The sequence below is a fragment of the Streptomyces sp. NPDC048442 genome (assembly GCF_040651475.1).
GTDB lineage: Bacteria > Actinomycetota > Actinomycetes > Streptomycetales > Streptomycetaceae > Streptomyces.
On sequence record NZ_JBEZKB010000022.1, the window covers coordinates 1 to 84,699 of the forward strand.

Genomic DNA, 84,699 nt, shown 5'->3' on the forward strand with positions numbered 1-84,699 from the left:
CGCCCGGTTACATTCCGAACCCGGAAGCTAAGCCTTTCCGCGCCGATGGTACTGCAGGGGGGACCCTGTGGGAGAGTAGGACGCCGCCGAACAATCTTTCAAAAGGACCCTTGGTCCCAGCGTTCATGCTGGGGCCAAGGGTCCTTTTTTGTTTTTCTGCCCGAAGCGCGTCGGATGGCCGACTGCGCGAGAATGACTGCGTTGCCCGAAGACTAGGAGTCACCCATGTCCACCAACTCTCCTGACGATCGTCCGGAGCGCGAGCCGCGTCACCGTGACAGCGGTGACCGGGGCGGATACCGCGGTGGTCGTGACGACGACCGCGGCCCCCGCCGTGACAACGACCGTGGTGGCTTCCGTCGCGACGACCGTCCCACCAGTGGCGACCGTGGCGGTTTCCGCCGTGACGACCGCCCGACCGGTGGTGCCCGCCCGACCGGTGGCGACCGCCGTGACGACCGTGGTGGCCGTCCGGCCGCCGGCGGTGGGGGCGGTTTCCGTCGTGACGACAACCGCGGTGGCGGCGGTGACCGTGGCGGTTTCCGTCGCGACGACCGCCCCACCGGTGGCGACCGTGGGGACTCCCGTGGGCGTGACGACCGTGGTGGTCGTCCCAGTGGCGGTGGCTTCGAGCGTCGTGACGACAACCGCGGCGGAGGTTTCCGCCGGGATGACCGGCCCACCGGTGGCGACCGTGGCGGTTTCCGTCGCGACGACCGCCCCACCGGTGGCGACCGCCGTGACGACCGTGGTGGCTTCCGTAGGGACGACCGTCCCAGCAGCGGGCCGCGCCGCGACGACCGGCCGAGCGGTGACCGTGGCGGATTCCGCCGCGACGACAACCGTGGTGGTGGCTTCCGCCGGGACGACCGGCCGGCCGGCGGCGGGTCCGAGCGTCGTGACGACCGCGGTGGCGACCGTGGTGGGTTCCGTGGGCGGGATGACCGTGGTGGTCGTCCGGCCGGTGGTGGCTTCGAGCGTCGCGATGACAACCGTGGTGGCGGTGGCGATCGCGGTGGGTTCCGTCGCGACGACCGGCCGAGCGGCGACCGCGGGGGCGACCGTGGTGGGTTCCGTGGGCGTGACGATCGTGACGGCCGTCCCAGCGGTGGTGGCTTCGAGCGTCGTGACGACCGTCCGAGCGGGGACCGTGGCGGGTTCCGTGGGCGGGACGACCGTGGTGGTCGTCCGGCCGGTGGTGGTTTCGAGCGTCGTGACGACAACCGCGGTGGTGGGTTCCGTCGGGACGACCGGCCGGCCGGCGGCGATCGGGGCGGGTTCCGCCGTGACGACCGTCCGAGCGGTGACCGTGGCGGTTTCGAGCGCCGTGACGACCGGGGCGGCGACCGCGGTGGTGACCGTGGCGGCTTCCGACGTGATGACCGTGGCGGCCGTCCCAGTGGCGGTGGCTTCGAGCGGCGTGACGACAACCGCGGCGGAGGTTTCCGTAGGGACGACCGTCCCAGCAGTGGGCCGCGTCGGGACGACCGTCCGAGCGGTGACCGTGGAGGGTTCCGCCGCGACGACCGTCCCAGCAGTGGGCCGCGTCGCGACGACCGGCCGAGCGGCGACCGCGGGGGCGACCGCGGTGGCTTCCGTGGGCGTGACGACCGGGGCGGCGACCGTGGTGGATACCGTGGCTCGCGCGATGAGCGGGGCGGCGACCGCGACGGTTTCCGTGGGCGGGACGACCGTGACCGGGAGCCGATCAAGCGGCTGCCGATCCCGGACGACGTCACCGGCCGCGAGATCGACCCGGACGTGCGCCAGGAGCTGATGAGCCTGCCGAAGACGCTGGCCGAGGACGTTGCCAAGAACCTGGTGATGGTGGCCAAGCTGATCGACGACGAGCCCGAGGAGGCGTACGAGTACTCGCGCATCGCGCTGCGGCTGGCCTCGCGAGTGGCCGCCGTGCGTGAGGCCGCCGGCTTCGCCGCGTACGCGACCCAGCGGTACACCGAGGCGCTCGCCGAGTTCCGCGCGACGCGTCGGATGACCGGCACCGTCGAGCTGTGGCCCGTCATGGCGGACTGCGAGCGCGGTCTCGGCCGTCCCGAGCGGGCGATGGCCATGGCCGGCGAGCCCGAGGTCAAGAAGCTGGACAAGGCCGGTCAGGTCGAGATGCGGCTGGTCGCGGCCGGTGCGCGGCGTGACATGGGGCAGATCGACGCCGCCATCGTGACGCTGCAGGGTCCCGAGCTCGGGTCCAGCTCCGTACAGCCCTGGACGGCTCGGCTGCGGTACGCGTACGCCGACGCCCTGCTGACGGCGGAGCGCAAGGACGAGGCGCGCGAGTGGTTCGCCAAGGCGGCCGAGGCGGACAAGGACGGCAGCACCGACGCCTCCGACCGGCTCGCCGAGCTGGACGGTGTCGAGTTCGTCGACGCGCTCGTCGATGACGAGGGCGACGAGAGCGAAACGGTTTCTTCCGTGGAAGAGGCCCCGTTCGAGGAGGCTGCGGTCGAAGAGGTGGCGGAAGCCGTCGAGACCGAGGTCCCGGCCGGGGACGAGGCCGACGCCGAGACCAAGGCTCCGGCCGAGGCCGACGCCGAGGCTCCGGTGGACGCCGAGCGCGCGACCGAGCGTGAGGCCGACAAGGGCTGAGTGCGATGAAGAGGGCGGCACCCCGGGTTTCCGGGGTGCCGCCCTCTTTTGCGTTCAGGTGCCGTGCGGGGCAGGTCAGTTGACGTCGAGGCTGCGCAGGACCAGGCCGGTGGCCGGTTTCGGGCCGAAGGACGTCGACTTGCGGGGCATCGTGACGCCCTGGCGGGCCAGATCGCGGACGACTTCCTCGCGCACGGGGTGCATGAGGACGCCCGTGGCGTTGTGGCGTTCGGCCTGCTCGACGGCTGCTTCCGTGTCGTGGATGTACGCGATGTCCTCCGGGGCGTCCGGGACGTGCCAGACGTGGGCGAGCAGGGTCTCGTGCAGGACGGCCGCGTCAAGGGTGCGCCAGGCCTCCGGCCGGTCCCCGCGGACCGTACGGGAGAGGAGGCCCGGGTCGGGGCGGTCCAGGAGGTGGTACGCGCCGTCGCCGGCCAGGAGGAATGCGTTGCCGCGGGACGCTGCCTCGGCGAGCGACGCGAGGGCCTCGGGGAGGGGCGTGTCCAGACGTCGTATACGGAAGGAATCGCCCACCGCCGCGAGGGCTTCGGAGACGGGCAGCCGGTGCAGCAGCCGGTGGATCGCGCGGACCTGGAGGGGGTATCGGGCAGTGTCGACGAGGAGGACCAGGCCGTAGTCCCAGGGGCTGGGGGCGCCCGTGTGCTCCTCTTTGAGGCGCAGATACGTCGCCCAGCGGTGGTGGCCGTCGGCGATGAGGGCCTGGTGGTGGGAGAGGTCCGTGGTGACCGCGGCGACCTCGGCCGGGTCGGTGATCGACCACAGGCGGTGGTGGAAGCCGTCCTCGGTGGTGGTGGAGAGGAGAGGCGGACGGGCGGCCGTGCGGTCGATGGTGTCCGTGGTGCCGGAGGGGCCGGGACCGCTGCGGTAGGTGAGGAGCAGGGGCTCCAGATTGGCGGCGGTGGCGCGCATCAGGGCGGCACGGTCCTCGACGACGTGCGGCATGACGTCCTCGTGGGGGAGGACGACGCCTTCCTCACGGGAGGACAGGGCCAGCGCGCCGATGATGCCGCGCTGGAGGAGACCGTCGCGGGACTGCTCGTACAGATAGAGGGCCGGTTCGGCGTCGGGGGCGAGGATGCCCCTGGCGAGCCAGTCGCGGAGGGTTTCCGCGGCCTGCCGGTGGCGGGCCGGTGCGGTGTCCGCCTGCGGGAGGATCAGACGGACGATGTTGTGCGGGTCCGCGGACTCCAGGTGCAGCAGGCCGTCCGGCCGGACCACGACGTCGTACGGCGGAGAAGTCACGGCGGCCAGGCTGCCGACCTCTTCCGGGACATAGCGAAGTCCTCGCAGGGGGACCATTCGCAGGCCGTGGTCCTCGGGCGGCCCTGGTGTGCTCATTGGTGCATCGTAAGTGGGGTGGTGGGATGGGTGATGATCGGGGGAGAAGCAGCGAACCGAGGAGCGGACCAGAATGAGCCACCAGCAGAGCAGGACCCGTCCGGGCAGCAGCGGGACAGTGCTGAGCGAGGCCTACGACACGGCGCTGTTGGACCTCGACGGGGTGGTCTACACGGGCGGCAGGGCCATCGAGCACGCGGCCGATGCGCTGGGAGTGGCGCGGGACGGCGGGATGCATCTCGCGTACGTGACCAACAATGCTCTGCGGACGCCGGATGCGGTGGCCGCTCATCTGACGGAACTCGGAATCCCCGCGGAGGCGTCCGACGTCATCACGTCCGCGCAGGCGGTGGCCCGTCTGATTGCCGATCAGGTCCCCGCCGGGGCAAGGGTGTTGGTGATCGGCGGAGAGGGACTGAAGGTCGCGCTGCGGGAGCGGGGGCTGGTGCCGGTGGACTCCGCCGACGACTCGCCCGCGGCGGTGGTGCAGGGGTACGGCGGCCCTGACCTGGCGTGGAGCCGGTTCGCGGAGGCTTCGTATGCGATCCGCCGGGGTGTTCCGTGGTTCGCGTCGAACACGGACCTGACGATTCCGAGTGAGCGGGGGATCGCGCCGGGGAACGGCGCCGCGGTCGAGGTCGTACGGATCGCCACTGGCGCGGAGCCGCAGGTGGCCGGAAAGCCGTTGCCGCCGATGCACCGGGAGACGATCCTGCGGACCGGCGCGAAGCGGGCGCTGGTCGTCGGGGACCGGCTGGACACCGACATCGAGGGGGCGAACACGGGGGGTGTCGACTCGCTGCTGGTGCTGACCGGTGTGGCGGACGCGGCGCAGGTTCTGTCGGCGGAGGCGAAGCACCGGCCCACGTATGTGGACGCGGATCTGCGGGGGTTGCTGCGGGGGCAGCCGGAAGTGGTGGAAGGGGAAGGGGAGTTCACCTGCGGGGGGTGGAGCGCTTCGGTGCGCGGGGGCGCGCTTGCGGTGGAGGGCGAGGGCGAACCGATGGACGCGCTGCGGGCGTTGTGTGCGGTGGCGTGGACAGAGGCGGGGGACGGGGCGTGTGGGCTGGAGATGGGGGAGGCGTTGAAGGCGGCGGGACTGGAGTAGGCGGGGAGGGGGCTTGGCAAGGGGGCGCGGTCGGGGCCGGCAGTGGTTGCGTGCAGGGGGAGTTGGCGGACGGGGTGGCGACGGCGTGCGCGGATACGGGGGTGGCAGCGCGCGGTGGTGAGGCGGCGGTCACGGCTGTGCGGCGGGCAGTCCGGTGGGGGCGGCCCCGCTGCCCAAGGAGACTAGGAGGCTAAGGGGCAGGCAGTTAGGGCGCGGGGAACTGCGCGATCAGCCACGACGCACCCGCACGACGACCACCGCCCAGCCACACCGCACCCGCACAATGCCCCGCTGCCCAAGGAGGCTAGGGAGGCTAGCGGGGTGGGGCGGCCAGGGGTGGTCGCAGGGGGTGGTCGTGGGGGTGGTGGCCGCTGGGCGGGCAGGAGGGGAGGGTAGGCTAGCCTTACTTGGGTGTTGGTTGATAGGCCTCCTGAACAGAGCGTGGAGCCCGGCTCCGCTCCGTCCGTTTCCCGTACCGTCCGGAAGCGCAATGCCGTGCGCTCCGTCGGGCTGCTCCTTTCCCTCGGTGCTCTGGTGCTGGTGGTGCTGGCGAGCATTGCCGTCGGCGCCAAGGTGATCCCGGTCGGTGAGGTGTGGCACGGCCTCGTGCACTACTCCGGTACCGGTGACGACGTGATCGTCAGGGACGTGCGGATTCCGCGCACGATCCTCGGCGTGCTCGCCGGCGCCGCGCTCGGCACGGCCGGTGCGGTCATGCAGGGGCTGACCCGTAATCCGCTGGCCGAGCCGGGGATTCTCGGGGTGAACGCGGGAGCGTCGGCGGCCGTGGTGTCCGCGATCAGCTTTCTCGGTGTGACGTCGCTGACCGGGTACGTGTGGTTCGCGTTCCTCGGGGCGGGAGCGGTCTCCGCGCTGGTGTACGTCCTCGGGGGCAGCCGCGGGGCGACGCCCGTGCGGCTCGCGCTCGCCGGGACCGCCTCCACCGCCGCGCTCTTCGGGTACGTCAACGCCGTACAGCTGCTGGACTCGGCAGCCCTGGAGCGGCTGCGGTTCTGGACCGTGGGGTCCCTCGCGTCGGCGGACATGGCCGTCGTGGGGAAGGTGTGGCCGTTCATGGTGGCCGGGCTCGTGCTGGCGCTGCTGATCGCACGGCCGTTGAACGCGATGGAGATGGGCGAGGACAGCGCGCGCTCGCTGGGCGTGCACCTGACCCGTACCCGCGTACTGGCCATGGTCGCGGTGACGCTGCTGTGCGGCGCCGCGACCGCCGCGTGCGGGCCGATCGTCTTCATTGGGCTGATGGTGCCGCACCTCGTACGGGCCATCACCGGCCCCGACATGCGGTGGATCCTGCCGTACGCGGCCGTGCTCGCGCCCGTACTGCTGCTGGGCTCCGACGTGGTGGGGCGGATCGTGGCGCGCCCCTCCGAGCTCCAGGTCGGGATCGTGACCGCGCTGATCGGCGGACCCGTCTTCATCCACCTCGTACGCCGTCGGAGGATGGGGCAGCTGTGAGCACAGTGGAACAACAGACCAAGGCCACGGGCGCGAGGACCGCGAAGCCTGCGGCGATACGTTTCGGCGGCGGGCTGTCGATGCGGTTCCACGCACGCGCGGTCGTGGCGACACTCGCGATCGCCGCGGTGGCGCTCGCGAGTGCGGTCCTGCTGGTCCTCGTGGGCAGCGGAGACTTCCCGATGACGCCGGGCGACGTCGTGCAGACGCTGCTCGGGAACGGTGCGGCGGCCCAGGAGTTCATTGTCATCGACCTGCGGCTGCCGCGGGTGCTGACCGCACTGCTGGTCGGGGCGGCGCTCGGACTGTCAGGAGCGATCTTCCAGTCGATCTCCAGGAACCCGCTGGGCAGCCCCGACGTACTCGGCTTCGGCCAGGGTGCGACGGTCGGGGCGCTCGTGGTCATCGTGCTGTTCCAGGGGGACAGCTGGGCCGTCGCGGGAGGTGCGCTGGCCGGCTGTCTGCTGACAGGCGTACTGGTGTACCTGCTCGCGTGGAAGCGGGGCGTGCACGGCTACCGGCTGGTGCTCGTCGGCATCGGCGCGGCCGCCATGCTGACCGCCGTCATGCAGTACCTGCTGACCAAGGCCAACCTGATGGACGCCACCCGGGCGGTGCTGTGGATCACCGGCACGCTCGACGGGCGCGGCTGGGAGCAGGTCGTGCCGCTGGCCGTCGCCTGCCTCGTACTGGTCCCGCCGGTGCTCGGGCACGGGCGGGCGCTGCGCATGATGGAGATGGGCGGCGACTCGGCGTACGCGCTGGGCGTGCCCGTGGAGCGGACGAGGATCGTGCTGATCCTCTGCGCCGTGCTGCTCATGGGCGTGGCCACCTCGGCGGCCGGCCCCATCACCTTCGTGGCGCTGAGCGCACCACAGCTCGCACGGCGGCTGACCGGGGCGCCGGGGCCGAACCTGGTGCCGTCTGCGCTGATGGGCGCGGGGCTGCTGGTGGTCGCGGACTGGGTGGCCCAGTCGGCGTTCGGCGAGCGGCAGCTGCCGGTGGGCGTGGTGACCGGCGTGGTCGGCGGCTGCTATCTGCTGTGGCTGCTGGTGACGGAGCGCAAGGCGGGACGGATATGACGCGGGCCGGTACGGCTGTGACGCGGGCCGGTGCGGACATGACGCGGGCCGGTGCGGACATGACGCCGCACGGCGCCGACACGAGCACGAACTACCAGAGGAGTACGACGTCCATGCAGCGCCTCGTCGCGGAATCGGTGACCCTCGGCTACGACGAGCGGATCATCGCCGAGGACCTCTCGGTCGAGATCCCGGACCACTCCTTCACCGTCATCGTCGGCCCCAACGCCTGCGGCAAGTCGACGCTGCTGCGCGCCCTGTCGCGGATGCTGAAGCCGTCGCAGGGGCGGGTGCTGCTCGACGGGCAGACCATCGCCTCCCTGCCCGCGAAGAAGGTCGCCAGGACGCTCGGGCTGCTGCCCCAGTCGTCGGTGGCGCCCGACGGCATCACCGTCGCCGACCTCGTGGCCCGCGGCCGCTACCCGCACCAGGGGCTGCTGCGGCAGTGGTCGCCCGAGGACGAGCGGATCGTCGAGGAGTCGATGGCCGCCACGGGCGTCGCCGAACTCGCCGAGCGGTACGTGGACGAGCTGTCCGGCGGTCAGCGCCAGCGGGTGTGGATCGCGATGGCACTCGCCCAGCAGACGCCGCTGCTGCTCCTCGACGAGCCGACCACCTTCCTCGACATCCAGCACCAGATCGATGTGCTCGACCTGTGCGCGGAGCTGCACGAGACACAGGGGCGCACGCTTGTCGCCGTACTGCACGACCTGAATCACGCGGCGCGGTACGCCACGCACCTGATCGCGATGCGGGACGGGAAGGTCGTCGCCGAGGGCGCGCCGTCGGACATCGTCACGGCAGACCTGGTGGAGCGGGTCTTCGGGTTGAAGTGCCAGGTCATCGAGGACCCGGAGACGGGGACTCCGCTGGTGGTGCCGGCGGCGCGGAAGACCCGTGCCGCGGCGGCTCCCGCGGTGGACGCGGTGGCTAGAGCAGCTTCCTGAGGTGCAGGAGGTCGCGGAAACCGGCCTCCAGTCGGACCCGGCCGGTGGCCCAGGACTTCGCGAAGTTCAGGTCGCCGTCGACCATCGCGACCAGATCGTCGCCGGTCATCGCGAGACGGATCTGCGCGCGCTCGCGGGGCGGGCCCGGCAGGGTGTCCTCGACGCTGATCCGGCCGTCCGAGAAACGGCCCGTAAAGGTCTGGTCGAGGTCGGTCAGGTGGCAGCTGAGCGAGCGGTCGAACGAGGCGACGCTGCGCACGCCCGCGTGGTCGGACCCGCTGAGGTTGTCCGAGAGCTTGTCGAGTGCGGCGCGGCACTCCTCCATGGTCGCCATCACGCCGACCGTACCTCAGGCCGTGCGGCAGGGCTTCGGGGTAGCGTCGTGACCATGGACGCAGAGGACACAGGTGCTGCTGTCGCCGCGGACGGCGAAGCAGGTGCGGCCGCCGGGGCAGGTGCGGCAGCCGACCCGGGCGAGGCCGAAGGCATGGTGGCGTACGACCCGGCCGCCCCGGCGCCGCTCGGGGTCGTACGCAGCGCGACGGGGAGCCCCGAGGTGGACGCCCGGCTGGAGCGTCTTTCGGACGTCGACCACCTCACGGCGGACGGACACATCGAGGTGTACGAGGATGTACACCGGGGGCTGCGCGAGACGCTGACCGCACTCGACGTACGCCCGGGACCTCCGGCGCCCCCCGCTTCCCCGTACGACATCAGGAGCTGAACGAGAGTGGCAGGAGTGGCACGCCGCCGCCTGGACGCCGAGCTGGTCCGGCGGAAGCTCGCCCGCTCGCGGGAGCACGCGAGCCAGCTGATCGCCGCCGGGCGGGTCAAGGTCGGCGGTGCGGTGGCGAGCAAGGCCGCGACGCAGGTCGAGACGGCCGCGGCCGTGGTGGTGCTCCAGGACGATGACGATCCCGACTACGTCTCGCGCGGCGGGCACAAGCTGGCCGGGGCGCTGGCCGCCTTCGCCCCGCTGGGGCTGAAGGTCGAGGGACGGCGGGCGCTGGACGCGGGCGCCTCCACCGGCGGGTTCACGGACGTACTGCTGCGGGCGGGCGTCGGGCACGTGGTCGCGGTGGACGTCGGGTACGGGCAGCTGGCGTGGTCGCTGCAGTCGGACGACCGGGTCACCGTCAAGGACCGTACGAACGTGCGCGAGATGACTCTGGAGATGATCGACGGGGCGCCGGTCGACGTGGTGGTGGGCGATCTGTCGTTCATTCCGCTGGGTCTGGTGCTGCCCGCGCTCGCGCGCTGCGCGGCGCCGGACGCCGACCTGGTGCTGATGGTGAAGCCGCAGTTCGAGGTCGGCAAGGAGCGGCTCGGCAGCGGGGGAGTGGTGCGCAGCCCCGAGCTGCGGGCCGACGCCGTGCGGAACGTGGCCCGGCAGGCGTGGGGACTCGGGCTCGGAGTGCAGGGTGTGACGGCCAGTCCGCTGCCCGGCCCTTCCGGGAACGTCGAGTACTTTTTGTGGCTGAGGGCCGGTGCTCCTGAGCTCGACCCGGCGGATGTTGACCGTGCAGTGGCGGAGGGGCCTCGGTGACCAGAACAGGGACGACCGGAACAGGGACGACGGGACCGTCAGGTGCGACAGAGGCGGCACGGGTGCTCGAACCGGCCGCGGAACGCACCGTGTTCCTGCTCGCGCACACCGGGCGGCCCGCGGCGATCCGCAGCGCCGAACTCGTCGTCGAGGGGCTGCTCAAGAGCGGCCTGGGCGTACGGCTGCTGGAGTCGGAGGCGGTCGATCTGCCGCTGCCGTCGTCCGTGGAGACCGTCGTCGAGGCGACCCCCGACGTGCTCGACGGCTGTGAGCTGCTGATCGTGCTGGGCGGCGACGGTACGTTGCTGCGCGGTGCGGAGATCGCCCGCGCGTCCGGGGTGCCGATGCTCGGCGTCAACCTCGGCCGGGTCGGCTTCCTCGCCGAGGCCGAGCGCGACGACCTGGACAAGGTCGTGGACCGGGTCGTCACACGGGCGTACGAGGTCGAGGAGCGGATGACGCTCGACGTCCTCGTGCACAACAACGGCGACGTCGTCCACCGGGACTGGGCGCTCAACGAGGCCGCCGTCCAGAAGGTCTCGCCCGAGCGGATGCTCGAAGTCGTCCTGGAGATCGACGGGCGCCCGGTCACCGGGTTCGGCTGCGACGGCATCGTGTGCGCGACGCCGACCGGCTCCACCGCATACGCCTTCTCGGCCGGTGGGCCCGTGGTCTGGCCCGAGGTGGAGGCGCTGCTGATGGTGCCGATCAGTGCGCACGCCCTGTTCGCGAAGCCGCTCGTGACGTCGCCGAATTCGGTGCTCGCCGTCGAGGTCCAGCCGCACACCCCCAACGGGGTGCTGTGGTGCGACGGGCGGCGGACCGTCGAACTGCCTTCGGGAGCACGGGTGGAGGTCCGGCGCGGGGCCGTACCCGTACGGCTGGCGCGGCTGCACCACGCGTCGTTCACCGACCGGCTGGTCGCCAAGTTCGCACTGCCGGTGGCGGGTTGGCGCGGCGCACCGCACTGACACACCCGCCGGCTGTCACGCCGTCGCGCCGACCACGGTGATCGCGCGACGGCGCAGCGCCGAGCGGACCGGCAGCCCGGTGGCCAGTATGGCCAGCAGCAGCGTGCCGCCGACGACGGACGCCAGGACCGGCCACGGCAGGTACGGGAAGGGCGAGCCGAAGGCCTGGGCGAGCATCGGGGCCATCGTGGCCAGGGATATCAGCCCGCCCATTACCAGCGCCGTCCCCGCCACGATCACCGCCTCCCAGCGGGCCATCGCCCGGATCTGGCCCGGCAGGGTGCCGACGACCCGCAGCAGGGCGATCTCCCGGCGACGCTCGAAGGAGACCATCGCGAGGGTGTTCGCCGCGGCGATGGCGGCGAAGCCCGCGTACAGCCCCGTGCCGACGTAGTCGAGCCAGACTTCGCCCGCGGAGCCCGCACTGCCCCCGTGGTGCTCGGCCGTCGTCCGCATGCCGATCTTGGTGAGGCCGAAGCCGGTCATCAGCACGAGCGGGACCACGGCGGCGGCGAACCGGCGCGGCTGCGCGCGCACATGGAGCATCGCCAGCCGTGCGCCGGCGCCGAACCGCCGGACGGGCGCGGACACCAGCCACGCCGCAGGACCCACGACCCGCGGCCCGAGCAGCCCCGCCCCGGCACAGAACAGCAGCAGGACCACGAACGACGCCTGCCCGGCCTTGTCGGACGCCACCTTCGTCAGAAGTACGGAAAGCACGGCGCCGCCCGCCACCGCGACCAGCCCCAGCAGGGTCCGTAGCCACCCGAGGCCCCTGCGGCCCGCCGTCGCCTCGCCCAGCGCCCGCGCGGGGCGGAGCAGCGAGAACCGGACGGAGGACAGGAGGGCGGCCGCCGCCGAGGTCACCACGGCCACCCCCAGACAGACCGGCAGCGTGACCCAGCCGAAGCGCAGCACCGTCCCGGCGGGTATCAGTCCGTACGCCTGCATCCCGGCGAACCAGGGGCGGGCGAGCAGCGCCCCCAGCACGCACCCGACCAGCGCCGCGGGGACGGCCGCCGCGACCGCCTGCACGACGACCGCGCGGCGCACCTGGCGCGGGCGGGCGCCGACCGTACGGACCAGGGCGAGCTCCCGGTGCTGCTGGGCCACGGCCGTGCCCATCGTCGATGCCACCACGAAAATCGACATGTAGATGGAACCGATCAACAGGACGACCGCCATGTCACCCACCTCGGCGGAAACTCCCTCGGCGCCCGTCACCGACATCATCGTCGTCGACGCGCTCACCACCGTCGCCGCGAAGAGCGCCGCCACCGTCGTGCCCACGAAGGCCGGGCGGTGGCCGCGAAGTGCGGATCGTGCGAGTCCTGTTCCCATGGGTCAAGACTGGCCGGGTGGGGCAGGTGCGCACCATGAAGCAGGCTTCAGATTTCAGGCTGGGGTTTTCCGCAGGGTCGGGGCGGTCCGAGGGGAGGGCGGTGGGCGGGGGTCGTCGCACACCGGGCTCAGGACCTCGTAAGGTCGTGTCCGTGTTGGAGGAGATGCGGATACGGTCGCTCGGAGTCATCGACGATGCTGTCGTCGAGCTGTCACCCGGTTTCACGGCGGTGACCGGCGAGACCGGAGCGGGCAAGACCATGGTCGTCACCAGTCTCGGGCTGCTGCTCGGAGGCCGGGCCGACCCTGCCCTGGTACGGCTCGGGGCCAAGGCGGCAGTGGTGGAGGGGCGGCTCACCATGCGCCCCGGCGACCCCGCCGCCGTACGGGCCGAGGAGGCCGGGGCGGAGCTCGACGACGGAACGCTGCTCGTCAGCAGGACGGTTTCCGCCGAGGGGCGTTCGCGCGCCCACCTCGGCGGCCGGTCGGTCCCGGTGGGGCTGCTCGCCGAACTGGCCGACGACCTCGTGGCCGTGCACGGGCAGACCGACCAGCAGGGGCTGCTGCGGCCGTCCCGGCAGCGCAAGGCCCTCGACCGGTACGCGGGTGAAGCGGTCGCCGTGCCGCACGCCAAGTACGCGATCGCCTACCGCCGCCTCAAAGCTGTCTCGGCGGAACTGGACGAGATCACCACACGGGCCCGTGAGCGCGCCCAGGAGGCCGATCTGCTGCGCTTCGGCCTGGAGGAGATCGCCGCCGTCGAACCCCTGGAGGGGGAGGACGCCGAGCTCTCCGCCGAGGCCGAACGGCTCGGACACGCCGAGTCGCTGGCCTCCGCCGCGGCCCTCGCGCACGCCGCGCTGGCGGGCAACCCCGAGGACCCCGAGGCCGTCGACGCGAACACCCTGGTCGCCGGCGCCCATCGGGCGGTCGAGGCCGTCCGCGCCCACGACCCGGCACTGGCCGCCCTCGCCGAGCGCATCGGCGAGATCGGCATCCTGCTCGGCGACGTGGCCGGCGAGCTCGCCGGATACGCCGACAACCTGGACGCCGACCCGCTGCGGCTCTCCGTGGTGGAGGAGCGCCGGGCCGCCCTCACCCAGCTCACCCGCAAGTACGGTTCGGACATCGACGCCGTGCTCGCCTGGGCGCAGGAGGGCGCGGCCCGTCTCACCGAACTCGACGGCGACGACGACCGGCTCGGCGAGCTGACGGCCGAGCGCGACGTCCTGCGCGGCGAACTGTCCACCCTGGCGCAGGCGTTGACCGACGCCCGTACGGAGGCCGCGGCGCGGTTCGCCGACGCGGTGACCGCCGAACTGGCCTCCCTCGCCATGCCGCACGCCCGCGTGACGATCGACATCCGCCAGACCGACGACCCCGAGCGGGGCATCGAGGTCGGCGGCCGCCTCGTCACGTACGGCTCCTCGGGCGCCGACGAGGTCGAGCTGCTGCTCGCCCCGCACCCAGGCGCGCACCCGCGGCCGATCGGCAAGGGCGCATCCGGCGGTGAGCTGTCGCGCGTGATGCTCGCCGTCGAGGTCGTCTTCGCCGGATCCGACCCCGTTCCCACGTACCTTTTTGACGAGGTCGACGCGGGCGTCGGCGGCAAGGCGGCCGTCGAGGTCGGCAGGCGTCTGGCGAAGCTCGCGAAGTCCGCGCAGGTGGTCGTCGTGACGCACCTGCCGCAGGTGGCGGCCTTTGCGGACCGGCAGCTGCTGGTGGAGAAGACGGTCGACGGTTCGGTGACCAGGAGCGGTGTCACCGTCCTGGAGGGCGAGGACCGGGTGCGCGAGCTGTCCCGGATGCTGGCCGGCCAGGAGGACTCGGAGACGGCGCGGGCGCATGCGGAGGAGCTGCTCGCTACGGCGCGGGCGGACGGGTAGCGCTGCGCCTGCGTAGGGTGGGGCGCATGAGTGCAGGCCGCAGTGGGTTCGCTGGTCGGGTGTCCGGGATTCTGGGGGCAGTTGGGGCCACCCTGTGCGTACGGCAGGGGATGCGACGGTGGCCGCCGGGGGAGGCCGCTCTCTGGGAGCGGAAGAACTTCGAGGGCGGGATCGTCGACCTGTACGCGGGGCCGGCCACCGCCCTCGGCAGCGCTGTCGCGGTCGTCGCCTCCCCGGCACTGCCCGGACGGACGCGGGCGGCCACGGCGCTCGCCGTGCTCGCCGCCGGCGGCTGCGGAGCGTACGACGACATGGTGGGGCGCAACGACCCCCGGCGCGGTTTCCGCGCACACCTGGGCGCCCTGCGGCAGGGCGAGGTCACCAGCGGTGCGGTCAAGCTGCTGGGCATCGGTGCGGCAGGTCTCGTGGCGGGCGCGCTCCTCAAAGAGAACACGGTCGACAAGGTGCTGGCGGGCGTGGTCGTCGCGGGCACCGCGCACTTCGTGAACCTGGTGGACGTACGGCCCGGAAGGGCGGTCGGGACGGTCCTCGCCCTCGGGGCGCCCGGCCTGCTGAAGGGCGGCGCGGCGGGAGTGCTCGCAGCCGCGCCGGTGGGAGCCGCCGCGGCCGTCCTGGAGGACGACCTCAAGAGGCGCACGATGCTCGGCGACACCGGGGCCCACGCGCTGGGCGCAGGACTCGGCGCGGCGATCGCCGCGGGCAACGGCCGGACCGGACTTGCCCTGCACGCCGCCGCGCTGACCTTCGCGGCCGCGTACGGTGACCGGGTCAGCCGTGCGGCGGGCGCCTCCTGAACGGGCGATCACTCGTGCGGGTGGTAACAGGCATGAAGTGACCGGGCCGGGGCACTTGTGGTGCCTCGGTAGCCCTGGGGACTGGCATCCTTGGCGCCGTAATGCGCACAAGTGCAGCAGAAGTTGCACCAGGAGTTGCACCCGAAGTTGCACCAGGAGTGCAGCGGAGACATCCACCCAGGAGCACCCACCACCGTGAGCAGCACCCCGCCCCCGTCGTACGGACAGTCGCCGCTCCGCGCCGTCCAGGTGCTCGGCGGCGGCAGCGCGGGCAGCAGCGCCCACGTCAGGTCGCTGGCCGCGGGGCTCGTCGAGCGGGGCGTGCGGGTCACCGTGTGCGCCCCCAGCGAACTGGAGCGCACCTACGACTTCGCCGAGGTGGGCGCCGACGTGGTGACCGTCCCCCGGCGCAGCGACCCCGTCTCCATCGCCGCCCTGCGGGCCGCCTGCACCGGGGCGGACATCGTCCACGCGCACGGGCTGCACGCCGCCGTGCGCACCGCGTTCGCCGTGAGCGGGATTCCGGCCGGAGGGCGGTCCGCGGGACGGCTCGGCGTCCGGCCGGGGGAGCGGTCCGCAGGGCGTGTCCCGCTCGTCGTCACCTGGCACACCCGGGCGCACGCCGAGGGAGCGCGCAGCCACGTCGTACGGCTGATGGAACGCCGGGCAGCCCGGTCCGCCTCCGTCGTCCTCGGCACGTCGTCCGACCTCGTCGACCGGGCGCGCAGCCGGGGCGCCCGCGACGCCCGCCTCGCACCCGTCACGGTGCCCGCGCCCCGCCCGCCCGACGACTTCCACGAAAGCAAGGCCAAGGCCGAACTGGGCGCCGTGGGGCGCCCGTTGCTCATGGCGGTCGGCAGCCTTGTCCCGCACCGGGGCTACGACGTCCTCCTGGACGCCTCCCGCGCCTGGCGCGACCTGGACCCCGCCCCGCTGCTCACCATCGCCGGGGAGGGCAGCGAGCGGGCCGCGCTCCAGCGCCGCATCGAGGCGGAGGACCTGCCGGTGCAGCTCCTGGGGCGGCGCGACGACATCTCCGAGCTGCTCGCCGCCGCCGACGTCGCCGTACTGCCCAGCCGGTGGGAGGCGCGCTCGGTGCTCGCCCAGGAGGCGCTGCGCTCCGGGGTGCCGCTCGTCGCCACCGGCGTCGGGGGAATCCCCGAGCTGGTCGGTGACGCCGCCGAGTTCGTACCGTACGGAGACGCCGAGACCCTCGCGCGCACGGTCCTCGGGCTGCTCGACGACCCGGAGCGCCGCGCGGAGCTCGCCGAGGCGGGGCTGCGGCAGGCGGCCACCTGGCCGACGGCGGACGAGACGGTCGCCCAGGTGCTCAGCGTGTACGACGAACTGACGGGGCAGGGCTAGGGACCGTCAGACGCCTGCGGGTGCGTCGTGGCTGGTCGCGCAGTTCCCCGCGCCCCTACGGGGCTCCTCTATGAGGCGTGCCGCCGCGCCCGTAGCGCCAGGCTCAGTGCCAGTACCGTCTGCGGGTCGTCCAGGTCGGTGCCGAGCAGCTCCGAGATCCGGGCGAGCCGGTTGTAGAGCGTCTGCCGGTTGAGGTGCAGCTCGCGCGCCGTCTCCGCCTTGCGGCCCGCGTGCGCCAGGAACGTCTCCAGGGTGGGCAGCAGCGGCGGCCGGGACGTGCGGTCGTGGTCGCGCAGCGGGCCGATCGCCCGGTCCACGAACGCCGCCAGGTCCGGATGGTCCCGCAGCCGCCACAGCAGCAGGTCGATGTCGAGGCGCCGCGCGTCGTACCAGGGCCGGTCGTGCAGCCCCTGCGCCGCCGTCGCCGTCTCCGCCGCGTGCCGCAGGCTCGCCGAGGCCGCCGCCCAGCCGCCCGCGATCCCGACCACCACGACCGGCGGGTGCGCGCCCGCCCGGCCGAGCCCGGCCCGCTCCACACCGGCCCGCAGCGCCGCCGCGACCCGGTCGGCCACCGCCGTGCGCTCCGACTCCGTACGCAGTCCCAGCAGCAGCGGAACCCGCCCCTCCACCGGTCGTACGCCCAGCAGCACCGGCACTCCCACCGACGCCAGCTCCTCCAGCACGGCCCGCGCCAGGACCGCCCAGTTCCCGGACGGCGACAGCTCGGCGGCGAGCCGCATGACCACCGGCAGCAACGGGCCCTCGCCCGGCTTGAAGCCCAGTACCCGGGCCTGCGCGGGCGCGTCCTCCGCCGAGATGCGGCCCTGCGCGAGGTCTGTCAGGAAGTCGCCGCGCCCGCGGGCCGCCAGCTCCTCCTCCTGACGCGCCTGCATCAGTACGACGGCCAGTATGTCCGCCGCCCGCTCCGCCGCCATCCGGTGCACCGGCAGCAGCGGATGGGCCACCCCGAGCAGCACCAGCCTGGCCCGCACCGAGCCCACCCCGTGGCCGCCGCCGGGGACGTCCACCAGCACCCCGTTCGCGGGCGGCCCCGACTCGCGTGCCTCGCGCTGGCCGCGCAGCCCCTCCCACACCTGGAGCGGGTCGGCGCCGGGGTCCTTCTCCGAAGGCCCGGCCGCGTACAGCAGCTGCCCGTCGGCGGTCTCCAGGAAGACGGGGTTGGTGGTGAAGTCCGCCAGGATGCCCAGCACCTGCGGCACCCCGCCCCCGCCGAGCAGCGCCTCCGTACAGCGCCGGTGGACCTCCTCGGCGCGCCTCAGCAGTGTGTAGTGCCCGTTGACGATCTCGGTGTGGACCTCTTCGGTGACGGACACGAACGGCACCTCGCGGTGCAGCTGCACCAGCGGCAGCCCGGCCGCCCGCGCGGTCTCCACCAGGGTCGAGGGCAACCGGCTGAAACGCGGCCCCAGCTCGACGACGAGCGCGGCGATGCCCCGGTCGGCCAGCCTCCGTACGAAAGCGCGCTGCTCCGCGGGCCGGGTGCCGAGACCCAGCCCCGTCGTCAGCAGCAGCTCGCCGCCCTTGAGCAGGGACGCGATGTTGGGGACCTCGCCGGCGTGCACCCAGCGCACGGTCCTGCCCAGCCGGTCGGCGCCCGCCATCACCTCCGGGAGCCCGCTGCGGAGTCCCGGCAGTTCAAGCGCCCTTTGCACGGTGATTCCGCCCTGCGTGTCCATGCATCCGGACGGTACCGCAAGCGCCCCGGAGCCGAAGGTCTCCGGGGCGCTCGCGGGCGCGGGGCCCGTCAGCCGCCGTACGCCCCCGAAGCCGTCAGCCGCAGGGCGGTGTCGATCAGCGGTACGTGGCTGAAGGCCTGCGGGAAGTTGCCGACCTGGCGCTGTTGGTGGGAGTCCCACTCCTCGGCGAGCAGCCCCAGGTCGTTCCGCAGCGACAGGAGCTTCTCGAAGAGCCGGCGTGCCTCGTCGACCCGGCCGATCATCGCCAGGTCGTCCGCCAGCCAGAACGAGCAGGCAAGGAACGCGCCCTCGTCGCCCTCCAGGCCGTCCACGCCCGCGTCGTCCCCGGAGGTCGGGTAACGCAGCACGAAGCCGTCCGGGGTGGACAGTTCGCGCTGGATGGCCTCGATGGTGCCGATGACGCGCTTGTCGTCGGGCGGCAGGAAACCCATCTGCGGGATGAGCAGCAGCGAGGCGTCCAGCTCCTGGGAGCCGTACGACTGCGTGAAGGTGTTGCGCTCCGGGTCGTAGCCCTTCTCGCAGACGTCCGCGTGGATCGTCTCGCGCAGTTCGCGCCAGCGCTCCAGCGGGCCGTCCGCGTCGCCCGCCTCGATCAGCTTGATCGTGCGGTCGACGGCGACCCAGGTCATCACCTTGGAGTGCACGAAGTGGCGGCGCGGTCCGCGCACCTCCCAGATGCCCTCGTCGGGCTGGTCCCAGTGGTCCTCCACCCAGCGGATCAGCTTGAGCTGCAGGAGCGAGGCGTAGTCGTTGCGGGCCAGGCCCGTCATGTGGGCGAGGTGCAGAGCCTCGGTGACCTCCCCGTAGACGTCGAGCTGGAGCTGGTGGGCGGCGCCGTTGCCCGCCCTGACCGGGCGGGAGTTCTCGTAGCCGGGAAGCCAGTCCAGCTCCGTCTCGCCCAACTCCCGCTCGCCGGCGATCCCGTACATGATCTGCAGGTTCTCCGGGTCGCCCGCGACCGCCCGCAGCAGCCACTCGCGCCAGGCGCGCGCCTCCTCGCGGTAGCCGGTGCGCAGCAGCGAGGACAGTGTGATCGCGGCGTCGCGCAGCCAGGTGTAGCGGTAGTCCCAGTTGCGGGAGCCGCCGATGTCCTCCGGGAGGGAGGTCGTGGGGGCGGCGACGATGCCGCCGGTGGGAGCGTACGTCAGTGCCTTGAGCGTGATCAGCGAGCGGACCACGGCCTCGCGGTAGGGCCCGTGGTACGTGCAGTGCTCGACCCACTCGCGCCAGAAGTCGACCGAGAGCTGCAGTGCGCCCTCGGGGTCGGGCAGCGGCGGCGCCTCCTTGTGCGAGGGCTGCCACTGGATGGTGAACGCGAGCCGCTCACCGGGTCCGACCGTGAAGTCGGAGTGCGTGGTGAGGTCCTGGCCGTGCGTCTCGACGTCCGTGTCCAGCCAGACCGAGTCGGGGCCGGCCACCGCGACCGTACGGTTGTCCACCCGGTGCACCCAGGGCGTCACCCGGCCGTAGCTGAACCGCATGCGCAGCGCCGAGTGCATCGGCACCCGGCCGCTGACCCCCTCCACGATTCTGGTCAGCTGTGGCGCACCGTCGCGCGGTGGCATGAAATCGGTCACCCGGACCGTGCCCCGCGGGGTGTCCCACTCCTGTTCCAGGATGAGGGAGTCCCCGCGGTAGCGGCGGCGCGAAGCCGGTGGCGCTTCACTGCCTTCCGGGTAGGAGGGTCCGATCCGCCAGAAGCCGTGCTCCTCGGTACCGAGAAGTCCGGCGAAAACGGCATGGGAGTCGAAGCGGGGGAGGCACAGCCAGTCGACTGAGCCGTCCCTGCAGACCAGCGCCGCTGTCTGCATGTCTCCGATGAGTGCGTAGTCCTCGATGCGCCCGGCCACGTGCAATCTCCAGTCGAACGGCCACATCCGCCCCCTCGCGGGGACATCTGCAGTCAGGGGATCTTCGACGACGAGCTTCGGGGTCCGGGAGCGGCGGTGATGGATGCCTTCCCCGGCCGGCTCGCAGCGATGTGTCCGAGCAGGATACGACGCGACAAGCTCATCTGCGTGTGGTCGCTGCAACGTGAGTGGGCCGAACGGGTGAGGTGCAGGTGATGCCGCTGTGGTCGTACGGTGAAGGCGCATCGAACAGGTGGCCGGGGCATTGCCCGCAGGGGTCCTGGGTGTCCGGCCGCGTCTTCACAGGTACGTACGCGGGGAAGGTCGAATTCCGTACGGAGCCCGGCCGCCGTCCCGGCCTGTGGCGGACGCCGGAAGCAACCTCCCGGAGTCGCTGATACCCTGGTAGCCCGTGGGCGGTGGGAGCAAAACCCCCCGAACCGCAGCGACGACGCCCCCAGAAATCACCGGTGGAACCACCGGTGGTCCCTCGCCGGGAGGCCAAAGCCGCACCCTCACCTCGCGACCACGGGAGCCCCATCTTGGCCATGCAGCCCAAATCCTCGACGACCAAGCACATCTTCGTCACCGGGGGTGTCGCCTCTTCCCTCGGCAAGGGTCTGACTGCCTCCAGCCTGGGTGCGCTCCTGAAGGCCCGTGGCCTGCGCGTCACCATGCAGAAGCTCGACCCGTACCTCAACGTCGACCCCGGCACGATGAACCCCTTCCAGCACGGCGAGGTGTTCGTCACCAACGACGGCGCCGAGACCGACCTGGACATCGGCCACTACGAGCGCTTCCTCGACGTCGACCTCGACGGCTCGGCCAACGTCACCACAGGCCAGGTCTACAACACCGTCATCGCCAAGGAGCGCCGCGGCGAGTACCTCGGTGACACCGTGCAGGTCATCCCGCACATCACCAACGAGATCAAGCACCGCATCCGCCGCATGGCCACCGACGACGTCGACGTCGTCATCACCGAGGTCGGCGGCACGGTCGGCGACATCGAGTCGCTGCCCTTCCTGGAGACCGTCCGCCAGGTCCGCCACGAGGTCGGCCGCGACAACGTCTTCGTCGTGCACATCTCGCTGCTCCCCTACATCGGCCCCTCGGGCGAGCTGAAGACCAAGCCGACCCAGCACTCGGTCGCCGCCCTGCGCAACATCGGCATCCAGCCGGACGCGATCGTGCTGCGCGCCGACCGCGACGTCCCGGACGCCATCAAGCGCAAGATCTCGCTGATGTGCGACGTCGACGAGGACGCCGTGGTGGCCTGTGTCGACGCCAAGTCGATCTACGACATCCCCAAGGTGCTGCACACCGAGGGCCTGGACGCGTACGTCGTCCGCAAGCTGGACCTGCCCTTCCGCGACGTGGACTGGACCGTCTGGGAGGACCTCCTGGAGCGCGTCCACAACCCGGAGCACGAGGTCACCGTCGCGCTCGTCGGCAAGTACATCGACCTGCCCGACGCGTACCTCTCGATCACCGAGGCCATGCGCGCCGGCGGCTTCGCCAACAAGGCCCGCGTCAAGGTCAAGTGGGTCACGTCCGACGACTGCAAGACCCAGGCCGGCGCCCAGAAGCAGCTCGGCGACTGCGACGCCGTCGTGATCCCCGGCGGCTTCGGCGAGCGCGGCGTCAACGGCAAGGTCGGCGCCATCCAGTACGCCCGCGAGAACAAGGTGCCGCTGCTCGGCATCTGCCTCGGCCTGCAGTGCATCGTCGTCGAGGCGGCCCGCAACCTGGCCGGCATCGAGGACGCCAACTCCACCGAGTTCGACGCCGCCACCGCGCACCCGGTGATCTCCACCATGGAGGAGCAGCTGGCGTACGTCGAGGGCGCGGGCGACCTGGGCGGCACCATGCGCCTGGGCCTCTACCCGGCGAAGCTCGCCGAGGGCTCCATCGTGCGCGAGGTCTACGGCGACGAGCAGTACGTCGACGAGCGCCACCGCCACCGCTACGAGGTCAACAACGCCTACCGCGCCGAGCTGGAGAAGAAGGCCGGCATCGTCTTCTCCGGCACCTCCCCGGACAACAAGCTCGTCGAGTACGTCGAGTACCCGCGCGAGGTGCACCCCTACATGGTCGCCACCCAGGCGCACCCGGAGCTGCGCTCGCGCCCGACCCGCCCGCACCCGCTCTTCGCGGGCCTGGTGAAGGCGGCCGTGGAGCGCCAGCAGGAAGCGCGCCAGCAGGGCAAGTAGTACGTACGCGTTAACGTTGCCGGGGTGAGGGCCTTCACGGTCCCCACCCCGGTTTCTTTGTGTTCAGGAGGAAGTACGTGGCGATCAAGGACACCCCCCAGGAGTGGCAGGTCACCGAGTCGGTGACCCCGTTCGAGGGGGCGAAGACCAGTGTCCGCACCGACCGCGTGGTCATGCCGGACGGCTCCGTCGCGGGCCGCGACTACCAGGTGCACCCCGGCTCGGTGGCCGTCCTCGCGCTGGACGACGCCGGTCGCGTCGCGGTGCTCAGCCAGTACCGCCACCCGGTGCGCCACAAGCTCTGGGAGATCCCGGCCGGGCTCCTCGACGTACCCGGCGAGAACCCGCTGCACGCCGCCCAGCGCGAGCTCTACGAGGAGGCGCACATCAAGGCGGGGGACTGGCGGGTGCTCACCGACGTCTACACCTCGCCGGGCGGTTCCGACGAAGCGGTACGGATCTTCCTCGCCCGGGACCTGTCGGAGGCGGAGGGCGAGCGGTACGCGGTGTCCGAGGAGGAGGCCGACATGGAGCACGCGCGGGTGCCGCTGGAGGAGCTGGTGCACGGGGCGCTCGCCGGGCAGCTGCACAACAACTGCCTCGTCATCGGGGTGCTCGCACTGAACGCGGCCCTCTCCGGCTCGGGGGGCGGGCTCGACGCGCTGCGCCCGGCGGAGGCGCCGTGGCCGGCCCGGCCGTTCTGACGGCCCCGGACGGGTCGGATGCGTCGCGGGGCGAGCTGTACGTGTCGCACGTCGGGCCGTATGCGTCACGTCGGTCATAAAATCTGCTGATCCGATCGGGGGACCTGTCCGCCGCGCTCCCCCGGATCAGTAGCAGAGCGTGAACTAGGCTCGAATCCCCGACCGCGGTCGCGGCGGGGATTGTGCGCAGGCGGACGGGAGCGTGGCCCGTGACGGACCAGGCGGTGGACATCAGCAGCGCGGCGACGGTCACTGCGACCGCCACCGCGGCGGGCTCGGCCCACGACTGGGGAAGCAGCGAATTCCTCGGCCGGAAACGGGAGTTGAAGGAACTGCGCGCCGACATCGAGCGCACGGGCCTGGACACCCTCACCGGCCGCAAGGTGCCCCGGGCCCGGGTGCTGCTGGTCGCAGGCCGCCCCGGCTCCGGGCGCACCGCCCTCGCCGAGGAGCTGGCCCGCTCCCTCGCGGACGACTACCCGGCGGGTGCGCTGCGGGCCCGGCTCACCGCGCCGGGCGGCGAGCGCATCCCCACCGAGGAAACCGCGCGCGGACTGCTGGACGACCTCGGGATCGCCGCTCCGGCGGGCGCCGACGGGGACACCCTGGCCGAGATGGTGCGCGAGGCGCTCGCCGTACGCCGGGTGCTGCTGGTCCTGGACGACGCGGCCGACGCCGAGCAGGTCGACCCGCTGCTTCCCGACAACCCGGACTGCCTGGTCGTGGCCACCGCCCAGGGGCCGTTGACCGGCATCCCGGACGTGCGGCCGTGCACGCTCGGCGGGCTCGACACGGCTTCCGCCGTCGCCCTCCTCGCGCACTACGCAGGCAAGGTCCGCATCACCGTCGACCCGACCGCCGCCGACGCGCTCGCCGAGGAGTGCGGCGGGCAGCCCGCCGCACTGGTGCTGGTCGGCGGCTGGCTCTCGGGCCGCCCGAAGTCCTCGGTCGCGGACGTCACCAAACATCTCCACGAACTGCCCGAGGACCCCGAACAGCCGCAGGGCGCAGGCCCGTTGGCACGTGCGCTGCGACTTGTGTACGAGTCGCTGCCGCAGCCCGCGGCGCGGATACTGCGACTCCTCGCCCTCGCCCCCGCCGGTCTCGCGGACGCGCACACGGCGTCCGCACTCGCCGGCTGCTCGGTGTCGGCGGCGCAGACCACGCTCGACGACTTCGCGGTCCAGGGGCTGCTGCACCCGGTGGACGGATCCGTACCGCAGTACCTGGTGCCGGGCTGCCTGGCGCCGCTGCTGCTGGCTCTGACGGAGGCTCAGGACCGGTCGGCGGAGCGGCAGTTGGCGCGGGCGCGGATGCTGGAGCGGACCGTGCGGCAGCTCCAGTCGTGCCGGGCGGTCACCGATCCCGAGGGCTCCCTGGCCCGCAAGAAGCTCGCCGGACTGCCGCGCGCCCTGCGCTTCGCCTCCCCGGCCGCCGCCGCCGTGTGGCTGCGCGAGCGGCAGCCCGCCCTGCTCGCCGCGGCCCGCGCGGCGGTCGGCGACGGCGAACTCGACACCCTCGCACGAAGGCTGGTCGCCGCTCTCGTACGGGCACTGGCCGCGCACCGGGGCACCGACGACGCCGCCCCCGAGCTCTACGGGCTGCACCGCCTGGTGCTCGACGTGGCCGAGCGGCGGAACCTGCACCGCGAGAAGGCCGCCGCCCTGCTCAATCTGGCGGACCTGGATGCCAGGACCGGGCGCATGGCGGAGGCTTTGACCCGATATCGGGCGGCTCTGGACGCGGGGCGTACGGCCGGTGACCCCTACGCCACGGCTCGCGCGATGGAATCCGTAGGCGGGACCTATCAGGAAATGGGGGATTTCTCACGTGCCTCCGACTGGTACGGGCGGGCGCTCGCCCTGCGCCTGGCGCGAGGTGAGGACGAGGACGGGGCGCGGCTGTACGGGCGGCTCGGCGCGGTGCACACCTATGCGGGCCGGTACGGCGAGGCGCTGCGCGACTGGCGGGCCGCGGCCTCCGGGCTGCGCCGGCTCGGTGATCTCCCGGGCCACGCAAGGGCGTTGAGCGAGATGGCCCGCGTCCAGGAATACGCGGGACGCCCCGAGGAATCGCTGCGGACCTGCCAGGAAGCGGTCGAATGGGCACGTCAGGCGGGTGAGGTGCGGCTTCAGGCGGCGCTCCAGCTGCGACTTGCCGACACTCTCGACCGGCTCGGTGACCCGACTGCGGCCCGGTTGCACAGGGGCGCGGCGGAGAGGCTAATGGAAGAAGAGGTTCCAGCCTACGAAATCCGTAGCGCATCCACGCGAGGTTGATGCTTTGTAAGGCTAGACAGCTGGAAATCCTTCATTAGACTGGCTCTGCCGCGTCAAGCTGCGGTGTTCCCCAGGTGTGCCTTCCATGCGTGGTCACATGCCTGGTCATGCGCCTGGTCATGCAAGGCACTGCCCGTTTCATCCCCCCAAAGTCAGGACCGTGATCGACGTGAAGGTCGGCATCCCCCGCGAGGTCAAGAACAACGAGTTCCGGGTGGCCATCACCCCCGCCGGTGTGCACGAGCTCGTGCGCCACGGCCACCAGGTCGTCATCGAGAAGGACGCCGGTCTCGGCTCCTCGATCACGGACGGCGAGTACGTCTCGGCCGGTGCCCGCATCCTGGACACCGCCGACGAGGTCTGGGCCACCGCCGACCTGCTGCTGAAGGTCAAGGAGCCGATCGCCGAGGAGTACCACCGCCTCCGCAAGGACCAGACGCTCTTCACCTACCTGCACCTCGCGGCCTCCCGCGAGTGCACGGACGCGCTCCTGGAGTCCGGCACCACCGCCATCGCGTACGAGACGGTGGAGACCGCGAACCGCGCGCTGCCGCTGCTCGCCCCGATGTCCGAGGTCGCGGGCCGGATCGCCCCGCAGGTCGGCGCGTACCACCTGATGCGCCAGGTCGGCGGCCGCGGCGTGCTCCCGGGCGGCGTCCCGGGCACGGCGGCCGGCAAGGCCGTCGTCATCGGCGGCGGCGTCTCCGGCTGGAACGCCACCCAGATCGCGGTGGGCATGGGCTTCCACGTGACGCTGCTCGACCGCGACATCAACAAGCTGCGCGAGGCGGACAAGGTCTTCGGCACCAAGGTGCAGACGATCGTCTCCAACGCCTTCGAGCTGGAGAAGGCCGTCGTCGAGGCCGACCTCGTCATCGGCGCCGTGCTGATCCCGGGCGCCAAGGCCCCGAAGCTGGTCACCAACGAGCTCGTCGCCAAGATGAAGCCCGGAAGTGTACTTGTCGACATTGCAATTGATCAGGGTGGTTGCTTCGAGGACTCGCGCCCGACCACGCACGCCGAGCCGACGTTCAACGTCCACGACTCGGTCTTCTACTGCGTGGCCAACATGCCGGGTGCCGTCCCGAACACCTCGACGTACGCGCTGACCAACGCCACGCTGCCGTACATCGTGGAGCTGGCGAACCGCGGCTGGGTCGAGGCGCTGCGCCGCGACGCCGCCCTCGCCAAGGGCCTCAACACCCATGACGGCCAGGTCGTTTACCGCGAGGTGGCAGAGGCGCACGAGCTCCCGCACCTTGAGCTGAGCACCCTTCTGGGCTGACGCGTCAACAGGCGTCGTCAACATCGCGCGCCCGGCCGGACCTTGCCTGTGCGAGGTCCGGCCGGACGTGTATCCGGTCACTTTGCCCCGCTCGCTCAACTCGTCGCGAACGTAACCCTTTAACCGTTTCGCGCCCCCGTGAAACCCGGCTCTCGTGCTTCGTGTACGCCCCTGCGCACCCTTGACAGAGAGGTGTTCGGTTGCCGACACATCGACCCGGGTCCGGTGGATTGTGTTGCTGCGGAGCGGTGACACGCCATAGAGTCGGCGACCGTCGGCATGGTGCCACGCTGACCTATCGATATGTTTCCTGGTCACGTCCCAAGGAGGTAAGACGACTTGTGAATGAGTCGACATTTACTCCCGGGGGTGGTCGATCGGGAACGCCTGCGCAGGGCCAGAGCCCTTCAGGGCTCGAAGCTGTCGGCTCGGTCGCGGTCCGCACCTTCGCCACCCATCAGCACATGACGACATCCCACCAGAGCATGGACGGCCTAAACGTGAACGCCATGGCCGGCGACCAGAGTGGCGATAAGTCCACCACCGGCTTCGCCGACTTCGACGAGGTCCCCCAGGGGCACTTCTACGATCCCGACGCCGAGTACGAGCCCGACCCCGAATACGCGGCCACCCTCGCCCCCGACGCTGCCCGTCAGCGCCGCGAGCGGATCGGCCCGACCGGACGGCCGCTGCCGTACTTCCCGATCCCCGGACCGCTGACCGATCACGGCCCGGCCAAGATCATCGCGATGTGCAACCAGAAGGGCGGGGTCGGCAAGACGACCTCGACCATCAACCTGGGTGCCGCGCTCGCCGAGTACGGACGCCGTGTCCTGCTCGTCGACTTCGACCCGCAGGGAGCCCTGTCGGTCGGTCTCGGTGTGAACCCGATGGAGCTCGACCTCACGGTCTACAACCTGCTCATGGAGCGGGGCATGGCGGCCGACGAGGTGCTGCTGAAGACAGCCGTTCCGAACATGGACCTGCTGCCCAGCAACATCGACCTGTCCGCTGCCGAGGTGCAGCTGGTCAGCGAGGTGGCGCGCGAGTCGACGCTTCAGCGGGCGCTCAAGCCGCTGATGAACGACTACGACTACATCGTGATCGACTGTCAGCCCTCGCTCGGTCTGCTCACCGTGAACGCCCTGACGGCCGCTCACAAGGTGATCGTGCCGCTGGAGTGCGAGTTCTTCGCGCTGCGCGGTGTGGCCCTGCTGACCGAGACCATCGAGAAGGTCCAGGAGCGGCTCAACCCGGACCTGGAGCTCGACGGCATCCTCGCCACCATGTACGACTCCCGTACGGTGCACAGCCGCGAGGTCCTCGCGCGCGTGGTGGAGGCGTTCGACGATCACGTCTACCACACGGTGATCGGCCGGACGGTGCGCTTCCCGGAGACCACAGTCGCCGGTGAGCCCATCACCACGTACGCATCGAACTCCGTCGGCGCCGCCGCCTACCGTCAGCTCGCCAGGGAGGTGCTCGCCCGGTGTCACGCCGAGTGAGTCTGCCGGGGGCCGACGAGCTGTTCCGTACGACCGGGGGAATGGGGCTGCAGTCGCCCGGCCGGAGGTCCGGTGCCAACGGCGAGGCGGCCCGGGTACCGGCACCGGCGGGGGAGCCGGCCCCTGCGGCCGTCGACCCCGCGGGCAACGGCGAGGGCGCCGAGCACGGCGCCGCCGCCGATGCGGCCGGCCAGCAGCGGACCCGGGGCGGCGAAGCCGCTCCCGCGGCTCCCAGGGCTGGTGCCAACCGGCCCCAGGAGGCCCCTGGGGCGCCGCGTAACGCCGCACCGGCCGGAACCGGGGCCCAGCCCCGCCGACGGGGCGGAAGGGGCGCCAACCGGCGGCCCAGCGGCCGGGAGCGCCACGACGAGAAGATCACGGTCTACGTCTCCGCCGAGGAGCTCATGGACCTGGAGCACGCCCGGCTGGTCCTGCGCGGCGAGCACGGTCTCGCCGTGGACCGCGGGCGGATCGTCCGCGAGGCGGTCGCCGTGGTCCTCGCCGACCTGGAGTCACGGGGCGACGCGAGCATCCTCGTACGGCGCCTGCGCGGGCGCTGAGCGGTGCGGCGGTAGCCTCGCGGCTGCCCCTCACCGTGTTCCGCCCGCACCACAGGACCCTCTTTGATGCCGCCCGCCCTTCCTGACGAATCCGACGCCGGACCCGACCGCCCCTTGCGCCGCCGCCCCCTGGGGCGCGGGCCGGGGGCGGACGGCGTTCCCGCGGGGCCGGTCGGTGTCGAGCCTGCTGCTGTGGAGCCTGCTGCTGTCGCGCCGGTGGCTGTGGAGCCGGTCGCTGTCGAGCCTGTGGCTGTCGAGCCTGTGGCTGTGGAGCCGGCCGGTGTCGCGCCGGTCGCGGCTGAGCCTGCCGCGGACTCTGCCGGGGCGGGGGCCGGGGCTTCCGGTGGGCGGTTCACCGTGCGGCTGGCGAACTTCGAGGGGCCCTTCGACCTCCTCCTCCAGCTGATCGCCAAACACCGGCTGGACGTCACCGAGGTCGCGCTCTCCCGGGTCACCGACGACTTCATGGCGCACATCCGTGCCATGGGCGCCGACTGGGACCTCGACCAGACGACGGAGTTCCTGGTCGTCGCCGCCACCCTGCTCGACCTCAAGGCCGCCCGGCTGCTGCCCGCCGCCGAGGTCGAGGACGAGGCCGATCTGGCGCTCCTCGAAGCACGCGACCTGCTGTTCGCGCGGCTGCTGCAGTACCGGGCGTACAAGAAGGTCGCGCACATCTTTGAGGAGCGCTGGGAGGCCGAGGGGCGGCGCTACCCGCGCACCGTGGGGCTGGAGGAGCAGCTGGCCGAGCTGCTGCCCGAGGTCGTCATCAGCATCGGCGCGGAAGGCTTCGCCGGGCTTGCAGTGAAGGCCATGCAGCCGAAGCCCAGGCCCGAGGTGTACATCGACCACATCCACGCGCCCCTGGTGTCCGTGCAGGAGCAGGCCCAGATCGTGGTGGGGCTGCTGCGGGAGCGCGGGGCGGCGAGTTTCCGGGAGCTGGTCGGCGACGTACCGGACACCCTGACCGTCGTCGCCCGCTTCCTCGCGCTCCTGGAGCTCTACCGGGAGAAGGCCGTCGAGCTGGACCAGGAGCAGGCGCTGGGGGAGCTGACGGTGACCTGGGTGGGCGGGGAGGCCGGTGAGCGCCTGGTGACGTCTCTGGTGACCGGGGAATTCGATCTCGTGGTGGAGGAGAAGGAGTGAGTCAGCAGGAGCTGAGGGGTGCGCTGGAGGCCGTGCTGATGGTCGTCGACGAGCCCGCGACGGCCGACCACCTCGCCAAGGTCCTCGACGCGAAGGAGCGGGACGTCACGGACGCGCTGCGCGAGCTGGCCGACGAGTACACCGTCCAGGGGCGCGGATTCGAGCTGCGGCTGGTGGCGGGCGGCTGGCGGTTCTACTCGCGTGCCCGGTACGCGGAGGCGGTCGAGGCGTTCGTACTGGACGGGCAGCAGGCCCGGCTCACCCAGGCGGCCCTGGAGACCCTGGCGGTCGTCGCGTACCGCCAGCCCGTCTCCCGTTCGAGGGTCTCCGCCGTACGAGGAGTGAACTGTGACGGGGTCATGCGGACCCTCCTCCAGCGGGGTCTGGTCGGGGAGGCGGGCACGGAACCCGAAACAGGTGCGATCCTGTACAGGACGACGAACTACTTTCTGGAGCGGATGGGCCTGCGGGGCCTGGACGAGCTCCCGGAACTCGCGCCCTTCCTCCCCGAGGCAGAAGCGATCGAGGCTGAGACGCTGGAGGGTGTGCCGTCGTTCGATCCGGACGCACCGTACGCCCCGGGCACTCATGCAGCAGACGACGACAAGACGGATTTTTGATGCGAAGCAACGACAGGAACAGCGGCAGCAGCGGCAACGACCGGAACCAGCGGGGTGCGGGTAACGGACGCGGGCCTGCTGGTGGCGGCCGCGGCGGCGCGGGCGGCAGCGGACGGGGCGCGGGCTCCGGTTCGGGCTCGGCGGGCGGCGGTCGCGGCGGAGCCGGCGGCGGCCGTGGTGGCTCGGGCGGCGGACGCGAGGGCTTCGGTGGCGGCCGGGGTACCTCCGGCGGCAGCCGTGAGGGCGGCTTCGGCGGTGGCCGTGGTACGTCCGGTGGTGGCCGTGACGGTGGCCAGGGTGGCTTCGGCGGTGGCCGTGGTACGTCCGGTGGTGGCCGTGACGGTGGCCAGGGTGGCTTCGGCGGAGGTCGTGGTACGTCCGGTGGTGGCCGTGACGGTGGCCAGGGCGGCTACAGCGGTGGCCGTGGTACGTCCGGTGGTGGCCGTGACGGTGGCCAGGGCGGCTACAGCGGTGGCCGTGGTACGTCCGGTGGTGGCCGTGATGGTGGCCAGGGTGGCTACGGCGGTGGCCGTGGAACGTCCGGTGGCGGTCGAGGTCCGGCAGGCGCCGGACGCGGTTCGTCCGGCGGCGGGCGCGAGGGCGGCTTCGGCGGCGCGCGTGACTCCCGTGACGACGAGCGCGACCAGCGGCCGAAGAGCCCCCGTCCCGAGGAGCGGCGCTACGACGTAGGCCCCTCCGCCACCCACCAGGGCCCCCGCAGTGGCCGCGGTGATTCCGCGCGCGGCGGTGCCAAGGGCGGCCCGAAGTCCCCGAAGACCCCGCAGAAGCCGGGTCGTCGCGGCAACTACAACGCCGGTGCCTCCCGCCCGCGCGAGCTCGACGCCAAGATCGAGCAGCGCAACCGGGACCGCTACGCGGGCAAGCCCGACGTGAAGATCGAGAAGACCTTCCCTGGTGCCGAGGAGGAGGGCGAGCGCCTGCAGAAGATCCTCGCCCGCGCCGGCATGGGCTCGCGGCGTGCGTGCGAGGAGCTCATCGAGCAGTCCCGCGTCGAGGTCAACGGCCAGATCGTGGTCGAGCAGGGCATGCGCGTCGACCCGCACAAGGACGAGATCAAGGTCGACGGCCTGACGGTCGCCGCCCAGTCGCACCTGTTCTTCGCGCTGAACAAGCCGGCCGGTGTCGTCGCCACCATGGGCGACCCGGACGGCCGCCAGAACCTCAACGACTACGTGAACAACCGTGAGACGCGGCTGTTCCACGTGGGCCGTCTCGACACCGAGACCGAGGGCATCATCCTGCTCACCAACCACGGCGAGCTCGCCCACCGTCTGACCCACCCCAAGTACGGCGTGAAGAAGACCTACCTCGCCGCCATCCAGGGACCGCTGCCGCGCGACATCGGCAAGCGTCTCAAGGACGGCATCGAGCTGGAGGACGGGTACGCGCGCGCCGACCACTTCCGGGTCGTCGAGAACACCGGCAAGAACTACCTGGTCGAGGTGACCCTCCACGAGGGCCGCAAGCACATCGTCCGCCGGATGCTGGCCGAGGCCGGCTTCCCGGTCGACCGTCTGGTCCGCACGTCCTTCGGGCCGATCGCGCTGGGCGACCAGAAGTCCGGCTGGCTGCGCCGCCTCACGAACACCGAGGTCGGCATGCTGATGAAGGAGGTCGGTCTGTAGACCGACCTGGCTTCGCCGCCTCTGCGCCTCTTTGAGGTGTGCCCGGGGCCGGTACTCGCTCACGCGGGTACCGGCCCCGGGCTTTTTGCTGCCCTGCGGGGAGCCTTGCGGGGTGGGCGCTCGGCATTTATAGTCAACCTGACCATTTAGAGGATTGGTCGGTCGGCGGGCAGGGAGGCGAGAACGTGACAGAAAGAGACATCCCACAGGGCTATGACCCGAAAGAATTCGAACCTTTCGCGGTCACGGTCGATCTTGCGGTCTTTACCGTGCGGGAGGCCCTGCTGCACGTGCTGTTGGTCCGGCGCGGGCAGGCTCCCTTCGCGGGGGCGTGGGCGCTGCCAGGAGGCTTCGTACTCCCGCGGGAGTCCGCCGAGCGGGCCGCGCTGCGCGAACTCGCCGAGGAGGCGGGGCTGTCGGAGTCGCTGGCGTCCGGGCTGCACCTGGAGCAGCTGCGTACGTACAGCGATCCGGACCGGGATCCGCGGATGCGGGTGGTGTCGGTGGCGTTCGCCGCGCTCGTACCGGATCTGCCGGAGCCGCGCGGGGGCGGGGACGCGGCGGAGGCCCAATGGTTGCCGGTGAGCCGGGAGTTGGAGCATTCACTGGCCTTCGACCACGGGCGGATCCTGGCCGATGCGCGGCAGCGGATCGGCGACAAGCTGGAGTACACGGCGCTCGCGATGGAGTTCTGTCCGCCGGAGTTCACGCTGGGGGAGCTTCAGGGGGTGTACGAGACCGTGTGGGGGGTCGCCCTGGACCGCCCGAACTTCCGGCGGAAGGTGCTGGCCACGGCGGGGTTCGTGGAGCCGGTGGGCGGGGCGCCGAGGCGTACCGGGGGTCGGGGGAAGCCGGCGGCGCTGTATCGGGCGGGGGCGGCGAGGGTGTTGCATCCGCCGTTGCTGCGGCCGTCCGTCGCTTCCACTGCTGAAGTCCACTGCTGAAGCGCCTGCCGACTCGATTGCTGATTCGTCCATGGAGGGAACCCACTCATGACTTCTGCCGCTGCTGCCAAGCGGGCCGCCACCGGATCCCTGTTGGGGCTTGCCCTCGGGGACGCGCTCGGCTTTCCGACCGAGTTCAACGACGTGCCGTCGATCCTCGCCAAGTGCGGGCCCTGGCGGGAGATGGAGCTGCCGAGCAAGGCGTTCGTCTCGGACGACACTCAGATGACGCTGGCGCTGGGGCGAGGGCTGCGGACCGCGGTGGGGAGGGGGCCGTTGGGGCCGCGGCGGATGGAGCGGCCGGTGCGGGAGGAGTTCGTGGACTGGTACCACTCGCCGGAGAACAACCGAGCGCCCGGACGTACGTGCATGGTCGCGTGCCGGCTGCTCGACAGCGATCTGCCGTGGCAGAAGGCGTCGCAGATCGGGTCGAAGGGGTGCGGGGCGAACATGCGGGTGGCGCCGGTGGGCCTGGTGCCGGGGCTGAGCGAGGGGGAACGGGCGGGGGCGGCGCAGTTGCAGGCGGCGCTGACGCATGGGCACCCGACGGGGCTGGCGGCGAGCGACCTGACGGCGCGGGCGGTGTACCTGCTCGCGCAGGGGGCCGAACCGACCGGCCTGGTCGGGCAGTTGAGGTCGTACGCGCTGGAGAGCCGGAGTGTCTATCAGGAGCGGTGGCTGGGTGGCCTGTGGACGTACTCGCAGGACCCGACGCCGAAGCACTTCGCCGAGCGGGGCTGGGACGAGTGCCTGGGTGTGCTGGAGCGGCTGGAGAGGGCTTTGCGGGACCCGTCGCTGTCGACGGAGACGGATCCGTGTCTGGTGACGGGCGACGGGTGGATCGCGGAGGAGGCGATGGCTACGGCGCTGCTGTGCTTCCTGATGTTCCCGGACGAACCGGTGATGGCCCTGAGGCGGGCAGCTTGCACCAAGGGAGACTCGGACTCGATCGCCTGCCTGGCGGGGGCATTCGCGGGGGCTTATGCGGGGGTGGGGGCTTGGCCCGGGGAGTGGGTTGAGCGGGTGGAGTATCGGGGGGAGTTGGTGGGGTTGGGGGAGGGGTGGGACGGAACAGATCGGACCGGGCTGTAGGGCGGGGTGGTCAGGCGGGTCGGGATATTGGGCTTGTTCACGCAGTGGAGTTGGGCGGCCATGGTGCGGGCGAGGGCCGCGGCGACTCGGCTGCGTAGTTCGGGGGTGAAGCCGTCGAGGTTCTTGGCGTTGAGGCGCACCGAGAGCGGGACCTGCTGCTGTTGATCGGCGTGGGAGCCGCTGATCTTGCAAGGGAAGGCGTAGCGGGAGTCGTCCTCGTGCAGCCACCAGCCGGAGAGGACGTCTCCGCCCGCTTTGCGCCAGCCTGTTCGCGATGCCGTGGAAAGTGGCCAACCGAGCCATCCCACTCGTACCGTGAGAGAGTTCCGGGACCCTACTGGGCCGAAGACGCATGGTGTTGCGCCGGGGTCGTAGTAGTCGTCGCCCGGTCGCCATTCGCGCCCCGTTGCTGATAGCTCAGCGACCAGTTTTTTCAACGGGACGCCTGTGTTCGCGTACGCGATCTCCCTACTGCCCATCGACCTGGCGACGGTTTTCACATTGGTTGAATCGATAAGGGAATCGCAGATTTCCTCTCCGGTCGACGGGCCGCTCTGAGCAGGGGCTGAGCACCCTACGGCGACAAGCGCAATCGAGAGAAGGGCGCATGTGGGTGCGCTGTGCTTCTTCATGGCTCCTTCAGGCGACTTGGCGGGCTGGCTGGACCTTTGCCCTGCCGAGAGCGTGCGACTCTTCAAGGTTTCGGTAGAGGCTGGCCTTCTCATCAGTCGACAGGCCCACGGCATCCCCATATCTCGATACCGGCCGCAGCGCCTCCCTCTCACAGATCCTCTCGATCTCCTGCATCGACTTGAGGGCCTCGCCGTCGTTCTTGATCTCGTTGTCCTTGAGGTACTGCAACGTGTGATTCCCGTATGCGGTGCCGACAGCGCCTGCCCCGGCGTCCAGCGCCAAGGGCACAACAGTTGCCACCGCCACACCGGCGGCAGGCCCGAGAATGAGCGTGCCCCCGATGCCGACGACTGTGGCGGCCGCGCCCCCGACGGCGTATTTGCGCCACTCGCCCTTCTTCTCCGCGTTCAGATTCTCCTGTTCCTCCGCGTCCTTGAAGTCGAGTTCGACCTGTGAGATCCGCGATTGGTCCAGAATTCCGTGCACCTTGGCGGCGTTGTGCGCAAAGGCCACACCGGAGCCTTGATCGTCCTCGAACGAAGCCAGCGCGCTGGACGTGTACACCTGCTGGGCCGCCGAAAGGATCTTGTAACCCTCTTCGTTGCCCGCGACCACGTTCATGAAGTTCCGTGCCTCGAACTCGCCGAAGTCCGTGCGCGGGCTTCTGCCCATGCGGAAGAGCTCACCCCTGTTCAAGTCGTCGCCCCCACCGCCGAAGTTCAGCGTCGAGTAGTTCAAGTCGTCGATGTACGCCGCCCCCATCCGGCCCAAGCTGTCCATGATCGCGCCCTGCGCCTTCACTTCTGACGTAGGGCTGTACAGGTCGATGACCTTCTTCATGATCGAGGCCGTGTCCTTGTCGCGGTGCAATCCTGGCCTCGTGTCGTCCCACGGATGGCCCGTCGTTGCCGCCTCCAGGGCATGGCCCAATGCGTCAGGGCCGCCCTCGTGGGATTCCTCGGCAGATCGGTCCAGCGTGTCCGGAGCCCACTTGAAGTCGGCGCTTGTCAGGTCGTCCAAGTGGCGTCCTCCTGCGAAGAATTGTTTGGCGGCTTCCGGGCTGTGGCCCAAACCCTCCAGGACGCTGGTCAGCGGGTCGTAGCCCGCGCCGGAGATTCCTGAGGGGTTGAAGCCGAAGTCGAAGTCCGTGTTCGTGCGTGGCTTGTTCGACGTGAAGAAGTCGGGGTCTTCTTTGTGGAGCTTGAGGATGTCCTCGGCCAGGGGATTGATGAAACGGGGGTCGTAGTCGCCGTAGCGGAGCAGTCCGCCCAGGACCTGGTAGCCGTAGGGGTCGTTGAAGCCGAGGGCGTCCGCGTTGAGGTGCTGGGTGCCGAGTCTGCGGAATTCGGTGGCCCAGCTCGCGGGGAGATGTGACCGGTTGTCGGGGTCGGTGGCCGAGGCCAGGGCTGTGCCCATGCCGCGTTGGAGTTCTTTGGCCAGGGCGAGACGTTCGGGCTGGTCGCCGACCGTGCAGTCGAGGGACATACGGGCGTAGAAGTCCAGGGCCTGCTTCGGGCCGCCCAGGCCCCGGTAGAACGCGGCGGAGAAGTCCGAGTCCTTGGCGTTGAACTTGAGGATGTTGTTCAGTTCGGCGAACTGGGGGGCGGTCATCATCGGGCCGACCCTTGCCAGTTCGACTGCGCGCTCCTGCTGGGCGTCGTCCAGCGAGCGGTACGTCCGGTGGCCGAAGTTCGAGGCGTCGTTGCCGTGCGACTTGCGCAGGGCACGGGCCACCGAGGCGTCGATCTCGGCGGCGTGCGCGACCAGGACCGTCAGCTGGTGGTTCAGGGCGAGTTCGGCGGGCTTGCGGAGGTTGAGGGAGGGGGCGGGCATGCCGGGCAGGCCGGCCAGTTGCAGGCCGAGTTTGGGGCCCTCCACCTCGCGGATGTGGCGTACGGCCTTCTGGATCCTGGTGAGTTCCAGGTGGGCGTCCTCCAGGACCCTGGTGATGCTGGTCGCTTCCGCCTGGGCGTCGTTGAATTCCTTCGTGGTCTTGCGGATGAAGTCCCGGGTGACGCCTGCGTTGATGCCGTTCCAGCGGGCGGCCTCCGACTTGGTGAGGAGACCGGAACGGGCGTTCGCGGCGAGCCTCTTGAGGTGGGCGGCCGTCTGCTTCCACTCGGCGACCGCGCGGCCGAGCCCGGCGAGGTCTACCTCTGCCACGTCCGCGTGGGTGAGGGTGCTCGGGGTGCTCATGGGTGTTGTTCCGCCCTACTTGAAGTACTCGGAGAGGCGGGACACCGGGACTTCGGGCGCCGTAATGCCGCGGATCCTGGTCTTGATCTTCGCGTCGTCCGCGGCATGCGACGCCTTGGTGTGGTCGAGGTGGTTGGAGATGTGGGCACAGGCCTGGAGAAGGGCGCGGAGCTGGGAGGTCCAGAGGGAGACGGTGGTCTCCAGGGCGCTGCCCATCGCGAAGTGGTGGGACTTGAGGGAGGCTGCCGCCTGCGTCGACGTGCAGGCGCCGGACCTGTTCGGGCCGGTGCCCGCGATGTCGGCCCGCTTGAGCAGGGTCTCGTGGAGGACGTACGCCTCGTGGCCGACCGCGCCCAGGTCGTCCTGGTGGGCGATCAAGTCGGCCTGCCCGGCGGTGACTCCGCCGGCGGCAGACGGCTTGGCCTTCAGTTGTTCCCACTCGTTCCAGGCCACGGGCCGGTTCCTCCCCAGGGGCGTCCTACGTCGACTCCTCGTACGCGAGAGCCGACTCGCGGCGCGTACGGACCAGGAAGTCTTCCACCCGGGCACGGTCGGGGAGGGGCGGCAGTGGGCTGCCCGGTTCGGCTTCGGAGGCGGATTCGACCAGGCGGTTCAGCCGGTTTTCGATCTCCGGCCAGGGGACTTCGCCACGTTTGACGGCGAGGAGGGACTCGCGGGCGTCGCCCACGTCCGGCGTCAATTCACCCGTACGGAGAAGGGAGAGACAGCTGGTGAGGAGGCGCAGCAGGTGCATGGCGTGCTTCCAGCGCGGGGCGCCGTACTGGCGTACGTCAGCGTCGATCTTGCGGCGCTGGCTCTGCGCGTAGCCGACGAACGTGGTGTGCACCTGGCGGGAGAGGAACGCGGAGCGCAGCGAGAGGAGTTCCTCGCCGCGGGAGTCCGTGTGGAGGGGGAGCGGGGAGTGCAGGCACTCCAGGACGTTGGGGTTGGCGCGCAGAGCCAGCTCGCAGAAGCGTTCCAGTTCCCACGAGAAGTGTTCTTCGGCGGGGCCGTCGACGTGCGTCGGCGGCTTGTCGAAGAGCCAGAAGAGCGGGGTGGGGGCGACGAAGACCCCCCGAACGTCCGTGTCGCTCTCCTCCGTCGCCAGGCCGAACGCGCGCGAGCCCATGACGCAGGAGTAGATGGTGTGGTCGCGCACCAAAGCGGCGGGGGAGGTGGGGGAAGTGGGCGAGGTGGGGGAAGCAGGCGGCAGAGGTGCGGTCATACCGGGATTCTGGCCGGTCAGGCCAGCCGGATCGACCCACTTTCCACCGTGATCGCGCGCGGCGGGAGCGGCTGCGGTGCCGGGCCGGCCGCCACCGAGGCGTCCGCGACCCGGTACTTGCTGCCGTGGCAGAGGCAGTTGATGGTGCCGCCGGACACGTTGGCCACCGAGCAGCCCTGGTGGGTGCAGATCGCCGAGAACGCCTTGAAGCTGCCCGCGACGGGCTGCGTGACGACGACCTTCTCGTCCTTGAAGACCTTGCCGCCGCCCACCGGAATGTCGGACGTCGCCGCCAGCGGCGCGGGCTTGGCCGCCGACTGATTGCCGGAGGAGGACGGGGCGCCCGGTTCGGTGGCGGGCTTCGGGGCTTCGCCGCCGTCCTCGTCGCCGTACTTGCTGCAGCCGGTGGCCAGTACGGCCGCCGTCCCTGCCGCCGAGGCGAGGACCGTTCGGCGGGTGGTGGGCTTGTGCATGGGACTGGCTCCCTTACGAGGACGAGGACGAGGACGAGAACGAAAAGGGGCGGAGGCGGCTGCGCCTCTATGAGGTGACGGCCGGGTGGTGACGGCCGGGTGGTGACGGCCGGGTGGTGAGGGCTAGGTGGAGACGCCGAACGTACGGAAGAACCACAGCGCCGACGTCAGCCAGACCACCGTCAGCACGGTGAAGACCAGGCCGCCGACCACCGGCAGCAGCCATCCTGGCAGCCGCTGCGCCCGCAGCAGCAGCATCTTGGCGCTGAACACGCCGAAGAAGAAGCAGCCCGCCAGAGAGTGCCACATCACACGGCCGCCGAAGGACTGGAAACCGAGGCCGTACAGACAGTGAACGGCCACCGGCACGGCGAGCAGGAACGCGATCCGGCCCGACCAGCGGTGCGTGAGCGACATCCAGGGGGCGGTACGTACCCCCGGCAGCCGCCCGTACATCGCCAGCGCCGAGAGCACCTGCGCGAGCGCGAAGACGAAGGCGGCCGTCGCCAGCCAGGACTTCACCGCGCCCGTGCTGCTGAACCCGGCCAGGTTGAACGCCGTACCCGCCGGGTCATGGATCTTTCCGTACGCCCCGAGGGCGACGGCGACGGCTGCCGCCACCAGCACCGGTACGAGCCAGCGGGCCGGGCCAGGGCGGCCGTGACCGTGCCCGTTGGCGGGGGAGGGGAACGAGGTGGTCGGAGCGTTGGGGTCGACGTTGCTCATGTCGATCTCACTTCCCTGGGCGGTGCTCGGGGACGGTGTCCGTGTCACCCGGCGGCGCTACGGGAGGACCGGGCGGGCGGTGAGCCAGGCGTTGTCGATGGCCACGGCTCCGGTGGCCGGGTCGATCTCGGGGGCGGGGGACGGCTTGCCGTCGCGGGTGTAGACGCCGACCTGACGGCCGTCCTGGAGGACGATCCAGCCGCCGTCGATCTTGGCGCCGCGCACCTCGTTCGTCGCACGGTAGAGACCGGACGGCTTGACCGCCTTCGCCGCGCTGAAGTCGTGCTTCCGGTCGGCCACTTCAACCTCTCCCGCGACCTTGCCGCCGCGGGTGGACGCTTCGAGCTTGGCGCCGTTCTTGCCGGTCAGGCGCATGCTGCCGTCGTCCTCGACGTTGCCCTTCAGCCAGGACTCCTCGGTGCGGCCGTCGCAGTAGTACGCCACCGCCCTGCCGTCCCGTACGGAGATGGACACGGCCGCGGTGTCGTCGGCGGTGCGGCCCGCGTACACGGTCTCGGGACCGGTGGCCGTGGGGGACGGCGGCACCGAGGAGGGCGCGGGGGAGGCGGCGGGCGGAGCGGACGAGGGTGGTGGTGGCGGAGCCGTCGGGCTCGGCGGCGCGGATGCCGCGCCGCCGGTTGCGTAACCCGAACTCTTCGTGCCCGTCGTCGCGTTGAGCGACAGCATGAAGACGGCGAGGACCAGCCCCGCGAGGAGCGTGTAGAGGGGACCGGAGCGCTTCATTGAGGGCCTCCCCACGGCACCGGGTAGGCGGTGCCGGATCCACCATGCAAGCGGACCCGGGGCCCGTCCGTCCATAGCCAGGACGGACTCGGTGGGCGCCCGGGAGACGGGACAGATCCGCCTGAGTGGCAGCATGACAGCATTTGGGCGAGATTGAGCGAGTCTGATGAGTCTGTGACCGGGCTCGACCTTCTCGAATGCTCGACCTTCTCGAAAGGCAGGACCATGGCGGGTAACGATCTCGGCAGTCTCCTCGGCGGCCTCCTGGGCGGCGGAAACTCCGGTTCCGGAGGGGCCGGCGGCGCCGGCAACATCCTCGGCTCCCTGCTCGGCGCACTCGGCGGTGGCGGCAAGGACGGCGCCAACGGCAGCAATCCGCTCGGCGGCCTCATGGAGATGCTCCAGAAGTCGGGCCTGGGCGACCAGGCCCAGTCCTGGATCGGCACCGGCGACAACCAGGCGGTCAGCGGCGAGCAGGTCGCCAAGGCCCTCCCCGACGACGCCCTGGCGCAGGCCGCCCAGCAGGCCGGCGTGACCCAGCAGGAGGCCGCCGACACCCTCGCGCAGGCGCTCCCGCAGGCGGTCGACAAGCTCACCCCGGAGGGCCGGCTTCCGCAGGCCGCCTCGCTGGAGGACCTCATCAATCAGCAGCGCCTCTGAAGCACGCCGCACACGTGCACGGCTCCGGCCGCCCGCCCTCGTACGTACGACGGTGTGGGCGGCCGGAGCCGTTGTCGGTGGGGCCCACTACGCTGAACAGATCTTTTGCACACACAGCACTGATCCACTGCACCACTGCACCGAGGAGTACGACGTGGCGGTACGAGCGGTCCGCGGAGCCGTCCAGCTGGAGCGGGACGAGGCCGGACACATGGGCGAGCAGGTCGGTGCGCTGCTCACCGCGGTCCTGGAGCGCAACGGCCTGACCGGCGACGACCTCATCAGCATCTGGTTCACGGCCACGCCCGACCTGCACAGCGACTTCCCGGCCGCCGCCGCGCGCGGCCTCGGCATCGTCGACGTACCGCTGATCTGCGCCCAGGAGCTCGACATCGACGGTGCCATGCCGCGCGTCGTGCGGATCCTGGCGCACGCCGAGACCGGCCTCGCCAAGCCGGACATCCAGCACGTCTACCTCGGCGCCACCGCCGCCCTGCGCAAGGACATCGCCCAGTGAGGACCGCACTCGTCATCGGCACCGGCCTGATCGGTACGTCCGCCGCGCTCGCCCTCGCCGCGCGCGGCGTCACCGTCCACCTTGCCGACCACGACCCCGACCGGGCGAGCACCGCCGCCGCGCTCGGCGCCGGGACGGACGAGGCGCCCGAGGGGCCCGTGGACCTCGCGATCGTCGCCGTACCGCCCGCGCACGTGGCCGCCACGCTCGCCGACGCCATGCGGCGCGGCGTCGCCCGCGGGTACATCGACGTGGCCAGCGTGAAGGGCGGCCCGCGCCGCGAGCTGGAGGAGCTCGGCCTCGACCTCACCCCGTACATCGGTACGCACCCGATGGCGGGCAAGGAGAAGTCCGGGCCGCTCGCCGGGACGGCCGACCTCTTCGAGGGGCGCCCGTGGGTGCTCACCCCCACCCGCGACAGCGACACCGAGGTCTTCAACCTGGCGCTGGAGCTGATCGCGCTGTGCCGGGCGGTCCCCGTCGTCATGGACGCCGACGCCCACGACCGCGCGGTCGCGCTCGTCTCGCACACCCCGCAGCTCGTCTCCTCGATGGTCGCCGCGCGGCTTGAGGACGCCGACGAGACGGCCGTACGACTCTGTGGCCAGGGCATTCGTGATGTGACGCGGATCGCGGCCTCCGACCCGCGGATGTGGGTGGAGATCCTCTCCGCGAACCCGGGGCCGGTGGCCGACGTCCTCGCCGGGGTGGCCGCCGACCTCGGCGAGACCGTGGAGTCGCTGCGCGCCCTGCAGTCCGCCGACGAGGCGAAGCGGCGCGGCGGCGCCGACGGCATCGCGGACGTACTGCGCCGGGGGAACGCGGGGCGCGAGCGGGTGCCAGGCAAGCACGGATCGGCCCCGGCCGCGTACGAAGTGGTCGCGGTCCTCATCAGCGACGAGCCGGGACAGCTGGCCCGGATCTTCGCCGACGCGGGCGTCGCCGGGGTCAACATCGAGGACGTACGCATCGAACACGCCACGGGGCAGCAGGCCGGCCTCGTCCAGCTGATGGTGGAGCCGGCGGCGGCGGACCCGCTGGCGCGGGCACTGGTGGAGCGGGGCTGGTCGCTGCGGCGGTAGACGGGCTGGTCCGCGGCGGTGACGGCCTCGCCCGCCACGGCGAGCGGGGTCACAGGGGGCGCCGCGGCACCGGCCGTAAGGGGTACGCCATGGAGCCGGTACCGTAGATGGTTGGCAGCAATGCAGCCTGCCTCCTCCCGCCCCGTGTACCAGGAAGGTGTCCGACACCGTGGAAACCGCCGCCCGGACCGCCCCGGCCGCAGTGATTGTCGCCATCGACGGCCCCTCCGGCACGGGCAAGTCCAGCACCTCCAAGGCCGTCGCCGCCAAGCTCGGCCTCAGCTACCTGGACACCGGCGCCCAGTACCGGGCGATCACCTGGTGGATGCTGACCAACGGGGTCGACGTCGACGACGCGGCAGCCGTGGCCACCGCATCGGCCAAGCCCACCCTCGTGTCCGGCACCGACCCGTCCGCCCCGACCATCACGGTCGACGGCGTCGACGCGGCAGGCCCGATCCGCACCCAGGAGGTCACCTCCCGGGTCAGCGCGGTCAGCGCCGTCCCCGAGGTGCGCACCCGGATCACCGAGCTGCAGCGCGACATCGCCCGCTCCACCGAGGGCGGCATCGTCGTCGAGGGGCGCGACATCGGCACCACCGTGCTGCCCGACGCCGACCTGAAGATCTTCCTCACCGCCTCGGCCGAGGCCCGCGCGGCCCGCCGCAGCGGCGAGACCAAGGGCGCCGACGTCGCCGCCACCAAGGAAGCCCTGATCAAGCGGGACGCGGCCGACTCCGGCCGGAAGACCTCCCCGCTCGCCAAGGCCGCCGACGCGGTCGAGGTCGACACCACCGAACTGACCCTCGACCAGGTCATCGAGTGCGTCGTCACCCTGGTCGAGGAGAAGCGGGCCGGGAAGTGACGGAGCGCAGCGAGCGCGGTGCCTGTGTCGGGCGGGGCATCGGCATCGGGCTGATGTACGGCCTGTTCAAGCCCCGGGTGCTGGGTGCCTGGCGGGTCCCGGCCACCGGCCCCGTCGTGCTCGCCGTGAACCACGCGCACAATATTGACGGGCCGATGCTGATGGGGACCGCGCCGAGGCCGGTGCATTTCCTCATCAAGAAGGAGGCCTTCGTCGGGCCGCTCGACCCGTTCCTGCGGGGCATCGGGCAGCTGAAGGTCGACCGCGACAGCGTCGACCGGAACGCGATCACCGACGCACTGGAGGTGCTGAGCGGCGGGGGTGTGCTGGGGATCTTCCCCGAGGGCTCCCGCGGCGAGGGCGACTTCGCCTCGCTGCGCGCCGGGCTTGCCTATTTCGCCGTACGGTCGGGGGCGCCCATCGTCCCCGTCGCCGTACTCGGCAGCACGGAGCGCAAGGGCCGGCTGATACCGGCACTGCCGCCGCTGCGCAGCCGGGTCGACGTCGTTTTCGGCGACGCCTTCCAGGCCGGTGACGGCAGCGGGCGACGTACGAGGAAGGCGCTGGACGAGGCCACGGTACGGATCCAGGAGCGGCTCACCGCCCACCTGGCCGGTGCCAGGCGCCTCACCGGGCGCTGACCGGGTCCACCGCGGGCACGGGCGTTAGCGCCCTGCCCGCCGGTGGGCGAGACTTGAGTAGTGGGTCGCGGGGAAACGCGGCCCATCGATGATGAACGAGGAACGGACTTCATGAACGACCAGATCAACTCCGGCGACGAGCACGGACCCGAGCAGGGCGCCGACCACGGCGTGCTCGGTGACGCCGAGTACGCGGAGTTCATGGAGCTCGCCTCGCAGGAGGGCTTCGACCTCGAAGAGATCCAGGACGCCCTCGGCGAAGCCGCTGCAGGACCGCTGCCCGTGCTCGCCGTCGTCGGCCGCCCCAACGTGGGCAAGTCGACCCTGGTGAACCGCATCATCGGCCGCCGCGAGGCCGTCGTGCAGGACAAGCCCGGCGTCACCCGCGACCGCGTCTCGTACGAGGCCGAATGGGCCGGCCGCCGCTTCAAGGTGATGGACACCGGCGGCTGGGAGCAGGACGTGCTGGGGCTCGACGCCTCGGTCGCCGCCCAGGCCGAGTACGCGATCCAGACCGCCGACGCGGTCGTCTTCGTCGTGGACTCCACCGTCGGCGCCACCGACACCGACGAGGCCGTCGTCAGGCTGCTCCGCAAGGCCGGCAAGCCGGTCGTGCTCTGCGCCAACAAGGTCGACGGACTGTCCGGCGAGGCCGACGCCACCACCCTGTGGTCACTGGGCCTCGGCGAGCCGCACCCGGTCTCCTCCCTGCACGGCCGCGGTACGGGCGACATGCTCGACGCCGTCCTGGAGGCCCTGCCGGACGCTCCCGAGCAGACCTTCACCAACGGCATGCCGCTCGGCGGCCCTCGCCGGATCGCCCTCATCGGCCGTCCGAACGTCGGCAAGTCCTCGCTGCTGAACAAGGTGGCCAAGGAGGACCGCGTCGTCGTCAACGAGCTGGCCGGCACCACCCGCGACCCGGTCGACGAGCTGATCGAGCTCGGCGGCATCACCTGGAAGTTCATCGACACCGCGGGCATCCGCCGTCGTGTGCACCTCCAGGAGGGTGCGGACTACTACGCCTCGCTCCGTACGGCAGCCGCCGTGGAGAAGGCCGAGGTCGCCGTCATCCTGATCGACTCCAGCGAGTCCATCTCCGTGCAGGACCAGCGCATCGTCACGATGGCCGTCGAGGCCGGCCGTGCGATCGTGCTGGCCTTCAACAAGTGGGACACCCTCGACGAGGAGCGCCGCTACTACCTGGAGCGCGAGATCGAGACCGAGCTGGCCCAGGTCGCCTGGGCCCCGCGCGTCAACGTCTCCGCCGTCACCGGCCGCCACATGGAGCGGCTGGTCCCGGCGATCGAGACGGCGCTGGAGGGCTGGGAGACCCGCATCCCGACCGGCCGCCTCAACGCCTTCCTCGGCGAGATCGTCGCCTCCCACCCGCACCCGGTCCGCGGCGGCAAGCAGCCCCGCATCCTGTTCGGGACGCAGGCCGGTGCCAAGCCGCCGCGGTTCGTGCTGTTCGCCTCGGGCTTCCTGGAGGCCGGCTACCGGCGCTTCGTGGAGCGCCGGCTGCGCGAGGAGTTCGGCTTCGAGGGAACGCCGATCCACATCTCGGTGCGGGTGCGCGAGAAGCGCGGCCGGAACAAGTAAGCGGCCGGAACAAGTAAGCAGACACCTCTATGAGGTGACGGTGACGCTCCATGGGCGACGGCGTCACCTCATAGAGGCGTCAGAAGCCCCTGCGGGGGCCGGGCGGCAGTGCGGCGGGAAGATTCCCGGTGTACTGCCGCCCTTGGTTGTGCTGGGTGTGCAGGTTCTGCCAGGTGCTGAGGTGCTGCGGGTAGGACGTGTGCTGCGGCGTGTGCGGATGCCCCTGGTAGCCGCCGCCGTGCCCGTGGCTCATCCCCGGGCCTGTTCTGAAGGCCGTGAAGCCGAGGTCCTCCTCGCCGCTCCGGTCACCGGGCAGGGCCCGGAAGGACCTGCGGTACTCGGAGTACAGCGCGTCGTAGATCGGCGTGAACGTCGGCTGGGGCGGGGTCTCCTGCGACGGCCGCATGGCAGGGATCTGGCTCTGGTACGGGCGAGTGGGGTCGTATGAGTGCACGTCTGTGCCAACGACCCCACTGCCTCTCGGATGCGGGTGATGCGGATACGGGTGCTGCGAGGACGCGGGCGTACGGAACGCCCGCGTCCGGATTCACCCCGGAGCCCCTCGGGAAGGGACCCGAGCGGCTGTCAGGTACCGGCCAGCGGCATCATCGCCGCGACCAGAAGGCCGTTCGCCGCCGCTTTGTCCAGGGCGATGCGCAGCACGTCCTCGCGCGGCTGGTGGCCGATGGAGCCGACCGGGGCGGCCAGGACCAGGATCTTCTGCGACTTGTTGGCCGCGGCCCGCCAGGAGTCGGTGACCTGGAGCGGGTGGTGCGCCTGCCACCAGGCGACCGGGCCGCCGCCGGACGTGCCGGGCTGCAGCACGGCGTGCAGCTGGCCCATGGCGAGCAGCACGGACCAGCCGGGCAGCAGGCCGGGCGCCGACTTCAGGTCGGCGACCGGCAGGAAGCCCTGCTCGACGAGCAGCGTCAGGAACTCGTCGCCGTTGTCCGAGCCGGGGCGGGCGATCGCCGCGGTCGGCTCGACGACGAGCGCGGGGTGCAGCTCGCCCTCGATGAGGACCAGGCCGCTGGTCACCCCGAGCACGGCCTGTTCGGGCGCTCCGTCGGCGCCGCCGCCCGAGCCGTCCTGGCTGGCGGTGATGGAGCGGACCGCGCCCTGCAGCTGCTCCTCGGAAACCGGGACGACCTGGGAGGGGATGCAGCCGGCGTGGGCGAAGGCGAGGACCGCGGTCTCCTCGCCGACGAACAGCACGGTGCTGGTGGCCTCCTGCCCGGAGTCGCCGGGGGTGCGGCAGGAGGTGCAGTCGTAACTGCCGGGGGTGTTCTCGCCGGCGAGCAGCCGGTCGGCTTCTACGTCGCCGATCTCGGCGCGTACGTCGTCGCTGACGTCGAGCATGCGCGACACGGGTGGCTCCTCGAACTGGGTGCTGGCACCGGGCGGTTCCCGGAGCGTCAAGAAGACAACGGGTGATCTGTGGCCGGAGTCACGCGGGACGGGGAGCGGAATCGACTCATCCGCCGCGGAGGGTGAGCCGGAGTGCGGAAGCCTTCACTCCACGTCAGTGCCTGCTGATTGCACGCAAGTCGGGGCGGTGAGGTGGGTCACAGATCAGTCGGACGGCAGGTCGATAAATCGTGATATCAGCGAATCAATTGGGTGTCCGGAATTGGCCGTTACCCGGGGTAGTGGGCAACTGGCCTGGAATGACAATGACTTGGTTGATATCGGGGCGTGCGGGTCCATAGATTCCACCGCCGTGTGCATCGAGCACCGCCCGGACACGCCCGCCGGAAACGCACCGTCCAGCACCAACCCCGGCGGGCGGGGCGGCGCGGCACGGGAGCGCCGGACGCGCTCACGGCCGTACCGCCCAGGGGGAGTCCGGGTCCTGCGAGAGGGACTCCATGACCGCATGTTCCAGTGCGATACGCCGCGGCAACCGCCGTCGTGAAACCGCAGCGCTCGTCGGGGCCGCCCTGGTGGCCCCGCTGGCGCTGATCGTCGCCATCGGCCCGCAGGCCGTGGCGGCGGACCGCGGAGTGTGGGACCGCATCGCCCGGTGCGAGAGCGGTGGCAACTGGCACATCAATACCGGCAACGGCTACTACGGCGGGCTGCAGTTCTCCGCCGGGACCTGGCGCGCGCACGGCGGCGGGGCGTACGCCCGTACCGCAGACCGGGCGAGCAGGGCCCAGCAGATCGCCGTCGCCACCAAGGTCCAGCGCAAGCAGGGGTGGGGCGCCTGGCCCGCCTGCTCGCGCCGGGCGGGGGCTGCGGGCGCCGCACCCGGGAGCGGCAGCCATGTGGTGCGGTCCGGCGACGCCCCGGGTGGCGTCGTGCGGGCGCACCGTACGAGCGGGTAGCAGGTGTACGCGGCTGGCCGAGCCGTCTTCCGACTCTCGGCAGCGAGGGCCCCGTCCGGTCGCCCGACCGGGTGGGGCCCGGCGGCGTCCCGCGCGGCACGCGCGCGCGTGGGCGGGACGGTGATGGGGTGGGCAGGTGTTGAAGCCTCGATTGCGTCTTCTGTCCTGCGCCGTGCTCGGTGCGCTGCTCGCCCTCTTCCCGGTGTCCGCCGCGACCGCCGCGGCCCGTGCCCTCCAGACCTCCCCACCACCGTCCGCCGAAAGGGGATTCGGGCCCTACGGGTGCGCCGCGAGCCAGTGGCCGTGGAGCTGCCTCGCCGAGTGCGAGAGCGGCGGCGACTGGAAGATCAACACCGGCAACGACTACTACGGCGGCCTCCAGTTCGAGCAGCCGACCTGGGAGGAGCACGGCGGCCTCGGATACGCGCCCCGGGCCGACCTGGCCACCCGCGCGGAACAGATCAAGGTCGCCGAGCAGGTCCTGACCACCCAGGGGTGGCGGGCCTGGCCGGACTGCTCGAAGCGGTACGGGCTCGGCGACCGGCGCATCCACATCGTGAAGCCCGGCGAGACGCTGTCGTCGATCGCCGCGAAGCACAAGGTCAAGGGCGGCTGGCAGGCCCTCTACAAGGCCAACAAGGACATGATCGGGGCCCGTCCCGACGGGCTCAACGCCGGTACCTGGCTGGTCCTCCCGGGCGGTTCGGGGCAGGGCCGTACCCGTGCGGAGCCCGCGAGCTCTCCGATGCTTCTCCTGTGAACGCGACCCGCCCCCGGTCCAGTTCGGTCACGAACACCGGGCCGGGGGCGGGCAGGTCCGGCAGCCGTTGCTCCGCGAGGACGACGGCTGTCGTCGTGCTGAGGGCCGCCAGGAGTGCGTACGTACGGGCCGCCGTGCCGGGCGACATGCCGAGGGTGGGTTCGTCGACGAGCACCACACGCGTACGGGCCCGCGCGGCGCTGCCGGGGGCCGCGGCGGCGAGGAGGGCGCGGGAGACGGCGAGCATGCGCTGTTCGCCGCCGGAGAGGGTGCCCGCGAGGCGGGGGAGGAGCGGGCGCAGGGCGGGGTACGCCTCCAGGGCGGGTGAAGCGTCGGCGCCCGGCGGGGTGTTGAGGGCGAGGTTGTCGGCGACCGTGAGGCCCCCGTACACCGCCTGCAGATCCGGTACGAAGCACAGACCGCGGCGGGCCCGGCCGTGGGCGGGCAGCCGGGTGACGTCCGCTCCCTGCCACCGGACGTGTCCGGCGCTGAGGGCAACGGTGCCCGCGAGGGCGCGCAGGGCGGTCGTACGGCCGGAGCCGTTGCGGCCCAGGAGGACGGTCAGGGAGGAGGCCGGGACGGCGAGGTCGACGCCGTGCAGGGCCTCCAGGGGGCCGTAGCGGACGCGGGCGGCGCACAGCCCGATCTCGACGCTCACCGGTGCGTCCTCTTTGAGACGGTGGGGGCGACAGCGGTGGCGGCGACAGCGCGGGGGACGGCAGTGCTGGTGACGATGGATCCGGCGGCCATGGTGTGGACGGTGCCGGCGATGTCCGCGACCAGGTCGAGGTCGTGCTCGACGACGAGGACCGCGGTGCCGTCGGCGGCGAGCGCCGCCAGCACGCGCGCGAGAGCGGCGGTCTCGGCGGCGTCCAGGCCCGCGGCGGGCTCGTCGAGGAGCAGGGTGTGCGGGCGGCCCGCCAGGGCGCGGGCCAGCTCGACCCGGCGGAGGGTGCCGGTGGGCAGGCCGGCGGCGGGGCGGTGGCGGACCGGGCCGTCGAGGGCGAGCAGCCGGAGGGCGGGTTCGACGGCGGAACGGTCGCGGCGGTGGCCGTGTTCGGCGCCCAGGACGACGTTCTCCTCGACGGTGAGGGAGGGGAAGACAGCGAGCTGCTGGAAGGTCCTGGCGACGCCGAGGCGGGTGCGGGTGTGGGCGGCGCGGCGGGTGATGTCGGTGCCGCCCAGCTCGATGCGGCCGGAGGTGGGGCGCAGGGTGCCGCAGAGGCAGTGGAACAGGGTGCTCTTGCCGGCGCCGTTCGCGCCGACGAGGGCGGTGATGTGTCCGTACGGGACGGTGAGGTCGACGGCGTCGAGAGCGAGGAAGCCGCCGTAGGCGAGGCGGACCTGGTGGGCGCGGAGGGGGTGCTGAGGTGGGCGGGGTCCCGGGCTACGGGAGCGGCCGCGGGGCCGGACGGGGGCAGCGGGGGCCGAGCCGCGGCGAGGGGCTCCGCCCGCGCCCGACTGCTCCGCCGCCACTGGCGGAACCCGCGTCCACAGGTTCGGCGCTGTGGGGTGGGCGCCCCGGCCGCGCAGTCGTTGCAGGAGCGGGCGCAGGAGAGCGAGGGCGCCGATCAGTGCTGCCGCCAGGCCTGTCGTGGTTCCCGCGTCCAGGGCCACCAGGAGGACCGCCGCCGTGCACGCCGTCAGCAGACTGTCCGCGCCAAGCACCAGTACCGCCGCGAACCACAGCAGGCCGCGTACCGGGTCGTACGCCGTCGGGTCGAAGGCCTGCACCGACATGGACAGCAGCCCGCCGCCGAGCGCGGCCAGGGCGGCTCCGGCGACGAAGCTGAGGACCTTGAGGGCCGGCACCCGTACGCCTGCCGCCGACGCACCCTCCTCGTGGTCGCGCAGGGCGGCCAGCGCACGCCCCGAGCGCCCTTTGCGGAGCCCGGCGACCAGGAGGAGGCAGGCCAGGAGCAGGCTCAGCTCCAGTAGGTAGTAGGCCCGGTCGGAGGTGAAACCCGCCGGGCGGGAGACCGTCAGGCCCGCCGTCGCGTACGGCTGGTCGAGCACGAAGCGGCTCACCGCCACCCCGAACGCGAGCGTCGTCAGTGCCAGCGCCAGCCCGTGGCGGCGGATCGCGGGCCACCCCATGAGGAGGCCGAGAGGGGCTGTCAGCGCCACGGAGAGGGCCAGCGATGCCAGTTCGGGCAGGGGAGGCAGTCCGGGGAGCCGGCCGTCCGCCAGCAGGGCGGTGAAGAGCGCGCCGAGCCCCGCGTACGCCGCCTGCCCCAGTGAGATCTGCCCGCTGCGCCCGCTCACCACCACCAGGGACAACAGGATCACGGCCGTCGCGGGCACCGGCAGGGCGGTGTGCAGGCCGTCGCCCGCCAGGCCGAGGGGGAGCAGGAACAGGACGGCGGCGAGCAGGGGGAGGGACAGCCGCAAGGGGCGGTGCAGCCGCAAGGGCTCGGTGCGCCGGGCGGGCACGGGCGAGGCTGCCGGGTGGGCGGACGGCGCTGCCGGGCCCGGGGTCGGGAACAGCAGGGCCGCCGCCAGCAGCGCCACCACAAAGAGGTTGGCGCCGACGGACTGGACCAGCGGGCCGGGCAGGCCCGCCGGGTGCAGACGGGTCAGCTGGGCCTGGGCGACGCCGAGCAGCAGCGCCGCCGCGACGGCGACCGGCAGACTGCGCATCCGGGCCAGGGCCGCGACCGCGATCACCTCCACCACCAGGAGGGGCAGCCCGTACGGGTCGAGACGTACGTACGGGGCGAGGAGGACGCCGGTGAGGCCCGCCGTGAACGAGCCGAACGCCCAGCCCGCCGCCGCCACCCGGTCGGCGTCGATACCGCCCAGGACGGCCAGCCGGCGGTTGTCGACGACCGCGCGCAGGGCGCGGCCCAAGCGGGTCCTGCGGGGGAGCGTCCCCACCGTGGCGGACAGCAGCAGTACGGCGGCGAGCGGTGGCCAGGGGGAGTCGCCGAAGAGTTCCGGCGCGTCCGCGCGGGCGCCCTCGCCCCACAGCAGGGCGGCCGCGCCGATCAGCAGGACGAACACCCCGATCGACGCCACCAGGGTGCGGGCGGGATCCGTGCCGCGGACGGAGAGCGGCCGGAAGACCGCCCGGTCCAGGAGGAGACCGACGGCCGGGGCCACCAGCAGCAAAGTGGTGGCGGCGGCGAGCGGCACCGGCCAGTGCCAGTCCACCGCCAACTGCCGCACGACATAGGCGCAGAGCATGGCCACCGCCCCGTGCGCCAGGTTCAGCACCCCTGTCGCCCGGTACGTGACGATCAGGCCGATGCCGGACAGGGCCGCGGCGCTGCCGATCGCGAGACCGGCCAGGGTGAGGTCGTACGTCAGGGAGGACACCGGGCGTCAGGTCCCGGTCCCGGGTCCGGGCACTTCGGCCCCGCTGCCCGAGACTTCTGCCCCGCCCTCGCCCCCGCCCTCGCCCCTGCCCTCACCCTCGCCCCTGCCCCCGCCCCTGCCCCCGCCCTCGCCCTCGCCCTCAAAGAGGTGCTCGGGCTCGCAGACCGGGCACGGGGCCAGGTCCCGGACTCCCGACGCAGGGGCGGCCTCCGGCTTGCCGAGGACGAGCGGACAGTCCCGGCGGTGGGCCAGCGTGCCGCCCGGCAGACGCAGCAACGGGCCGTCGGAGGAAGGGAGCCGGCCCTCCTCCGGCGGTTCCGACGGGTCCGACGGGTCCGACGGTTCCGGTACGGCGTCCCGGCCCCGCCCGCCGAGGTCCCGTCCGGCCAGCAGTACCGCCCCCGCCACGATCAGCGCCGCCCCGGGCAGCGTGCAGGACGCCAGGTAGGGGACCTGCCGGGCGGTGAACCGCTCGCCGGACACCCCGTACCAGCCCAGCACACACAGCACCGCACCGCAGCAGACGGCGCCCAGTGCGGCCCACACGTACGGTGCTCTGCGCATCGCGCCCCCTGTCCAACACGGACGATTCCTTGCACTATGCCCTGTGTGGGACCGACCCTGAAGGTGGTGGGCGCAATGCTCGTCGGCAGGAATTCCCGGACCGCTGCGTGTGCGGCGGCAGCAGTGCTCCTCCTGGCCTCCGGTGCCACCGCATGCGGCGACGGCGGCGCAGCCCCGCCCAAGTCGCAGGAGAGCAGCGTGAGTTCGACGCCGGGCGCCGGTGCCGATACCACTACCGGCGGCGTCGACCCCCAGCCCTCCGACTCGGCGTCCGCCAGCGGCCCCGCCGACACCACGGCGGCCGGGCGGCAGGTCGAGAAGAACTGGACGACGTTCTTCGACCCCGCCGTCCCCACCGACGAGAAGGCGAAGGTCCTGGAGAACGGCACCCTCCTCAAACCGCTGCTGACCGCCTTCAACAACGACAAGCGCGGCGGCCAGAGCTCGGCGAAGGTCAAGGCCGTGCGGTTCAACTCGGCCACCCAGGCGGAGGTGACGTACGACCTGCTGCTCGACGGCGTCCCCGTGCTCCCCGGCTCCAAGGGCACCGCGGTCCTCCAGGACAACACCTGGAAGGTGTCCGTGAAGTCGCTGTGCGCCCTCGTCAAGCTGAGCGGCAATGCGGCTGCCCAGGGCTGCTGAACGGCTCCGGAGCCCTGAATCAGAGCGGCCTCGGGCCCTCCTTCGGCACCCGCTGTACGCAGCCCTGTCGGCGCTCCTCGTGCTGTGCGCCGCCGCCTGCGGCAGCAGGCTGCCCGAGAGCGACTTCGAGCAGCCGGCCACCACCACGGCTCCCGCCGCCCCGCCCCTGCGCATCGGCATCATCGCCAGCGCCACCAGCCCGGTAGGCGGCGACACCTTCACCGGCCCGGGCGACGGCGCCCGCGCGTACTTCGACGTACTCAACTCCCGCGGCGGCGTCGGCGGCCGCCGGATCCAGGTGGAGAGCTGCGACGACGGCGGCAGCGGCATCGGCAACACCGAGTGCGTGCGCGAGCTGATCGAGGAGAAGAAGGTGTTCGCCCTCGTCGCCACCACGGCCCTCGACTACGCGGGCGCCCGTCTGGTCTCCGCCGCGGGCGTCCCCGACATCGGCGGCCAGCCCATCGGCACCGCGTACGACACCTACCCCCACCTGTACGGCATCTACGGCAGCCTCGCCCCCCGCACCGGCGGGAAGAGCGCGAAGCCAGGCTGGAACGGCACCCTCTACGGCGGCACCGAGGTCTACCGCTACTTCAAGAGGGCACACGGCGCGCGCACCGCGGCCGTCGTCTCGTACAACCAGGCGTCCTCCGCCTCGTACGCCCGCCTCACCGTCCAGGGGCTGCGGGCCGAGGGGTACACCGTCGTTGAGGAACAGGTCGACTTCGCCCTGCCCAACTTCCGCGCGGTGGCGGCCGACCTGAAGGAGCAGGGCGCCGACCTCGTGTTCGACGCCATGGACACCCACGGCAACGCCCAGCTGTGCAAGGCGATGGACGCCGTGGGCGCCGACGTCACCGCCAAGGTCACGAACGTACAGAACTGGTCCGCGACCGTCGCCGACGACTACCGGGACGCACCCCGCTGCCGCAACGCCCTGTGGGTGACCGGCGGCAGCCGCAACTACGACGACAAGGACGACCCGCGGGTACGCGAGTTCCGCACTGCCCTGCAAGGCAGCCTCAAGAGGAGCGGGCGCAGCGAGCGGGCGCTGTCGCAGTGGCAGCTCGAAGGGTGGGCCGCCGCCATGTGGTTCACCGACGCCGCCCTGTCCTGCGGCGACCTCACCCGCGCATGTGTCGAGCGCCACCTTGACCGCGAGGAGCCCTACACCGCCCGCGGTCTGCTCCTTCCCGTCGGGTACGCCCCCACGCCCGCCCCGCCCACCGAGCGCCGAACCTGTCTGTCCGTGGCACGCTGGAAGGACGGCACGGGCTGGGTGACGCAGGGAGAAATGACCCGGAACTGCTTCACCGTCCCGCAGCTGCCCTACCGCCCGTAAGGGCGCTCTGCACCTGCGCCGCCGTGGAAGGGACAAGTACAGTCCTCTCACCGAATGAACGGCGGAGGGCTCCGTGACGGGGCCGTCCGGCCCGTCGAAGACCCAGGGGGACGTACCGGCGCATGCACATATCTTTTCTGCTCCACAACGCCTATGCCGTCGGGGGCACGATCCGCACCACGTTCAACCTCGCCCAGACCCTGGCCGAGCACCACGACGTGGAGATCACGTCGGTCTTCCGGCACGCCGACGAACCCTCCATGAGCGCCCCCGCCGGTGTGCGCCTCGGCCATCTCGTCGACCTGCGCAAGAAGAGCCCCGGCTACGACGGCGACCTGCCCGACCACGCCCGCCGGGCCCACGTCTTCCCGGCCGGTGACAGCCGTTACCACCAGTACAGCCGCCTCACCGATCAGCGGATCGGCGCCCACCTCCAGGGCCTGAAGACCGACGTCGTCGTCGGTACCCGGCCGGGCCTCAACGTGCACCTCGCCCGGCAGGCCCGCCGCGACACCGTACGGATCGGCCAGGAGCACCTCACCCTCGACAGCCACCGCTTCCGGCTGCGCCGCGAGCTGCGCTACCGGTACGCACTCCTGGACGCGGTCACCACCGTCACCGAGGCCGACGCCCTGTCGTACCGCACCCGGCTGAAACTCCCGGGCGTGCGCATCGAGGCCATGGCCAACAGCATTCCGGCGGCCTCCCTGCCGCCCTCCGACGGCAACGGCAAGTGGGTGATCGCCGCCGGGCGGCTCACCCCCGGCAAGCGCTACGACCTGCTGGTACGGGCCTTCGCCCAGGTCGTCGCCGCCCGCCCCGACTGGAAGCTGCGCATCTACGGCGGCGGCGAGAGCGCCCCCGGACTGCGCGGGCTCATCCACGAGCTGGGCCTGCACAACCACGTCTTCCTGATGGGCGTCGCCGACCCTCTTGAGGCGGAGTGGCCCAAGGGATCGATCGCCGCCGTCACCTCCGACCTCGAAGCGTTCGGCATGACCATCGTCGAGGCCATGCGCTGCGGCCTCCCGGTGGTCTCCACCGACTGCCCGCACGGCCCCCGCGAGATAATCCGCGACGGCGTCGACGGACGGCTCGTCCCCATGGGCGACGCCGACGCCGTCGCGCGCGCCCTCCTCGCCCTCATGGAGGACGACGCGCTGCGCAAGCGGATGGGCCGGGCGGCGCTGGAGAACTCCGCCCGCTTCGACCCCGGACAGATCGCCGAACGGCACGCGGCGCTCTACTCCGACCTCGTCGCCCGCGGTACCAACGACCGAACTCACAGCCCGCTGCGGGACAACCTTCACCGCGCCCCGAGTGTCCTCATCGACGAAGCCTTCACTCTGCGCCGCAAGGTCCTCTCCACGCTCCGGAAAGGGCGTACCGCATGACCAGCTCTTCCTCATCCCGGCCCTCGCCGGCCCCGGCCGACGGGACCGGTGGCCCGGCGGCTCCGCGCGCCGACTGCACCGCGGACTCCGCGGGCGGGGTCACCTTCGACGTGGCAGCCGCCGCGGCGCCCGACGCGGCCCTGGTGCTGCGGCGTACCGGCGGGGCGGGGAGCGGCGACGTACGGCTGCCGCTCACGCCCGTTGCGCACGGCCGCCTGCGGGCCGTGCTGCCCAGCACCGTCGACCTCCCCGAGGGCCGCTGGGAGACCCATGTGTACGGCGGCGGGGCCGATCTCACCGTCCGTCCGGGGCTGCGCGACCTGCGCGCCCTGGTCGACCGCACGCCGGACCCGCGTACCGAGGCCGTCGCCGTCCGCATCCCGTACGCGACGCCCGACGGCCGTCTCGCCGTCCGCAGCTGGCGCCGCTCCCCGCACGCCGAGGCGGGCGACATCGCCTTCGCCGCCGACGGCGCCACGATGACCGTCGAGGGGCGCCTGTACGGGGCCGAGGCGGGCCGGGACACGGTCGTCGAGGCCCGGCTGCGCGGCGACCGCGACCGGGTCCACCGGGAGCCCGTGACGGCCTCGGGGGGCGACGGCGGCGCGCACACCTTCGCGTTCACGCTGCCGTACGCCGCCCTCGGCGAGGGCCGCGACGGTGCCACCTGGGTGTGGGACCTGTGGCTGACCGAGTCCGACGGCGCCCCGCCGATACGGCTGGCCAGGCTCCTGGACGACATCGCGGAGAAGCAGACCGTCTTCAAGTACCCGGTGCTGCCCGTCGGCGACACCGGCAAGACCGTCGCCTTCCCGTACTTCACGCGCGACAACGACCTCGCCGTCCAGATCAGCACCCCCTGACGTCACCTCAAGAGGGCGGCATCCGCCGTCACCTCAAGAGGGCAGTGTCCGAAGTCGACCCAAGAGGGCGGCACACTGCGGACCGAAGCTGTCCGCAACGCCTGGCAGACTCCGCTCCATGTTGGAGACCTCGGCCAGGCTGCTGCGTCTGCTCTCGCTGCTCCAGGCCCACCGTGATTGGACCGGCCCCGACCTCGCGGACCGGCTCGGCGTCACCCCGCGCACCGTGCGGCGCGACGTCGACCGGCTCCGTGAGCTCGGCTACCCCGTCCACGCCAGCCCCGGCACCGGCGGCGGCTACCAGCTGGGCGTCGGCGCCCAGCTGCCGCCGCTGCTTCTCGACGACGACGAGGCGGTGGCCGTCGCCGTCGGCCTGCGCACCGCGGCGGGGCAGGGCATCGAGGGCATCGGGGAGACGTCGGTGCGCGCCCTCACCAAGCTGGAGCAGGTGCTCCCCGACCGGCTGCGCCGCCGCGTCGGCGCCCTGAACGCGTTCACCGTGCCGATGCTGCACGGCGGCCGCGCCGACCCCGTGGACCCCGCCGTCCTCACCGAACTCGCGGGCGCCTGCCGGGACTCCGAGCGCCTGCGCTTCGAGTACCGCGACCACGCGGGCAACGCCACCCGCCGCACCGTGGAGCCGCACCGCCTGGTGTGCACCGAGCGCCGCTGGTACCTGGTCGCCTGGGACACGGACCGCGCCGACTGGCGTACGTACCGGGTCGACCGGATCACCCCGACACCGCCGCACGGGCCGCGCTTCACACCGCGCGAGGCCCCGGCCGATGACCTTGCCGGGTACGTCTCCCAGGGCGTCTCCACGGCGGCGTACCGGGCAACTGCCGTGCTGCGCCTGCTGGTACCTCTTGAGGTGGCGAGGGAGGCCGTCGGCCCCAGTGACGGTGTGCTGGAGGCGGAGAGCGCACAGAGCTGCCTGCTGCGCACGGGGGCGCTGAGCATGGACGTGCTGGTGATCCATGTGCTGCTGATGGGGCTTGAGTTCGAGGTGGTCGAGCCGGTGGAGCTGACGGAGCGGATCAGCGCGGCTCGTGATCTTCTGGGGCGGGCAGTGGAGCGGCGCCGCCCGTAGCCGCCGGTGCGTACTTGCCCGCCTCCGCGGCCTGCTCGACGGCCACGATCTCCGGGTGGTGCAGGTCGAACGCGGGGGACTCCGAGCGGACCTTGGGCAGGGTGAGGAAGTTGTGCCGTGGCGGCGGACACGACGTCGCCCACTCCAGCGAACGCCCGTATCCCCACGGGTCGTCCAGGTCGACCTTCTTGCCGTACTTCGCGGTCTTCCAGACGTTGTAGAAGAACGGCAGCGAGGACAGTCCGAGCAGGAACGCCCCCATGGTGGAGATCGTGTTGAGCACGGTGAAGCCGTCCGCCGCCAGATAGTCGGCGTACCGGCGCGGCATGCCCTCCGCACCCAGCCAGTGCTGCACCAGGAACGTGGTGTGGAAGCCCACGAACAGCGTCCAGAACTGGATCTTGCCGAGCCGCTCGTCGAGCATCTTGCCCGTGAACTTCGGCCACCAGAAGAAGAACCCGGCGAACGTCGCGAAGACCACCGTCCCGAACACCACGTAGTGGAAGTGCGCCACCACGAAGTACGAGTCGGTGACATGGAAGTCCAGCGGCGGCGACGCCAGGATCACCCCGGTCAGCCCGCCGAACAGGAAGCTCACCAGGAACCCCACCGACCACAGCATCGGCGTCTCGAAGGACAGCGAGCCCTTGAGCATCGTGCCCGTCCAGTTGAAGAACTTCACCCCGGTCGGCACCGCGATCAGGAACGACATGAACGAGAAGAACGGCAGCAGCACCGCGCCCGTCGCGAACATGTGGTGCGCCCACACCACCAGCGACAGACCGGTGATGGCCATGGTCGCGCCGACCAGCGCCACGTAACCGAAGATCGGCTTCCGGGAGAAGACCGGGATGATCTCGCTGACGATGCCGAAGAACGGCAGCGCGATGATGTAGACCTCCGGATGCCCGAAGAACCAGAAGAGGTGCTGCCAGAGCAGCGCGCCTCCCCACTGCGCCTCGAAGACCATCGACCCGAACCGCCGGTCCGCCTCCAGCACCAGCAGCGCCGCCGCGAGCACCGGGAACGCGACCAGCACCAGAATCGACGTGAACAGCACGTTCCAGGTGAAGATGGGCATCCGGAACATGGTCATGCCGGGTGCGCGCATCCCGATGATGGTGGTCAGGAAGTTCACCGCACCGAGGATCGTGCCGAAGCCGGACAGGGCGAGGCCCATGATCCAGAGGTCGGCGCCGATGCCGGGGGAGCGGACCATGCTGTTGAGCGGCGCGTACGCGAACCAGCCGAAGTTCGCCGGACCCCCGGGCACGATCAGCGAGCCGAGGACGATCAGTCCGCCGAAGAGGAACAGCCAGTACGAGAGCATGTTCAGCCGGGGGAACGCCACGTCGGGCGAGCCGATCTGCAGCGGCATGATCTCGTTGGCGAACCCGGCGAAGGTCGGCGTCGCGAACAGCAGCAGCATGATCGTGCCGTGCAGGGTGAACGCCTGGTTGAACTCGTTGTTGGTCATCAGCTGGAGCCCGGGGCGGGCCAGCTCCGCCCGCATCATGAGGGCCATCAGCCCGGCGATCAGGAAGAAGCCGAACGCCGTGATCAGGTAGAGATGGCCGATCTTCTTGTGGTCCGTGGTGGTCAGCCAGTCCACGACCACCCGGCCGGGCCGCCGGACCCTCGCCGGAGGTGCACCAGCCGTCTCGACGGTCTCCGTGCCCATCGTGCCCCCTCGCCGTTCGCGGACCGGGCCAACCGTCTCATGATGCGCGCGGGAACCCCGGATCCGACAGGGGGCGTGTGGGATTCGGATGTGCGTGCGACCTGTGCTACAGGCTGACGGGAGTGCGGAGTTGATGTGGAATCAAGAATTCCGGATGTCTCTGCACCGGTGGCTGATTTCTTTCCACGGCTCCGTTCCCGAATGCGGATCGTACCGGTTCGGATCCACTGGAGAGGAAAGGAGTGGACCCGGTGAATGCATCAAATGCCCAGTAGGAAATGGGTATTTATGAATAATGAAACTGCCCTATCGAGTGAAAGCAGCGTAACCAAACTCTTGTCGTGATCTTGTGACACAAGCGTGACCGGGAAGGTATCTGGCGCCTACGGTGGGCCCCATGGCACCTCTACCCACACCCCCCGCCCAGCCCGACGACAACCCCGAGCGCTACGTAGGCCTTGCCGTGGAAGAGGCCGGGCGAACCGCCAGGGAGCACGGCTGGAGCACCGTCAGAACGCTCCCGCCGGGCGCGATCATCACTATGGAGTTCCTCCAGGGCCGGCTCAACTTCGAGGCGAAGGACGACACCGTGACCCGCTGCTGGATCGGCTGAGACCCGCACGGGACCTCGGTAGGAACCCCTGCACGACCCGGAGTGCGACCCCTGCACGACCCGAAGTACGACCCCGCACGACCGGTGACGACGAAGGCCCCGGGCCGCTCCTGGAGAGCGGCCCGGGGCCTTCGCTGTGCGTGTCTGCCGTACCTGTCAGGGGCGGCGGGAGGGGCTCAGCGCGCCGGGTGCGGCGCGTGCGACCCGCCGCCGCGCGCCTGCGGAGGCCGCCTGCTGCCCGCCGGGGTGACCGGTGCGCGCTCCGAGCGGACCCCGTGCGGCCGCGCCTGGAGGTGTGCGGGAGCCGGGAGGTGAGGGGGCCTGGTGACCCCGTACCGGCTGCTGCCCGCGCCCACCGGCTCGCGGGCGGGCGTCGGGTCCGCGCCCGGACGTATCGAGGGAACCGCCGCCGGAACACCGGTCGGTACCGCCGGATCGGTGGCACCGGGAAGGGCCGGAGCGAGCGCACCGCGCGCCCGCCACCGCTCGCGCACCGCGAAGACGAAGGCCTCCGCCCGCGCGATCATCGGCTCGAACCAGGGCAGCGCCAGCAGGATCAGCAGCCCGGCGGCCCAGCCGAGCAGCACGTCGCTCAGCCAGTGCGTGCCCAGATACACAGTGGTGGCGCCGACGCCGAGAGCGACGACCGCGGACATCACCGACAGCCAGCGCCTGGCCCGTGGGGTGGTCGCCAGATACGCGAGGATGCCCCAGGTCACGACCGCGTTGGCGGTGTGGCCCGAGGGAAATATGTCGCCGCCGGCGAACATCTCGGCGGACCCGATCTCGGTCGCGTAGTGCGGTCCGAGGCGGCCCAGGCCGATCTTCACCGCGCCCACCGTCAGGTTGAGCAGCAGCAGCGCGGCGGCCAGGGCGAGCAGCGGGCGGAGCGTGTGCTGCCGCCAGGAGCGCCAGCCCAGCCACGCCGCGACCATCACCGCGGTCGGGCCGCGCTGGCCCAGCACCACGAAGTAGTCGAGGAAGGCGTGCAGCTCGGGCCACTGTTCGTACGGCCGGAAGAGCATCACCTTCCAGTCGAGCAGGACGAGCCAGGAACTGACCAGCACGGCCCAGACGATGGCGATGTAGAACGCCACCGTCGAGCCGAAGAGAACCTTGCGGGTCCGGCTCATGCCGGGGATCTCTATCTTCGGCGGCTCCGGTTCCCGGTCCAGCCGGGCAAAGATTCGGTCGATACGCACCCAATCGACATTACAGCGGGTGAGTGACGGGCCCGACCGGTCCTGCCTCTTTGTGATGACCATGTGATGTGGGGTGTGTCTCACCGTAAGGTTTATTCCTGGCTGTTACGCAAATGCTGGGGACCTTGTGCCCTATTCATTCCGGCTTACTCCCGCAACTCTCTTGAAAACTTCTGAATTTCAGCGACAGGGACTTCGGACGGAATTCCCCGCTCCGTCATCGGCCGGTACGGGGCCGGCCCGCGCCCGGCCGGGAACCGACCGTGCCGCGCCGTGCGTGGTGTTGCGTGGCACGCCGGAGCGGATGTCCGTGCGGGCGCGGATGCGGGCACCGGGGTGGTGTACGCCACACCGGCTCGGGCATTTCGGTGAGAGATGGGCCACGCGCCAGGGGGGTGAACTCGCGTACTCTGACGGCTCACTCGCCCGTCGATGCCGGGCCCACCAGGACGTATCAGACACGGACGTCCCCGGCGGCCCACCGAGCGCGAGGGGATCACTGGGAGGTTACGTACATGGCAGGGACAACCACGGCCGGCGCCGAGCTGACTGCGGGAGGTCCTTTGCGACGGCTTCTCTCCGGTCAGGGGGCCAACCGCTGGGTCGTGCTCGCGATCCTCTGCGTGAGCCTGATTCTTGTCGCGCTCGACTCGACGATCCTGCACATCGCCGTCCCCTCGGTCACCGAGGACCTGCGCCCGGGCTCCGTGGAGCTGCTGTGGATAGTCGACTCCTATCCCCTTGTCTGTGCGTCGCTGCTGATCCTCTTCGGCACGCTCGGTGACCGCGTCGGCCGCCGCCGCGTGCTGCTGCTCGGTTACGGACTGTTCGGTATCGCGTCCGCGCTGGCCGCGCTCTCCGAGACTCCGCAGCTGCTGATCGCGGCCCGTGCCCTGCTCGGCATCGGCGGCGCGATGATCATGCCTGCCACGCTCTCGATCCTCCGCCAGGTCTTCCCCGACCGCCGCGAACGGGCGATGGCCATCGGCATCTGGGCGGCGGTCTCCGGAATCGGCGCGGCCGGGGGCCCGGTGATCGGCGGCTTCCTGGTCGAGAACTTCTGGTGGGGTTCGGTCTTCCTGATCAATATCCCGCTGATGATCGTGATCCTTCCCCTCGCCCGTCTGCTGCTGCCCGAATCGCGCGGCAGCGGCCAGGGCCCGTGGGACGTGGTCGGCGCGCTGATGGCCTCCGCGGGTGTGCTCGGCGTCGTCTACGGGGTGAAGCGCGCGGGCAGCGGCGACCCGGTGCTCGACGTCATGACCCTGGCCCCGCTGCTGGCCGGCGCGGTCCTGCTGGTCCTCTTCGTGCGCAGGCAGAGGCGCCGCGAGCACCCCCTGATCGACATGAAGCTGTTCGGCCGGGTCACCTTCACCACCTCCGTGGGCTGCCTCGTGCTCGGCATGCTGGCCCTGGTCGGCCTGGAGCTGATCGCCGTCCAGTACCTCCAGCTGGTGCTCGGGCTGAGCCCGCTGGAGACCGGTCTGCGGCTGCTGCCGTTGACCTTCGCCGCGATGGCGGCGGGCGCGGTCGGGGGGTGGGCGCTCCACAAGATCGGCCCACGGGCCATGGTGGTGTCCGGCTTCACGCTCACCGCAGCCTCCGTCACCCTGCTGACGATGATGGGCCAGCAGGACCGGCCCTGGCTGATGGCCGGCGGGTTCGTGCTGCTCGGTTTCGGCATCCAGGCGACGCTGTTCGGTTCGTACGAGTCGATGCTCAGTGAGGCCCCGGCCGACTCGGCGGGCGGCGCGGCGGCCATCGGCGAGACCTCCTACCAGCTGGGCGCCGGCATGGGCATCGCGCTGCTCGGCAGTGTCATGAACGCCGCGTACGGACCCGGCCTCCAGCACATCAAGGGCGTCTCGGCCGCCTCCAGCAAGTCCGCGTCGAACTCGCTCGGCGAGGCGTACGAGGTCGCCAAGGAGATCGGCGGTGCGGCAGGGGCCGCGCTGCGCTCCGCGGCCCGCGTCGCCTTCGTGCACGGCCTGCACGTGACCCTGCTGACCAGCGCCGGACTGCTGCTCATCGGCGCGGTCGCCGCGCTGAGGCTGCCGCGCGGCATGGACCAGTCGGCGCAGGACCCGGACCTGGACCTGACGCCGGACCCGGACCTGGGCCCGACGCCGGACCCGGACCTGCAGTCGGCGCCGGACCCGCAGCCGGATGCGGATGCTGATGCCGAGCCTGCGGTCAAGTCTCAGGAGACCAGGAAGCTTCCGCCCGCGCGGCGCGAGCCCGCCGAGGCGTCGGCGGGTCTTGACTGACCGCACCGGTGAACCGACCGGACGGGTCTGGACTGACCCGGTCCCGGCCCGTACCGTCGCCCTGAAGCTTTAACTAACACTGCTAGTTAATGCTGTGGTGATTCAACGCAGCCGAGAGCCGCCGGAGGGCCAGCATGTCCGCACATCCCCCGAAGCTTCCGCCGTTCGACCCCGCCGACCCGCTCGGCATCGACGATCTGCTCAGCCCCGAGGACCTCGCGATCCGCGAAACGGTCCGCACCTGGGCCGCCGACCGCGTCCTGCCGCACATCGCCGACTGGTACGAGCGCGGAGAGCTGCCCGGTATCCGCGACCTCGCCCGCGAACTCGGCTCCATCGGCGCGCTCGGCATGTCCCTGACCGGCTACGGCTGCGCGGGCGCCACCGCCGTCCAGTACGGCCTGGCCTGTCTGGAGCTGGAGGCCGCCGACTCCGGCATCCGCTCGCTCGTCTCCGTACAGGGCTCGCTCGCCATGTACGCGATCTGGCGCTTCGGTTCCGAGGAGCAGAAGCAGCAGTGGCTCCCGGGAATGGCGTCCGGCGAGATCATCGGCTGCTTCGGCCTGACCGAGCCCGACCACGGCTCCGACCCGGCGGGCATGCGTACGTACGCGAAGAGGGACGGCACCGACTGGGTGCTCACCGGCCGCAAGATGTGGATCACCAACGGCTCGGTCGCCGGCGTCGCCGTCGTCTGGGCGCAGACCGACGAGGGCATCCGCGGCTTCGTCGTCCCCACCGACGCCCCCGGCTTCTCCGCGCCGGAGATCCACCACAAGTGGTCACTGCGCGCCAGCGTCACCAGCGAGCTGGTCATGGACGAGGTCCGGCTGCCCGCCGACGCCGTACTCCCGGACGTGGTGGGACTGAAGGGACCGCTGAGCTGCCTGAGCCATGCGCGGTACGGAATCGTGTGGGGCTCCATGGGCGCCGCCCGTTCCTCTTTTGAGGCGGCGGTCGACTACTCGAAGACGCGCGAGCAGTTCGGAAAGCCCATCGGCGCATTCCAGCTCACCCAGGCCAAGCTCGCCGACATGGCCGTCGAACTCCACAAGGGCATCCTGCTCGCCCACCATCTGGGCCTGCGCATGGACGCCGGGAGGCTGCGCCCGGAACAGGTCAGCTTCGGCAAGCTCAACAACGTGCGCGAGGCGATCGAGATCTGCCGTACCAGCCGCACGATCCTGGGCGCCAACGGGATCTCACTGGAGTACCCCGTGATGCGGCACGCCACCAACCTCGAATCGGTGCTGACGTACGAAGGCACCGTGGAAATGCACCAGCTGGTGCTGGGCAAGGCGCTCACCGGACTCGACGCGTTCCGGTAGGGGGCCGGTTTCCGGACCCGACCGGATCGGGGCGCCGGTGAGCGCCCTGCTCAGCTCTGGTTGAAGAAGCCGCCGGTCTGACGGCCGGCGGCCTCGCCGCTCACGATGCTCGTGTCGGCGGGGGTCAGCAGGAAGACCCGGGTGGCCACGCGCTCGATGGAGCCGCGCAGACCGAAGGTCAGGCCGGCCGCGAAGTCCACGACGCGCTTGGCGTCGCCGGATTCCATGCTCGTCAGGTTCACGATCACCGGGATGCCGTCCCGGAACAGCTCGCCGATGCCGCGTGCGTCCCGGAAGCCGTCCGGAGTGACGGTGGCGATCCGGCGGCCCTTGTCCTCGGCGGCCTCGGAGACGACACGGACCCGGGGGTCCGTGACCCAGGGCTCGGGTGTCTCGTTGTTCCCCTCGGCGTACTCGTCGTCGTAGTAGCGGTCGTCGTCGCTGTCCTCGACGAGTCCGAGCCAGGCACTCGCCTTGCGCACCGATCCCATGAACGCCTCCTTTCACCGCGGTCTACTTGTGTTCCGCTCCCCCTATGGTCGTCCATCATGCGGATTGCGCGCCAAGTGGATAGTCGGCGCGCAGGGTTTTCGTGACGGTACTGGTGCAGAAGTTGTGGTGATTTCCCTGGGCTCTGTCGTTGCGGGGGCCGCCGGGAGAGTGTAAATCGCACCATCGGGCCAGACGGGTGAGCAGGGGGTCGGACGGGTGAACATACGCCGTCTGTACGATGCCTGACGGACTGTTCAGTGGGCGGCGCGATCGCACGTCCACCGCATTACGGGGGCGCAATTGTTCGGCATCGTCAGGCCCTGCACGCATCGGCTCAGCGAGGGCCTCAAGACCGAGTGGATGGCTCATCTCTGCGGACTCTGCCTGGCACTTCGCAGTGACCACGGCCAGTTCTCACGGATCGTCACCAACTACGACGGGCTGATCGTCTCGGTTCTGACGGAGGCTCAGTCCGTACGCTCGACGGACTGGCGGCGCACGGCCGGGCCCTGCCCGCTGCGGGCGATGCGTACCGCTCCGGTCGCGCAGGGCGAGGGGGCGAGGCTGGCCGCAGCGGTCTCGCTGGTGCTGGCGTCGGCGAAGGTACGGGACCACATCGCCGACCGGGACGGGCTGTTGGGGCGCCGCCCCGTCGCCCTCGCCGCCCGTCGGGTCGCGCGGGGCTGGGACCGGGCCGGGGCGAGGACCGGGGCGTCGCTCGGCTTCGACACGTCGGTGCTCGTCGACGCGGTGGACCGGCAGGGCAGCATCGAGGCCGTCGCCGGTATCGGCACCCCGCTGCTCTTCGTCACCGAACCGACCGAGACGGCCACGGCCGCCGCCTTCGCGCACACCGCCGTACTAGCCGGACGGCCGGGCAACGCGGCGCCGCTCGCCGAGGCGGGCCGGCTCTTCGGACGGCTCGCACATCTGCTGGACGCCGTCGAGGACAGGGCTGCTGACGAGGCGTCGGGTGCGTGGAATCCGCTGACCGCGACCGGGACGTCACTGGTCGAGGCGCGGCGGTTGTGCGACGACGCGGTGCGGGGGGTGCGGCTCGCCCTGCGGGACGCGGAGTTCGTGGACGCCAAGCTGGTGCACGTACTGCTGGCGCACGAGCTGGAGGAGGCGGTGAACCGGGCGTTCGGGACCACGGGGTGCGGGCACGGTGGGGCGGGCAAGGGCGGGGCCGGGCTGGGCGTGCAGGGGAATGTTCCTGTGCCGGGGAATCCCTACGCGCCGGGTGCACCGGGTGCGCCGGGGAATCCGTATGCGCCGGGTGCGCCGGGGGATCTGACGCCGCCTCCGCCCCCGCCGCCGCCGAGGGGGCCTCGGGGGCTGCTGGCCGGGTGCCTGGCTGCGACCGGGCTGTTCTGTACCTGCCAGGTGTGCTGTGCGAACGAATACGAGGGACCGTGGTCCCGTCAGAAGCGCGACGGCTGGTGCAACAACTGCGACGGGTGCGATGGGTGTGATTGCTGCAACTGTTGCGACGGATGCGAGTGCTGTGGGTGCTGCGACTGTGGCTGCTGACGCCCTACGGAGCTGATGCTCGGCGGGGAGGGGTGCGTGCAGCGGGCCCCGTGCGGGTGCGGGGTGCGGGTGTGTGCGTGCCTGCGGGGGCGTGGCTGAGGTGGTGGGGCAACGGGGGCAGTGGTGGTGGAGTCTTGGCTCAACAGGACGCGGACCACACGCGACCGAAGTCGATGTGGGAGCGCGTGACCAGCCACTGCTGTCGGTGCATGGCGCTCATGGAACAGGTGTTTTGATGATGCGTCAACAGGTGTGTGGGCGGTTCTGAGACGGGCTGCTCAGAATATGGACGTGCTTGACAGGGGGCTGAGGGGCGGACTTACTCTCGGGCCGGGACCGGGCTGAGGGGCTTGGTCCGGTGTGTGTGCGTGGCTTGCGGTTGGCGGGTCGGCCTGTTGGCCGGTCGGTCGGCTGTGTTCGGTGAGGGCGACTCCCGTGTGTGATCACTGTGTCCACGGAGCCTTTGCATGTCTGCCTTGGATTGTTCTTTCACGTGCGTGTGCGTGTGCGTGTGCGGTGGGTGGGCCGCTTCGCGGATTCTGCCCCTCCCCGCCCCTTCCCTGAACCGCTGCCGCGGAGCTGGGAGTTCTTCTGCGGGTGCGTCGTGGCTGATCGCGCAGTTCCCCGCGCCCCTCACTGCCTGCCCCCTACTTCCGCCAGCCCCCTTGGGCAGCGGAGCACGCCCCCACGCGACCGCTCGCCTCCGCTTCGCCCTGCCCGGCCCCGCCCCTCCGGTTTGCCGTGCGGGTGGGGCGTTCTGGGCGAGATCCGATTCTTCGAGGGGGAGTGAGTATGGCTTCGGTGGTGAGTCGGCCGTTGCACATGGGAGTCGAAGTGGGAGGCGGTGTCTCCGTCGGCGGGATGGTACGGCTGGCGGAGCAAGGGGTGCTGGACTTCGTGACGGTGGGTGGCGGCGGGGCGCGGACCGACTCCGTCGGGTTGTTGGCGCGGGCCGCGGGCGAGACCTCGTGGATCGGCCTCGTGCCCACCGTGACCGTGACGCGGGCCGAGCCGTTTCATGTGCAGGCGGCCGTGGCGACCCTGGACCGGGTGAGCCGGGGGCGGGCCGGGTGGTCGGTTGCCGTGTCGGACTCCGGGCGCGGGACAGCCCTCTTCGGGCGCGAGCCGGCCAGGTCCGCCGACGCGCTGTGGCGGGAAGCCGGTGAAGTGGTCGATGTGTCGACCCGGCTGTGGGACAGCTGGGAGGAGGACGACGGGGCAGGCGATACGTCGACCGGTCGCTTCGTCGACCCGGCCAAGGTGCACCATGTCGACTTCGCGGGGGAGTTCCTCTCCGTCAAGGGGTGTGCGAGCGTGCCCCGGCCCCCGCAGGGGTGGCCCGTCACCGTCGTCGACGTGAGCGTGTGCGGGTCCGACGGGCTCGCCGTCGCCGCGCGCCACGCGGACGTCGTCATCGTCCGTGCCTTCTCCCCGGGAGAAGCCGGAGTCATCCGTGCCGACCTGCGGCGACGCGCGGCCGCCGCCGGGCGCGACCCCGACTCGCTGCGCATCCTCGCGGCCCTCACCGTCGACCTCGCCGGAGAACCGCACCTCGACGGGCCGCCGCAAGCGGAGGCGGATGCCGTACGGAGGGGGGAGGACGGGGCTGCCAGGTACACCGGCGGGCCCGTGGGTCTCGCGCAGGTGCTCACCCTGTGGCACGCCGCCGACGTCGTGGACGGGTTCCACCTCACCCCGCTCTCGCCCGAGCGGGACCTCGAACGTCTCGTCAACGGGACCGCGACCCTGCTTCAACACCGCTGTCTGCAGCGGCACTTCTACGCCGGGGCGACCCTCCGCGACCACCTCGGGCTCGCCCGGCCCGTCAGCCGGTACGCCCGGTGCGACGCGGGGGGACGGCGATGACCGGGGCGGGAGGGTCGCACGTGTATTCCGGGGCTCCGGGCGCCCGTAGGCACCGTATGGAAAGGTTGAACCCATGACCAGCAGCGAAAGCAGCAGCGCGGCCCCCCAGCGGGAAGCGCAGCAGGAGCAGGAAGCGCAGCGGAAGCAGGAAGCGCAGCAGGACTGGCGGCGCTGGCACGAGCACCGTGTCGAGACGGTCGCCTCGCCGTACGGACCGCTCTCCCTCTGCGGCACCCACTGGCTCGCCGACCACCCGGACGGCCGTATCGACGGCGTGCCGGGGCAGTGGCAGGAAGACGGCACCGAGGTGGTGCTGACCGCCGCCGCGGCGGACGGGATCACCGTCGACGGGCAGCCGCTCGACGGCGCGGTCCGGCTCGGCGCCGACCGCGGGCCGATCCCCGAATCGCGCGTCGCCGTAGGTGAGAGGCGGTTCGTCGTGCTCAGCAGGGAGGGCCAGTGGGCGGTGCGGGACTTCGACCCGCAGTCCGCCGCGCGGCGCGCCTTCGCGGGCATCGAGGCCGGACCCCACGACCCCGCCTGGGTGCTGCCCGGCCGTTTCGTACCGTACGAGCAGGCCCGGAACATCCAGGTCGAGAACGCGGACGGGCGCTCGCGCGGTCTCGGTCTCGCCGGAGAGATCGTCTTCGCGCACGGCGGGGCCGAGCACTCGCTGCACGTCGCGGTCGAGGACGACGGCTCGCTGTGGGCCGTGTTCGCCGACGCGGACAGCGGGAAGAGCAGCTACCGGTTCCGCTTCCTGCGGCCCGCCGCACCGGCCGCCGACGGCACGGTGACCGTCGACTTCAACCGGGCCGTGCTTCCCCCGTGCGCCTTCGCCGACCACTTCATCTGCCCCTTCCCGCCACCGGGCAACACCCTGCCCTTCGCCGTACCGGCAGGAGAGCTCAACCGGCAGGAAAAGTAGGTGAGTTGAGTACCGTCAGCCCCGGGAGCCCCAAGGGCCCCGGGGCTGACGCATGCCGTTTCCCTCCCCGTACCTCCGTGTGCGTCAGTACGCCCGTACGCGGCCGAAACGCGCCCTTGCGCGGCCGGTTGATGGCCCGAATACTCCCGTGACAGCGCTTGTCAGGGGCATTGCGGGCCGGGCCAGTCGTCACACGGACCGCCGCGCGCCTCTGGCTGCGCCTCACGGGCCCCGGGAAAGACCCCACATCGGACCGGGCCCCCGATTCCCCTCGGGAGGAACGACAAGTGAGGAACGAGCGCACCACCACACACCGAACCGGCACAGCGAGACGCGTCCGGTTCCTGGCAGTGGCGGCAGGACTCGCCGCCGCTGCCGCGATCACCATCCCCAACGCCCAGGCCCAGCCGGCCGCCGCCACCTCCGCAGTGAGCGCCACCCAGCTCGCCTCCGCCGGAGCCGCCGTGCTCCAGGCGGACGTCGCAGGAACCGCTTGGCACGTCGACAAGGCGACCAACACCCTTGTCGTCACCGCCGACAGCACCGTCTCCCGCGCCGAGATCGCGCGGATCAAGGACGCGGCGGGCGACGACGCACGTGCCCTGCGCATCGAGCGCACTCCGGGCAAGTTCTCCAAGCTCCTGTCGGGCGGCGACGCCATCTACGCGCCGAGCTGGCGCTGCTCGCTCGGCTTCAACGTCCGCAAGGGCGACGTCTATTACGCGCTGACCGCCGGGCACTGCACCGACGGCAACCCCGCCTGGTACACCAACTCCGCCCGGACGACGAAGATCGGCCCGACCACCGGGTCCAGCTTCCCGGTCAACGACTACGGCATCCTGCGCTACGACAACGCGAACATCGCCCACCCCGGCACCGTCGGCAGCGTCGACATCACCAGCGCCGCCAACGCCACCGTCGGCATGAGCGTCACCCGGCGGGGCTCCACCACCGGCATCCACAGCGGCTCCGTCACCGGACTCAACGCCACCGTCAACTACGGGGGCGGCGACGTCGTCTACGGCATGATCCGCACCAACGTGTGCGCCGAGCCCGGCGACAGCGGCGGCCCGCTCTACTCCGGCAGTCGCGCCATCGGCCTCACCTCCGGCGGCAGCGGCAACTGCTCGTCCGGCGGCACGACCTTCTTCCAGCCCGTCACCGAGGCGCTCAGCGCGTACGGGGTCACCATCTACTGACCCCCTCCCGCCACCACCGAACTGCAGCCAGCAGCACGCAGGCCCCCGATCCGGCACTCTTCCGGGCGGGGGCCTGTCGACTGTCGCCCCGCCGGGTTACCTTCATCTCAGGACATGTCCGCAGGCAATGGGACAACTGGGATTACTGGGACTCCAGGGAGCCGTGGTGGTCGAGGAGTTGTTGATGGCAGGCGCCGCGGCCGTGGGCGCCGGGGCCGTGTACCTGATGGCGGCGGCCCGGGTGGTCAAGCAGTACGAGCGTGGGGTGGTCTTCCGCCTCGGAAGGCTCAGGAACGCGGTGCGCGGGCCGGGGTTCACGATGGTGGTGCCGTTCCTGGACCGGCTCACCAAGGTGAACATGCAGATCGTGACGATGCCGGTGCCCGCCCAGGACGGCATCACGCGTGACAACGTCACGGTGCGCGTCGACGCCGTCATCTACTTCAAGGTGATCGACGCGGCAGAGGCCCTGGTACGGGTGGAGGACTACCGGTTCGCGGTCGCGCAGATGGCACAGACCTCGCTGCGGTCCATCATCGGCAAGAGCGAACTCGACGATCTGCTCTCCAACCGCGAACAGCTCAACCAGGGGCTGGAGTTGATGATCGACAGCCCGGCGGTGGGGTGGGGCGTGCAGATCGACCGCGTCGAGATCAAGGACGTGTCGCTGCCGGAGACCATGAAGCGGTCGATGGCCAGGCAGGCGGAGGCCGACCGCGAGCGCCGGGCCCGGGTGATCAACGCGGACGCCGAACTCCAGGCGTCGAGGAAGCTCGCCGAGGCGGCGGCCGTGATGTCCGACCAGCCGGCCGCCCTCCAGCTCCGGCTGCTGCAGACGGTGGTGGCGGTCGCGGCGGAGAAGAACTCGACACTGGTGCTGCCGTTCCCGGTGGAGCTGCTGCGGTTCCTGGAGCGGGCGGCTCCGGCGCCGGCGGCGACAGTCACCCCCGTACCGGCACAGGCGCCGTCGGAGCTGTGGCCGGAGCCGGGGCCCGAACCGGAGCCGGAACCGGAGCTGTGGGCGGAGCCGGAGCCGATCGTCGTACCCACCGAGGAACTGTCCCTCCCGCCGTACGACTTCGGCGACGCGACACTGATGCCGCCGGGGGTGCCGGAGATGCCACCGGGACCACCGGTGGTGCCGGACGTGCCGGAGGTGCCGGAGATGCGGACGTCGGCGGATGCGGCGGAAGCGGCGGATGCGGCGGAAGCGTCGGAATCCGGCACCGGAAGGACCAGTACCGGACAGGAGTAGACCTCACCCAGGGGCGGTCACCGGTTGCACGCGGTGTTCGCGACTGTGACCGGGTGGTCGCAAATCGGGCACGCCTCTGGCATGTCCCTGGCATGTCAAGAGAAAGGGGGCGTGCGGTAGTTGTCGTGTGCGCGTCCTGAAGTCGACCTTGTGTGCTCCCGGTCGCCCTGTGAATAGTGGGCCCCCACCCGGGCCCACCCCCACACTTCCGGGCCCGGACCCCCCACAGGAGGTCACTTGTGAAGCACCGACGCATACCCAAGCGGCGCGCAGCGGCGGCAGGAACCGCCGTCGTCGCCCTGGTCGCCACGGGCATCACCTTCCAGGCTGCAAACGCGAGCGAAGGCGCAGCCCCCGCGCCGACGCTGAAGACCCTCTCCGTGGCGAGCGCGGGACAGCTCGCCTCCTCGCTCACCAAGCAGCTCGGCGCGGACGCGGCCGGGTCGTTCTACGACGCGAAGGCGAAGTCCCTCGTCGTCAACGTCACGGACGAGGCGGCGGCGGAGACCGTGCGTACGGCAGGCGGCAAGGCCAGAATCGTCCAGCACACCCTGGCCGAGCTGAAGTCGGCCCGTACGGTACTCGCGGGCAAGGCATCGATCCCGGGCACGTCCTGGGCGACCGACCCGGTCAGCAACAAGATCGTGGTCACGGCCGACCGCACGGTGAAGGGCGCCGCCCTCGCCAAGCTGAACAAGGCCGTCGGGGAGCTCGGCTCCAAGGTGCAGCTGAAGCACTCGAAGGGGGAGTTCAAGCCCCTCGTCGCGGGCGGCGACGCCATCTACGGTGCGAGCGCGCGCTGCTCGCTCGGCTTCAACGTGACCAAGGGCGGTGAGCCGTACTTCCTGACGGCCGGGCACTGCACCGCGGACATCAAGAGCTGGTCCGACAAGCAGGGCGGCTCCGAGATCGGCACGACCGCCGACTCGAAGTTCCCGGGCACCGACTACGGCCTGGTGAAGTACACGGGTGACACCCCGCACCCCAGCGAGGTCAACCTCTACAACGGCAGCGCCCAGGCCATCAGCAAGGCCGGTGCCGCCACCGTCGGCCAGAAGGTGCAGCGCAGCGGCTCCACCACCCAGGTCCACGACGGCGAGGTCACCGGCCTCGACGCCACCGTGAACTACGGCAACGGCCAGGTCGTCAACGGGCTCATCCAGACCACGGTCTGCGCCGAGCCCGGCGACAGCGGCGGCGCGCTCTTCGCGGGCGACACCGCGCTGGGCCTCACCTCCGGCGGCAGCGGTGACTGCTCGGCCGGCGGCGAGACCTTCTTCCAGCCGGTGCCGGCCGCTCTGGCCGCGACGGGGACCGAGATCGGCTGACCTGCTGGCTGACCCAAATCGGCTGACGTGATCGGCCGACGTGATCGGCTGACGCTTCACGGGTGAACGACGAGCCCCGGCCTGCCACCAGCAGGCCGGGGCTTCGTGCTGCCCCGGAGACATCCGAGTGGCCGAGATTTCATCGTGCGGCCAAACCGCTCGTCCAGCAGGACGACTTGCCCGACTTCGTACCGTAAAGGCTGTCCGGAACATTGCGGCCGCATGGCCGCCCGCAGCACCCCCGCAACACTCCCTTCGCAAACCGCGCACCGCACCCATTTCCGATTTGCCGGGCCGGAATCCGCTTGTTCTGATGGCTGCCAACCCACGGCGGAGACCCCGACAGGTGGGCCCGTCACCGCACTTCAGGAGCACGGCACCCATGCCCGAAGCACGTACGTCGCCGTCTCGCGGCCCGTTCGCCTCCGCAGTCCGTGCCTTCCGGCGCGACCGCACCGGCATGACCGCTCTCGGCGTCGTCGTTCTGTGCGTCCTGCTCGCCGTCCTCGCGCCGGTGCTCACCTCCTGGTACGGCAAGAACCCCACCGAGCACTACGGGCAGAACAGCCCCGGCCTGCTCAGCGCCGAAGGGCTGCCGATGCTGCCGAACGGCGGCATCTCCGGCGAGTTCTGGTTCGGCATCGAACCCGGGCTCGGGCGTGACGTCCTCGCCCAACTCCTGTACGGGATGCGGACGTCGCTCCTCGTCGCCGGGTCCGCCACCCTCGTCATCGCCGTCCTCGGCATCGTGCTCGGCGTGACCGTCGGCTACCTCGGCGGGCTCGCCGACCGTGCCTTCACCTTCGCGTGCGACGTGCTGCTCGCCTTTCCGACCCTCCTGCTGCTGCTCGCGCTCGGCCCGGTGATCCAGACCCGGTTCGTGGACCCGGGGGAGAACGAGCCGGTGTGGATGCAGTTCACCGTGCTCATCCTGGTGTTCGCCGCGTTCGGCTGGGTGCCGCTCGCCCTGGTCCTCCGTACGACCGTGAAGTCCCTGCGGGAGCGGGAGTTCGTGGAGTCGGCGCGGGCGCTGGGGGCGAGCAGGCGGCACATCGTGCTGCGCGAACTGCTGCCCAACGTCTGGGCGCCGGTGCTCGTGCACATCAGCCTCGCGCTGCCCGCCGTCGTCACCGCCGAGGCCGCCCTGTCCTTCCTCGGCGTCGGCATCGGCGAACCCGTCCCCGACTGGGGCCGGATGATCTCGCGCGGCGCCGAGGTCTTCTACGACGACCCGACCTACATGGTCTTCCCCGGCGCGGCGATCCTCCTGTTCGTCCTCGCCTTCAACCTCTTCGGCGACGCGGTACGGGACGCACTCGACCCGCGCACCGCCCGCTGATCCCTCTCACGCACACCCCTTTGTACTCACCGGAGTCCGTCATGCCCAGAATCAGCGTCCGCACCGCAGCCGTCCCGGTCGCCGCCACCGTCGCCGCCCTGCTGCTCTGCTCCTGCTCGGCAGGAGCGGGCGCGGGCGCGGGACAGCAGGCGAAGACCGACGCGGCCGCGAAGCCCGTGTCCAAGCTCGCCGCCATCATCGGTACGGCGAAGGACAGCGCGGGCCCCGCACCCGAGGTCCCCGGCGCCCGCAGGGGCGGCACCCTCAAGGTCCTCAACGCCAACGACTACGCACACCTCGACCCGCAGAAGATCTACAGCGGCGAGACGTACAACACCTCGCTGCTTTGGGGCCGTCAGCTCACCCAGTACCAGTTGGTCGACGGCAAGCCCAAGCTGGTCGGCGACCTGGCCACCGACCTCGGCAGGTCCTCCGACGGCGGCCGGACCTGGACCTTCACCCTGAAGGACGGCCTGGCCTGGGAGGACGGCAAGCCGATCACCTCGAAGCACGTGAAGTACGGCATCCAGCGCACCTTCGCCCCCGGCTTCGAGGCGGGACCCTCGTACTGGCCCACCTGGCTCACCGGCACCACCAACCTCACCGAGGCCCGCAAGGTCTACGGCGGCCCCGAGGCCGGCGACCTCAAGGCCATCGAGACCCCGGACGACAAGACCGTCGTCTTCCGCTTCCCGCAGCCGCAGGCCGACGTGTCCTTCATGGCCACCCAGTCCTCGTCCTCGCCGGTCCGCCCCGACAAGGACACCGGTTCCGCGTACGACATCAAGCCCTTCGCGTCTGGCCCGTACAAGATCGTCGAGCACCGGAAGAACCAGTCGCTGACGCTGGAGCGCAATCCGCACTGGAAGCCGGAGACCGACCCGATCCGCCACCAGTACGTCGACGGGTACGAGTTCACCTTCGGCAAGAAGGCCGTCAACTCCGGGCAGGAGATCCTCTCCGGACACGGCGACGGCGCCCGCACCGCCTCCACCGACCGCGACGGCACCGCTCCCGAGCTGTTCAGCGCCATCGACCGCGACCCGAAGAAGAAGGGCCTCCTGGTCGAGGGCCGCCGCGGCGCGTACACCGCGTCGCTGGCCATCAAGAACAGCCGGGTCACCGACCCCGAGGTCCGCAGGGCCATCCACTACCTCTTCCCCCGCGAGCAGGCCCGCCAGGTGATGGGCGGCCCGCGGCTCGGCGAGATCGCCACCACCCTCTCCTCGCCCGCCGTCGCCGGCTGGGAGAAGTACGACAACTACCCCGTCGCCCCGCAGGGCGACATCGCCAAGGCCAAGGAACACCTGGCCAAGGCGGAGAAGAAGGTCACGACGCTGACGTACGCGTACGAGACGAGCCCGGTCAACGACCGCGTCGCCCAGGTCCTCGTCGAGGCCTTCGGCAGGGCCGGGATCACCCTGGTCACGAAGCCGATGAGCGACGCCGCCTTCACCGACCAGGTCTTCCGCGGGCCCGCCCCGTACGACCTGTGGCTCCAGACCACCTCGGTGAACTGGCCGACCCTCTCCACGCTGCTCCCGGAGAGCTTCCACAGCAGGCTCGACGCCCTGGAGAACTCCATCCGCTACCAGAACCCGGCCGTCGACAAGGAACTCGACCGGGTGCGGACCATCCCCGGCATCGAGGAGAAGACCAAGGCGCTCGTCGCCCTGGAGAAGACCGTCATGAAGGACGTCCCGGTCGTCCCCTTCCTCAACTCCGCGACCACCCAGGTGCACGGCAAGGACGTCGGAGGCGCGGCCATCCACCCGATCTACGGCACGGTCTCCCCGGCCTGGCTCTTCCTGAAGAAGTGATCTGCCCCGAAGAAATGACCCGTCACTCGTCCGGAGAAACGAATCCATGACCGGCTACGTCCTGCGGCGTGCCCTCCAGGCGGCGGCGGTGCTCCTCGTGATCACCGCCGTCACCTTCGGGCTCTTCCACGCCGCCCCCGCCGACCCCGCACTCACCGCCTGCGGACCGCAGTGCGACAGCGCCCAGGTCGCCGAACTCCGCGTCTCGATGGGTCTTGACCAGCCGATCCTCGCCCAGTTCGCCGACTATCTGCGCGGCCTCTTCCTGGGCCGCACGATCCGCGACCTCGACGGCACCGCCCTCGACTGTGCCGCACCCTGCCTCGGCTACTCGTACGTCCTCCAGCAGCCCGTCCTCGGTGCGGTCCTCGAACACCTCCCGGCCACGCTGTCGCTGGCCGCAGGGGCCCTCGTGGTGATCGTCGTCCTCGGTATCGGCGTCGGCTTCACCGCCGCACTGCGCCGGGGCACCGCCACCGACCGTCTCCTTTCCGGCTTCACCCTGGTCGGCGCGAGCGTGCAGATCTACTTCCTCGGCTACGCCCTCCAGTACCTCCTCGTCTACACCACAGGGCTCCTCCCGGTCCCCGGCTACACCCCGTTCGGCGAGGGCCCCGCCGCCTGGGCGGCCGGTCTGCTGCTGCCCTGGCTGGTCCTCGGCTTCGTCAACGCCGCCGTTTTCGCCCGCCTCTCGCGCTCCCAGCTCCTGGAGACGATGCACGAGGGGTACGTGCGGACCGCGCGCGCCAAGGGGATGAGCGCGGTCCGCGCCCATCTGAAGTACACGGCGCGCGGCGCGGCAGGGCCGCTGGTGCAGCTGCTCGGCCTGGAGGTGGGCGCCCTGTTCGGCGGGGCGTTCATCACCGAGACCGTCTTCGGGATCTCCGGCGTCGGCCGTCTCGCCGTCGACTCCGTCCTGCAGAACGACCTGCCGACCGTCGTCGGCACCGTCCTGCTCGCCGCCTTCTTCGTGGTGGTGTTCGTCGCCGTCGCCGACCTGGTGGTGGCCCGGCTCGACCCGAGGGTGAGGCTCGCATGAACCCGGTGCTGGAAGTCAGTGACCTGTCCGTCGCCTTCACGGGAAGCTTCACGGGAAGAGAGGGCAGGGTGGTCGCGGTCGACCGGGTCTCCTTCGACCTGATGCCAGGTCAAGTCCTGGGCCTGGTGGGGGAGTCGGGGTCGGGCAAGTCGACCGTCGGACTGGCCGCGCTTGGCCTGCACGATCCGGTACGTACGGAGATCACCGGAAGCCTCCGGGTGTGCGGCACCGAGGTCGTCGGGGCGCCCGAAGCCCGGCTGCGGGGGCTGCGGGGCGGGCGTGTGGCGATGGTCTTCCAGGACGCCCTCGCCGCCCTCTCGCCGTTCCATCCGGTGGGGGAGCAGGTCGCCGAGGCGTACCGGCTGCACCACCCGAAGGCCTCCCGTGCCGAAGCGCGCGAGCGGGCCGCCGCGATGCTGGAGCGGGTCGGGATTCCGGCCGCCCGCGTCCGGGACCACCCGCACCAGTTCTCCGGCGGGATGCGCCAGCGCGTCATGATCGCCATCGCCCTGGTGAACGAGCCCGCGGTGGTCGTGGCCGACGAGCCGACCACCGCCCTCGACGTCCGGGTACAGCGCCAAGTGCTGGACCTGCTGGGCGAGTTGGTGCACGGCAGCGACACCGCCGTGCTCCTGGTCACCCACGACGTGGGCGTCGTCGCGGAACGCGCCGACCGGATGCTGGTCATGCGCGGCGGCCGGCTCCTTGAGGAGGGGCCCACCGCCAAGCTCCTCACCGACGCGGAGCACCCGTACACCCGGGCCCTGATCGGCGCCGCCCCCACGCTGGACACGGTGCCGGGCACCCGGCTGCCCACGGTGGACGAGCCGACGCCGGAGCCGGGGCGTACTGCCGCCCGGCCCGCCCCGCAGGGCGGCGCGGCGCTCGCGGACATCACCGGCCTGCGCGTCGAATTCCCTTCCCCCAGACCGCTGTTCGGCCGCCGTCCGGAGCCCCGGGTCGCCGTCCGCGACGTCACTCTGCACATCGCCGAGGGCGAGACCCTGGGCCTGGTCGGCGAGTCGGGATCGGGGAAGTCCACCACCGCCCGCGTCCTGGCCGGGCTGCAGCGGCCGACCGCCGGAACCGTACGATTCGCAGGCAGGGACATCTCCGCCGCCGCGACCGACACCGCACTGCGGCGCGAGCTCAGCCGTGACGTCCAGCTGGTCTTCCAGGACCCGTACGCCTCGCTCAATCCGCGCCGTACCGTCGAGCAGATCGTCAACACCCCGCTCACCGTCCACACCTCGCTCGACGCGTCGGAGCGCCGCGAGCGGGCGGCGGAACTGTTGACGCAGGTCGGGCTCGACCCCGGCCAACTCCCTCGCTACCCGCATGAGTTCAGTGGCGGCCAGCGTCAGCGCATCGGCATCGCGCGGGCCCTCGCCGTGCGCCCGAAGCTGATCGTCGCCGACGAACCGGTGTCCGCGCTCGACGTGTCCGTACAGGCACAGGTACTGAACCTGCTGATGGACCTGCGCGACGAGTTCGGCCTCTCACTGCTGTTCGTGTCCCACGACCTCGCTGTCGTACGGCACTTCTGCGACCGGATCGCGGTGATGCACCACGGCGCGATCGTGGAGAGCGGCACCCGCGACGAGGTCTTCGAGCGGCCACGGGCGCAGTACACACGGGAGCTGCTGGCGGCCTCGGTCTGAACCCCCGGCACGACAGACCGTCCGATGCAGGAACCGACCCTGCTGCTGCTCACCGCGCTCGCGGACCAGCCGCGCCACGGGTACGCGATCGTCCAGGAAGTCCTCGCCATGTCCGGCGGCCGGGTGCGGTTGCGCACCGGGACGTTGTACGGGGCGCTCGACCGCCTCCTCAAAGAGGAGCTGACCGAGATCCACAGCGAGGAGGTCGTCGACGGACGCATGCGGCGGAGCTACGCCCTCACCGGGACGGGCCGCGCGACGCTCACCGCCGAAGCGGAACGCCTGCGCGCCACCGCCGCCGAAGCGGAACGCCTGCGCGCTGGCGGACGCTGCTCGTGCTGGCGGGGGCGCTCGTCGCGGCGGAGGGGGCGTGGGGCCACCGGGTGGCCGGTGTGCTCGTGGCCTCGCTGCCCTGGGTGCTGTTCCCGGCGCTCGGCTACCGGCTGCTGGTGCAGAACCTCGTCGTGGCCGCGCGACGACGTACCCCCTCGCGTACGCGGTCGGCCTCCTGCTGCACCGGCTGCGCCCCCGCACCATGGGCAGCGCCTGAGCGCTCCGCCGGGTGTGCCGTGAGGTGCGTCGCTCAGCTGCGGCGCCGTCGTGGCCGGCGGCGCCCACGCGGCGGAGCCGCATGTCCCTACAGCCCGGCGCCTACTGCTTCGGCCAGTACCAGAGCGGCTCGTCCAGCGGGCCCTCCCGCCCGGCGACCGTTGTCTGGCCGAAGTCCTTCACCAGTTCGATCGTGTTGATGTCGATCCGGGCCCGCCGCGTCCCCTCCGCCAGTGCGTCGGCGAGGGGGCGCGCGTGCGTGACCACCACCAGCTGGATGTGGCGGCTCGCGGTGAGGATCAGGTCCGCGAGCGGGCGCAGCAGGTCCGGGTGGAGGCTGGTCTCCGGCTCGTTGAGGACGAGAAGGGTGGGCGGGCGGGGAGTGAGGAGGGCGGCGACCCAGAGGAGGTAGCGCAGGGTGCCGTCGGAGAGTTCGGGGGCGCCCAGCGGGCGGAGCAGGCCGTGCTGGTGGAGTTCGAGCTCGAAGCGGCCGCCGTGGTCGGCGACCGACACCCGGCTGCCGGGGAACGCTGCGTCGACCGCCTCGTCCATCGCCGCGTGGTCGCCGATCTCGCGGATGGTCTGGAGCGCGGCCGCCAAGTCGGAGCCGTCCGCGCCGAGCACGGGCGTACGGGTGCCGATCTGCGCGGCGCGGGCCGGTGCGCGGGCGTCGGTGCGGACGTGGTCGTAGAACCGCCAGTTGCGGATGCGCTCGCGCAAGAGCAGCAGATCCGGGGCGAGCTGGGGATCCGCGAGCTCGCTCAGCATGCTGTCGTACGGGCGGATCGTGCCCTGCGAGCGGTGCCAGTCGCCGGAGGCGGTACGCACCCGTACGGCAGGACCTGAGCGCTCCGAGAGGAGGGCCGCGGGGCGCAGTACCGGTCCCGCCCAGGTGCACTCCCGCTTGATCTCCGGGTCGCCGCCGAACATCGAGCGGCTGTCCGGCGGCTGCCGGCCGAAGTCGATCGCGTAGCCGAACTCGTCGCCCGCGAAGCCGAGCCGCAGGTTCACCGGGTCCTTGTCGATCACGGACTGCACCGGGTGGAGGCCCTCCCGGACGGACCGGCCCAGCTTGCTGGGGCCCGCCCACAGGGTGGACCCCAGACCGCCCTCGTGGGCCAGGGCCGCCACCGCTCCGTTGCGGGAGGAGTCGGCGAGCAGGCGCAGTGCCCGGTAGAGGCTGGACTTGCCGGTGCCGTTCGCACCGGTGACCACGTTGACCCGGCCCAGCTCGACGATCAGCTTGCGCAACGAGCGGTAGTTCTCGACCGCGAGGGTCGTGATCATACGAGCGGGGTTTGCGGGGTGCGTACCTCCGTCGCGCCGCCCGGCTCGTCGTCGGCGCCCTTGCGGCTGGACTTCACCCGGGACGCCACGGCGAGGGTGACGGCGGAACCGGCGACCGCCCACGCGGAGAGCACGAGCAGCGGGCCTGTGATGTTGTTGCCCTTGAAGTACGCGATCGAGCGCGCCACCCACGTCGCCGCGCCCGGCGGCAGCGCGGGCCCGATCGAGCGCCAGAAGCCCGGCAGCATCGGGCCGGGGAACGCGCCGCCCGCACTCGGGTTGCCGCCGATCACGATGATCAGGATGGCCAGGCCGATACCGACCACGCCGACGATGCCCTGGAGGGCGAGGGTCAGCGCACCGACCGCGAAGACGGTGAGTGCGCCCAGCCCCCACAGGCCCCACAGACTGCCGGGCAGCGCGCCCAGGATCGGTCCCGCGACGACCGCGCCGAGGAGGCCCGAGACGATCGCGTACACGGCCATCGTGCCGAGCCGGATCCCGGCCCGCTTGCCGTTCGCCGGGCGGGCGCCCGCGCTGATCGCGAGGATCGCCGCGCACAGGTAGCCGCCGACGCACCAGCCGACCACCAGGTAGAAGGAGCTCAGCCCGTTCGCGTCCTTTGCCGAGGCCGGGGCGACGTCCTTGAAGGCGACCGTGCGCTGCTGCGACTTCGCGACCCCGGTGAAGATCTGCTCCAGCGCACGAGTCTCCGAGCCGCCCTGGCCAGAGGCGACCAGGAGGGTGTCGGACTTGCCGCCGCGGGGGTCGACGAGGAGGGCCGCGTCGATGTCCCGGTTCAACATCTCCGCGCGCGCCACCGCCTCGGAAGCCAGCGGGCGAGGGTCCAGCGGGGAGCCAGGCAGCTTGCGCAGCTGATCCGCGAACTGCTCCGCCGCACCGCCCGGCGCCACGACGGCGACCTTGATGTCCTGCGGCTTCGGATGGTGCAGCGCACCCACGTAACTCGTGATGAAGAGCAGTTGCAGAGCCATCGCGCCGATGACGAGCAGTGCGGCCCGCGGGGTCACGGCGTTCTTCAACTCGTCGGCGAATTTCATGCCACCACGCTCCGGCGGGGGACCGCTTCCCGCAGGTGGGGTGGGCCGTACGGGTGAAGGGGGTGATTTCCTGGCACAAGGACATGTGGCAGCTCTTCGCGGCGGCGGCGGCGGCCGGACTGACGGAGAACATCCGGTTCGGCCCGAGCCTGTCCTCCGTCCTACTCCGCGAGCCCACCCTCATCGCCCAGGCCCTGGTCGGCATGCGTGAGGGGCCCGTCCGTCCCCCCGGGACGGGCGGACCCCTCAGTTCCCGGGATCAGCGGCCGTGGCGCCCGCCGGTGGCGGCCTTGCGGCGGACCGAGCCGAACATCACCGCCGCGCCGAGCGCCAGCACCGCCGCACCGCCGACGGCGATGTACGGGGTGGTGCTGTTGCCGCCGGTCTCGGCGAGGTTCTCGTCGGGCTTCACCGGCGCGGGCGAACCACCCTGTGCGGCCGGAGCGTTGGCGGACGGGGCGGACGGGGCGGCCGGAGCCTTCGCCTGCGGGGCGGCGGTCTGTGTGCCCGCACCCGTCTTGTGGTCGCTGTCGCCGTGGCCCTTGTGCTCGACCGTCGACTTGCCGGCACCCGCGGCGATGTCCTTGTCGGTCGGGGCGGAGGCGGCCGGGGCCGGAACGGCGCCCGTGCCCGTGCCCGTACCGGAACCGGCGGTGTCCTTGCCGAAGACGACGTCGGAGCAGGTGTAGAACGCCTCCGGGCTGTCCGAGCGCTGCCACACGCTGTAGACGAGGTGGCGGCCGGACTTGTTCGGCAGGGTGCCGTCGAAGACGTAGTCGCCGGCCTCCATCTTCGGGTCGGTGACCTTGGCGAACGGCTCGGCCTCCAGGTCCGACCACTTCAGCGGCTTCGCCGGGTCGTAGCCGTCCTTGGTGACGTACAGCTCGAAGGAACCCTTGTGCGGGGCGGTGCCCTTGTAGCGGAAGGTGTGCTTGCCCGGGGTGAGCTTCGAGGACGGCCAGTCGGCGCGCGGCAGGTCCAGGCCCTTGTACTTGTCGTTGCCGGCGCTGCACAGCTTGCCGTCGGGGATGAGCGCCTTGTGGTTGCCCGCGGCGTTGGCGATGTTCACCGCGTTCCAGTCGTAGAACGCCTGGACGCCACTGGCGGCGACGGCAGCCTTGCAGGCCGCCGAGTCGGGGCTCTCCGGGCCCTCCGCGTAACAGGCCGACACCCGGCTGACCGGGTCCGTCATGGAGCCGTGGGCGGCGGCCGGGGCGGCGGCCAGCCCGGTCAGCGCGAGCGGCGCGAGGCCGAGGGCGGCGACGGTGGCGGCTTTGCGACGAGCAGCGGTCATGGTGGGGAACTCCTTGGCAGGGGACGGTCTTTCATGGCCGGGGGAGTGGGGGGACAACTCCCTGGGCGCAACAGCACGCTAGACCCCGAAAACCGTGAAATCCCCTGCTGAGGGCGGGTGATGGCGATCTTTATGGCCCGCTTAAGGGCGCGCTCAGTGACGGTTAAGGACGGTTGGGGAGGCGCCTGGAATGTGCCGGGAAGGTGTGCGGGAATGTGCCGGGAAGGTGCCGGGAAGGTGCTTGAAAGGTGTGCGGGAAGGTGCTTGGAACGCGCCGCTCCGGGCGGGCCGCCGCGCCGGCTACCGGCCGCTCACGCCACCCACCTGTACCGCCGCTCCGGCCGCCCCGTGCCCCCGTACCGCAGCGTCACCTCGGCCCGCCCGGTCGTCGTGAAGTACTCCAGGTACCGGCGCGCACTCACCCGCGACAGTGCCCCGCCCTCGGCGCACTCGGTCGCCGACAGCCCCGCCGGGTGCGCCCGCAACGTCCGCTCCACCAGCTCCGCGGTGTGCGCGGCCAGCCCCTTGGGCAGCTCCCGCGAGCCCGGCGGCCGCGTACCGAACAGCTGGTCCACGTCCTCCTGCCGGGCCTGCCCCTGCGCGGACAGCGCGTTGAACCGGTTCTGCAACGACGCCACGTGCCGCAGCTGCTCGCGCAGCGCCGCCTGGTGGAACGGCTTGATCAGATAGTGCAGGGCCCCGGCACGCAGCGCCGCCCGTACGATCCCCGCGTCCCGCGCCGCCGTGATGAACAGGGCGTCCGCCCTCGGCCGGCCCGCGTCCCGCTCCTCCGCCGCACGCAGCCCGCGCAGCACATCGAGCCCGTCCATGTCGGGCAGATATACGTCGAGCAGTACGAGGTCCGGGTGCAGACGCTCGGCGGCGCGCAGGGCATCGGCGCCGCTGTGGGCGACCCCGACCACCGTAAATCCGTCCATCGCGGACACGCAGCGGCTGTGGACCTTCGCCACCATGAAGTCGTCGTCCACGACCAGCACATTCGTCACCCGGCCACGCTAGGGCGCGACCACAAGGACCACAACGTCCGTTGGTTCCGGAACGGCGACAGCTCCTTAACGCACCGGCAACATGTCCCCACCTCCCCCCTCTGAAACACGATCGCGAACCCGACCGCGAACCCGACCGCGAACCCGACCGCGAACCCGACCGCGAACCCGACCGCGAACCCGACCGCGAACCCGACCGCGAACCCGACCGCGAACCCGAC

72 protein-coding genes, 1 rRNA gene and 3 pseudogenes are annotated in these 84,699 nt (G+C 71.5%); 53 read left to right on the plus strand and 23 right to left on the minus strand.

Features of this window, described 5'->3' with window-relative positions; all coding sequences use genetic code 11:
* The 3 genes and pseudogenes from rrf to AB0D18_RS28090 all read left to right on the plus strand — a co-directional run.
* Positions 1-92 (plus strand): 5S ribosomal RNA (rrf, locus tag AB0D18_RS28080); the annotation flags it as partial.
* 190 nt (positions 93-282) lie between these two features.
* A pseudogene (locus AB0D18_RS28085) lies at positions 283-1,644 on the plus strand (hypothetical protein); the annotation flags it as partial.
* Positions 1,645-1,761: 117 nt separating this feature from the next.
* A complete protein-coding gene (locus tag AB0D18_RS28090; protein WP_362424670.1) occupies positions 1,762-2,604 on the plus strand; it encodes a hypothetical protein in 843 nt (280 codons plus the stop codon).
* Positions 2,605-2,679: 75 nt separating this feature from the next.
* Here AB0D18_RS28090 and AB0D18_RS28095 read toward each other — a convergent pair whose 3' ends face one another.
* Positions 2,680-3,963: a DUF1015 domain-containing protein gene (locus AB0D18_RS28095; RefSeq protein WP_362424314.1), complete on the minus strand. Its 1,284-nt coding sequence runs from the start codon at positions 3,961-3,963 to the stop codon at positions 2,680-2,682.
* Positions 3,964-4,036: 73 nt separating this feature from the next.
* Between AB0D18_RS28095 and AB0D18_RS28100 the strand changes: the two genes are divergently transcribed.
* The 4 genes from AB0D18_RS28100 to AB0D18_RS28115 all read left to right on the plus strand — a co-directional run bounded on the left by AB0D18_RS28100 (position 4,037) and on the right by AB0D18_RS28115 (position 8,576).
* Positions 4,037-5,071 (plus strand): HAD-IIA family hydrolase, encoded by a 1,035-nt coding sequence (locus AB0D18_RS28100; RefSeq protein ID WP_362424317.1) that lies wholly within the window; start codon positions 4,037-4,039, stop codon positions 5,069-5,071.
* A gap of 495 nt (positions 5,072-5,566) precedes the next feature.
* Positions 5,567-6,547: an iron chelate uptake ABC transporter family permease subunit gene (locus AB0D18_RS28105; protein ID WP_362424673.1), complete on the plus strand. Its 981-nt coding sequence runs from the start codon at positions 5,567-5,569 to the stop codon at positions 6,545-6,547.
* 80 nt (positions 6,548-6,627) lie between these two features.
* Positions 6,628-7,629, plus strand: a complete 1,002-nt coding sequence (locus AB0D18_RS28110; RefSeq protein WP_362424676.1) for an iron chelate uptake ABC transporter family permease subunit — start codon at positions 6,628-6,630, stop codon at positions 7,627-7,629.
* A 113-nt stretch (positions 7,630-7,742) separates the two neighbouring features.
* Positions 7,743-8,576, plus strand: coding sequence for an ABC transporter ATP-binding protein (locus tag AB0D18_RS28115; RefSeq protein WP_362424679.1), 834 nt, complete (start codon positions 7,743-7,745; stop codon positions 8,574-8,576).
* Here the strand turns inward: AB0D18_RS28115 and AB0D18_RS28120 are convergent.
* The gene (locus tag AB0D18_RS28120; RefSeq protein ID WP_362424320.1) at positions 8,560-8,910 is read right to left on the minus strand and encodes an SCP2 sterol-binding domain-containing protein; all 351 of its coding nucleotides are present in this window, start codon (positions 8,908-8,910) and stop codon (positions 8,560-8,562) included. The genes AB0D18_RS28115 and AB0D18_RS28120 overlap by 17 nt on opposite strands.
* A 153-nt stretch (positions 8,911-9,063) precedes the next feature.
* On the opposite strand from AB0D18_RS28120, the gene AB0D18_RS28125 reads away from it, so the two are divergent.
* From AB0D18_RS28125 to AB0D18_RS28135, 3 genes are all read left to right on the plus strand, one after another.
* Positions 9,064-9,300: a hypothetical protein gene (locus AB0D18_RS28125; protein WP_362424682.1), complete on the plus strand. Its 237-nt coding sequence runs from the start codon at positions 9,064-9,066 to the stop codon at positions 9,298-9,300.
* Between the two features lie 6 nt (positions 9,301-9,306).
* Positions 9,307-10,122 carry a TlyA family RNA methyltransferase gene (locus AB0D18_RS28130; protein ID WP_362424322.1) on the plus strand — a complete coding sequence of 272 codons (816 nt, stop codon included), beginning with the start codon at positions 9,307-9,309 and terminating at the stop codon, positions 10,120-10,122.
* A gap of 62 nt (positions 10,123-10,184) precedes the next feature.
* The gene (locus tag AB0D18_RS28135) at positions 10,185-11,093 is read left to right on the plus strand and encodes an NAD kinase (protein ID WP_362424685.1); all 909 of its coding nucleotides are present in this window, start codon (positions 10,185-10,187) and stop codon (positions 11,091-11,093) included.
* Positions 11,094-11,108: 15 nt separating this feature from the next.
* Here the strand turns inward: AB0D18_RS28135 and AB0D18_RS28140 are convergent, their stop codons facing one another.
* A complete protein-coding gene (locus AB0D18_RS28140) occupies positions 11,109-12,434 on the minus strand; it encodes an FtsX-like permease family protein (protein WP_362424325.1) in 1,326 nt (441 codons plus the stop codon).
* A gap of 164 nt (positions 12,435-12,598) precedes the next feature.
* On the opposite strand from AB0D18_RS28140, the gene recN reads away from it, so the two are divergent.
* From recN to AB0D18_RS28155, 3 genes are all read left to right on the plus strand, one after another.
* Positions 12,599-14,320, plus strand: coding sequence for a DNA repair protein RecN (gene recN, locus AB0D18_RS28145; RefSeq protein WP_362424688.1), 1,722 nt, complete (start codon positions 12,599-12,601; stop codon positions 14,318-14,320).
* Positions 14,321-14,430: 110 nt separating this feature from the next.
* Entirely contained in the window at positions 14,431-15,135 is a 705-nt protein-coding gene (locus AB0D18_RS28150; protein ID WP_362424691.1) for a hypothetical protein, read from the plus strand.
* A gap of 195 nt (positions 15,136-15,330) precedes the next feature.
* Positions 15,331-16,500, plus strand: coding sequence for a glycosyltransferase family 4 protein (locus AB0D18_RS28155; protein WP_362424327.1), 1,170 nt, complete (start codon positions 15,331-15,333; stop codon positions 16,498-16,500).
* A gap of 68 nt (positions 16,501-16,568) precedes the next feature.
* Here the strand turns inward: AB0D18_RS28155 and AB0D18_RS28160 are convergent, their stop codons facing one another.
* Positions 16,569-18,197, minus strand: a complete 1,629-nt coding sequence (locus AB0D18_RS28160; RefSeq protein WP_362424330.1) for a PucR family transcriptional regulator ligand-binding domain-containing protein — start codon at positions 18,195-18,197, stop codon at positions 16,569-16,571.
* Positions 18,198-18,265: 68 nt separating this feature from the next.
* Positions 18,266-20,068, minus strand: a complete 1,803-nt coding sequence (locus AB0D18_RS28165; RefSeq protein WP_362424333.1) for a glycoside hydrolase family 15 protein — start codon at positions 20,066-20,068, stop codon at positions 18,266-18,268.
* A 548-nt stretch (positions 20,069-20,616) separates the two neighbouring features.
* Between AB0D18_RS28165 and AB0D18_RS28170 the strand changes: the two genes are divergently transcribed.
* From AB0D18_RS28170 to AB0D18_RS28220, 11 genes are all read left to right on the plus strand, one after another.
* Positions 20,617-22,281: a CTP synthase gene (locus AB0D18_RS28170; protein WP_362424336.1), complete on the plus strand. Its 1,665-nt coding sequence runs from the start codon at positions 20,617-20,619 to the stop codon at positions 22,279-22,281.
* A gap of 77 nt (positions 22,282-22,358) precedes the next feature.
* Positions 22,359-22,985, plus strand: a complete 627-nt coding sequence (locus tag AB0D18_RS28175; RefSeq protein ID WP_362424338.1) for an NUDIX hydrolase — start codon at positions 22,359-22,361, stop codon at positions 22,983-22,985.
* Positions 22,986-23,194: 209 nt separating this feature from the next.
* Entirely contained in the window at positions 23,195-25,264 is a 2,070-nt protein-coding gene (locus AB0D18_RS28180) for a tetratricopeptide repeat protein (protein WP_362424341.1), read from the plus strand.
* Between the two features lie 169 nt (positions 25,265-25,433).
* Complete coding sequence (gene ald / locus AB0D18_RS28185; protein ID WP_362424694.1) at positions 25,434-26,549, plus strand: alanine dehydrogenase; 1,116 nt, start codon at positions 25,434-25,436, stop codon at positions 26,547-26,549.
* A 341-nt stretch (positions 26,550-26,890) separates the two neighbouring features.
* Positions 26,891-28,054 carry a ParA family protein gene (locus AB0D18_RS28190; RefSeq protein WP_362424344.1) on the plus strand — a complete coding sequence of 388 codons (1,164 nt, stop codon included), beginning with the start codon at positions 26,891-26,893 and terminating at the stop codon, positions 28,052-28,054.
* The gene (locus AB0D18_RS28195) at positions 28,051-28,614 is read left to right on the plus strand and encodes a hypothetical protein (protein ID WP_362424697.1); all 564 of its coding nucleotides are present in this window, start codon (positions 28,051-28,053) and stop codon (positions 28,612-28,614) included. The genes AB0D18_RS28190 and AB0D18_RS28195 overlap by 4 nt, the downstream gene beginning before the upstream one ends.
* A 66-nt stretch (positions 28,615-28,680) precedes the next feature.
* Complete coding sequence (locus AB0D18_RS28200) at positions 28,681-29,760, plus strand: segregation/condensation protein A (RefSeq protein WP_362424347.1); 1,080 nt, start codon at positions 28,681-28,683, stop codon at positions 29,758-29,760.
* On the plus strand, positions 29,757-30,380 hold the full coding sequence (gene scpB / locus AB0D18_RS28205) for an SMC-Scp complex subunit ScpB (protein WP_362424350.1): 624 nt from the start codon (positions 29,757-29,759) through the stop codon (positions 30,378-30,380). Before AB0D18_RS28200 ends, scpB begins: the two co-directional genes overlap by 4 nt.
* Positions 30,380-32,026: a pseudouridine synthase gene (locus AB0D18_RS28210; RefSeq protein WP_362424353.1), complete on the plus strand. Its 1,647-nt coding sequence runs from the start codon at positions 30,380-30,382 to the stop codon at positions 32,024-32,026. The genes scpB and AB0D18_RS28210 overlap by 1 nt, the downstream gene beginning before the upstream one ends.
* Positions 32,027-32,211: 185 nt before the next feature.
* A complete protein-coding gene (locus AB0D18_RS28215; RefSeq protein ID WP_362424356.1) occupies positions 32,212-32,970 on the plus strand; it encodes an NUDIX domain-containing protein in 759 nt (252 codons plus the stop codon).
* A 48-nt stretch (positions 32,971-33,018) separates the two neighbouring features.
* A complete protein-coding gene (locus AB0D18_RS28220; RefSeq protein WP_362424359.1) occupies positions 33,019-34,062 on the plus strand; it encodes an ADP-ribosylglycohydrolase family protein in 1,044 nt (347 codons plus the stop codon).
* Positions 34,063-34,701: 639 nt separating this feature from the next.
* Here the strand turns inward: AB0D18_RS28220 and AB0D18_RS28225 are convergent.
* From AB0D18_RS28225 to AB0D18_RS28250, 6 genes are all read right to left on the minus strand, one after another.
* Positions 34,702-36,891 (minus strand): hypothetical protein, encoded by a 2,190-nt coding sequence (locus AB0D18_RS28225; RefSeq protein ID WP_362424362.1) that lies wholly within the window; start codon positions 36,889-36,891, stop codon positions 34,702-34,704.
* Positions 36,892-36,906: 15 nt separating this feature from the next.
* A complete protein-coding gene (locus tag AB0D18_RS28230; RefSeq protein ID WP_362424365.1) occupies positions 36,907-37,344 on the minus strand; it encodes a hypothetical protein in 438 nt (145 codons plus the stop codon).
* A gap of 25 nt (positions 37,345-37,369) precedes the next feature.
* A complete protein-coding gene (locus tag AB0D18_RS28235) occupies positions 37,370-38,116 on the minus strand; it encodes a nucleotidyltransferase domain-containing protein (protein WP_362424368.1) in 747 nt (248 codons plus the stop codon).
* A 17-nt stretch (positions 38,117-38,133) separates the two neighbouring features.
* Positions 38,134-38,589: a Rieske (2Fe-2S) protein gene (locus tag AB0D18_RS28240; protein WP_362424371.1), complete on the minus strand. Its 456-nt coding sequence runs from the start codon at positions 38,587-38,589 to the stop codon at positions 38,134-38,136.
* Between the two features lie 123 nt (positions 38,590-38,712).
* Positions 38,713-39,315 (minus strand): DUF6529 family protein, encoded by a 603-nt coding sequence (locus AB0D18_RS28245; RefSeq protein ID WP_362424374.1) that lies wholly within the window; start codon positions 39,313-39,315, stop codon positions 38,713-38,715.
* Between the two features lie 57 nt (positions 39,316-39,372).
* Positions 39,373-40,059, minus strand: a complete 687-nt coding sequence (locus tag AB0D18_RS28250) for a hypothetical protein (RefSeq protein WP_362424377.1) — start codon at positions 40,057-40,059, stop codon at positions 39,373-39,375.
* A 225-nt stretch (positions 40,060-40,284) separates the two neighbouring features.
* Here AB0D18_RS28250 and AB0D18_RS28255 point away from each other — a divergent pair, with 225 nt between their 5' ends.
* The 6 genes from AB0D18_RS28255 (at position 40,285) to der (ending at position 45,426) form a co-directional block, all read left to right on the plus strand.
* Positions 40,285-40,719: a YidB family protein gene (locus AB0D18_RS28255; RefSeq protein ID WP_362424379.1), complete on the plus strand. Its 435-nt coding sequence runs from the start codon at positions 40,285-40,287 to the stop codon at positions 40,717-40,719.
* A gap of 154 nt (positions 40,720-40,873) precedes the next feature.
* Positions 40,874-41,236, plus strand: coding sequence for a chorismate mutase (aroH, locus tag AB0D18_RS28260; protein WP_362424381.1), 363 nt, complete (start codon positions 40,874-40,876; stop codon positions 41,234-41,236).
* Entirely contained in the window at positions 41,233-42,318 is a 1,086-nt protein-coding gene (locus tag AB0D18_RS28265; protein ID WP_362424383.1) for a prephenate dehydrogenase, read from the plus strand. The genes aroH and AB0D18_RS28265 overlap by 4 nt, the downstream gene beginning before the upstream one ends.
* Positions 42,319-42,475: 157 nt before the next feature.
* Complete coding sequence (cmk, locus tag AB0D18_RS28270; protein WP_362424386.1) at positions 42,476-43,183, plus strand: (d)CMP kinase; 708 nt, start codon at positions 42,476-42,478, stop codon at positions 43,181-43,183.
* Between the two features lie 53 nt (positions 43,184-43,236).
* On the plus strand, positions 43,237-43,824 hold the full coding sequence (locus AB0D18_RS28275; RefSeq protein ID WP_362424699.1) for a lysophospholipid acyltransferase family protein: 588 nt from the start codon (positions 43,237-43,239) through the stop codon (positions 43,822-43,824).
* A gap of 111 nt (positions 43,825-43,935) precedes the next feature.
* Positions 43,936-45,426 carry a ribosome biogenesis GTPase Der gene (der, locus tag AB0D18_RS28280; protein ID WP_362424389.1) on the plus strand — a complete coding sequence of 497 codons (1,491 nt, stop codon included), beginning with the start codon at positions 43,936-43,938 and terminating at the stop codon, positions 45,424-45,426.
* A gap of 79 nt (positions 45,427-45,505) precedes the next feature.
* On the opposite strand, the gene AB0D18_RS28285 is transcribed toward der, so the two are convergent.
* Both AB0D18_RS28285 and AB0D18_RS28290 read right to left on the minus strand, forming a co-directional pair.
* Positions 45,506-45,880, minus strand: coding sequence for a hypothetical protein (locus AB0D18_RS28285; RefSeq protein ID WP_362424392.1), 375 nt, complete (start codon positions 45,878-45,880; stop codon positions 45,506-45,508).
* Positions 45,881-46,011: 131 nt separating this feature from the next.
* Positions 46,012-46,794: a hypothetical protein gene (locus AB0D18_RS28290; RefSeq protein WP_362424394.1), complete on the minus strand. Its 783-nt coding sequence runs from the start codon at positions 46,792-46,794 to the stop codon at positions 46,012-46,014.
* Positions 46,795-47,294: 500 nt separating this feature from the next.
* Here AB0D18_RS28290 and AB0D18_RS28295 point away from each other — a divergent pair, with 500 nt between their 5' ends.
* Positions 47,295-47,753, plus strand: coding sequence for a transglycosylase family protein (locus AB0D18_RS28295; protein WP_362424397.1), 459 nt, complete (start codon positions 47,295-47,297; stop codon positions 47,751-47,753).
* Positions 47,754-47,904: 151 nt separating this feature from the next.
* On the plus strand, positions 47,905-48,513 hold the full coding sequence (locus AB0D18_RS28300; protein WP_362424399.1) for a transglycosylase family protein: 609 nt from the start codon (positions 47,905-47,907) through the stop codon (positions 48,511-48,513).
* Here AB0D18_RS28300 and AB0D18_RS28305 read toward each other — a convergent pair.
* Genes AB0D18_RS28305 through AB0D18_RS28315 form a run of 3 tightly spaced genes read right to left on the minus strand, consistent with a single transcriptional unit; the run spans position 48,422 to position 52,395 of the window.
* Positions 48,422-49,171 carry an ATP-binding cassette domain-containing protein gene (locus tag AB0D18_RS28305; RefSeq protein WP_362424402.1) on the minus strand — a complete coding sequence of 250 codons (750 nt, stop codon included), beginning with the start codon at positions 49,169-49,171 and terminating at the stop codon, positions 48,422-48,424. The genes AB0D18_RS28300 and AB0D18_RS28305 overlap by 92 nt on opposite strands.
* On the minus strand, positions 49,168-51,831 hold the full coding sequence (locus tag AB0D18_RS28310) for an ATP-binding cassette domain-containing protein (protein WP_362424405.1): 2,664 nt from the start codon (positions 51,829-51,831) through the stop codon (positions 49,168-49,170). Before AB0D18_RS28310 ends, AB0D18_RS28305 begins: the two co-directional genes overlap by 4 nt.
* Positions 51,832-51,837: 6 nt before the next feature.
* Entirely contained in the window at positions 51,838-52,395 is a 558-nt protein-coding gene (locus tag AB0D18_RS28315) for a hypothetical protein (protein ID WP_362424408.1), read from the minus strand.
* A 45-nt stretch (positions 52,396-52,440) separates the two neighbouring features.
* Here AB0D18_RS28315 and AB0D18_RS28320 point away from each other — a divergent pair, with 45 nt between their 5' ends.
* The 5 genes from AB0D18_RS28320 to AB0D18_RS28340 all read left to right on the plus strand — a co-directional run bounded on the left by AB0D18_RS28320 (position 52,441) and on the right by AB0D18_RS28340 (position 57,729).
* Complete coding sequence (locus AB0D18_RS28320) at positions 52,441-53,037, plus strand: hypothetical protein (RefSeq protein ID WP_362424411.1); 597 nt, start codon at positions 52,441-52,443, stop codon at positions 53,035-53,037.
* A gap of 79 nt (positions 53,038-53,116) precedes the next feature.
* Complete coding sequence (locus AB0D18_RS28325; protein WP_362424413.1) at positions 53,117-54,382, plus strand: ABC transporter substrate-binding protein; 1,266 nt, start codon at positions 53,117-53,119, stop codon at positions 54,380-54,382.
* A gap of 122 nt (positions 54,383-54,504) precedes the next feature.
* Positions 54,505-55,776: a glycosyltransferase family 4 protein gene (locus tag AB0D18_RS28330; RefSeq protein ID WP_362424416.1), complete on the plus strand. Its 1,272-nt coding sequence runs from the start codon at positions 54,505-54,507 to the stop codon at positions 55,774-55,776.
* Positions 55,773-56,639, plus strand: a complete 867-nt coding sequence (locus AB0D18_RS28335) for a transferase (RefSeq protein WP_362424419.1) — start codon at positions 55,773-55,775, stop codon at positions 56,637-56,639. The genes AB0D18_RS28330 and AB0D18_RS28335 overlap by 4 nt, the downstream gene beginning before the upstream one ends.
* A 118-nt stretch (positions 56,640-56,757) precedes the next feature.
* On the plus strand, positions 56,758-57,729 hold the full coding sequence (locus AB0D18_RS28340; RefSeq protein WP_362424422.1) for a YafY family protein: 972 nt from the start codon (positions 56,758-56,760) through the stop codon (positions 57,727-57,729).
* Here the strand turns inward: AB0D18_RS28340 and ctaD are convergent.
* The gene (gene ctaD / locus AB0D18_RS28345) at positions 57,677-59,410 is read right to left on the minus strand and encodes a cytochrome c oxidase subunit I (protein WP_362424425.1); all 1,734 of its coding nucleotides are present in this window, start codon (positions 59,408-59,410) and stop codon (positions 57,677-57,679) included. The genes AB0D18_RS28340 and ctaD overlap by 53 nt on opposite strands.
* Before the next feature lie 397 nt (positions 59,411-59,807).
* On the opposite strand from ctaD, the gene AB0D18_RS28350 reads away from it, so the two are divergent.
* Positions 59,808-60,023, plus strand: a complete 216-nt coding sequence (locus AB0D18_RS28350) for an I78 family peptidase inhibitor (RefSeq protein ID WP_362424428.1) — start codon at positions 59,808-59,810, stop codon at positions 60,021-60,023.
* A gap of 176 nt (positions 60,024-60,199) precedes the next feature.
* Here the strand turns inward: AB0D18_RS28350 and AB0D18_RS28355 are convergent, their stop codons facing one another.
* Positions 60,200-61,225 (minus strand): phosphatase PAP2 family protein, encoded by a 1,026-nt coding sequence (locus AB0D18_RS28355; RefSeq protein WP_362424431.1) that lies wholly within the window; start codon positions 61,223-61,225, stop codon positions 60,200-60,202.
* A gap of 515 nt (positions 61,226-61,740) precedes the next feature.
* Here AB0D18_RS28355 and AB0D18_RS28360 point away from each other — a divergent pair.
* Both AB0D18_RS28360 and AB0D18_RS28365 read left to right on the plus strand, forming a co-directional pair.
* The gene (locus AB0D18_RS28360) at positions 61,741-63,492 is read left to right on the plus strand and encodes an MFS transporter (protein WP_362424434.1); all 1,752 of its coding nucleotides are present in this window, start codon (positions 61,741-61,743) and stop codon (positions 63,490-63,492) included.
* Between the two features lie 134 nt (positions 63,493-63,626).
* Positions 63,627-64,820, plus strand: a complete 1,194-nt coding sequence (locus AB0D18_RS28365; RefSeq protein WP_362424437.1) for an acyl-CoA dehydrogenase family protein — start codon at positions 63,627-63,629, stop codon at positions 64,818-64,820.
* A gap of 50 nt (positions 64,821-64,870) precedes the next feature.
* Here AB0D18_RS28365 and AB0D18_RS28370 read toward each other — a convergent pair whose 3' ends face one another.
* A complete protein-coding gene (locus AB0D18_RS28370; protein ID WP_362424440.1) occupies positions 64,871-65,311 on the minus strand; it encodes a cell division protein SepF in 441 nt (146 codons plus the stop codon).
* A gap of 301 nt (positions 65,312-65,612) precedes the next feature.
* On the opposite strand from AB0D18_RS28370, the gene AB0D18_RS28375 reads away from it, so the two are divergent.
* The 11 genes and pseudogenes from AB0D18_RS28375 to AB0D18_RS28425 all read left to right on the plus strand — a co-directional run.
* Positions 65,613-66,845, plus strand: a complete 1,233-nt coding sequence (locus tag AB0D18_RS28375; RefSeq protein WP_362424443.1) for a DUF5685 family protein — start codon at positions 65,613-65,615, stop codon at positions 66,843-66,845.
* A gap of 822 nt (positions 66,846-67,667) precedes the next feature.
* Positions 67,668-68,711 carry an LLM class flavin-dependent oxidoreductase gene (locus AB0D18_RS28380; protein ID WP_362424446.1) on the plus strand — a complete coding sequence of 348 codons (1,044 nt, stop codon included), beginning with the start codon at positions 67,668-67,670 and terminating at the stop codon, positions 68,709-68,711.
* 73 nt (positions 68,712-68,784) lie between these two features.
* A complete protein-coding gene (locus AB0D18_RS28385; protein ID WP_362424449.1) occupies positions 68,785-69,639 on the plus strand; it encodes a DUF1684 domain-containing protein in 855 nt (284 codons plus the stop codon).
* A gap of 287 nt (positions 69,640-69,926) precedes the next feature.
* Complete coding sequence (locus tag AB0D18_RS28390; RefSeq protein ID WP_362424452.1) at positions 69,927-70,838, plus strand: S1 family peptidase; 912 nt, start codon at positions 69,927-69,929, stop codon at positions 70,836-70,838.
* Between the two features lie 166 nt (positions 70,839-71,004).
* Entirely contained in the window at positions 71,005-72,093 is a 1,089-nt protein-coding gene (locus AB0D18_RS28395) for a slipin family protein (RefSeq protein ID WP_362424702.1), read from the plus strand.
* Positions 72,094-72,332: 239 nt separating this feature from the next.
* A complete protein-coding gene (locus tag AB0D18_RS28400) occupies positions 72,333-73,421 on the plus strand; it encodes a S1 family peptidase (RefSeq protein WP_362424455.1) in 1,089 nt (362 codons plus the stop codon).
* A 382-nt stretch (positions 73,422-73,803) separates the two neighbouring features.
* Positions 73,804-74,760, plus strand: coding sequence for an ABC transporter permease (locus tag AB0D18_RS28405; RefSeq protein WP_362424458.1), 957 nt, complete (start codon positions 73,804-73,806; stop codon positions 74,758-74,760).
* 41 nt (positions 74,761-74,801) lie between these two features.
* Positions 74,802-76,580 (plus strand): ABC transporter substrate-binding protein, encoded by a 1,779-nt coding sequence (locus AB0D18_RS28410; RefSeq protein WP_362424461.1) that lies wholly within the window; start codon positions 74,802-74,804, stop codon positions 76,578-76,580.
* Between the two features lie 46 nt (positions 76,581-76,626).
* Positions 76,627-77,619: an ABC transporter permease gene (locus tag AB0D18_RS28415; RefSeq protein WP_362424464.1), complete on the plus strand. Its 993-nt coding sequence runs from the start codon at positions 76,627-76,629 to the stop codon at positions 77,617-77,619.
* The gene (locus AB0D18_RS28420) at positions 77,616-79,280 is read left to right on the plus strand and encodes an ABC transporter ATP-binding protein (RefSeq protein ID WP_362424467.1); all 1,665 of its coding nucleotides are present in this window, start codon (positions 77,616-77,618) and stop codon (positions 79,278-79,280) included. Before AB0D18_RS28415 ends, AB0D18_RS28420 begins: the two co-directional genes overlap by 4 nt.
* A gap of 24 nt (positions 79,281-79,304) precedes the next feature.
* Positions 79,305-79,598 (plus strand): annotated as a pseudogene (locus AB0D18_RS28425) (PadR family transcriptional regulator); the annotation flags it as partial.
* Between the two features lie 333 nt (positions 79,599-79,931).
* On the opposite strand, the gene AB0D18_RS28430 reads toward AB0D18_RS28425, so the two are convergent.
* Together AB0D18_RS28430 and AB0D18_RS28435 are read right to left on the minus strand one after the other, a co-directional pair.
* On the minus strand, positions 79,932-81,116 hold the full coding sequence (locus AB0D18_RS28430; RefSeq protein ID WP_362424470.1) for an AAA family ATPase: 1,185 nt from the start codon (positions 81,114-81,116) through the stop codon (positions 79,932-79,934).
* Positions 81,113-82,177, minus strand: a complete 1,065-nt coding sequence (locus tag AB0D18_RS28435) for a DUF3533 domain-containing protein (RefSeq protein WP_362424473.1) — start codon at positions 82,175-82,177, stop codon at positions 81,113-81,115. The genes AB0D18_RS28430 and AB0D18_RS28435 overlap by 4 nt, the downstream gene beginning before the upstream one ends.
* A 68-nt stretch (positions 82,178-82,245) precedes the next feature.
* On the opposite strand from AB0D18_RS28435, the pseudogene AB0D18_RS28440 reads away from it, so the two are divergent.
* Positions 82,246-82,374 (plus strand): annotated as a pseudogene (locus AB0D18_RS28440) (5,10-methylene tetrahydromethanopterin reductase); the annotation flags it as partial.
* Between the two features lie 62 nt (positions 82,375-82,436).
* Here the strand turns inward: AB0D18_RS28440 and AB0D18_RS28445 are convergent.
* Both AB0D18_RS28445 and AB0D18_RS28450 read right to left on the minus strand, forming a co-directional pair.
* Positions 82,437-83,471 carry a lytic polysaccharide monooxygenase gene (locus tag AB0D18_RS28445; RefSeq protein WP_362424476.1) on the minus strand — a complete coding sequence of 345 codons (1,035 nt, stop codon included), beginning with the start codon at positions 83,469-83,471 and terminating at the stop codon, positions 82,437-82,439.
* 311 nt (positions 83,472-83,782) lie between these two features.
* Positions 83,783-84,478: a response regulator gene (locus AB0D18_RS28450; RefSeq protein ID WP_362424479.1), complete on the minus strand. Its 696-nt coding sequence runs from the start codon at positions 84,476-84,478 to the stop codon at positions 83,783-83,785.
* A gap of 111 nt (positions 84,479-84,589) precedes the next feature.
* Between AB0D18_RS28450 and AB0D18_RS28455 the strand changes: the two genes are divergently transcribed.
* Positions 84,590-84,699 (plus strand): PT domain-containing protein (locus AB0D18_RS28455; protein ID WP_362424705.1); only part of this gene is annotated, 110 nt, incomplete at its 3' end.

Excerpts from the sequence above, each read along its gene's own strand:
- AB0D18_RS28160 (WP_362424330.1), bottom strand. The coding sequence starts at position 18,197 with ATGGACACGCAGGGCGGAATCACCGTGCAAAGGGCGCTTGAACTGCCG.
- AB0D18_RS28225 (WP_362424362.1), bottom strand. The coding sequence starts at position 36,891 with ATGAGCACCCCGAGCACCCTCACCCACGCGGACGTGGCAGAGGTAGAC.
- AB0D18_RS28340 (WP_362424422.1), top strand. The coding sequence starts at position 56,758 with ATGTTGGAGACCTCGGCCAGGCTGCTGCGTCTGCTCTCGCTGCTCCAG.
- AB0D18_RS28245 (WP_362424374.1), bottom strand. The coding sequence starts at position 39,315 with ATGAGCAACGTCGACCCCAACGCTCCGACCACCTCGTTCCCCTCCCCC.
- AB0D18_RS28210 (WP_362424353.1), top strand. The coding sequence starts at position 30,380 with ATGCGAAGCAACGACAGGAACAGCGGCAGCAGCGGCAACGACCGGAAC.
- AB0D18_RS28430 (WP_362424470.1), bottom strand. The coding sequence starts at position 81,116 with ATGATCACGACCCTCGCGGTCGAGAACTACCGCTCGTTGCGCAAGCTG.
- AB0D18_RS28115 (WP_362424679.1), top strand. The coding sequence starts at position 7,743 with ATGCAGCGCCTCGTCGCGGAATCGGTGACCCTCGGCTACGACGAGCGG.
- AB0D18_RS28125 (WP_362424682.1), top strand. The coding sequence starts at position 9,064 with ATGGTGGCGTACGACCCGGCCGCCCCGGCGCCGCTCGGGGTCGTACGC.
- AB0D18_RS28100 (WP_362424317.1), top strand. The coding sequence starts at position 4,037 with ATGAGCCACCAGCAGAGCAGGACCCGTCCGGGCAGCAGCGGGACAGTG.
- AB0D18_RS28110 (WP_362424676.1), top strand. The coding sequence starts at position 6,628 with ATGCGGTTCCACGCACGCGCGGTCGTGGCGACACTCGCGATCGCCGCG.
- recN (WP_362424688.1), top strand. The coding sequence starts at position 12,599 with ATGCGGATACGGTCGCTCGGAGTCATCGACGATGCTGTCGTCGAGCTG.
- AB0D18_RS28150 (WP_362424691.1), top strand. The coding sequence starts at position 14,431 with ATGCGACGGTGGCCGCCGGGGGAGGCCGCTCTCTGGGAGCGGAAGAAC.
- AB0D18_RS28120 (WP_362424320.1), bottom strand. The coding sequence starts at position 8,910 with ATGGCGACCATGGAGGAGTGCCGCGCCGCACTCGACAAGCTCTCGGAC.
- AB0D18_RS28420 (WP_362424467.1), top strand. The coding sequence starts at position 77,616 with ATGAACCCGGTGCTGGAAGTCAGTGACCTGTCCGTCGCCTTCACGGGA.
- AB0D18_RS28405 (WP_362424458.1), top strand. The coding sequence starts at position 73,804 with ATGCCCGAAGCACGTACGTCGCCGTCTCGCGGCCCGTTCGCCTCCGCA.
- AB0D18_RS28295 (WP_362424397.1), top strand. The coding sequence starts at position 47,295 with ATGACCGCATGTTCCAGTGCGATACGCCGCGGCAACCGCCGTCGTGAA.
- der (WP_362424389.1), top strand. The coding sequence starts at position 43,936 with ATGAACGACCAGATCAACTCCGGCGACGAGCACGGACCCGAGCAGGGC.
- AB0D18_RS28335 (WP_362424419.1), top strand. The coding sequence starts at position 55,773 with ATGACCAGCTCTTCCTCATCCCGGCCCTCGCCGGCCCCGGCCGACGGG.
- AB0D18_RS28170 (WP_362424336.1), top strand. The coding sequence starts at position 20,617 with ATGCAGCCCAAATCCTCGACGACCAAGCACATCTTCGTCACCGGGGGT.
- AB0D18_RS28250 (WP_362424377.1), bottom strand. The coding sequence starts at position 40,059 with ATGAAGCGCTCCGGTCCCCTCTACACGCTCCTCGCGGGGCTGGTCCTC.
- AB0D18_RS28415 (WP_362424464.1), top strand. The coding sequence starts at position 76,627 with ATGACCGGCTACGTCCTGCGGCGTGCCCTCCAGGCGGCGGCGGTGCTC.
- AB0D18_RS28435 (WP_362424473.1), bottom strand. The coding sequence starts at position 82,177 with ATGAAATTCGCCGACGAGTTGAAGAACGCCGTGACCCCGCGGGCCGCA.
- AB0D18_RS28385 (WP_362424449.1), top strand. The coding sequence starts at position 68,785 with ATGACCAGCAGCGAAAGCAGCAGCGCGGCCCCCCAGCGGGAAGCGCAG.
- AB0D18_RS28235 (WP_362424368.1), bottom strand. The coding sequence starts at position 38,116 with ATGACCGCACCTCTGCCGCCTGCTTCCCCCACCTCGCCCACTTCCCCC.
- AB0D18_RS28380 (WP_362424446.1), top strand. The coding sequence starts at position 67,668 with ATGGGAGTCGAAGTGGGAGGCGGTGTCTCCGTCGGCGGGATGGTACGG.
- AB0D18_RS28255 (WP_362424379.1), top strand. The coding sequence starts at position 40,285 with ATGGCGGGTAACGATCTCGGCAGTCTCCTCGGCGGCCTCCTGGGCGGC.
- AB0D18_RS28095 (WP_362424314.1), bottom strand. The coding sequence starts at position 3,963 with ATGAGCACACCAGGGCCGCCCGAGGACCACGGCCTGCGAATGGTCCCC.
- AB0D18_RS28330 (WP_362424416.1), top strand. The coding sequence starts at position 54,505 with ATGCACATATCTTTTCTGCTCCACAACGCCTATGCCGTCGGGGGCACG.
- AB0D18_RS28370 (WP_362424440.1), bottom strand. The coding sequence starts at position 65,311 with ATGGGATCGGTGCGCAAGGCGAGTGCCTGGCTCGGACTCGTCGAGGAC.
- AB0D18_RS28275 (WP_362424699.1), top strand. The coding sequence starts at position 43,237 with ATGTACGGCCTGTTCAAGCCCCGGGTGCTGGGTGCCTGGCGGGTCCCG.
- AB0D18_RS28315 (WP_362424408.1), bottom strand. The coding sequence starts at position 52,395 with ATGCGCAGAGCACCGTACGTGTGGGCCGCACTGGGCGCCGTCTGCTGC.
- AB0D18_RS28445 (WP_362424476.1), bottom strand. The coding sequence starts at position 83,471 with ATGACCGCTGCTCGTCGCAAAGCCGCCACCGTCGCCGCCCTCGGCCTC.
- AB0D18_RS28140 (WP_362424325.1), bottom strand. The coding sequence starts at position 12,434 with ATGGGAACAGGACTCGCACGATCCGCACTTCGCGGCCACCGCCCGGCC.
- AB0D18_RS28200 (WP_362424347.1), top strand. The coding sequence starts at position 28,681 with ATGCCGCCCGCCCTTCCTGACGAATCCGACGCCGGACCCGACCGCCCC.
- AB0D18_RS28240 (WP_362424371.1), bottom strand. The coding sequence starts at position 38,589 with ATGCACAAGCCCACCACCCGCCGAACGGTCCTCGCCTCGGCGGCAGGG.
- AB0D18_RS28220 (WP_362424359.1), top strand. The coding sequence starts at position 33,019 with ATGACTTCTGCCGCTGCTGCCAAGCGGGCCGCCACCGGATCCCTGTTG.
- ctaD (WP_362424425.1), bottom strand. The coding sequence starts at position 59,410 with ATGGGCACGGAGACCGTCGAGACGGCTGGTGCACCTCCGGCGAGGGTC.
- AB0D18_RS28350 (WP_362424428.1), top strand. The coding sequence starts at position 59,808 with ATGGCACCTCTACCCACACCCCCCGCCCAGCCCGACGACAACCCCGAG.
- AB0D18_RS28360 (WP_362424434.1), top strand. The coding sequence starts at position 61,741 with ATGGCAGGGACAACCACGGCCGGCGCCGAGCTGACTGCGGGAGGTCCT.
- AB0D18_RS28365 (WP_362424437.1), top strand. The coding sequence starts at position 63,627 with ATGTCCGCACATCCCCCGAAGCTTCCGCCGTTCGACCCCGCCGACCCG.
- AB0D18_RS28410 (WP_362424461.1), top strand. The coding sequence starts at position 74,802 with ATGCCCAGAATCAGCGTCCGCACCGCAGCCGTCCCGGTCGCCGCCACC.